At 60.8% G+C, this 83,542-nt stretch carries 75 protein-coding genes, 1 tRNA gene and 6 pseudogenes; 34 read left to right on the top strand and 48 right to left on the bottom strand.

The annotated features are described in order from the left end of the window. Positions 1-88: pseudogene (locus tag FJ443_RS29085) on the bottom strand (transposase); the annotation flags it as partial. A 65-nt stretch (positions 89-153) separates the two neighbouring features. Then, a complete protein-coding gene (locus FJ443_RS29080) occupies positions 154-540 on the bottom strand; it encodes a DUF983 domain-containing protein (RefSeq protein WP_246681263.1) in 387 nt (128 codons plus the stop codon). Positions 541-665: 125 nt separating this feature from the next. Here FJ443_RS29080 and FJ443_RS29075 point away from each other — a divergent pair, with 125 nt between their 5' ends. From FJ443_RS29075 to FJ443_RS29065, 3 genes are all read left to right on the top strand, one after another. Next, positions 666-2,042 (top strand): PLP-dependent aminotransferase family protein, encoded by a 1,377-nt coding sequence (locus FJ443_RS29075; protein ID WP_140666694.1) that lies wholly within the window; start codon positions 666-668, stop codon positions 2,040-2,042. 239 nt (positions 2,043-2,281) lie between these two features. Next, entirely contained in the window at positions 2,282-3,628 is a 1,347-nt protein-coding gene (locus FJ443_RS29070; protein ID WP_140666692.1) for an IS5 family transposase, read from the top strand. A 9-nt stretch (positions 3,629-3,637) separates the two neighbouring features. Further along, complete coding sequence (locus FJ443_RS29065; RefSeq protein WP_140666690.1) at positions 3,638-4,024, top strand: hypothetical protein; 387 nt, start codon at positions 3,638-3,640, stop codon at positions 4,022-4,024. Between the two features lie 770 nt (positions 4,025-4,794). On the opposite strand, the gene FJ443_RS29060 is transcribed toward FJ443_RS29065, so the two are convergent. The 3 genes and pseudogenes from FJ443_RS29060 to FJ443_RS29050 form a co-directional block, all read right to left on the bottom strand. Further along, positions 4,795-5,436 (bottom strand): HD domain-containing protein, encoded by a 642-nt coding sequence (locus FJ443_RS29060; RefSeq protein WP_140666688.1) that lies wholly within the window; start codon positions 5,434-5,436, stop codon positions 4,795-4,797. Positions 5,437-5,618: 182 nt separating this feature from the next. Then, positions 5,619-6,593 (bottom strand): GlxA family transcriptional regulator, encoded by a 975-nt coding sequence (locus tag FJ443_RS29055; protein ID WP_140666687.1) that lies wholly within the window; start codon positions 6,591-6,593, stop codon positions 5,619-5,621. Positions 6,594-6,831: 238 nt separating this feature from the next. Next, positions 6,832-6,999: pseudogene (locus tag FJ443_RS29050) on the bottom strand (DDE-type integrase/transposase/recombinase); the annotation flags it as partial. Between FJ443_RS29050 and FJ443_RS29045 the strand changes: the two are divergent. After that, positions 6,995-7,258 (top strand): annotated as a pseudogene (locus FJ443_RS29045) (DDE-type integrase/transposase/recombinase); the annotation flags it as partial. The pseudogenes FJ443_RS29050 and FJ443_RS29045 sit on opposite strands and share 5 nt — an antisense overlap. Positions 7,259-7,593: 335 nt before the next feature. On the opposite strand, the gene FJ443_RS29040 reads toward FJ443_RS29045, so the two are convergent. Then, complete coding sequence (locus FJ443_RS29040) at positions 7,594-8,496, bottom strand: LysR family transcriptional regulator (protein WP_140666674.1); 903 nt, start codon at positions 8,494-8,496, stop codon at positions 7,594-7,596. Between the two features lie 154 nt (positions 8,497-8,650). Here FJ443_RS29040 and FJ443_RS29035 point away from each other — a divergent pair, with 154 nt between their 5' ends. From FJ443_RS29035 to FJ443_RS29005, 7 genes are all read left to right on the top strand, one after another. After that, positions 8,651-9,304, top strand: coding sequence for an aspartate/glutamate racemase family protein (locus FJ443_RS29035; RefSeq protein ID WP_140666672.1), 654 nt, complete (start codon positions 8,651-8,653; stop codon positions 9,302-9,304). After that, positions 9,301-10,611: a Zn-dependent hydrolase gene (locus FJ443_RS29030; protein ID WP_210239635.1), complete on the top strand. Its 1,311-nt coding sequence runs from the start codon at positions 9,301-9,303 to the stop codon at positions 10,609-10,611. The genes FJ443_RS29035 and FJ443_RS29030 overlap by 4 nt, the downstream gene beginning before the upstream one ends. Positions 10,612-10,627: 16 nt before the next feature. After that, positions 10,628-12,022, top strand: coding sequence for an allantoinase AllB (allB, locus tag FJ443_RS29025; protein WP_140666670.1), 1,395 nt, complete (start codon positions 10,628-10,630; stop codon positions 12,020-12,022). Between the two features lie 131 nt (positions 12,023-12,153). After that, positions 12,154-13,770, top strand: coding sequence for an ABC transporter substrate-binding protein (locus FJ443_RS29020; RefSeq protein ID WP_181175161.1), 1,617 nt, complete (start codon positions 12,154-12,156; stop codon positions 13,768-13,770). Between the two features lie 96 nt (positions 13,771-13,866). Then, positions 13,867-14,889 (top strand): ABC transporter permease, encoded by a 1,023-nt coding sequence (locus tag FJ443_RS29015; protein ID WP_140666666.1) that lies wholly within the window; start codon positions 13,867-13,869, stop codon positions 14,887-14,889. Next, complete coding sequence (locus tag FJ443_RS29010; protein WP_210239634.1) at positions 14,886-15,770, top strand: ABC transporter permease; 885 nt, start codon at positions 14,886-14,888, stop codon at positions 15,768-15,770. The genes FJ443_RS29015 and FJ443_RS29010 overlap by 4 nt, the downstream gene beginning before the upstream one ends. A gap of 123 nt (positions 15,771-15,893) precedes the next feature. Next, on the top strand, positions 15,894-17,750 hold the full coding sequence (locus FJ443_RS29005; RefSeq protein WP_140666664.1) for an ABC transporter ATP-binding protein: 1,857 nt from the start codon (positions 15,894-15,896) through the stop codon (positions 17,748-17,750). A gap of 290 nt (positions 17,751-18,040) precedes the next feature. Here the strand turns inward: FJ443_RS29005 and FJ443_RS29000 are convergent, their stop codons facing one another. The 5 genes and pseudogenes from FJ443_RS29000 to tnpA all read right to left on the bottom strand — a co-directional run bounded on the left by FJ443_RS29000 (position 18,041) and on the right by tnpA (position 20,257). Beyond that, a complete protein-coding gene (locus FJ443_RS29000) occupies positions 18,041-18,394 on the bottom strand; it encodes a hypothetical protein (protein WP_140666662.1) in 354 nt (117 codons plus the stop codon). 43 nt (positions 18,395-18,437) lie between these two features. Beyond that, positions 18,438-18,629 (bottom strand): hypothetical protein, encoded by a 192-nt coding sequence (locus tag FJ443_RS31885; RefSeq protein ID WP_246681261.1) that lies wholly within the window; start codon positions 18,627-18,629, stop codon positions 18,438-18,440. 18 nt (positions 18,630-18,647) lie between these two features. Next, positions 18,648-19,034 carry a hypothetical protein gene (locus tag FJ443_RS31880; protein WP_246681259.1) on the bottom strand — a complete coding sequence of 129 codons (387 nt, stop codon included), beginning with the start codon at positions 19,032-19,034 and terminating at the stop codon, positions 18,648-18,650. 22 nt (positions 19,035-19,056) lie between these two features. Then, a pseudogene (locus FJ443_RS31875) lies at positions 19,057-19,725 on the bottom strand (lactate racemase domain-containing protein). An 85-nt stretch (positions 19,726-19,810) separates the two neighbouring features. Beyond that, positions 19,811-20,257 carry an IS200/IS605 family transposase gene (gene tnpA / locus FJ443_RS28990; RefSeq protein ID WP_246681258.1) on the bottom strand — a complete coding sequence of 149 codons (447 nt, stop codon included), beginning with the start codon at positions 20,255-20,257 and terminating at the stop codon, positions 19,811-19,813. A gap of 119 nt (positions 20,258-20,376) precedes the next feature. On the opposite strand from tnpA, the pseudogene FJ443_RS28985 reads away from it, so the two are divergent. Then, positions 20,377-20,564, top strand: a pseudogene (locus FJ443_RS28985) (DDE-type integrase/transposase/recombinase); the annotation flags it as partial. Here the strand turns inward: FJ443_RS28985 and FJ443_RS28980 are convergent. From FJ443_RS28980 to FJ443_RS28940, 9 genes are all read right to left on the bottom strand, one after another. Further along, positions 20,487-20,771, bottom strand: a complete 285-nt coding sequence (locus tag FJ443_RS28980) for a helix-turn-helix transcriptional regulator (RefSeq protein WP_140666660.1) — start codon at positions 20,769-20,771, stop codon at positions 20,487-20,489. The pseudogene FJ443_RS28985 and the gene FJ443_RS28980 overlap by 78 nt on opposite strands. A gap of 355 nt (positions 20,772-21,126) precedes the next feature. Continuing rightward, the gene (locus tag FJ443_RS28975; RefSeq protein WP_140666658.1) at positions 21,127-21,918 is read right to left on the bottom strand and encodes an enoyl-CoA hydratase/isomerase family protein; all 792 of its coding nucleotides are present in this window, start codon (positions 21,916-21,918) and stop codon (positions 21,127-21,129) included. 244 nt (positions 21,919-22,162) lie between these two features. Continuing rightward, the gene (locus FJ443_RS28970; protein WP_140666656.1) at positions 22,163-23,203 is read right to left on the bottom strand and encodes an extracellular solute-binding protein; all 1,041 of its coding nucleotides are present in this window, start codon (positions 23,201-23,203) and stop codon (positions 22,163-22,165) included. 81 nt (positions 23,204-23,284) lie between these two features. Continuing rightward, positions 23,285-24,448 carry a CoA transferase gene (locus FJ443_RS28965; RefSeq protein WP_140666654.1) on the bottom strand — a complete coding sequence of 388 codons (1,164 nt, stop codon included), beginning with the start codon at positions 24,446-24,448 and terminating at the stop codon, positions 23,285-23,287. Further along, positions 24,445-25,731 carry a CoA transferase gene (locus tag FJ443_RS28960; RefSeq protein ID WP_140666652.1) on the bottom strand — a complete coding sequence of 429 codons (1,287 nt, stop codon included), beginning with the start codon at positions 25,729-25,731 and terminating at the stop codon, positions 24,445-24,447. Before FJ443_RS28960 ends, FJ443_RS28965 begins: the two co-directional genes overlap by 4 nt. Before the next feature lie 46 nt (positions 25,732-25,777). After that, on the bottom strand, positions 25,778-27,454 hold the full coding sequence (locus FJ443_RS28955; RefSeq protein WP_246681255.1) for a putative 2-aminoethylphosphonate ABC transporter permease subunit: 1,677 nt from the start codon (positions 27,452-27,454) through the stop codon (positions 25,778-25,780). Between the two features lie 32 nt (positions 27,455-27,486). Next, the gene (locus FJ443_RS28950) at positions 27,487-28,596 is read right to left on the bottom strand and encodes a putative 2-aminoethylphosphonate ABC transporter ATP-binding protein (RefSeq protein WP_246681269.1); all 1,110 of its coding nucleotides are present in this window, start codon (positions 28,594-28,596) and stop codon (positions 27,487-27,489) included. 398 nt (positions 28,597-28,994) lie between these two features. Continuing rightward, positions 28,995-30,047 (bottom strand): LacI family DNA-binding transcriptional regulator, encoded by a 1,053-nt coding sequence (locus FJ443_RS28945; protein WP_140666648.1) that lies wholly within the window; start codon positions 30,045-30,047, stop codon positions 28,995-28,997. Between the two features lie 85 nt (positions 30,048-30,132). Beyond that, positions 30,133-31,158 carry a LacI family DNA-binding transcriptional regulator gene (locus tag FJ443_RS28940; RefSeq protein ID WP_246681254.1) on the bottom strand — a complete coding sequence of 342 codons (1,026 nt, stop codon included), beginning with the start codon at positions 31,156-31,158 and terminating at the stop codon, positions 30,133-30,135. A gap of 352 nt (positions 31,159-31,510) precedes the next feature. Between FJ443_RS28940 and FJ443_RS28935 the strand changes: the two genes are divergently transcribed. Then, the gene (locus FJ443_RS28935; RefSeq protein ID WP_140666644.1) at positions 31,511-32,431 is read left to right on the top strand and encodes a hydroxymethylglutaryl-CoA lyase; all 921 of its coding nucleotides are present in this window, start codon (positions 31,511-31,513) and stop codon (positions 32,429-32,431) included. A 41-nt stretch (positions 32,432-32,472) separates the two neighbouring features. On the opposite strand, the gene FJ443_RS28930 is transcribed toward FJ443_RS28935, so the two are convergent. From FJ443_RS28930 to FJ443_RS28920, 3 genes are all read right to left on the bottom strand, one after another. Beyond that, positions 32,473-32,967 carry an acyl dehydratase gene (locus FJ443_RS28930; RefSeq protein WP_140666642.1) on the bottom strand — a complete coding sequence of 165 codons (495 nt, stop codon included), beginning with the start codon at positions 32,965-32,967 and terminating at the stop codon, positions 32,473-32,475. Positions 32,968-32,970: 3 nt separating this feature from the next. Further along, positions 32,971-33,501, bottom strand: a complete 531-nt coding sequence (locus tag FJ443_RS28925) for a MaoC family dehydratase N-terminal domain-containing protein (RefSeq protein ID WP_140666640.1) — start codon at positions 33,499-33,501, stop codon at positions 32,971-32,973. A 223-nt stretch (positions 33,502-33,724) separates the two neighbouring features. Then, positions 33,725-34,942, bottom strand: a complete 1,218-nt coding sequence (locus FJ443_RS28920) for an MFS transporter (RefSeq protein WP_140666638.1) — start codon at positions 34,940-34,942, stop codon at positions 33,725-33,727. A 58-nt stretch (positions 34,943-35,000) separates the two neighbouring features. On the opposite strand from FJ443_RS28920, the gene FJ443_RS28915 reads away from it, so the two are divergent. Both FJ443_RS28915 and FJ443_RS31360 read left to right on the top strand, forming a co-directional pair. Further along, positions 35,001-35,909, top strand: coding sequence for an enoyl-CoA hydratase-related protein (locus FJ443_RS28915; protein WP_246681253.1), 909 nt, complete (start codon positions 35,001-35,003; stop codon positions 35,907-35,909). An 84-nt stretch (positions 35,910-35,993) separates the two neighbouring features. Continuing rightward, a complete protein-coding gene (locus FJ443_RS31360; RefSeq protein WP_181175160.1) occupies positions 35,994-36,146 on the top strand; it encodes a hypothetical protein in 153 nt (50 codons plus the stop codon). Here the strand turns inward: FJ443_RS31360 and FJ443_RS28910 are convergent. The 4 genes and pseudogenes from FJ443_RS28910 to FJ443_RS28895 all read right to left on the bottom strand — a co-directional run bounded on the left by FJ443_RS28910 (position 36,130) and on the right by FJ443_RS28895 (position 37,261). Next, complete coding sequence (locus FJ443_RS28910) at positions 36,130-36,318, bottom strand: IS3 family transposase (protein WP_246681252.1); 189 nt, start codon at positions 36,316-36,318, stop codon at positions 36,130-36,132. The genes FJ443_RS31360 and FJ443_RS28910 overlap by 17 nt on opposite strands. Positions 36,319-36,337: 19 nt before the next feature. Then, positions 36,338-36,679, bottom strand: a complete 342-nt coding sequence (locus FJ443_RS28905; RefSeq protein WP_181175158.1) for a DDE-type integrase/transposase/recombinase — start codon at positions 36,677-36,679, stop codon at positions 36,338-36,340. Positions 36,680-36,714: 35 nt separating this feature from the next. Next, positions 36,715-36,822, bottom strand: a pseudogene (locus FJ443_RS31870) (IS3 family transposase); the annotation flags it as partial. A gap of 172 nt (positions 36,823-36,994) precedes the next feature. Further along, the gene (locus tag FJ443_RS28895) at positions 36,995-37,261 is read right to left on the bottom strand and encodes a transposase (protein ID WP_246681251.1); all 267 of its coding nucleotides are present in this window, start codon (positions 37,259-37,261) and stop codon (positions 36,995-36,997) included. Positions 37,262-37,521: 260 nt separating this feature from the next. Between FJ443_RS28895 and FJ443_RS28890 the strand changes: the two genes are divergently transcribed. The 6 genes from FJ443_RS28890 (at position 37,522) to FJ443_RS28865 (ending at position 42,950) form a co-directional block, all read left to right on the top strand. Continuing rightward, positions 37,522-38,343 carry a transporter substrate-binding domain-containing protein gene (locus FJ443_RS28890; protein ID WP_140666632.1) on the top strand — a complete coding sequence of 274 codons (822 nt, stop codon included), beginning with the start codon at positions 37,522-37,524 and terminating at the stop codon, positions 38,341-38,343. A gap of 101 nt (positions 38,344-38,444) precedes the next feature. Then, entirely contained in the window at positions 38,445-39,152 is a 708-nt protein-coding gene (locus FJ443_RS28885) for an amino acid ABC transporter permease (RefSeq protein ID WP_140666630.1), read from the top strand. Continuing rightward, the gene (locus tag FJ443_RS28880; protein ID WP_140666628.1) at positions 39,149-39,841 is read left to right on the top strand and encodes an amino acid ABC transporter permease; all 693 of its coding nucleotides are present in this window, start codon (positions 39,149-39,151) and stop codon (positions 39,839-39,841) included. Before FJ443_RS28885 ends, FJ443_RS28880 begins: the two co-directional genes overlap by 4 nt. 162 nt (positions 39,842-40,003) lie before the next feature. Next, positions 40,004-40,969 carry a tripartite tricarboxylate transporter substrate binding protein gene (locus FJ443_RS28875; RefSeq protein ID WP_140666626.1) on the top strand — a complete coding sequence of 322 codons (966 nt, stop codon included), beginning with the start codon at positions 40,004-40,006 and terminating at the stop codon, positions 40,967-40,969. A 39-nt stretch (positions 40,970-41,008) separates the two neighbouring features. Then, the gene (locus FJ443_RS28870; protein WP_181175156.1) at positions 41,009-41,434 is read left to right on the top strand and encodes a tripartite tricarboxylate transporter TctB family protein; all 426 of its coding nucleotides are present in this window, start codon (positions 41,009-41,011) and stop codon (positions 41,432-41,434) included. Positions 41,435-41,438: 4 nt separating this feature from the next. After that, positions 41,439-42,950 (top strand): tripartite tricarboxylate transporter permease, encoded by a 1,512-nt coding sequence (locus FJ443_RS28865; protein ID WP_140666622.1) that lies wholly within the window; start codon positions 41,439-41,441, stop codon positions 42,948-42,950. Here the strand turns inward: FJ443_RS28865 and FJ443_RS28860 are convergent. After that, entirely contained in the window at positions 42,947-43,915 is a 969-nt protein-coding gene (locus tag FJ443_RS28860; protein WP_181175155.1) for an enoyl-CoA hydratase/isomerase family protein, read from the bottom strand. The two genes, FJ443_RS28865 and FJ443_RS28860, sit on opposite strands and share 4 nt — an antisense overlap. 232 nt (positions 43,916-44,147) lie before the next feature. On the opposite strand from FJ443_RS28860, the gene FJ443_RS28855 reads away from it, so the two are divergent. Beyond that, entirely contained in the window at positions 44,148-45,398 is a 1,251-nt protein-coding gene (locus tag FJ443_RS28855) for a CoA transferase (protein WP_181175154.1), read from the top strand. A gap of 62 nt (positions 45,399-45,460) precedes the next feature. Here the strand turns inward: FJ443_RS28855 and FJ443_RS28850 are convergent, their stop codons facing one another. The 5 genes from FJ443_RS28850 to FJ443_RS28830 all read right to left on the bottom strand — a co-directional run bounded on the left by FJ443_RS28850 (position 45,461) and on the right by FJ443_RS28830 (position 51,182). Beyond that, a complete protein-coding gene (locus tag FJ443_RS28850) occupies positions 45,461-47,098 on the bottom strand; it encodes a thiamine pyrophosphate-binding protein (protein WP_140666616.1) in 1,638 nt (545 codons plus the stop codon). A 118-nt stretch (positions 47,099-47,216) separates the two neighbouring features. Beyond that, positions 47,217-48,521, bottom strand: a complete 1,305-nt coding sequence (locus FJ443_RS28845) for a TRAP transporter large permease subunit (protein ID WP_140666614.1) — start codon at positions 48,519-48,521, stop codon at positions 47,217-47,219. A gap of 11 nt (positions 48,522-48,532) precedes the next feature. Beyond that, positions 48,533-49,117: a TRAP transporter small permease gene (locus tag FJ443_RS28840; RefSeq protein WP_140666612.1), complete on the bottom strand. Its 585-nt coding sequence runs from the start codon at positions 49,115-49,117 to the stop codon at positions 48,533-48,535. A gap of 18 nt (positions 49,118-49,135) precedes the next feature. Further along, the gene (gene dctP, locus FJ443_RS28835) at positions 49,136-50,161 is read right to left on the bottom strand and encodes a TRAP transporter substrate-binding protein DctP (RefSeq protein WP_181175153.1); all 1,026 of its coding nucleotides are present in this window, start codon (positions 50,159-50,161) and stop codon (positions 49,136-49,138) included. 34 nt (positions 50,162-50,195) lie between these two features. Further along, positions 50,196-51,182 (bottom strand): Gfo/Idh/MocA family oxidoreductase, encoded by a 987-nt coding sequence (locus tag FJ443_RS28830; RefSeq protein WP_210239632.1) that lies wholly within the window; start codon positions 51,180-51,182, stop codon positions 50,196-50,198. 241 nt (positions 51,183-51,423) lie between these two features. Here FJ443_RS28830 and FJ443_RS28825 point away from each other — a divergent pair, with 241 nt between their 5' ends. The 6 genes from FJ443_RS28825 (at position 51,424) to FJ443_RS28805 (ending at position 56,239) form a co-directional block, all read left to right on the top strand. After that, the gene (locus FJ443_RS28825) at positions 51,424-52,014 is read left to right on the top strand and encodes a DUF4286 family protein (RefSeq protein WP_140666606.1); all 591 of its coding nucleotides are present in this window, start codon (positions 51,424-51,426) and stop codon (positions 52,012-52,014) included. 17 nt (positions 52,015-52,031) lie between these two features. After that, entirely contained in the window at positions 52,032-52,814 is a 783-nt protein-coding gene (locus tag FJ443_RS28820) for an alpha/beta fold hydrolase (protein ID WP_210239630.1), read from the top strand. Next, on the top strand, positions 52,811-53,404 hold the full coding sequence (locus FJ443_RS31355) for a DUF4286 family protein (protein WP_181175151.1): 594 nt from the start codon (positions 52,811-52,813) through the stop codon (positions 53,402-53,404). The genes FJ443_RS28820 and FJ443_RS31355 overlap by 4 nt, the downstream gene beginning before the upstream one ends. Before the next feature lie 187 nt (positions 53,405-53,591). Then, entirely contained in the window at positions 53,592-54,647 is a 1,056-nt protein-coding gene (locus tag FJ443_RS28815) for an aminopeptidase (RefSeq protein ID WP_210239629.1), read from the top strand. A gap of 20 nt (positions 54,648-54,667) precedes the next feature. Next, complete coding sequence (locus tag FJ443_RS28810; protein ID WP_181175149.1) at positions 54,668-55,432, top strand: alpha/beta hydrolase; 765 nt, start codon at positions 54,668-54,670, stop codon at positions 55,430-55,432. A 96-nt stretch (positions 55,433-55,528) separates the two neighbouring features. Then, positions 55,529-56,239: a GntR family transcriptional regulator gene (locus FJ443_RS28805; RefSeq protein WP_140666598.1), complete on the top strand. Its 711-nt coding sequence runs from the start codon at positions 55,529-55,531 to the stop codon at positions 56,237-56,239. Positions 56,240-56,395: 156 nt separating this feature from the next. On the opposite strand, the gene FJ443_RS28800 is transcribed toward FJ443_RS28805, so the two are convergent. From FJ443_RS28800 to FJ443_RS28765, 7 genes are all read right to left on the bottom strand, one after another. Further along, the gene (locus FJ443_RS28800) at positions 56,396-57,334 is read right to left on the bottom strand and encodes a branched-chain amino acid ABC transporter permease (RefSeq protein ID WP_140666596.1); all 939 of its coding nucleotides are present in this window, start codon (positions 57,332-57,334) and stop codon (positions 56,396-56,398) included. A gap of 12 nt (positions 57,335-57,346) precedes the next feature. Beyond that, complete coding sequence (locus tag FJ443_RS28795) at positions 57,347-58,213, bottom strand: branched-chain amino acid ABC transporter permease (protein WP_140666594.1); 867 nt, start codon at positions 58,211-58,213, stop codon at positions 57,347-57,349. 180 nt (positions 58,214-58,393) lie between these two features. Continuing rightward, positions 58,394-59,599, bottom strand: coding sequence for an ABC transporter substrate-binding protein (locus FJ443_RS28790; protein ID WP_140666592.1), 1,206 nt, complete (start codon positions 59,597-59,599; stop codon positions 58,394-58,396). Between the two features lie 39 nt (positions 59,600-59,638). Next, on the bottom strand, positions 59,639-60,349 hold the full coding sequence (locus tag FJ443_RS28785) for an ABC transporter ATP-binding protein (RefSeq protein WP_140666590.1): 711 nt from the start codon (positions 60,347-60,349) through the stop codon (positions 59,639-59,641). Further along, a complete protein-coding gene (locus FJ443_RS28780; protein WP_210239627.1) occupies positions 60,346-61,134 on the bottom strand; it encodes an ABC transporter ATP-binding protein in 789 nt (262 codons plus the stop codon). Before FJ443_RS28780 ends, FJ443_RS28785 begins: the two co-directional genes overlap by 4 nt. Positions 61,135-62,379: 1,245 nt before the next feature. Continuing rightward, positions 62,380-62,456: transfer RNA gene (locus tag FJ443_RS28770), tRNA-His, on the bottom strand. 338 nt (positions 62,457-62,794) lie between these two features. Then, positions 62,795-63,253, bottom strand: a complete 459-nt coding sequence (locus FJ443_RS28765; RefSeq protein WP_140498518.1) for a phasin — start codon at positions 63,251-63,253, stop codon at positions 62,795-62,797. A 251-nt stretch (positions 63,254-63,504) separates the two neighbouring features. Between FJ443_RS28765 and FJ443_RS28760 the strand changes: the two genes are divergently transcribed. Next, positions 63,505-67,293, top strand: coding sequence for a PAS domain S-box protein (locus tag FJ443_RS28760; protein WP_140666586.1), 3,789 nt, complete (start codon positions 63,505-63,507; stop codon positions 67,291-67,293). 271 nt (positions 67,294-67,564) lie between these two features. Here FJ443_RS28760 and FJ443_RS28755 read toward each other — a convergent pair whose 3' ends face one another. Next, entirely contained in the window at positions 67,565-69,535 is a 1,971-nt protein-coding gene (locus tag FJ443_RS28755; protein ID WP_140666584.1) for an acetoacetate--CoA ligase, read from the bottom strand. Positions 69,536-69,774: 239 nt separating this feature from the next. On the opposite strand from FJ443_RS28755, the gene FJ443_RS28750 reads away from it, so the two are divergent. Further along, positions 69,775-71,628, top strand: coding sequence for an AsmA family protein (locus FJ443_RS28750; protein WP_140498521.1), 1,854 nt, complete (start codon positions 69,775-69,777; stop codon positions 71,626-71,628). 89 nt (positions 71,629-71,717) lie between these two features. Here the strand turns inward: FJ443_RS28750 and FJ443_RS28745 are convergent, their stop codons facing one another. From FJ443_RS28745 to FJ443_RS28720, 6 genes are all read right to left on the bottom strand, one after another. Beyond that, complete coding sequence (locus FJ443_RS28745) at positions 71,718-72,536, bottom strand: ABC transporter permease subunit (RefSeq protein ID WP_140513402.1); 819 nt, start codon at positions 72,534-72,536, stop codon at positions 71,718-71,720. After that, positions 72,533-73,498, bottom strand: coding sequence for an ABC transporter permease subunit (locus FJ443_RS28740; RefSeq protein WP_140498523.1), 966 nt, complete (start codon positions 73,496-73,498; stop codon positions 72,533-72,535). The genes FJ443_RS28745 and FJ443_RS28740 overlap by 4 nt, the downstream gene beginning before the upstream one ends. A gap of 9 nt (positions 73,499-73,507) precedes the next feature. Continuing rightward, on the bottom strand, positions 73,508-74,650 hold the full coding sequence (locus FJ443_RS28735) for an ABC transporter ATP-binding protein (protein ID WP_140666582.1): 1,143 nt from the start codon (positions 74,648-74,650) through the stop codon (positions 73,508-73,510). Between the two features lie 80 nt (positions 74,651-74,730). Further along, positions 74,731-75,828, bottom strand: a complete 1,098-nt coding sequence (locus tag FJ443_RS28730) for a polyamine ABC transporter substrate-binding protein (RefSeq protein ID WP_140513398.1) — start codon at positions 75,826-75,828, stop codon at positions 74,731-74,733. Between the two features lie 339 nt (positions 75,829-76,167). Continuing rightward, positions 76,168-77,121 carry a DMT family transporter gene (locus FJ443_RS28725; RefSeq protein ID WP_140525264.1) on the bottom strand — a complete coding sequence of 318 codons (954 nt, stop codon included), beginning with the start codon at positions 77,119-77,121 and terminating at the stop codon, positions 76,168-76,170. Positions 77,122-77,260: 139 nt separating this feature from the next. Beyond that, positions 77,261-78,706 (bottom strand): XRE family transcriptional regulator, encoded by a 1,446-nt coding sequence (locus FJ443_RS28720; RefSeq protein WP_140558070.1) that lies wholly within the window; start codon positions 78,704-78,706, stop codon positions 77,261-77,263. Positions 78,707-78,941: 235 nt separating this feature from the next. On the opposite strand from FJ443_RS28720, the gene aceA reads away from it, so the two are divergent. The 3 genes from aceA to FJ443_RS28705 all read left to right on the top strand — a co-directional run bounded on the left by aceA (position 78,942) and on the right by FJ443_RS28705 (position 81,209). Then, entirely contained in the window at positions 78,942-80,231 is a 1,290-nt protein-coding gene (gene aceA, locus FJ443_RS28715) for an isocitrate lyase (protein WP_140498528.1), read from the top strand. 52 nt (positions 80,232-80,283) lie between these two features. Beyond that, on the top strand, positions 80,284-80,526 hold the full coding sequence (locus FJ443_RS28710) for a hypothetical protein (RefSeq protein ID WP_140498529.1): 243 nt from the start codon (positions 80,284-80,286) through the stop codon (positions 80,524-80,526). Between the two features lie 239 nt (positions 80,527-80,765). Next, positions 80,766-81,209, top strand: coding sequence for a response regulator (locus FJ443_RS28705; protein WP_140513394.1), 444 nt, complete (start codon positions 80,766-80,768; stop codon positions 81,207-81,209). Positions 81,210-81,224: 15 nt separating this feature from the next. Here FJ443_RS28705 and FJ443_RS28700 read toward each other — a convergent pair whose 3' ends face one another. Further along, complete coding sequence (locus tag FJ443_RS28700) at positions 81,225-81,935, bottom strand: HAD family hydrolase (protein ID WP_140498531.1); 711 nt, start codon at positions 81,933-81,935, stop codon at positions 81,225-81,227. 141 nt (positions 81,936-82,076) lie between these two features. Here FJ443_RS28700 and FJ443_RS28695 point away from each other — a divergent pair, with 141 nt between their 5' ends. Further along, positions 82,077-83,513: a glutamine synthetase family protein gene (locus FJ443_RS28695; RefSeq protein WP_181168616.1), complete on the top strand. Its 1,437-nt coding sequence runs from the start codon at positions 82,077-82,079 to the stop codon at positions 83,511-83,513. Positions 83,514-83,542 lie beyond the last annotated feature (29 nt).

Here is an 83,542-nt window from a genome sequence, read left to right as displayed (position 1 = left end):
CCGCCTTCTTTCGCAGGTGCGCCTTGAGTTTTGAGTAGGCCATCTCGATCGGGTTGAGGTCGGGCGAGTATGGCGGCAGGAACAGGAGCCAGCCTCGCCGTGGATAACATAGTCCTGACCGCCGGCGCGTCCTGACCTTTCAGGAGATGGACCCTATTCGCCCGGCTTAACCAGCTTGCCCTCTTCCGCCTTGTGGTAGAACTGACTTGCCACGAGCCAGCCCTTGAGCGGCCTTAACGGCGGAATGCAGGTGGCAAAGACTATGGGGATCGAAACAAAGGCATGGAACCAGATGGACGGCTCGTAGGTCACTTGCGCCCAGACGGCGAAGAGCACGGAAGGGACGCAGGCGAAGCAGATCACGAAAAAGGCGGGGCCGTCCGCCGGATCGGCGAAAGAGTAGTCAAGCCCGCAAACTTCGCATTTTGGCGCGAGCTTCAGAAACCCGTCGAACAGCCGGCCTTCTCGGCAACGGGGGCAACGGCCACGAATTCCGACCTGCCAAGGCTCGAGCGGAGGATAGTGCGCGTCATCGTGCATGATTGTCACTCCAGACACCTCGGTCGGCACAGATTCTGCCTTGAGGCCACGGATACATACTAGTATCATTGTCGTATGCATACAATGCGACAAAATGTATGGCTTCGAATTGAAGGCGGGGCGGGATGACTGGCGACGGCGATCTCGGATGGCTCCCGGCTTCGATGGAGGGCTCCGGACACATCTATCTCAGGATCGTCGACGCGCTTGCCGACGCCCGCTCGAGCGGCCGCCTGCAGCCGGGTGACAGATTGCCGCCCCAACGTGAGCTGGCTCGGTTGCTGGGCGTCGACCTGACCACAGTCACAAGGGCGTTCAGCGAAGCCCGCCGCCGCAATCTCATCGACGCAGCCGCGGGGCGGGGCACCTTCGTCACACCGGGGGAGGCCGAGGAGCCGATCCTGGACCTGAGCATGAACATCCCGCCGGCGCCTGCCGGCCTCAGCCTGCCGGCGTCGATTCGTAGCGGCATAGACGGATTGCTGCGTCGTTCCAGTGCAGAGGCCCTTCTATCCTACCACCCCGGGGCCGGCTCGCCGGCGGAGCGTGCCGCTGGTTCTGCATGGCTCGCCACAGCTGGCGACAGGCTGCCGGTCGATCGGGTGGTTGTCGGTTCGGGCGCGCAGGCGCTGCTGGCCGCCGTTGTTCTGTCGCAAACCCGCGAGGGCGATACCGTACTCACGGATGCGCTGACCTATCCGGGCCTGATCGCGCTCGCCAAGACGACGAAGCGCGACCTTGCCGTGGTGGAAGGTGACGATCAAGGCATGCGGCCGGACTATCTCGAGGAGGCGGTGCGGCGGCACAGCGCCCGTGTCCTCTATCTCAACCCGACGCTGCACAATCCCTCGACGCTCATCGTGCCGGAGGGACGACGTCGCGACCTGGCGCGGGTGGCGGGCAGGCTCGGCCTGATCATCGTCGAGGACGACCCCTACCGTCCGCTGCTTCCCGCCTCTCCGCCGAGCTTCCTCAGCCTGGCGCCCGAGCGGACCATCCATGTGGCGACGATGGCGAAATGCGTCTCACCGTTCCTGCGCACCGCGTTCCTCGTCGGGCCGGGCGCCGAGGCCGTCGAGCGGATTGCCGCGGCAATCCGTGGAACGACGATGATGGCCCCGCCGCTGATGACGGGCCTCGCCTGCGAATGGATAAGAAGTGGCTTCGCCGGTGAGATCACCGCCGCGGTGCGCGCCGAAGCGCAGGCAAGGCAAGAGGTGGCGCGAAAAATCCTGCCGGGAGGCTTCGCCGCGTCGGGATCGAGCCTGCATCTCTGGTATGCACTTGAAGGGCGGCTGAGCTCCCTGGACCTCGCCGGTCTCGCACGACGCCGAGGATTGGCCCTCAGTCCGGCCGAGGAGTTTTCCGTTGTGCCCGGCATCGCCAATGGCGTGCGCCTGGCACTCGGCGCGGTGTCCAGCCGGGAAAGGCTTGCGCAGGGGCTGCGCAGCCTCGTCTCGATCCTTGCGGGTGGCTCGGGACACTCGTCCGCTCCAGTCTGACGCAACCGACTGGCGTACGTGTGGGGTCTGCATTGAGGCGAAAACTGCGTTCAAATTAGTCGACCGTGAACTATCCGGAAGCCGTTGATCTGGCCTGTTGATTGAGGCGGATAGCGGCTTTGGAATTGCAGGTTTAGCGGTTTGTGGGGGCTGTTTTCCTGCAATTCGGTTTTACGATTCCCTTGTGCCGCGGAGCGTGATTCACTCGGTTCGGCGGCGGCGAATCGAGGGGACGGCGAGTGTCCAGGCCACGCGAGAAGCGCGAGACGGGAGAGCAGGACCTGTTCCGCTCCAGGCTCGATCAGATTATCAACATGAAGCACGAGCTGGTGCGGCTGGCGCAGGCGATCGACTGGCCGATGCTGGAGGAGCGTTTTGGCGCCGTCTATTCGGACGGCCCTGGCATGCCGCCACTGCCGACCCGGCTGATGGCGGGGCTGGCGATCCTCAAGCACACCTTCAACCTGTCAGACGAGGTGCTGTGCGAGCGTTGGGTGGAGAACCCCTACTTCCAGTATCTCACCGGCGAGACGTTCTTTTGCCATACGCTGCCATTCGACCGCTCGTCGATGACGCGCTGGCGCAGCCGCATGGGCGAAGAGCGGATCATGGCGCTGTTGCAGGAAAGCCTCAGCCTTGCGGTCAAGACCGGGGCGATGAAGCCGGCCGACACGCGCCAGGTCATCGTCGACACCACCGTGCAGCCGAAGAACGTGATGTTCCCGACCGACGCCAAGCTCATCCACCGGGCGCGCGAGCAGCTGGTGCGGCTGGCCAAGAGGAAGGGGCTCAATTTGCGCCAGAGCTATGTGCGGGTCGGCAAGCTGGCGCTGATCAAGCACCAGCGCTATGCCCACGCCAAGCAGTTCAAGCGGGCCAACAAGGCGCTGCGCAAGCTCAAGACCTATCTCGGCCGGACCATTCGCGACATCGGTCGCCAGATTGCCGGCGATGCGGGGCTGGACGCGCTGTTCAAATGGCCGCTCTACCAGGCCGCCACCGTTCTCGAGCAACGTCAGCGCCAGCGCGGCCGCAAGATCTACAGCCTGCACGCGCACGAGGTGGAATGCATCGGCAAGGGCAAGGCGCACATGCCCTACGAGTTCGGGGGGAAGGTGTCGGTGGCCACCACGCTGAAGCGCTCCAAGGGTGGCCAGTTCGCCTTGCATGCAAAAGCACTGCCCGGCAATCCCTATGACGGCCACACGCTGGCAAGCGTCATCCCCGACATGGAAAAGACCATCGGCAACGAGATCGGCCGCATCCTCGCCGACGCCGGCTATCGCGGCCACAACGCACCCCACAGCCACAAGTTCAGGGTCTTCACCGCCGGCCAGAAGCGCCGCGTCACCTCGGCCATCAAGCGCCAGATGCGACGGCGCTCGGCGGTCGAGCCCGTCATCGGCCACATCAAGGGCGAACACAGAATGGGCCGAAACTACCTCGCCGGCCAGCAGGGCGACGCCGTCAACGCCATCCTGGCCGCCGCCGGCTACAACTTCTCCCTCCTGCTCAGATGGTTCAGGCAGCTTTTGTGGCTTCTCATCGCAGCCCTCCAAAGTCTGCCAAACGAGATCGAAGCCTGACCAATCTCATTGTTCACGGTCGACAAATTAGTCGATCGATTTTTCAGCGAAGCCCGGGAGACGGCGATGCACGAACCCGGCCTGCTGTCTCAATCGATGACAGCCTCTCGCAATAGTTCCTATGCGCTGGAAGTTACCGGAAAGAACGCCGAACAGATAGTAGCAGTGAAGGCGGCTATCCGGTTGGCCATCCAAAATCGATCCCAACGCGCTCTGGCGAGCGCTCAGACAGAAACTTGCATTCTAAGGGACGCTGGCTGCTCCGTCGAGATCACGATCCAGTTTGGTCTCGATGCCGACGCGATCGTTCGACGGATCGAGCAGCTGCGGCGCGAAGCCATCGATGTACCCTTCCGGATCGGCGTGCCAGGGCCGCCTACGCCGGCATGCTTTTGAGGTTCGCCCGGCAGTTCGGCGTCGTCGTTTCGCCCGAAATCGCCCACCGATATGGCTTGCCGCTCACCAGCCCGCTGCAACGCGTTGGGCCAGAACGCTTTCTCGAACACCTCCATCGCGATGCGACAGCTGCTTCATTTTGGGCAGCGGGATTTTGTCTGCTGGCTTGGAGGTTTGCGCACCAAGAATGATGAATGATGATGACAGTCATTGGAAGCAACGAGGGACGATGCCGATGGTTAGCATCATGCTGTTGTCGTCCGATCTAAGCGGGTCTCTACGCAAAGGCACAATTTGCCGAGCTAGTGCAACCCGGGCGGTGAAGACATTCGGCGGGAAGGATCTTATTATCAAGGATCGTGGCATGTTCTCGACCCTAAAGCGTCATGGTTCTCGGGCGAGACCTGAGCAAGGCGATCAGGTTCAGGCACGAAAACCGACCGTCGGGGGGCAACCCGATGATCAAGATTGTGACAAGGAAAGTCTGCTTCCGCCCGACGACGTCGCCCAACCGGCCAAATCGATCGCGATGGGGCCTGAGTCCTAAAGATCGAGCGGTCATGCTCTGTCGATCACTGGGCTCGGCGCATGGGACGAAAAGAATCGCGCTGCCTGTGGTTTGTCGAAATGGCTCCTGGGAAGCTTGGCTGAACAGACGTGATCGCACCGATTGGCACTTGCTACCTGTCGCTTTGCCGCCACGGTTTGCGCCCAAACTGAGACAAGAATCATAAGAAACGTTCAAGTTCCTCGACGGGCGGCAACCAGGGTCAGCTCGGCCAAGCTGACCCAAGGATGATCGAGCAGAAGTTCTGGCGGACATAGTTCATGTCCTTCAGCGCCAGGACGTCAGCCTTCACATTCCCGAACGTCGTCAATGGCTTCTTGATAATGCCGTTGGCGAAGTGATCTATGATGTTCTCCTTGAAGTTCGTCTCGCGCGGATGATGGACGCACACATCGTCGCGCTGCTCATGCGTGAAGTCGTGATAGGCGATGCCGAGCACGTCCATTTCCACGCCGGCTGTCACCAGCCCTATTGTGGGTCGCATATGCTCGGGGATGCCGGGCGTTGTATGGAGCGCGATGGCAGTCCAGACGTCCTCGATATCGCGCTCCGGCACGCCGTAGCTCTTCATGAAGTCCCGCGCGGCATTGGCGCCGTCGACTTCGAAGCGGAGGTCAGGGCTCGCATATTTCTCGGTGACGCCCATGTCGTGGAACATGGCGCCGAGGTAAAGCAGCTCCGGATCAAACTTCAAGCCGCGGCGCTCGCCCGTTAGCGCGCCCCAGAGGAAGACGCGGCGACTGTGGTCAAAGAGCAGGTCGTCTTCGGTATCGCGCACGAGCTGTGTGGCGGCCCGCGCGATAGCGCTGTCAGGCACGCGAATTTCGGCGATGATCTCAGACATGGAACAATCTCCTTCGTTGGGCAGCCGGCCGGCGGGGCTTGTCGGCATTACGCTACAAGGCCCTGCTTCGGGCAACGAAGGTGATCGTGCGGATCAGGACAACCGCACGTCGTTTGCTGACAATGCCCGCCTGAGCCTTCGCGTCTCCACGAACAGCAGCTTCACCTCAGCCGGTTCGCGATCTATTCCGATTCCGCCTGCCGAAAGCTGGCGCGATATTGGATGGGAGTCACGCCGATACGGGTGGTGAAGACAATCCTCATCCGGTCCGCGGACCCGAAGCCGCAATCGAAGGCGACGGCTTTCAGTTGCCCGTCGCTTCCTTCCAGCATGCTGCGCGCCGCATCGACGCGAGCGCGCTCGATGAACTCATGCGGTGTGATCCCAGTCGCCTGCACGAAATGCCGGGCCAGATTTCGTGGGCTCATGCCGACGACGCCGGCAAGCGACTCCAGCGTGTGGCGATCCCCGATATTGCCCATCACATGATCCTGGATGCGTGCGATCGACGATTCCGGATCGGCGGGTGCGATGAGATAGGGACTGAACTGCGACTGCCCGCCCTGGCGCTGCGCCACCACGACCAGCCGCTTGGCGATCTTTAGCGCCGTTTCCGCGCCGTGCCGCTGCCCGACCAGCGCCAAGCCCAGATCTATCCCCGCAGTCACACCGGCCGCGGTGATCAGCCGCCCATCGCGCACATAGATTAAGTCCGGTTCGACTCTTGCCTTGGGGAACCTGGCCGCCAGAACCTGCGCATCCTGCCAATGGGTTGTAACGCGTCGACCATCCAGGAGGCCGGCATAGCCAAGGACAAAAGCCCCGGTGCAGATTGATCCATAAACGCTCGAGCGCCACGGCAACTCCTTGACCCACTTGATCAGGTACGGTTCGGGCTCCATTTCCGGCGGCGTCGGCGTGCCGGCCACCAGAATGATGTCGAAGCCTCCTGCCGCTTCTTCGAAGGTCAGGTCAGCTACGAGCTGCATCCGGTTCGACGCGCGTAGTGGATTGCGGTGACCGGCAACCAATACGGTCTCATAACGGTCGGCACTGTCGAGAAACGTGTTTGCCTCGCTGAACACGTCCATTGGCCCTGCCGCATCCAGGGCCTGGACACCCTCATAGACGACGATCGCGACAAGTTGTATCGGCACCTTTTACGGCCTCTCCAGTCGGATGCCGTACTATGCAGGTAGTTGGGACACTGAAAAAGGCCTAGCTCGGTCCGGGAAGCAACCGACCGAATATTCGTGCATCCGGGACTGACCAGAATATGGATTTCATTGGCCGATTTTGCTCTCCGGCCGCCCCTGAGTGACCCATACTGGCCAAAAAAGTCGTCGCGGCGACAGGCGAGTTTGTCGCGCCGCTATTGTGCTCCCGGCGCCTTGTCTGGCGACGCGCGGCACCATAGGAGCGCAACTTGTCGGTAATCATCCGCTTCGGCGCGATGCCCTGCTTATTCAGAAGCCGGATCAGAAATTGCTTGGCAGCCTTGGTGTTGCGGCGAGCCTGGACGATCTCGTCAAGCACATAACTGTCTTGATCTACGGCGCGCCAGGTCATGCCGAATGTCGAACATCGATCGCATAAAGGCCTGAATAACCGAGCAGAGAATTCACATGTGCCGTTGCGAAAGCGGGAGCGAACGATGCAGCGGTTCCGATCGCCCGGAAGCCTGCAACGCTTCGTCTCGATCTTCTCCGCCATCCGAAATCTCTTCGTCCCACCCCATTCACAACCATCCGCATTCCAAATTCACCTGCATCGCCTTCAAGCGATCGCGGAATGGGAAGCTGTGTCTGGAACTGTGGTCTGAAATCCATCCGCGATGGCCAACGCATTCAGCGCGCCCGAACGTAAGTTAAGGTGACATCGCCCGCGGAACTGGTCCTCGAACTGCGGCGCCACGAACCGCTGATGTTTTGGTCGCACCCGAAGCTATGTGCGAAGATGGCAGTGACCCGCCGGCGGGGCGCGTGCACGCCCGCACCGACACCCTGGCTCTATTGATGGCTCATACCCAAAGCTGTCAACGAAGTCCCGTTCGGCGTCGATCAGCCGAACGAGGCGGATTCAAATTGAGATGAAAACTACGACTGAAAGCGACCTTTAACAATTCACATCATGGAATTGAAACCAGAAAAGTCAGTTTTAGTCGGGTAAACCGTTAATTTTAGTGATAAAGTTAGCGACAATCCAATCACGCGTACATAATACTGCAAGTTTCTTTTCCGAATTAGATCTCTCAATCAAATAGAACGAGAAATTTGATTTCTTCCGTTCCGGGAAAGGCGCGACCAATGTGCCGGACTCCAGATAATGACGACAGGTCACGCTGTCGCCCATAGCCACTCCAAATCCATTGACGGCCGTTTCTATCATCGCGAAATCGTTGCCCATGTAGTGCCGCATTCGCGGCAATTCGTTCATGTTGATGGAAGAGAGCCACGAATCCCATTCATTGTCGTCAATGGCGTAGAGCAGCGGCACGTTCCTAAGATCGGCCGGCGAATGCAATCCCGCCGCAACCGACGGACTGCAGACCGGAAACAGGTCGACCTCGCTTAACAAGGTCGTGCGCCGGTTTTCCCATATGCCGGTGCCATAGCGGATGCACAGATCCACATCCGAGCCAATGACCGCCTTCCACGAGGTCGATGAGCGCAAGCCTAGCCGGATTCCGGGATGTTTCAAAAGGAACGGGCCGATGTTCTTGACCAGCCAGAGGGCCGTCATGGCAGGCGGGCAGCTGACCACGACTTCGCCGCGGATTTCGGGCGTATCGAGATTTGCCACCGCATCGGCGATCAGGTCAAAGCCCTCCCGCAGCGAACTCATCGTGCGCAAGCCGGCAGGCGTCAGCGTAAAACTGTTACCGCGCCGATCGAGCAACGTCACACCGGTGTAAGCTTCGAGTGCTTTTATTTGGTGGCTTACGGCGCTCTGGGTAACACCCAGCTCTTCGGCTGCCCGCGTGATCGAGCCTTGCCTGGCCGTCGCCTCGAACGCGCGCAGCGAATTCAGCGGCGGCAGATGGCGATGGTTTCTCAGCATTAGTTTTTCTCAGGTTCAAGGATGCGAAACTTTCGCTTGCGCTGTTTCCCTTGTCGAGACCATAAATTTGCATGGGCTAAGATCGATGGCTCGCCCAGATTTGGCGTAGCGCCTTATCGCCATAGATTTCCATGATCGGTTAAGGAAACTGTCGGTGCGTGTTCTGTTGATAAATCCAAACAGCAACCGCATTTTTACCGATTTGATGGATCGCAACGTCGAGCCGCTCCGCGCCGGCCGCGCTTACCAGATCGATTGTGTGACGCTTGAAGGCACGCCGCCGGGCATTGAAACGCAAAGAGACATAGACAGTGTAATCGAACCGCTTTGCAGGCTGGTCGTGGCAGAAGCGCGGCACACCGACGCCTTCGTCATCGGCTGCTTCGCCGATACCGGCCTCTATTCAGCCCGCGAGGTGACGGCCAAACCAGTACTCGGCATCTGCGAATCCGGGCTATCGACTGCGCTCAACCTGGGCGAGCGTTTCGGCGTAGTATCGACGTCTTCGGAATCCCGTAATGCCGAATTGAGGCTGGTGCGGTCTTATGGCCTGTTGGAGCGCTGCGTCGGGTTCGAACCCGTGGACGTACCAGTGGCGGACATACCGACCAGCGCTACCGCGAAAGCGCGCGTGCTCACTGCGGCAACGCGGCTCAAGGCTCTCGGCGCCGATGTGCTCGTACTCGGTTGTGCCGGCATGGCACCTTACAAATCGCTTCTGCGGGAAACCTTCAAAATCCCTGTGGTCGACCCGAGCGTCAGCGCCGTAGCCATGGCGATCGGCATCGTCTCATTGGCGACCGGATGAGCGCTATGCAAACGTTCAGCGAGCGGCTGCGTGCCAATTACGACAGCATGCTCGATCTCGACGGCTTCTCCGGCGAGCGGTTGGCAAGCCGACTTTCGGCCATTGCCGAGATCGGCCTCACCGCGGATGGCGGTTCCTGCCGGCTCGGCTATTCGAAGGAAGAAAAGCAGGCGAAGGATCTGGTGTGCGAGTGGATGCGTTCGCTTGGGCTCGCCGTCCGTTCCGATACCGCGGGCAATTGCTTCGGCCGTCTTTCCGGCAAGAACGATGGCCTGCCCGTCGTCCTTTGCGGATCGCATATCGACACGGTGCCGAATGGCGGGCATTTCGACGGCGTGCTGGGCGTCCTGCTTGCCCTTGAGGTGGTGGAGATGTGGAAGGCCACGGGCTATGAGCCCGAGCGCCCCTATGAAATCGTCATTTTCTCCGAGGAGGAAGGCAGCCGCTTCAATGTCGGCTTCGTCGGCAGCACCGCGATGATGGGCGCGCTTCCCGAAGGCAGTTTCGGATCGCTGCGCGACCATGAGGGGTGCTCCTTTACCACCGTCGTTGAGGAAGCCGGCCTGACGCTTGCCCGCTTCCCCGAAGCACGGCGCGACGCCGCTGAGATCTCCGCCTTTGTCGAAGTCCATATCGAACAGGGGCTGGTGCTGGAAAGACAGGGGCTTCCTGTCGGCATAGTCAGCGGCATTTGCGGGCTGGTCGCGCTGGAAGTAACGGTCAAGGGACTGGCAGGCCACGCCGGGGCGACGCCTATGCCCTACCGCCGTGACGCTCTTGTTGCGGCAAGCCGCATCGTGTCGGCGGTCAGCGACCTGCCCTGCCGGTTCAGCGATACGGCGGTGGCCACAGTCGGCCAGCTTAATGTCTTCCCCAACGGGGCCAATGTCATTCCCGGCGAAGTCCGTTTCAGCATCGACATCCGCGATATCGTGGCGGAGCCGCTGGACAGGCTGGTCGAGCGGATCATCGAAGTGGCAGGCGAAATTGCCGGCGCGAGCAATGTGGAACTGTCCTGGACGAAGACGCTGTCTCTCGCCCCCACGCCCGCGGACGACCGGTTGCACGCACAGCAGGGTGCAGCGATGCGTGAGATCAACCTAGCGCCTTTCGAACTGCCGAGCGGCGCCGGCCACGACGCCATGCTTCTGGGCGCCTGCCTGCCAATCGCCATGTTCTTCGTGCGCAGCCAGGATGGCATAAGCCACAATCCGCGCGAATTCTCGTCACTCGACGATTGCGCGACCGCCGCGCGGGCACTCTCGCGCTTTGTCACCAAGCTTGTTTCCGAAACCGCTTCTTCCTGATTTCAAGGGTACGACCATGTTCGATCTGGCTATAAAGCGTGCGCATATCGTCGGCGAAAGCCGCGTCGACTACGGCAATCTCTACATCAAGGACGGCAAGTTCGCCGCGCTCAGCTCCGAAGAGCTTCCGGCGCGTGAGTCCGTCAATGCCGATGGAAGGATCGTCTTTCCAGGCGGCGTCGACCCGCATGTCCATTTCAACGATCCGGGCCTTACGGCCGGCGAGGATTTTCAAACCGGATCAATGGCGGCGGTCGCCGGCGGCATAACCACCGTGTTCGAAATGCCGCTCACCAATCCGCTGACCGCCGACGAGCCTTCCTTCCTGCTCAAGAAGGGTGAGGCCTCCAGAAAGTCGGTCGCCGATTTCGGCCTCTATCTCGCGCTTACGCCTGACAACTGCAAGAGTGTGGGCGAGTTGATGGCGCTTGAGCCGATTGCGTTCAAGGCGTTCATGTCTTATTCGCCGGAGATCCCGATGGTGAAGGACGGGGAGCTGCTTGCCGGCATGCGCGCGATCCGCGCCGCCAACAGCCGCATCGCCGTGCACTGCGAGAACAATGACATCATCACCTTCCTGACGGCCCAGCTCAAGGAAGCCGGCCGTGACGGTCCGCGCGCCTATACGGAAAGCCGCCCCGATTATTCGGAATGGGAAGCCGTTCAGCGCGCCGTGACGCTGGCCAAGCTTGCCGGCGTGCATCTCCATGTCGTCCACTCCTCGACGCCGGAAGGCGCGCGCATCGTGGCGGAAGCCCGCCAGCAGGGCCACCCGATCAGCGTCGAGACTGCCCAGCATTTCCTGTTTCTCGACGCCGACGATTTCGAGCGGGTCGGTCCGTTCGCCCAGTGCAATCCGCCGCTGCGCGCGCCCGGCAATGACGACAAGCTCTGGGAGGCTATGCGCAACGGCCAGATCGACTGCGTCGGCACCGACCACGCGCCCTATACGATCGAGGAGAAGCTGCGCGGCAACGGCTCTGTCTGGGCGACACCGGCCGGCATGAACAACATCCAGAGCGCTATTCCGCTAATGATCGGCGAGGGCATCAAGCGCGAAATCCCCCTCACCCGGCTGGCAAGGCTGTTTGCGACGGCGCCGGCGCAACTCTTCAACGTCTACCCGAAGAAGGGTGCGATCACGATCGGCGGCGATGCCGACATGTTCCTGTTCGATCCGTCCGAGGAATGGGTGGTCGATCCCAAGCTGACATTCTACAAGCAGAAATGGACGCCGTTCGAAGGCGTGAAGGTGAGCGGACGCATCAAGCGCACCTGGGTTCGCGGCACGGTCGTCTATGAGGACGCAGCGCCCATGGGCCGCATCGTCGTGGAGCCCGGCTTCGGCCAGTTCATTCCCGGCCGGACGGGCAACGCCATGTTCGGCATTCCAGGCAGCGACGCAGCCTGAGCATGATCCCGAAAAGTGGCAACCGGTTTTCGGAAAAGACCATGCTCAAACGATGAGCTTGAGCATCGCATTTGTAGTGGCATAGACAATCGGCAGGAAAACCCGCCGCACCAATGAAGGGGAATAATGCTATGAGCGAGACAAGAACGGCACCTGCCCATGCCGTCTCCAACGGCTGGTCGCGGCGGGCCTTCCTGGCGATGGGCGCCGGCGGCTTGAGTTTGCCTTTCCTGGGCGGTGGCCGGGTTCTGGCGGCCGGCAAGGATACGCTGGTCGTCGCGTCCGGCGCCGACGCCGTGACGCTCGACCCGGGCGTCTCGTTCGACGGACAGTCGCCCCTTTTGTGGCGCGGGGTCTACGAATCCCTGTTCGACTACAAGGCCGACACGCTTGAATTCGCTCCCCTGCTCGCCGAAAGCTACACGGTCTCCGAGGACAAGAAGACGTATACTCTCAAGATCAGGCAGGGCGTGAAGTTCACGGATGGCGAGGCCTTCAACGCCGCGGCGGTGAAGTTCAACATCGAACGGCAGATCAAGATCAAGCAGGGCATCGCCTTTGCTCTCGGCCCCATCATCTCGATCGAGACGCCGGACGAATTCACCGTCGTGCTTCAGCTGAGCGCGCCATCCGACGGCTTCCTCTCAGCCTTCGCCGCCCTTGACACGGTCAAGATGATTTCCCCGAAGGCGATCCGCGACAACGAAAAGGACAATGACAGCGCTCAAGCCTGGCTGCGCGACAATATGGTGGGCACCGGCCCCTACAAGATGCATTCCTATACGCAGTCGCAGCAAGCCGTGCTGGAGCGCAATGCCGACTACTGGCGCGGCTGGGACGGCGACCATTTCCAGCGGATCATCGTGAAATATGTTCATGAAGCCAGCACTGAGCGGCTTGTGCTCGAACAGGGCGAAGTGGATGTCGCGCTGTTCCTGCCCGACGACGTCGTGGAATCGCTGGAAGGCAAGCCCGGGCTCGTCATCACCGACGTGCCATCCTACAACCTCTATTACCTGGCCTTGAACTGCAAGAAAGGGCCGACCGCCGACCCCAAGGTTCGCCGGGCGATCGCCTATGGTTTCAACTACGACGCCTTCATCAAGGACATCCTGCGCGGCAAGGCCAAGCAAGCGCATGGCCCGATCCCGAGCACGTTTGTCGGCTTCGCCCCCGACACGCCGGTCTATACTTACGACATCGAGAAGGCCAAGGCGCTGCTAGCGGAAGCCGGCCATCCCGGCGGCGGCTTCAAGCTGAAATACACCTATGAAACCGGGTATTTCTGGAAGCGGCCGCTTGGCGAGTTGTTCCAGTCGAACATGAAGGATCTCGGCATCGAGGTCGAGATCCAGGAACTGTCGCCCGCGGCCTGGGCCGGGCTGCTGTCCAACCCCGATACAGCCGAGCATTGCTACGGCGTCGTCTGGTGGCCGACGCTGGCCACGCCTTACGACTATATGTGGTCCCTGTTCCATACCGCGGCGCAGGGCAATGCCGGATACAACTGGGGCTACTACTCCAATCCGGAGGTCGACAAGCTGCTGGATGCCGGCACTATCGAGCCCGACGAGAAGAAGCGCTTCGAGCTCTATGCCAAGGCGCAGAAACTGCTGGTCGCGGACTCGCCGGCGCTGTTCATCTACGAAAAGAACTATCGCCTGCCGATGAGCGACAAGCTGAAGGGCTTCGTGTTCAACGGCATGAGAACCGAGACGCTGGATTTCTATGCCTTGCATAGTGCCTAAGCTCGGGTCAGGCAAGACGATACGGATGGCCGCCGGCGCCTCGGCGGCTATCTTCTGCATATCTTATGGAGGCGGCGGACCGGACCAACGTTTCGAATGATCGGATTTATCGTCAAACGCCTGATTCTGATGGTGGTTGTACTTGTGGGCATCGGCGCGATGACTTTCGCGCTGACCCATATCGTGCCCGGCAATCCGGCGCGCCTGATGGCGGGCCAGCATGCAACCGAGGAACAGGTCCGCGCGCTGGCAGAGCGCTATGGGCTCGACAAGCCGGTGCTGGCCCAGTTCTGGATCTATATGACCGGCCTCCTGCATGGCGATCTCGGCATGTCGCTGACCTACCGCCGGCCAGTGCTTGACGATTTGCGCCAGTTCCTGCCCGCAAGCATCGAGTTGACGCTGGCGGCAGTCCTGCTCGTCGTCTTTATCGGACTGCCCGTCGGCCTGATCGCCGGCGTCCGGCGCGGCAAGCCGCTGGACCATATTCTGCGCTTCCTCACCGTGGGCGGCGTGTCCATGCCGATCTTCTGGCTCGGCATCATCCTGCAGATCTTCTTCTACAAGCAGCTTCAGTTGCTGCCGATCGGCGGCAGGTTGGGGATAGCCGACATCGAACCCAACCAGGTCACCGGCTTCTACCTCATCGACACACTGCTCGACGGCGACTTTGATGCCTTCAAATCGGTGCTGGTGCATCTCATCCTGCCGGCCTCGACGCTGGCCGTCGGCAGCATCGCGGTGATCTCGCGCATGATGCGCGCATCCGTCATCGAAGTCCTTGATGCCGACTACGTCCGCACCGCGCGCGCCAAGGGCCTGTCGGGCGGCCGGGTGCTGAGGCGGCATGTGTTCCGCAACGCGCTTGTTCCCACCACCACGGTGCTTGGGCTGCAGATCGGCGCCCTGCTGGCCGGCAATGTGCTGGCCGAGGTCGTGTTTAACTGGCCGGGCATCGGGCTCTATGCGGTCAACGCGATCAAGAACCTCGACTATCCCGCGATCATGGGCGTAACCCTCATTGTGTCCGTCATTTATGTTTTCATCAATCTGTTGGTCGATATCGCCTATGTGATCCTTGATCCGCGCATCAGTCTGAGCGGAGCGACCCAGCGTTGACCGATACCGTGTCGCACAAGACACCTGATGTCTCGGCGCAGCGCCGCAAGCCGCGGGGCCTTGTCCGGCGCCTGCTGTCCAACCCGCTGAGCGCCATCGGCGCGGCCCTGGTGCTGATCGTCGTCCTCATCGCCGTTCTCGCGCCGTTGATCGCGCCGTTCGACCCCATCGTCATGGCGCCGCAAAACAGGCTTTTGCCGCCAAGCGCGGTCAACTGGTTCGGCACCGACGACAGCGGCCGGGACATCTTCTCGCGCATCGTTTTCGGAACCCGCTATTCATTGCTGGCGGCGCTCGGCATCCTGGTGATCGCATCCGCGCTTGGAACTGTCATCGGGCTTGCGGCCGGGCTCTTCGGCGGATGGGTCGACGAAGCCCTGATGCGGCTGACCGACATGTTCCTCGCCTTTCCAGCCTTGGTGCTGGCCATGGGCATGGCGGCAGCACTTGGACCAAGCCTGTTCAACGCCATGATCGCCACGGTGCTGGTCTGGTGGCCCTGGTATGCGCGGCTGGTGCGCGGACAGACGCTGCAGCTGAAACAGGAAGCCTTCGTGGAAGCCTCGATCGTGGCCGGCGCATCCCGGTGGCGCATCGCCTTCCACCACATTCTGCGCAACTGCCTTACCCCGCTGATTGTCCAGATCAGCCTCGACATTGGCTACGCCGTCCTCACCCTTGCCGGCCTGTCCTTCATCGGCCTTGGCGCACAGCCGCCGACGCCGGAATGGGGATCGATGGTCTCGGTCGGGCGCGACTATTTCCTCGACCAATGGTGGATGGTCACCTTTCCAGGCATGGCGATCTTCGTATCGGTGATGGCGTTCAATCTTCTGGGCGACGGGCTGCAGGAAGTGCTGTCGCCAAGGTCGCGGCGCTAGAATGATAACGCTTCTCCTCGACCGGCCCTCTACGCTGAACTCACCTGCTTTGCCGACCCGCAACGGCTCCTGCCTTGAAAGGACCGGCAGGGCCACGCCCCCAAACCCGTGGAGGTTCTGTTCGTGACCTTGCCAGTCCTGTCGGTTGAAAATTTGCGCGTCTCCTTCGGCTCCGCCGGCGATTGGACGCCTATCCTGCACGGACTATCGTTCGAGATCGCGCCCATGAGCACGCTTGCCATTGTGGGCGAGTCCGGCTCGGGAAAGAGCGTCACCGCCTTGTCCGTCATGCGGCTCTTACCCGGCAACAGCCGGGTCGAGGGCGATATCCGGCTCAATGGACGCTCCCTGCTCGATCTCCCGGAAAGCCGGATGTGCGATGTCAGAGGCAACGAGATCGCCATGATCTTTCAGGAGCCTATGACGAGTCTCAATCCGACCATGCCGGCCGGCATGCAGATTGCGGAAGCGTTGATGTGCCATCGCGCCATGAATGGCCGCGAGGCGGAGCGGGAATCCATAAGGTTGCTCGACCGCGTCCGCATCCCGTCGGCGCGTTCACGATACTACGACTACCCGCACCTTTTGTCGGGCGGCATGCGGCAGCGTGTGATGATCGCCATGGCGCTGGCATGCAGGCCCAAGCTGTTGATCGCCGACGAGCCGACCACCGCGCTCGACGTCACCGTGCAAGCCCAGATTCTCGATCTGCTGCGCGACCTGCAGCAGGAGGATGATCTGAGCATCCTCTTTATCACGCACGATATGGGCGTGGTGGCGGAAATCGCCGACAGGACGATCGTCATGCTACGGGGCAACATGGTGGAACACGGGCCAACCGCCGCGATATTCGGCCAGCCCGAACATACCTATACGCGCGCCCTCATTGCAGCGGTGCCGAACGTCGGATCGATGAATGAGAACCGTTCGCCGACACGGTTCCCGACCGTGGATGCGCAGACCGGTCTGTTTGCCGAGCCGGTCGAGCGACCTGATACGGTCATCGAGAACAAGACCATTCTCCAGGTGAAGAACCTGAGCAAACGGTTCGATATCCGCAAAGGCCTGCTGCACCGACTGACCGGGCGCGTGCATGCCATCGAGGATATTTCCTTCAGCATCCGGCCGGGCGAGACGCTGGCCCTGGTCGGCGAATCCGGGTGCGGAAAATCCACCACCGGCCGCTGCATTATAGGCCTGTCGAAGCCCAGCGGCGGCTCGATCGAGGTGGATGGGCTCAATGTTCTTGAGGAAAGCGTTGCGTCCAGGCATGTTCTGCGCCGCCGCATGCAGATGATCTTCCAGGATCCCTATGCCAGCCTCAACCCGCGCATGCGCATCGGCGACAGCATTGCGGAGCCGATGATCGTGCATCGCAAGGAAAATCACCAGACAGCGCGAAAGCAGGTCTCCGAATTGCTCGAAAATGTCGGGCTGAGCCCGGACATGCGCGACCGGTTCCCGCATGAGTTTTCGGGTGGCCAGCGACAGCGGATCTGCATTGCACGTGCTTTGTCGACCAATCCCGAGCTCATCGTGGCGGATGAGGCGGTCTCAGCCCTCGACGTGTCGATCAAAGCCCAGGTCGTGAACCTGATGCTCGACCTTCAAGAGAAGATGAAATTGGCCTTCCTGTTCATCTCTCATGACATGGCGGTGGTGGAACGCATCAGTCATCGTGTGGCGGTGATGCATCTTGGCGAAATTGTCGAGATCGGCGATCGCACGAGCATCTTCGGCAATCCTCAGCATCCCTATACGAAGAGGTTGTTGTCGGCGGTGCCCGTAGCCGATCCCAGCCAGCGCATATCGCGGGTCCGGCTCGCCGACGCAGAGTTGAAAAGCCCTATCCGTCCCATCGATTATGAGGCCCCTCCGCGCCATTATAAACAGATAGGCCCGAAGCATCATGTCCAACAATGGGATCCTGATTGGGATCTAGGAACAAAGCTACTCGGCAAAAATCCTCTGTTTGATTAGTCGCGCCAGATGAGATCGCGGCTAAAGCCGAGAGGAGTTCTACCGACCGCCACCGGTCGGGCTGCGCAACGCCGGCTATCTGACGCCCGACCAAGTCCTCTCCTCGCCGCCGACAGCATCGTGATGCGACATTTCTATTTTACTGGCGGCGCGGCGTTCGAATCTTGTTGCAACATGGATCGCTATCTGTCGGTCATTCGACAGCCAACCCGACCGGTGGCCCCGCAGCCGCACCGTGAACCCTTGCTTCCGCGCTTCCGCCAGCGCTGTGAAGATACTAATCGCATGTTTCACAGTTTCCGCATCCAGCTTCGAGGCGATGAGGGCTGCGCGGATCGGGCTCCAGTGGACTTGACCGTGATACGGCTCGTGGTGCGTATGATGGTGATCGTCGCCGTGGTGTTCGTGATCGTGATGATGGACATGCTCTTCGGCATGCCGGCCGTCGCGGCGAACGCTGAAGCTCCGGCCCGCAGGATACGGTCATTGTGGCCCGCAGCCTCGAATGTGACATCCTCGATCAGCGGGCAAACTGCAAGCGCCTGCTTCAGCTCCGGCTCAAGATCCGGCCTGAGGTCCAGCAGCGCGGCGACGAACATGTCGCGGGCCATCCCACCCAGCGGCTCGAGATGAATTTCCAGCATGGGTTACTCCCCTTCACGCGTCGAAACAGTCCAGTGCTGTGGCTCACGTGGCATAACGCAGAACGACATAGGGGCCTTCCGGGATGACGGCGACGGCGGGATCGCGGCTGGACGGGATACTGCGCTCGATGGCTGCGGCAACATCGTCGATCATCGTCACCCCGGTTAGGCGACGGTCGTCGCCTGCAAGGCCGGTGGTGAAAAGTGCAACAGTGCCAAGGCGCATCGGCTTCAACTGCATCTCCGTTTGCCACTAGTCGATCTCCGCCAGCGACTTGGCCGCCAGGGTTGCCAGGAATTTCTCCGGACCAAGTTCGACAAGCCGCGCCTGCGCATCGCGAAATTCACGCGAGCCGAAGTCCTCCGAGCACTCCGACACAATGACAGGCGTGCCGCCGGGCTCCAGAATATCGAGCGGCGTCACCATGCCTTTGATCGTCTGGTAGTACGTCTTGTCGAGTGGATAGCCGGCCGAGGAGGTGACGACGGTCGAGAACTTGCGGCCGAGCGGCCCCTGCGTTGCCGCGCTGACGAAGTCGACGGCGGCCTGATGGCTGGCGATGATCTCGCCGAAGGTGACGCACACGAGATCGCGATCTTCGTCAAGCACCGTGTTCAGCGCATAAACTTCGCCGAGCATGCGAACGATTTCCAGCTGCTCCTCATGCAAAGGATTGCCGAAGAGATTGCACTGGACGGCGAGCGGATCTTCCATGAGCGGGCAGAATGGAAGATGCGGATCGTCGCGTGGTGGGCAACGCCGGCGAGATTACCTTGCGCCCGCTCGACCAGCCGGCCATGAAGTGCGGCTCTACCAGGCCGGTGGCAATCCTGAGATCCGCGTCGGCGAACAGACGGGCGAGCTTGACGGGCGTATGACGCGTGCTCGTAAAACCGAGATCGACATGCGCCGCTTCATCGCGGGTATAGTGGTCTCGACGCGCACATTCTCCAGCACCCAGGGATCGCCGACCAGTTCGGCAAGCTCGTCACCGAGGTTCGGAAGATGCAGACCAGTTGCCACAAGCACCGAGATTGCCTCCAGGGGAATCCCCGCCGCCGTCATCGTCTCGATCATCGGCCGCAAAAACAGCCGGTTCGGTACTGGGCGTAATATCGCAGATAAGGATGGAAGTGCTGCGCCGGCCTATTGCCAGCTCGGCAAGCGGCTTCGATGCGACCGGAGCGAACAATGCATCGGCGATTGCCATGATAGGGTCGCGAAGCTTCGCCAGCTGTTGCTTGCGGATCACTGTCGCCACAGCCTGCTTTGGCAGTTCCAGCGGCAGGTGTCCCGGGCCGTAGGAAATCAAAATCAATTCGTTTGCCATACGTGCCAGCTCCCATCCGGTGAATTCTCCACCGCCTAAAGGCGGTGGCTTCAGGTTACGGCTCAAACCCGGATCGGTCCGCCGTTCAGCGGACTTGGCGTGAAATCACGTCACGTTGAAGTCGTCGGGCTCTGGCGGCATCTGGTTCTTGATGTATTCGGCCTGCATGCCATCGGTCACGTTCCCCGCTGCTCACCACCCAATAACCGCGCGCCCACAGGTGTTGGCCCCAGTAACGCCTGCTTGATATCCCGAACTCGCTCAGCAACTTGTGCGAACTGCGTCCTTTCAAATGTTGCACCGCGCGCGATACCGACAGGTTCGGCGGGATCGACACAAGCATATGCACATGGTCGCGATTGATCGATCCGGCGTGCACAGCCATTTCATGCGCCCGGGCCGTCTCGCGCAACAGTTCTCGGCACCGGTTGCCTACGTCGCCGCCTAGCACCGCATGATGGTACTTCGTCACCCACACTAGGTGATACTTGCAATCCCAAACCGTGTGGCCGCCACGCTTGTAAGCTTCCATCCAGACAATTTACACCGGATGCGCCCAGATCCGGCCGCCTACGTCGTGGGTTTACAGATCCCCTCGAGGACTCTAAATGTTCATTATTTCGACTGTTTCGTGTTAGCACTTGGAACACGCCGGCCGACGAGCACCGCTCGCATAAAGGGTTGAACAACCGGGCGGAGAATTCTCACCTGCCGTTTCGAAACGGGAGCGAACACTACAGGGCTTCCAATCGATTGGCTCACTACAGCATTTCGTGTCGATCTTCTCCGCCGTCCGCAACCTCTTCGTTCCGCCCCAGGCCAATCGCTCCGTCCGGTAGCCCAAGCGCATGCGCAATGCGGCGCAGCCTGGATGGGTCGGTATTCCCACCGGCCTCGATCTCCGCGATTTCATCAATCGCCAAACCGCAGGTCACCGCGAGGTCTTCAAGACTGTAGCCCAGAGATTCTCGCATCGCTCGCACCGGGTTTGCTCCCGCTGCGACAGCGGCAACTATATTCTGGGGAAGAGCATGATTGGTCGACATGCATAACTCCGTCATCAAGAGAGATCGAAACCAGGAATACTCAGAAATTTTTCGGTGATGCGGAACATGCGGATCGAAACCGGCTTCTGATGTGGTTGTGACCGAAAGATATCGGGACAGCCAATCTCGACCTTTTTCGGCACGCTCACGATGTCAAGCGATCCGGCGACGGCCCGGTAGGTGGGACGTATCAGCCGACTGGCGCTCGCCACCTCTGGCCTGCGTCGCCATCGTGACGGTGCTGTACTGGCGGGTTACTCCGGCAAGCTACGCCGGCGCGATGAGCCTGCCGGGCAAGATGCCTCTGTAAATCGCCCCGCGATCTGACATGAATAAGATCCGGCCAGCCCTCCGCTCACCTGCCGGCGAATGATGGCTTGCGCTTTTCGAGAAATGCCAAGATGGCTTCCTTGTAGTCCGGGCCACTCACCAGTTCCTCACTGAACCTATGTGCGACGGCACGGCCTTCGTCCCAACCTACCCGGTCCATCAAATTTGCGCCCTGCTTAATCGCCCGCACCGCCGCAATGCTCTTCGCCGCGATGGCTTCCGCGATCTCGATGGCTTTCGGGAGCACATCCTCCTTTGGCACGACGTGATTGATAAAGCCAAAGTGATGCAATTCGCGGGCAGTCGCCTTGCGCCCTGTTAGGATTAGCTCCCGAATGAACGGAACCGGCAGGTGCAGTCGGAAGAGGTAGGCGCCCGCCCCGCCAGTCAGGCTCCGATCGACCTCGGGCATCGAGAAAAATGCCGTGTCCGCCGCTATAATGATGTCGCAGAAACTTGCAAAGACCATGCCTCCGCCCGGAGCCGGCATGCTGACGGCAGCTATGGTCGGGCGGGAAAGATTGTAGAAACGATCTGTAATGGTCTCAATATAGGCGTGCCGCTCCCGCCGCCTCTGGGAATTCAAGGTCAGGAACTCGTTGAGGTCGCCACCTCCAATCCAGGCCTTCGCCTCCGCTTTGCAGGCCAACACCACGGCGCGAATTTCTTCCGTCGCTTCGATATGGTCGATCAACCTGCTCAGACTCTCATAAACCTCACGAGATAACGCATTGACCGGCGGCCTGTCGATAGTCACAACCGCTACGCCGCTGCGCAGCTCAAGCTGGAAAAACTCGAAAGCAGAAGAGGCAACCATAGATGATCTGTCCTTTCTAGTTCGGCGCCGTCAGCCCTTGCGGTCGCCAAGCGGCGCTTTTTCGGCAAGAAATTTCCGGAGGCCCAGCGTCCGCAAGCCGGCAGGTCGGTAGGGTCTGGCGGAGTAGCCAAGAAGGGGACATCGCCGTACATTTGAATGCATGCACGGCGATGTCTGGAAGTCGGACCCCGATCACGGGATCAGTCCAGACCCGACCTGGAACAAACCAGGCCAGCCACGGTCCTTATTGAGGCTTCGGCTCGGACTTGGAGTCAAAGCGCTTGGCCCACTCCTCGAGAACCCGCTGCCGGTTGTCGATCGACCACTCGACGCTGTAGTCGGCCGCCTTCGAAGCGCCATCGGGAATCGAGTTCTTCGGCCCATTGTTAAGGCCGTCCAAACCCACTGCCCCATAATAGTTGTTGAAGAGAGTGTGGGCTTCCCTGCTCGCACCCCAATCGATCAGCACCTTTGCTGCCTCGGGCTTCTTGCTGCCCTTGACCATGGCAGTGGATTCGATGTCCCAAGCGGTTTCATTGTCCGGAACCAAAAGGTCCAAAGGCGCACCTTTGGTCTTCAGGAACGGACCGGTCAGATCGGTGGAAAGGCCAATCACGTATTCTCCCGTCGCTGCATACTTGCAGGGCGTTGAACTGGAGTTGGTATAGACGGACACATTCTCATGAAGCTTGGACAGGAAATCCCAGGCTTTTTCCTCACCCATCTTCTGGATCCAGCTATGGACATAGCCGAAGCCGGTGTTACTCATAGTCGGGTTTGGCATGGCGATCTGTCCCTTGTAGATAGGGTCAGCCAGATCGGTCCAGCTCTTGGGCTCTGGAATACCCCGCTTCTCGGCCTCGATCGTGTTGAAGCAGACGATGTTCAGATACATCTCCAATCCGGTCCACATCGGCGGATTGTTTTTGTCTCTGAATTTTGGCTGCAAATTCATGTAGTCTTTCGGCGCATACGGCTCTATCAAGCCTTCGCGTGCGAGACCCACGATATCGGTTACCGGCACGCCGAAAATGACGTCGGCACGCGGATTGTCCCGCTCAGCCAGCAACCGTGCATGGATCACGCCCCCAGCATCACGTATCCAGGTGATGTCGATGTCGGGATGGGTCGCCTCAAAGGCATTCTCATAAGGCGTAAGCACTTCCTTCTGTAGTGTCGTGTAAACCGTGAGCACTGTCTTGTCCTTTGCCATGGCAGACGAAGACAACAGTGCGGCCGCCAAACCCAAGGACCACGCGGCCAACCTCCAACGTTTTCTTTCCATCGTTTCCTCCGTATCTACTCCAGTGTTCCCGCAAAATGCGGTCCCTTTCCGGCATGAGCGTCCTGCGCGAACTGGTTTCGCTCAACGTATCGTGCCGGCCTCCACGAGTTCGGCGCGCCGCTTGGCCGACAGGCCAAGAAGCGTCCCGAACACATAGTCATTGTCCGCTCCCAACGCGGGAGTCGGCACGAATTCTCCTCGCCAAAGATCTTCCGTAAGCCAGGGAAGAGTAGCCATCTCGACCTGGCCATCGATCTCGCGGAACATGGCGCGTTCCCGCATATGTCCGTCCTCGACCAGTTGCCCCATATTCCGCGACCGTGCCGCCGGCACTCCGTTTGCCTGCAAGGCGGCTTCCGCCGTTGCCGCAGCCTGTGATTTGAGCCAGACCGCGACCAGTGCGTTCAATTTCTTCTTCGTGGAATAGCGTGAGGCGTCGTCGGCAGGGCTCGCAGCCGGAGCTGCATCTCCCATCGTCCGGCACAGGCCACGCCACTCCGCTTCGTTGCGCACGGAAAGCGCGATCCACTCGTCCGGTCCCGCGCAGCGGAAGCATCCGGATGGCGAAGCCTGCGTTTCCGTGACGCTGCGACTTTCGGGAACCGTCTTTCCCAAGGCTGCGTGAAGCAGGGCCTCCGGCAGCAGCGAAACCGTCGCTTCCAGCATCGATAGGTCGACATAGGCGCCCTGCCCGGTCTGGCGCCAATGACGGATTGCCGCCAATATGGCCGTAGTCTCCCAGAGCGCCGTGATCGGATCGGTCCAGGCGGGCAGGATTCCCATCGCCTCCAGGGTCGGGTTCGGCGTGCCGATCATGCCGACACGGCCGCTATAGCCCTGGAGCAGCGAACCGTAGGCCAGCAGGTCGCGCTCGGGCCCGGTACGGCCCATCCCGGATGCCGACACGAAAATGATGTCGGGTCTCACCTCGCGCAAATGCTCGTAGGAAAGTCCGTATTTGACGAGAACACGGGAGGAGAAATTCTCCACCACCACGTTGCTGGAAGCGACCAGTTCCCGAATGAGGTCCTGTCCCTCGGCCGTGGTGATGTTCAGCGTGCAGCTTCGCTTATTGTTGTTGATGATCGAGAACATGCCGTCGCGCACGGAAAATTCCGGTCGCGTCGACGATTCGATCTTGATAACCTCCGCGCCCATCCCGCCGAGCATTTTGGTCGTCATCGGGCCGGCCATTACCCAGCTGAAGTCGACGATCCGGATTCCGTTCAAATTCTGCTTGTTCATTGTAGACTTTCTTCGGATAGTCGGCCGCGGGACGGCTTTTCGGCATCGGAAGTGTTTCGCGCCTCCCGCCGGTTCAATTCCGCCAACACTTGATCCCCGCTATTTCCTCGCGTCGGCGCAGAGACGGTACTGCCTCTGGCAAGTTCCTCGCCCTGTTGCGTCACGAAACGGAACGGCAGACCCGCAACCGGAATTGCCTCTCCGCTCTCGAAGCACAATTGGGAATAGAATTTGCGGTCGCGAAGCTGTACGTTCTCGATGAGGTCGCGCGGCGTGCTGACGGGAAAGCAGGCGACGCGGGCAGACTGCGCCGCCGCAACCACGTCTTTGCTGCTTCGTGTCCTCGACCAATCCGCCATTTTTTCCTGGATTTTAGCGGCATTGTTGGTGCGTATGACGCGGTCGCCGCACAGGCTTGCATCGGCGGTCCAGGCAGGAAGGCCCATCACCTCGCACCAGCGCTGCCACTGGTGGTCCTCGCGCGGCGAGACCATGACGCCGCCATCCGCGCAGGGCAGATACCAGACAAGACCGCCGGCAATGGTAAGGCCCTTGGCGGGATCTCGCTGCCTTTGGGAGACATCCGCGCCCGCTTGCCAGTCGGCGAAAGGCTCGACTAGTAGATAGACCAATGCGTCCTCACGGGACATGTCGACGATGGGGCCGGGACGGGCCGCGCCTGCGGACTCGATCGCCCAGATCGAAGAGATGGCGACCATCAGCCCGGCCGCAAGATCGCCTTCCCAGTCAGCGCAACTGACCGGCGGCGTCGCCTCAGGATCGGTGACGGGACTCGCCTGATGGAAGGCGAAGCCGCTTGTATGCTGAAGCACGAAGGAAGACGTATGCCGGGCGGTGCCTGGTCCCCAAAGCCCATGCGGGGAAACCGCAACCGTAACCGGACGCCCGGCGCACTCCCGCAGCGTCGCTCCGCCGTCCTCGGCGCGGGCAAGTTGGGAGCCCTCAGCAAGGACGAGGTCCGTCTTGCCGAGGAGTTCGTCCAACAATGCCTGCCCGTCCGAGCGATCCGTGTCGAGTTGGACGATCCGCTTTCCGTAATTGAGATAGGCAAACAGCACGCTTTCGCCGCCTGCGGTCAAAGGCTGGGCACACCGCAGGGCATCTCCCTGCGGTGGCTCGACCTTGATGACCTCCGCGCCAAGATCGGCAAGGAGCCGGGCACCGAACGCCAGCGCGGCATCGGAGCCGATCTCGACGACTCTGACATCCGCGAGCGGGCCTTTAAAGGACTTAATGAAACGGTTCATGAAATATTCGTCCAAATTCGAATAAACTGCTGAGCGGGTTATCAATTCATGGCTAGGATGCTCAGATCGTCTTGGGGGATATACTTCGCCACTGCTGTTGGCTGCGCAGCAGAAGCTTGGTTACCACCACCTGCACGAGCTTCACCGCGATCGAGGTGTAGACGATCATCATGGCCATGGCGCTCGCGGCGCCATCGTCGCCCGTGTCGTTCAAAGCAAGGACTGCGATCGAAGCCACCTTCGTCGTCGAGGCATAAATGAAGATGACGCCGGCCACCGTCGTCATTGCATTGACGAAATAGAAGGTGGCCATGTCGATGATCGCCGGTATCGCAACAGGAACGGTCACCCGCCGCAGCGTTGTCCAGAACGGAACTCCGAGGGCGCGGGAGGCCGCCTCGAATTCGGCATCGATTTGCTTGAGTGCGGTCAGCGCCATGAGATGCGGAACCGTATAGTAGTGAGAGATCGTGCACATGACCATGATGGTCATCGTCCCGTAGAGCACTGTTAATGGATTCGTCGGAGCGTTGAAGAAGAAGGTGTAGCCCAGACCAAGCACGATGCCAGGAACGGCAAGCGGTATCATGGCGATCATATGATACACCGTCATCAGCTTGGAGCGGGTGGGATGCTTCTCGCTGAGGTAAGCGCCGACAAAGGTCAGCACCGTTCCGAAAAACGCGGTAAAACAGGCCATGTTGACACTGTTCCAGTAGCTGGACCAGCCGCCCGGATCGACTGCGCCGAAATTGAAATTGTCGAGCGTCAGCGAAAGATCGTAGGGCCACAGCCTGACGAAGGAGGCAAAGATGGCGGTGCCAATGATGCTCGCGATCGGCAGGGCAAGGACGAGCACAACGCAGAACATGAAGCGGTCGAAAACTGGCGACGGCTTCGGCTGCAGTATCACCGCGCGCGACGTCAATTGCGAAACCTGCTGGCGGTGGGTCAGTCGCTCGACAATGAACGTCAAAACGGGGGGGATGAGGAGGATGACCCCGATTACCGCACCCATCTGAAAGTTCTGCTGACCGATGATCTGCCGATAGACGTCGACGGCAAGCATATTGAACTTTCCGCCGATGACCTTGGCGATGCCGAAGTCGACGATGCCGGTGGTGAAGACGACGAAGCAGGCGTTTACCAGGCCGTATCGCGCGCCGGGAAAGGTGATCGTCCAGAAAATACGCCAGCGCGATGTGTTGAGTGTGTCCGCCGCCTCGTAAAGACGAGCATCGGCCGTTCCCAGCGCCGTCGTCATGATCAGGATGACAAACGGAAAGCAATGGAAGAGCTGGGCGATGATGATGCCGACCGGCCCATAGATGGAATGGCCAAGCATCAGGAACTTCAAATAGCCCTGGTTTCCGAAAATATAGACCAGCGCGATCGCCGGCAGCAAGGACGGCGCCAGGATCGGCAGCAGGCCTATGCCCTTGAACAGCCCCTTCTGCCAGATGCAGCTTCTCGTCAGTGCATAAGCGTAGATAAAGCCGAGCGGGACGACGAACAGAACGGTGAGCGAGGCGACCCAGACGCTGTTGATCACGGACTGGCGAAGGATGGGATCCTTCGCATAGCTGATGAAATTGTCGAACCAGATGAAGCTGCCGTCCGAATTCTCGAAGCTCTGCGAGAGTAGCGTATAGAGCGGCAGCACGATCATCACCAAGGTGACCAGAACCACGGCGCCCAATGTTACCTGGCGGACAAGGTTTTCCGAGTCCGGACGCATGTGCGGATCAGTCGTAGAAGCAGCGACATCCGTCATTGTCTGACAACCTGGCTCGGTTGGAGCGGAGAGCCATCGGCCGGAAAAACACAGAGTTCCTGTACGGGAAGGATCGCTCGTACGGCTTGACCAACCTTTACCGGCGAGAGAGCCATCTCCATGCTCGTGCAGTCCACGGCAAGTTCGGTTCCGCCAAGATCCGGCACGATGAGCCTGACCCGCCAGAAGGAGCCTAGAAATTCGAGGCTCATCACCAACGCGGGCAAGCCGGACGCATCGTTCTCACGGCTGAGCCGAACCTGCTCCGGCCGAATGCAGGCGACCACATGGCCCTGGTTTTCCGCCGTGTCGTACCGTTCCGGCACCGCCATTTCGAAGCTGCCGATGAAAAGGCGCTTCCCGGCCAGGCGGCCGGGCAGGATATTCATCTTGCCGACGAAATCCGCGACGAAGAGCGTGCTCGGCGAATGGTAGATTTCCGTTGGCGTACCAATCTGTTTAATCTCGCCTTCGTGCATCGCCACGATCCGGTCTGCCATGCTCAGCGCCTCCTCCTGATCGTGCGTGACCATGATCGTGGTCAGGCCGAGCCGCTTCTGCAGGTCGCGGATCTGCTGGCGCAAATGCACCCGCACCTTGGCGTCGAGCGCGCTGAGCGGTTCATCGAGGAGAAGCAGCCGCGGGGACGGCGCAAGCGCGCGGGCAAGCGCGACGCGCTGCTGCTGGCCGCCCGAAAGCTGCGCCGGATACTTCTTTTCCGATCCGCGCAAATCAATGAGGTCGAGCAATTCGGCCAGCCGGAAATCGATTTCCGAACGCTTTATGCGACTGTTGCGCAACCCGTAGACGATATTCTCGCGCACACTCAAATTGGGAAACAGAGCGTAAGACTGGAAAAGGATGCCGCACTGGCGCCGCGCCGGAGCCAGGTGCGAAATATCCTTGCCCATGCTGTGGATCGTGCCTGCGCTTTGCTCTTCCAGACCGGCTATGACGCGCAGCAGCGTCGATTTCCCGCATCCCGACGGGCCAAGAAAGCAGACAAATTCACCCGCCTCAACATTCAGGCTGATGTTGCGCAGAGCACGGAACGTGCCGAAATGCTTATCTATGCCGCGAATTGTCAAAAATGGCGGCGTTTCCATATCCGAGCCTGTTCTTTCAGATAATAGGGCCATTGGCCGGGCATCAACTGTGTGAAGCATAAGTTACTTCCGACAACCGGAGAAAGCTCCGATGCTGAGATCGATATACCGGATGGGACAGGACTATCCGATGACGGAATTGAGTCCATCCAGTGTGAAAAACCGAGGACATCTCATGCGGTTACGCAAACCGCGCGGTGCTACCCGTTGGCTCATGAACCTCCTCCTCCCTTGTGCCATCTGCTTTTTACGGCATGGTTCTTCTTGTCGTACGGGACTGATTACCGAACGATAATTGGACAGAAATCAAAGCGCAAGCGAATAATGAAACGGTTCATCGCAATTTCCCAGAGCTTGCATCTCAGTGCTGGGGAATCGGCGCTGATTGGGCTTGGGCTCTAGGTGGCTGAGCCGGCGCCGTTGGGAAAGGGTGCGCAGGAGCCCCGGATCAGGAATTCATGCGGAACGACTATCCGTCTCCGCTCGCCCTGTCGGCCTTCCGACAATTGCATGACCAGGAGGTCGGCGGCACAGCGGCCGGTCGCCATCCAGTCATACTGGATCGCGGTCACCGGCGGCTCGATCAAAGCGGCCAGTTCGGTATCACCCAAGGTCACGATCGACAGATCCCTGGGAATCTGAAGATTCAGCAGGCGCACCGCCTCGATGACGCCGGCAAGATGGCCGCCGCTGCATATGATCGCACTGGCCGCCGCGCGGGTGGTCAGTGACGAATAGGCGGCGTCCCGGCCATAGGGATGCTCGCGGCCTTCGGAATGGATAAGGTCCTGCGTGCTTTCCAAACCAAGGTCGGTGAAGGCTGTGCTGAAACCCCGGATACGCTCACGTCCCGAATAGGTGATGGCAGGCACGGTGATCAAGCAGATGCGCCGGTGGCCGAGCCCAAGCAGGTAACGGGTCGCCCGATAGGTACCCTCAAACTGGTTGGTCAGGACTCGATCGACATCGACGTCCATTTCCCGCTCAAGCAAAACAAGCGGCACCGCAAGATTCTGCAGCTGGTCACGCGTCTCGGCGTCGTCGTCGTTCGCCACCATCGCAATGACGCCGTCCACCTGGCGTCGCTGGAACTGATCGAGGATCTCCCTTTCCCTCTCACGGTCGGAATGAGTGTTGGCCAGGAAAAGCGTGTAGCCGGCCCGTTGCAAAACAGGTTCGAGGCCGGTGACGGCCGCTGCGGTGAGCGGATTCTGGATGTCCGGTAGCACCACGCCGATGACTCGGCTTTGTCGTGAGCGCAGGGTCTGTGCGACCGGGTTCGGCTTATAGCCGAGTTCCTTGATCACCTGCTCGACACGCAGGCGCAGCGCCGGATCGATATTGGCTGCATCATTGAGAACGCGTGAAACCGTGCCCAACGACACGCCGGCATATTTGGCGACGTGCTTGATGGTGACGTTCCCGGCTGCCTTTTCTCGTTTCTTCAACATGTCACTGAGAGTTTCCGCAATAGGCCTGCCTCACTCTAGAGCCTAAGAGCACGTTGGAACAGAGCCGCCGGGATGTCGAGAAGCTCTATACGAGATCGAGGCATGACTCGCGCCGAATGAATTCATAAGGAACGATGAAGCGGCCGGCTTCAGACCTGACGCCCTTCAGCCGGTCAACGACCAGGCGCGCCGCCACGCGGCCAGTTTCGGCCCAATCATAGCGGATCGCCGTGATGCCGGGCCGCATCAGTCCGGCGAGTTCGGTGTCACCCAGCGAGATCAGCGATAGTTGATCAGGGATGGCAAGGTTGAGCTGGCGCGTCGCTTCCAGGACCCCGGCCAGCATACCTCCACTAACGATCAGGGCGGTCGGTCGGCCGCGCATCGAAAGTATGGAATAGGCGGTGTCGAGCGCATAGCCGCGGGTATAACCCTGCATGCCGATCAGCTCCTCGCGAACAGAAATGCCGGCATCGGCCAACGCCATTTCGTAACCCTGGCGGCGGTGGCGTCCCGACATGTTGTTTGCGGGAACCGTCACCAGAGCGATATCACGGTGGCCAAGGCTGAGCAGGTAGCGCGTGGCGCGATAGGTGCCAGCGATCTGATCCGTCCAGACGGCATCGAACGTTGTTCCGATCTCGCGCTCGAGAAGCACCAGCGGCATGGGAAGTCCGCGCACCTGCGCGGTCGTCTCCGGGTCGTCGTCCCGGCTAAGGATCGCGATGATTCCGTCGACGCGGCGCCGCGCAAACTCCTTGAGGATATTCTCCTCGCGGGCACGGTCGTAGCGAGAATTGGCAAGGAATTGGGTGTAACCCAGCCGGGTCAGTTCCTCCTCGATGCCGACGACCGCTTCCGACGACAACGGATTCTGGAAATTCGGCACGACCACGCCGATTACCAGCGTTTTCTTGGAGCGCATGCCCTGCGCCAGCCCGTCCGGCCGGTAGCTCAACTCGGCGGCTGCCGCCAGCACGCGCTGCCGCAACGCAGGCCGCACGTTGCGGGCCTCGTTAAGCACGCGCGAGACGGTGCCGATGGATACATCCGCCTTGCGCGCCACGTCGCTTATGGTCGCTCTCTTCAAGAGCGTCCTGCCAGTATCCATGTCTTCCATGCAAAAACCGCCGTCTGTTGTATCGGGAAATAGCAGAACCCGGCCGGCCACCTCACCCGGGACGAGCGAGGGCGGCCAGCGATCTATAGCGGATCGCAGCGCGAGTAGACACCGGGGCCTGTCTTACCTTGATTCTTGCCTGCGCCGCCAAGCTGCCCGCCAATATCCAAAAAACGTTTACCTGCAAGCGATCTCTCCTCAGGAACCCGCCAGTTCTGCGATTCCTACAAGTCCTCTTGACCAACAATTTGCACTTACTTAAAGACATTGTTGAAACGATTTACATGGGATGGTGGAGAAATCCGGCAGTTTAGCGCGGCCGTAACGTGAAGGAATCCGAATTATGGGCGAACCCATCCTTGTCACCGAAGTTGGGCCGCGAGACGGCCTGCAAATGAGCCATTCCATCATGCCGACTCAGGTGAAGATCAGGTGGATAGAGGCAATGGCGAAGGCAGGCGTAAAAGAAATCGAGGTCGGCAGCTTTGTGCCTCCGAAACTGGTTCCGCAGATGGCCGATACGGCTGAAATCGTAGAGGCGAGCCTTGGCATCCCAAATCTGCACGTCATCGCGCTGGTGCCAAACCTGAAAGGTGCGCAGCGGGCTTACGAATGTGGTGCGCATGCCGTTATCGTCCCCGTTTCCGTCAGCGAAGCGCACAGCCGCGCCAATACCAGGAAGGGCAGCCTGGACCAGGTCGAGGAAGTCAGGCACATCGTCGACTGGGCTCGCACGCAGGATCGGCCGATGAAAGTAGACGCGGGCTGCGCCACGGCGTTCGGCTGCTCGATAGATGGCGATGTGCCGGAAAGCCGCGTAGTTGAAGTCGCTACGGCGCTCGCCGAAGCCGGCGTCGACAGCATGGCGCTCGCCGACACGGTCGGCTACGGAAACCCGGCGCAAGTGCGCAGGCTGGTTCGCGCGGTGCGGGCTGCGGTGGGCACGAAACTGAAGCGCCTGCACCTTCATGATACGATGGGGCTCGGCATCGCCAATGCCTTGGTGGGGCTCGAGGAAGGGATTCGCTGCTTCGATTCGGCTCTCGGTGGGCTGGGCGGCTGCCCCTTCGCCCCTGGCGCGTCCGGCAATATCGTCACGGAGGATCTGGTGTTTATGCTGGAGAGCATGGGTTTCGACACAGAGATCGATCTTGACGCGCTGCTGAAGGCGCGCGAGATCCTGCAAGGTGGAATTCCGGAGGAGACATTGCTGGGCAACGTGGCGCGCGCCGGAATCCCCCCCACCTACCGCAACGCGGCCTGACCGAGAAGACGGGGGCGAGCCCCCGTCTTCGGCTCAGCGGATCAAGTCCGCGCCGTCAAGTTAAGCACGCTGGGATCGAACGGGTAAGGAACTTTCGGACCGTTCCTGAGTGGCATCACCACAGCGGCAGTTCCGGGCGAGCCTTCCTTGCCCTTCTGATCCTTCAGGCCGATGGCGAGTTCGATTACGCCATAAGCACCTCGCTTGCTCTTTCCCGACACCCTTCCCCAAGCGGTCAACGTATCGCCCGGGATATTCATGCCGCGGTACTGGAAGTTCATCTTCCACAGCCAGCCGATCTCGCCCGCCCAATCGACCAGCAATTGCGCCAGCACATGCTGCTTCCACGAACCGTTGACGAGGACGTCCGGCAAATTGTCGTGTCCGGTAGCATAGCGCCAGTCGTAATGGATCTTGTGCCAGTTCTCCATCGCCGCCGACCAGCGCATGATATGTGCGGTCGTCATCGGCCCTTTGACCAGGTTGGGGATCTCGTCCCCTATGGAAATCGTTTCGTAATATAGCGACTCGGCCACCTTCTACCTCATGATCATGGTGTTGAGCGATTTCAGCAGCGGACGATGATCACCCGTGGCGTATTCGTCCTCAATCAGGATCATCACCATCGGGCCGGCCTTGCCTTCCTTCTGGAAAATGTCGCGATAGGCGCTGCGGCAGATAATGCGCTCGCCGATCGCCGGATAGGAGTAGAATTCATATTCATAGCCGCCGTTCAGAATGCCGGAAAGCGGCAGCGGGATCTTGGGCAAGCCGGGTCGCATCGAACGCGACAAGCCATCGAAATCGGGATCCCCGGCCGCAGCCAGCGTGTCGTTCGTCTCGTCGGGCGGACGGCGGAACGCATGAACGGCGAAGGCCGGCGGCGCCACTGGAACGCCGTAGCGCGTGCCGGCGGCATGCTCAGCGTCCCAGAAGCGCGGATCGTAATCCATCACCGCCTGGAAGAAACGACGCACCTCGCTCGGCTCGACAGGGTGGCAAGCCTCGACCCAGGACGACTGGGCGCCTACGATCGCAAGCACCTCGTAGTTTATGTGGTTAACCGCCATCTTCCGCCCCACTTGTCACAATGCGTAGCCACTTTTACCAGTGGTCTCAAGCTTGTCAATGAAACGTTTTTTCCAAACCTGCTACCGTCGTTGGTTGAACGACCTTTACAAGAGGACAAGAGGCTATAGCAGAAAGTTCATTGAGAACGGGCGTACTCAGATCCTTCGATTGCGGACAAGGAAATCGTTTCCATTCTTGGCCAATCTTCCACCGCCGAGCCATTCATGTGGTGACTTGCGGGACACTGGCGGAAGGCCGGCACAGGAAGGCGCCGGCAAGCGCCAGCACGGCAAAGGAAAGAAAGGCGGTCGAGAAACTGGTGAGAAGGGCCAGGATTCCGAATAGCGGCGGACCTAGCACGATGCCAAAATATGAAAACAGCAGCGACCCGCTCGCCGCGAAGCCGGCCTTCTCTATCGGCACCGCCTTGATCAGACAGGTCAGGAAAACGCCGTTCCAGCCGCTGGTCGTCGCTCCCAACGCGAAAACCACGACTCCGAGGTACCAATCCGGCGCCGAGGGCCAAAGCATCCCGGCCAAAACACACGTCACCGACATGCCGACGCCCACGCCTGCAAGTACGGCGCGCAGCGCCGAGAGGCGGTCGGCCAGGAATCCCCATCCAATTCTGCCAATAACGGCCCCTGTCTGGCTGACGCCCAGAAACAAGCCCGCGGCGATCAGGTCGTGGCCGAGCGTCGACATCAGGAACACCACAAGCAGTGAACTGATTGTCAGTTGCAAGGCACCATAAATCATGGAGCCGAAGGACAGCTTCAGCAGATCACCGTCCTGGAGCATGTGGCGAAGCGGAGCAAAGAAGCCAACACGCCCTAGCGGCTTGGACAGCGGCACCTCGCTACGCACGATTTTAAGCCCGAAGCCGGCAAAGAGAGCTGCGAGCGTGACCACGGCCCCGATCATCAGCATGGCCGTCGGCAGATGGAACCGCACGACGAGGGGCGGCACGACGAGACCCGCAAGGATGCCGCCGATGGGCACGGCGGTCTGCCGCACGGACATGAATAGAGCGATATTCTCTATCCGTCCCTGGCTGGCGATCGCCTGCGTGCTCGACGGCGTCAGCGGTCCATAGCACAGCCCCATGAACGCGACCGCCGTCACGATGGCGGGCACGGAAGCGAGCCCAAACAGGGCCAAGGCGAATCCGCCTGCAAAGATGCAGGCAAAGCTCAGCCGAAGCGGCCCGATCAGCGGGATGAGAACGCCCGAGCACAGCGTGCCGCAAGCAATGAAAAAGTAGTTCAGGGTTGTGTAAAAGCCCGCTGCCTCCACCGGCAGATTGACCGCCCTGGTCACCTGGTCAGCGACGACTGGCGGCGTCAGCACTACCATGGACATGATGGCTTGTGGAAACATGGTGACAAACAAAAGGCTCGATGAGCCATTTTTCGGCATCGACACAGCTTTCAGGTCCAAGGCGGCCAATCGCTACGGACGGACGAGGACCAATTCCGGTTCGCCTATCGATAAGAAATTGGACGATTTATCGTTTTACGGAAAGGCCACTATACCGAACTTGAGTCAATTTCAAATATCTGTAATACACTACGTTTTTCATGGTGAAACGTTAATATTCACATACGAGCAAAATCACATGAGCACGAACGAACCGTTGCTTCAGGAACAGATCGGCCATGTACTGGTGCTGACGCTTAACCGGCCGGACGTGGGCAATGCGCTCAACCTGAAAGTGCTGAGCGATCTGACAGCCCTGGTCTGCGAACTGACCTTCGATCCCGGCGATGTCCGGTGTGTGGTGATAGTGGGGGCCGGCGAGAAAATCTTCTGTGGCGGCGGCGACATGAAGGAGCGGCGTACGATGACGGCTGAGGCAGCGCGCCGGCATCGCGGCTTGATGGAACAGTTGATCCGCGATCTTCAGGAGTGTCCGGTGCCGGTCATCGCGGCCGTCAATGGGGCCGCCGTCGGAGCCGGGTGCGAGCTGGTCGCGGCGGTCGACTTTGCCTATGCGGCGGAGACGGCCCGGTTTTCCCTTCCCGAGGTCAAACTCGGCATCGTTCCTGGGGGCGGCGGAACGCAGACCTTGCCGCGTGCCTGCGGTCCGCGCCGCGCGAAGGAGCTTATCCTCACCGGCAGCATGTTCTCGGCCGCCGACGCGCTGCAATGGGGCCTGGTCAACAGGCTCCTGCCGCTGCCCGACCTGTTGCCGGCGGCGCTTGAAACCGCATGCCTTATCAGCGCCAATGCGCCAATGGCAGTTCGCGAATCCAAGAAGGCGATCGGAGTGGCGATGGACGTCGACCTTGCGACGGGCCTGCGCTTCGAATTACAGGCCCATCACCGCACCGCCGTCACCCGCGACCGCGCTGAAGGGTTGCTGTCGATCGCTGAAAAGCGGGAGCCGATATTCCGGGGTGAGTGAGGCGCATCCGGCTTCGCCCGGCGTTTTCGATGTAGTTCTTGCATTCGGTGGGGCCGACGGCATCAAGGGCTTGGGTCGATTTTTGTGAACGGCTTCGACGCAGCGTTTGGCGGCGCGTCGCATGAGGTGCTTGATCTTGGCGAACAGCTGTTCGATGAGATTGACGTCTGGCTGCAGGGTGGCAGGAAGAAGTGGAGTGCGCCCTTGCGACCGGACAGGGTCAAGCCGCTGTTTTGACCCGCTGCCGGGCGTGTTGGTCCTCGAACTGTTGCGGGCTGAGATAGCCGAGCGCTGAGTGCAATCGGCGGGTGTTGTAAACCTCATCAATGAAGCGGGGAAGGTCCTCAGCGACGTCGGCGAAGGTTTCGTAGGCCATCGGATAGACGGCTTCGACCTTCATCGTCTTCATAAAGCTTTCCGCTTTCGCATTATCGTGGGGATTGCCGCGCCGGCCCATCGATCCAATAAGATCGTGCGGCGAGAACGTTGCGGTAGAGGAGTGCGGCACATTGCGACCCTCGGTCCGAGTGATGGACGCAGCCCGGCGGGGGTTTTCGTCGTTCGATTGCCGCCTTCAATGCTGCAACGGTCAAGCGCGCGTCGATCGACCGACCGATGGCGTAACCAATGACCTTGCGTGACCAGGCATCCAAAACGACCGCGACGTAGATGAAGCCCGCCGCAATCGTCACGTACGTTATGTCGCTCACCCAGAGCTGGTTCGGGCCGTCGGGTGTCACGTTCTTCGCCAGGTTCGGGAAGATCGGCAACTCGTGATCGCTGTCCGTAGTGGCGATGAAGCGCCCCTGATCCTGGGCTGCAGATCGTGCTCGCGCATCAACCGCCTGACCTTCTTGTGGTTGACGACGATGCCGCGCTGCCGCAGCGCCGCCTGCATGCGGCGATAGCCGTAAGCTTCGAAGCTGTCGGAGATCTCACCCATCGTCTCGACGAGCACCCACGGCGGTTTCGGGCTGATCGTAGTAGGTTGATCGCGCGATCCCCGCCGGCATCCTTCAGCGATGGAGACACCGCCGGGCCGGTGATCACGGATGTAGTCCCGCCTCTGGGACGTGGTACGCTTTTCAGAGCCCCCTTGGAAACTCGATTTCCAAGGCTTGCCGGCGTACCAGCCGCTCCAGCTCTGCGATCCGCGCCTCATAGGTCTGCATCGTGTCGGCCGCCGCCACGTCTTCGTCGAAGGAGCCGGCCTCGTATTTCTGGACCCAGATGCGGATCAGGTTACGCGGCAGTTCGTGTCGCTTGGCGAGACCATGCAGCGTCTCGCCGGACAGGAACTCCTGCACTACCTGACGTTTGAACTCGATGCTGTGCGTGCGATAAGTCACCATGGGCTTCCATCCTTCGAAAGCCCGGCTTCCAAGTCAATTCTGCTTGTTCATCCTGTCCGGTCCGCGGGGCCCACTCCAATCGGGGTCAGTTGTGGAAGCCGTTTGACACCCCCGCACCCCATGAACCATAGAAGCGCAATACACATAAAGTGTCGACAAAATTTTCAATTCTATCCCGAAATGCCCTCTAAATTTCCCGAGTTGTTGACAAAAAGTCGACAATACGTATTTTCAGGAAAGAGCTTTGGGAGGACTCATCAATGAAGACCGTATGGAGAAATTTGGGGCGACTGGTTGTGATCGCAGCCTTTTCGATATCCGCTGCACATGCAAGGCAACTTGAAGACATCAAGGCAAACGGCAAATTTGTCTGCGGACTGACGATCGTGCAGCCGTTCGCCTACTACGATCAGACAACGCGCGAAGTCGTGGGATACGAGGTCGATCTCTGCAACATGATCGCTGCCGATCTTGGTGTGAAATCCGAAGGCAAGGTTGTCGCTGCCGACGTGCGGGTGCCGGAGCTAATCGAGGGCCGCATTGACCTCCTCGCCGCCCTCATGAGCTATACCAAGGAGCGTGCGAAGGTCATCGATTTCAGTAATCAGTATGTGGAGGATGGATTCTACTTCATCGTCCGCGAGGATTCGCCAATCGCAAAAGTCGACCAGCTGTCGGACAAGCGCATATCGGCAGCCAAGGGCTCGCTCTACCAGAGCGCCGCAGCCCGCAAATTCCCCGACGCCAATGTCATAGCCTTCGACGACGGTCCGCTGGCCTTCCTAGCCCTCCAGCAGGGCAAGGTTGATGCGACCATCCAGCGCTCCGCTGCGGCAGTCGGGCTGCAATTGCGGTCGCCCGAAGGAAGCCCGAAGATCAGGCTGCTTGAGCCGCCACTGCTGCGCCAGGGATCAGGGTTCGGCATTCGCAAGGGAGAGGATGAATTCAAGGCCTACCTGAATAGCTTCCTGGACAAGTTGGAAGCATCGGGTGAGGCTCAGAAGCTCTGGGACAAGTGGCTTGGCAGCAAGTCCGACTACAAGCTTGAACGCACGTTCAAGATTGGCAAGGCCATGGGCTAGGTCGCGCCGCGTTCAGCCGAAACATCATACGCCGCGCCTTGCGCGGCGTATGTCTTGCGGATTGCACGCATCAGCCAAGCACTTAGAACCAAAGAGTGCCGATGAACTACGAATTCGATTATTCGATCATCCTCGACGAATACTACTTTCGGCGATTGATCGGTGGTATTGAGACGACGATCATGCTGTTCGGAATCTCCATCACCGGGGGGCTCCTGCTGGCGCTTGGGATCGTCGCCTTGAGATCGTCGCCTTGCCAATTCGTCTCGATACCCACAAAGTGGTTCGTCGAATTCCAGCGTAACGTGCCGCTCCTGGTGCATCTGCTGCTCTGGTACTTCGGCATTGCGTCACTCCTTCCGGCAGTCATCATCGACTTCGCCAATCGCAACAGTGCCGAGTTCGTCTTCGGCGCCATCACGCTTACCCTCTATGGTGCGGCCTTCATGTCCGAGGATCTGCGCAGCGGGCTCAGAGCGATCCCGCAAACGCAGTTTGAAAGTGCTCGATCGATCGGACTGTCGTTCCTGCAGACGATGCGGCTCGTCATCCTGCCCCAGGCATTCCGCCACGCCCTGCCGCCGATCATCAGCCAGTCGCTGTCCCTGTTCAAGAACACGAGTGTGGCGGCTGCGATCGGGGTTGGCGAACTGATGTACCGGGCGCGCGAGATCACGACGGAAACGTTTCGCGTGTTCGAAGCCTTCTCGGTAGCCACTGCTGTCTACTTCACAGGCTCGATCCTGATCGTATCCCTGGGTTATGTCCTGACACGATGGCTGCGCATACCCGGTCAGGCATCGCAATGATCGAACTGATCCGCGATAGCGGACTCTATATACTGCTCGGCGAATACCCAGCTGGACCGCTCGGTGGCCTTGCTCTGACGCTTGTGCTGTCAGCCTGCTGCATTGCGCTGGTATTTCCCTTGGCGATCCTTGTCGCCCTGGCCCGCACGAGCGGCAAACGCTATCTGGAGTGGCCCGTGGCCACCTATGTGAATTGCGTCCGCTGCGTCCCGGTGCTGCTCATCATCTTTTGGATCTACCTTGGAGCTCCGGGCATTGTCGGTTTCCCGCTGAGCGGGTTCACGACAATCATTATCGCGATCACGTTGTACCAGACCGCGTTTCTCTCGGAAGTCATCCGCGCCGGTATCGTCGCGATCCCGAAAGGGCAAATCGAATCCGCGAAGGCGCTGGGGCTTTCCTGGTTTCCGATCGTCTGGCGCATCGTACTCCCGCAGGTCGTCTACAATGTCAGTCCCGGCATCCTCAACGTGGCTATCATTATCATCAAGGAGACTTCCCTGGGCTACATGGTGGGCGTCGGCGAGATGACGTTGACGGCCGGCCACGTCAACAGCATGACCCTAACCAAGCCGATGGAAGTCTTCACGATCCTGGCCGCGACCTATTTCGTGATCTGCTACAGCTTGAGCCGATTTACCCGGGCTCTGGAAAACCGCGTGTCGACGCGGCTTGTAACGACTCAGTAGAAAAACGCTTGTCCTAGGTAGTGACGACACAAGCCCTCAACTTGGCCGTCAAATCGCCGTTATTTGGCACCACAACAGAATTAGTGTCGACATTTGTGAACAGCTGTGCCAAGCAGGGGGCGTCGCTCCGTCGAGGAACGGCACTTTCACCGGGAGGATAAGATGATCGACAGAAGAATGGTTCTGGCGCTGTTTTCCGCGCTCTGCATGGCCGGTTCGGCGCAGGCTCAGGAATGGCCAACGAAACCCATCACGATGGTGGTGCCCTTCGCTCCGGGCGGAGCAACCGACATTTCGGCACGCATCGTGTCGGAGCAGCTGAGCAAGGAACTCGGCCAGCCGGTGGTGGTCGAAAACCGCACCGGCGCTGCAGGCAATGTCGGGATTGCATACACGGTGGCAGCAGCCCCCGACGGCTACACTCTCGTCTTTGCGACCATGGGCTCGCTGACGACAAACCCGCATCTGTACAAGGAGCAGTTCGATCCGGCCGTCGATCTCGTCCCGATCTCCAAAACCTTCGAGGTCGACCACGTCCTGGTGGCGAGACCGAGCCTTGGTGTGAACTCGATGAAGGAACTTATCGCTCTGGCCAAGGAAAAGCCCGGACAGCTGTCCTATGGCTCGGCCGGCGTCGGCTCATCGGTGCAGATGTTCAGCGTCATGCTCGATATGATCGCCGGCACCCAGATGCGCCAGGTTCCCTACAAGGGGTCCGCGGAGGCACGCGTCGATGTCGTGGCTGGCAATATCGACATGGTCATGGATTCGGTGCCGTCCGCGATGGACCAGATCAAGTCCGGAGACCTCAAGGCGCTCGCGGTGACCAATACCAAGCGCAATGCCAACCTGCCCGACGTGCCAACCATGCAGGAGGCCGGCGTGGAAGGCTATGCCGCCGCCGCGTGGGGTGCCATTCTGGCACCGAAAGGCACGCCCGACGCTGTCGTGCAGAAGCTCTCGGCAGCTACCCAAGCGGCGCTTGCCAATCCTGACGTCGTGAACCGATACAAGACGAACGGCATCGACCCGGTGTCGTCGACGCCCGAAGCGCTGCGAGATCTGATCCAGTCGGACACCAAGCGTTGGGGCGACATCGTCAAGGCGGCCAACATCAAGGTCGAGTGATAGCGAATGAACACCAAAGACGTCTATGGCGGAGCCGGATTGATCGGCTTCGCCGGCGCTTACGCGCTGGCTGCCGGCAACCTGAAGATGACGAGTTCCCTGGGCATAGGATCCGGGGCCTTTCCCATGGGGCTCGCCGCGCTCCTGGCATTCATTGGGGTCATCGTGCTTGTCCAGGGCATCATGTCGCGGCATGTGGCGGTCTTTTCCAGGCTCTCCTGGCGCGGTCTGTTTTTGATCATGGCTGCACCTTGCATTTTCGGGCTGCTGGTCGTTCCGGCGGGAACAGTTCCGGCCCTGTCGCTGGCCGTCCTGACTGCTGCCCTCGCGAGCAAGTCGACCTCGCTATTGGCTGCCCTCACGACCACAATCGTGCTTGTGATCTTCTGCATGCTGGTCTTCAAGTTCAGCCTCGGCATCCCCCTTCGCGCGTTAGGCCCGTGGTTCGAGTTCGCAGGCACCTGATCCGATGGAAATCATTTCCGGCATAATTCTCGGCTTTTCCGTCGCGTTGACCCCGGAAAATCTGCTCTATTGCTTCATAGGCGCGGTTCTGGGCACGGCGATCGGAGTGCTGCCGGGTATCGGCGCAACGGCAACGATCGCGCTGCTGCTACCGATTACATTCACGCTTGGACCCCTGCCCGCCATCATCATGCTGTCCGGCATCTACTACGGCTCGCAGTATGGCGGGTCGACGACGGCCATCCTAGTCAAGATTCCCGGCGAAGGGTCATCCGTCGTCACCGCCATAGATGGCCACGAGATGGCGCGCCAGGGCAAGGCTGGCGTCGCACTGACGGCGGCGGCTCTAGGGTCGCTGTTTGCGGGCACGGTCGCCACCCTCGTGATTGGCGTCTTTGCGGTACCGCTGTCGTACGTCGCGCTTCGCTTCGGCGCCCCTGAATACTTTTCGCTTGTCGTGCTCGGACTGGTCGTCTCGGCGATGCTGGCTCATGGTTCGTTCGCCAAGGGCCTGGCGATGATCGTGGCGGGAGCGATGCTGTCGATGGTCGGGACCGACCTCTACACCGGGGCGCACAGGTTGACGTTCGGGTTCAACGGCTTGGCCGACGGCATCAGCTTCGTCGTCATATCGGTTGGCTTGTTCGGAATCGGCGAGATCATCCGCAACCTCGAGACGAGCGATCACCAGACAGTCGCGAGCGCCAAGATCGAGCGGCTCTGGCCGACCGGGGCGGAGTTGCGTCAGATGGCGCCGCCCATTTTGCGCGGAACGGCCGTCGGGTCGTTTCTGGGTATCCTTCCCGGCGCCGGCGCCACGCTGTCCTCCTTTGTCTCCTATTCTCTGGAAAAGAAGTTCTCAAAAGGTGCCGTGAACGTCGGCGAAGGTGCCGTGGAAGGCGTGGCGGGCCCTGAATCGGCCAACAATGCCGCGGCACAGACATCGTTCATTCCAATGTTGACGCTCGGGCTGCCGGCCAATCCGGTGATGGCGCTCATGATCGGCGCTCTGGTCATCCAAGGCATCAGACCCGGCCCGGGCGTCATCACCAATAATCCCGAGCTGTTTTGGGGGCTAATCGCATCGATGTGGATCGGCAATGTAATCCTGCTCGTCCTCAACCTGCCGCTCATCGGCATCTGGGTCCGGTTGCTCTCGGTGCCCTATAAATATCTCTATCCCGCGATCGTGGCCTTCTGCATCGTCGGCGTCTATGCGGTCTCGTTGAGCATCGTCGAGGTCTGGCTGATCGCCGCTTTTGGCGCTGCCGGGTACTTCCTGATGCGCCTCGATTTCGAGCCAGCGCCCTTGTTGATGGGGTTTGTTCTCGGCCCGTTGCTGGAGGAGCAGTTCCGGCGCGCGCTGATCATCGCGCGGGGCGACGCCATGGTCTTCCTCGAGCGGCCGATAAGCGCGGTCCTGCTGGGAACTGCCGTCCTGACGATCGTGCTGACCGCATTGCCGGCACTGAGGAAGCGCCGCGGGTCGGTCTTCCAGGAGTCCGAGAGCCTCTAGTACCGGCGCCAGCGTGGCGTCCGGTCCTTGTCGATCAACGTGGCGCGCACACCTTCCCTGAAGTCGGGGTGGCGCGTCGAAACAGCGACCATCTCCAACTCCTGGCGAAGCTTCTGTTGCAGCGTTTGATCGCCTGGCCGGCTCAGCATGTCGAAGGTCCATGCCAGCGAAGCGGGCGATCGATCCCGCAGCGTCCGCAGGACGGCTGTCGCCCAGTCTCCGCCGTCATCGCGCAGCGATTGTTCTATCGCCGAGAGACCGGACGCGCCGAAACAAGCGTCGATCTCAGCGAGCGATGACGCAAACGAGAGCGGTGGCGGCTCCATGCTCAGGGCATCCGCCGCGGCAATCCCATCCCGGCAGATTGCCTCGAGGCAGTCGGCGAACTCCGCCTCCGGGACATAGTGACTTGCCAGCCCGAGCCTCACGGCGTCACCACCCGTCAGCTGGGCGCCGGTCAGGCCGAGATACATCCCGATGCTGCCCGCAAGCCGCGGCAGGAACCAGCTGGCCCCGGCATCCGGGAAAAAGCCTATCAGCGTCTCGGGCATGGAGAACCTGGCACTGCCGGTGGTGACGCAGTACCGACTGTGCACGCTCACCGCCATGCCTCCGCCAAAGCAGATACCGTTCACAAGCGAAATGCAGGGCTTGGGGAATGTCGCCAGTAGCAGATCGAGCGCGTATTCCTGCTCGAAATAGTTGTCGATCGTACCGTAGTCCTGCGCGACGGCATGCTTCCACATCGCACGAACGTCCGCGCCGGCAGAAAATGCCTTGCCGCCGCTACTCATAATGACAACGTTCTCGATCGATCTGTCGTTTTGCCAGATTCGAAGCTGTTGGCCTAGCGACTGAACCATCTTGAGGCTGAGGGCGTTCAGTGACGATGGCGCATTGAGCGTGAGGACACCGCAAGTACCTTGCACGCGCACGAGCACCGGGGATGTTTCGCTGCGATCCATGGCGTCCTCCAGCCGATACACAATTGTCAGCTCCGTGCTAGAAAACGGACATGCCATCGTCAAGACGCTGCATCAAATCTGTCGACTTATTTGTCTTTTATGGCTGAATTTTCACCTACAATACCGCCAATTGCAAAAATATGTCGACATTCTGTGCCATGGTGCGTTAGTACGGGACGAACGACGTCATGCGCAAACGCGTGCTCTTCGAAGCGTCCAGGGAAGGAAAAACATGCTGAACACGCCACAGGACTCCCCATCGACCTCGACCGGAACCAAAGCTCTGTCGGACATTCGCATATTGGATCTGACACAGTTCGAGGCCGGCCCGTCCTGCACGCAGATGCTCGGTTGGCTCGGGGCGGACGTCATCAAGGTCGAGCCCCCGGGCATGGGCGAGCAGGGGCGGCGCGCCTCGACGGACAGTCCGGAAGTCGATTCCGTCTACTTCATGCTGCTAAACGCCAACAAGCGCAGCCTGACCTGCAATCTCAAGTCCGAAAAGGGCAAGGACATCATCCGCGCGCTGATTGCCGAAAGCGACGTGTTCATCGAGAATTTCGGCCCGGGTGTGATCGAGCGGCTTGGCTTCAGCTACGAGGAAGTCAGCCGCATCAATCCTCGCATTGTCTACGCACAGATCAAGGGTTTCGACGCCGATGGCCCCTACGCCAAGCTGCTGTCGTTCGACAACATTGCTCAGGCGGCCGGCGGCAGCCTGTCGGTGACCGGCGATGCGGACGGCAGGCCACTTACCCCCGGCGTCAATGTCGGCGACACAGGTGCCGGGTTGCATTGTTCCGTGGGCATCCTGGCAGCGCTGCATCAACGCGAGCGCACCGGTAAGGGTCAGCGGGTGCTTATCAATATGCAGGAAGTGGTTATCAATTTCGGGCGCATCCTGTACGCGGCGCAAGCCATATTCGGTCGCGCCGTGCCACGGCGTGGCAACAGCCATATCATGGGCGCAGCAGCACCTTGCGAAGTCTATCCGTGCAAGGGCGGTGGACCCAACGACTATTGCCTGATCTACAGCAGCCGCGCTGGCAACAAGCAGTGGGAAAGCCTGCTCAAGGTCATGGGCAAGGAGGAACTGTTGGGCGACCCTCGCTTCGCATCCCCGCAGCTTCGCTATGACAACTCCGCGGTAATCAATGAGTTCATCACCGAGTGGTCGTTGCAGCGGGACAAGTACGAGTGCATGCGCATCCTGGGCGAAGCAGGGGTTCCTGCCAGCGCGGTGTTCGACACGATGGAGCTCTATGAAGATCCTGCGCTGCGCAAGCAGGGTGCATTCGTGACGCTTCCGCATGCCGATCGCGGCGACTTCACCATGCCGGGCTGCCCGGTCCGGATGTCGGATTCGCCGCCTACCCCCTTTGCCGCCCCGCTGCTGGGCGACGGCAACGATGGCATCCTTGCCGAACTGATCGGACTTTCCACTCAGGACATCGAAGAGCTGCGGCGTGATAAAGTCATCTGACCAAGCGCCGGGACACCGCGGTACTCGCGCGGTGTCCCGGCGTCTCGCCAGCTGAAGGCGAGTTACGTGCTGTAGTTCGTGAAGTTCGCTGTTCCCGACCGCGCCCGCCAGTCCGTCACCACATTGACGATCGCGGTCCGGCCGGCGGCCACCGCAGCGGCGGCTCTTTCCAGAGCCGGCCGAATGGCACTGGGTTCCTCGACATATTCGCCGTAGCAGCCAAACGCCTCGCCCATCAGGTCGAAGCGCGTGTAGCCGAGATTGCGCCCCGGCTTCTTTTGGTCCGGATCAGCCGTCCAGCCGCCGTTGAGGCTGATGATAATCAACAGCGGCAGCTTATGCCTGATGGCGGTGTCGATCTCCATGGCGTTGAGGCCGAACGACCCGTCTCCATGTAGCACCACGACCTTGCTCGCGGGCATTGCGGCCTTCGCGCCGACGCCAAAAGGCAGGCCAACGCCCATCGTTCCGAAGGGGCCGGAGTTCAGCCGATGTCCAGGCAAATAGCTCGGTATCGACTGGCGGCCATAATTGAGAATCTCCTGACCATCGACACACAGGATCGTATCGCGATCGACAAAATCCCGCACTTCCTTGCACAGCCGCAACGGGTGAATCGGCACCTGATCGGTCGCCAGTTGCGCCTCGTGCTTGGGCAGTTTCGCTTGCTCCGTGGCAGACAGTCTTTCGCTCCACGCTGGGAAACGGAGCGGCTCCCCCTTTTTCAACTCGGTCACGACCTGGTTCAACACCTCGCGTGCATCGCCGACGATCCCGAGACCGAGCCGTAGAGAGCTGTCGATCTCGGCCGCATCGATATCGATCCGGACGAGCTTGGCATCGGGCGAGAAGCGGGGCGGTTCGCCGTAGGAGACGACGTAATTCAGCCGCGTTCCCACGACGATGACGAGGTCTGCCTCCTTGAATGCGGTCGACCGCGCCTGGACGAAGCACAAGGGGTGGTCCTCGGGGATGACGCCCCGGCCCTGCGGCGTCGTGTAGAACGGAATGCCGGCGACATCGACGAGCCGCTGAAGAGCGTGCGAGGCGCCTGACCAGATGATTCCGCTGCCCGTCACCAGGATGGGGCGCTGTGCGCTTCGCAGCATGTCGACGAGCTCGCAGACCGCTTCAGCGTCGGCGACAGGTCGCGGCACGTGTCTCGGTGCCGGCGCTTCGATTGCAGCATCGTCATCGACGTCGGCGTAAAGGACATCTCCGGGGAGGTCGAGATAGACGGGTCCGGGCTTACCCGACATCGCCATACGGAAGGCGCGTGCGACATATTCGGGAATGCGCTTGGGATCGTAGACCCGCTCCGCAAACTTTGTGACCGGCTTCATGATGGCAAGCTGGTCGATTTCCTGAAACGCGCCGCGCGCGTACTGAGAAATCGGCGCCGCGCCGCCGAAGGCGACCACGGGCGCGCAGTCGACCAGAGCGTGTGCCAGCCCGGTCGTGAAGTTGATCGTTCCGGGTCCCGAGGCGGCGATGCAGAAGCCGGGCTTTGCACGCACGCGCGCATAGGCATTCGCCATCATGGCCGCCGCTTGCTCATGGCGGACATCGATCATCCGGATGCCTTGCGAGATGCAGGCGTTGATGGCGTCGTTCGAGGGCCCTCCCATGATGAAGAAGCCGGTGTCCGCACCCTCCCGCGCGACCGCCTCGCCAAACAGGTCATATCCTCTACGCGCCATCTGACTCCTCCGGACTTGAAAAGCGTCACAAGACGCTGTGTCGACATATTACCTGAAAAGCATAATTTTTCGCCGTGGTACAGCCTATCCAGCAACTATGTGTCGACAAAATAGCGCGCTATCGGCCCGCGAGCCAAAGGGCGAGCTGCGGAAAGGCGATAATGAGGCCCAGTGTCGCCAGCATCGAAACCAAGAACGGCAAGATGCCGATGTAGATGTCACGCGGCCGACCGGGGTTGGCGCTCTTTACCCGGTTCGACATTCCCTGGACGATGAAGAGATTCATGCCGACTGGCGGTGTGATCAACGCCACCTCCACGAGGATGACCAGGATGATGCCGAACCAGACAAGGTCTATGCCGAGCGTTTTCAGGATCGGAAGAATGACCGGCACCGTGATGACGACGATCGACAGGCTCTCCATGAACATACCCAGGATGATGTAGAGCACGCACATCAGCAGGATGAACTGCATTGGCGAGAGGCCGAGACCGACGATCATCTTCGTCATCGCCGTCGGCAGGCCCAGATAGGACACGACGAACTGCAGCAGAAAGGCGCCGATGAGGATGAACATGATCATCGACGTGGTGCTGGCCGTCGACAGGAAGGTATCGCGCAACATGGCCCTGTTGACGCGACGGTTGAGCAGCGAGATCAGGAACGAACCGGCGACCCCGAGGGCCGCTGCCTCGGTGGCGGTGGCGACGCCGAGATAGATGGTCCCGAGAACCAGGAACATCAGAAACGCTATGGGCAGAATTGGCACGATGCCGAGCAGTTTCTCGCGCCAGGTGCTCGAGGGTGCCTTGGGTGCGGTCGACGGCCGTATCAACGCCGCCGCAATGATGGAGACCATGAACAGTCCGACCATGAGCAGGCCGGGCACGATCCCCGCCATATAGAGCTGGCCGATCGACGCTTCCGCCAGGACGCCATAGACGATCATCACGACGCTGGGTGGGATAAGGATTCCGAGAGTTCCACCCGCGGCCAGCGAGCCGAGGGACATGGAATGGCTGTAGCCTTCGCGCTGGAGATAGGGCAGCGCGACGCCGCCGACCGTGGCCGCTGTTGCGGCGCTCGATCCGGATATGCACGCGAACATCGCACTGGCCGCGATGTTGGTATGCAGCAAGCCTCCAGGCAGCCTGTTCAGCCAGCGCGACAGCGACTGATACATGCCTTCGGTAACGCCGCTGCGCAGCAGGATCTCGCCCATCAGGACGAAGAGGGGCAAGGCTACAAGAGTGGTGTTGTTCAGCGCATTCCAGGGGATCGTCGACAGGATGGGGAAAAGCGACCTGGCGCTGAACAGCTCGCCAACGACGATTGCCGTGATGCCCAGCGCAGCCGCCACATGCAGGCCGACCGCGAAGGTGACGAGCAGCATCGCCATGAGAGTCAGACCGAGGAACAGCATGGGGCGCTCGACTATATTGATTGGTGAATTTCGGTCGGACCGCCGCTATCGCCGGCCGCGATTTCGGGCAGAAATACCCGCGTTACCGTCAGAATCGCGGCCTGCAGCGTCAGAACGCCGAGACCGAAAGCAACCATGAACTGCGGGACCGCCAGGGGCGCATGCAGCCTTGATATGCCACGCGCACCAATGGCGTGTGACTGTAGGCCAAGCTTGACCGCATAAACGAAGAGCAGTCCTGCCACCAGCCCGACCAGTGCGATCGCGACGGTGAGCAGCACGCGCTGCAGGCGCTGCGGAAGCAGCGTCACGATGACGTCGATGCGGACATGCTCGCCCATGCGCAGCGTGTGGCCCAGGCCCAAGGCCGCGGCCACCGCAAGTGTGTAGCCGGACAATTCGTCCGACGCACCGGTATAGGGCAGACCGAACTTGCGCGCCACGGCTTCCCAACTGATGTAGAACGCCAACGCCAGAAACGACGTTCCCGAAACATAGCTCAAGAATGTCGACAGCATATCGAGGCGGCGCCCTATTGCGAGCAGGACCGAGCGGCGGCCAGCGTCGCCGCCGGCTTGTTCGCGATGGTCAGTCATGGAGGTCTGTCTCCGGTCTCATGGTGCCTGAAAGCCGGCGATCGGGCCAATGACGGTGTTGAAAGTCTGCTTGCTGTCGCCACCGGCACGTTCGGCCCATTTCGGGACCACGACGGTCCTGGCGATCTCGACAAGCTTGTCCTGCCACTCCGGCTTGCCTGGAATGCGAAGCGTCATTCCATTGGCCACGGCCAGGTCGAGGCCAGCCTTGGTGTCTTTCTCGCCGAGGCTCCAGCCGAGTTCGTTGATCCGCGGCGTCAACTCATCGAGCGCCCCTTGACCTTCGGCCGGCATTGTCGTCAGGGTCGTGGGCGATACGACGATGAAGCCAGCGCCAGCGCCGAGACGCAGGTCGACCACATGCTTGACGACCTCCCAGAGCTTCAGTCCCGCGCCGCTTTCCGGACCAGTCACGACGGCGTCGACCACGCCGCGTTCCAGCGCCGAGTAGACTTCGGAGAGAGGTATGAAGACGGCCTCGGCGCCGAGCGCACCGAAATAGTCTGCCTGGGAGACCGAGAAGACGCGGATCTTCTTGCCCTTGAGGTCATCGAGAGACTCGACCGGGAATTTCGACCAGAGATATTGCGACGAGAAAGCAAAGGAGCCGATCGGCTTGCCCCCGAACACGGCCTGGTTCTGCATGACCACGGAAGGCAGCCAGGCGTCATAGGCGGCCCGCGACTGCGCATAGTCCTTGAAAGCGCCGGGAAGCTGCACGCCTTCGATGAGCGGCGCATCACCGGATACGTAGCCCGTGACCACCTCGGCAACGTCGACAAGGCTCGAGTTGAGCATCCGGATCAGCTCCTGGCCGGTCAGGCCTAGCTCCGGAAATGAGGACACCTGGACCGTGACTGCTCCATTGGTCTTGGCCTTCATCTCCTCGGCGAACCATTGCCATTTCTCAGTGAACTGGCTGGAGTTGCGTGTGTTGGAAACGACCTTGAGCTCGAAGGTGCTTTGTGCGCTTGCTGGCTGGACTGCCATCGCAGCCGCAACGGCAAGCGCCAGCGAGATACGTTTGACCAGTTTTAGAAACATGATGTCCTCCGTGTTTTCGAAATTATCTCGTTCACTATGAAGTCTTCGCCGGCCTCGAAAGCCGGTAAGCCGCATCGATATGGCGCATCACGGCGCGCATGTCGTTGAGGTTCGCGATGGGCTGCTGGCCGGCCTGCAAACGTGAAAGCGTGTCCGTGACAAAGGTCGGATAATGCGGCATGTTCGTCGTGGTCGCCGCGATCGTCTTCTTTGCGCCGGACAGATCGAACACGTCGATTTCCCCGGGCCCGCGGGCAACGAAATAGTGGCCGTCGGTGCGAACCGAGAAATGCATATCGAAAACCCCGACAGGAGCCGGGAGAAGATATCCCGTCTCCACGATCCAGGGCCGACCGGCTGCTTCAAGCGAAATGACGGAATGATCCTCCACGGGCCTGCCGCCGGTTGCGTTGGTGGCGAAGGCGGTGACGACATGCGGATCGAAGTCACCCAGCAGGAGCTGACATAGATCCAGAAAGTGCACGCCGAGGTTTATGCCGCTGCCGCCGCCTGATTTCGCCGGATCGAGCATCCATGAGCATCCGGCCTCGTCATAGCGAGAAGGCAGACCTGCAATGAAGCGGAACGAGGCGAAATGGACCATCTCCCCGGCGGCAACGTCCCGCAGAGTCTGGAGAAATCCGGAATAGCGGAAGACGAACGGAATGGCGACGAAGCTGCCTCGATCGGCCGCCTTGGCGGCCAGCGCCGCGACCTGCGCCTCATTGATACCGACCGGCTTTTCGATCGCAAAAGGAATGCCTGCCTCAATCAGGAAATCGGCCACAGCCGCCATCTCTGCATGCGGCGCCATCGCGAAGACGAAGTCGGGCTTCTGTGCGTCGCAAAGATCCGCGTAGGACTGGTACGACTTGCAGCCAAGACGGTTGGCATATCGATCCGCGGCCACGAGATCGGAATCACTGACCCCAACCACGCTCTCCCCCGCCTCAAGGAGCGGGGCCAGGAACAGGGGCGTATGCCAATGCGAAACGCCGATGATTGCAATGCGCACTTGCATCGAACTCCCTAAAATGCGGGCTTTATGGGACCCGCCACCGCCAGCCCGCCAGCGCCGCCTGTTCCTGGCCATGTTTTCATCGATTCCTCCTCGCCCTCAACATCAAAAGTGTCGAAACTTTCTGTCAAAAACCAAGACATCATCCGGCATTTTTGCAAAAAAACACCTTATATGTCGACAATGATGTGATATCAACCCAGCCAAACAGAGCTATGATAGAGCCAGCGCGCAAGGTGACGAGATGAATGACAGCTTCGGACTCTTGATGGTGATGATGCAGCCGCCTGCCACCATGGAGGAGGAATTCAACGCATGGTACGACACGGAGCACCTGCCGGAGCGCGCCGTTCTCCCTGGCTTTCTCAGCGCGAGACGATTCGTCTGTGTCGACGGATATCCGCGCTATATGGCCCTATACGATCTGGATTCGGAAGCCGCCTTGTCGTCTTCCGCCTACATAGCCATCTCGGGCGAGCGTTTCAGTCCCTGGACCCGTCGCGTCACCAGCCGGATGCCGGTGTATCGCGTTGCCGCAACCCAAGCCTATCCCGGCAACGAGGTTTCGCTGCCAACGGCGCGCCTGGTGCTGATCAAGATACGTCGCGGTCCAGATGAACAGGCCCTGATCTCATCGCTTCGCGCTGCGCTAGACGGACGCTCGGACGTCCGGCAATGTAGGCTCTTTTGCTCTTCAGAGGCCCCTGGAGATTTCTTCGTAATGCTGGGCCTCAGCGGCCCCTGGCCATCACTTCCCGACTTTGTCGACAAGATTGCCGCTCAAGCCCAACTGGCATTCGTCAACACCTACGCACCTTACGATCCCAGCAAGTAAGCTGAAAGCGAATGCAGATGGAAAACCTGGTCTTTCGAGAGATCACTGGCACAGGCCCAGCCGTTCTCCTCCTTCATCCAATTGGCCTTGACCACAGCTTCTGGGGCGGTCTTGTTCCCACGCTGGCAGCAACGCATTGCGTGATCGCGGTCGACCTTCCGGGGCACGGTGATTCAGCGGAGGCAACCGCCGGCATGTCGGTCGCCGACTATGCCCAGGCCATGTTCGAGATGCTGGATCAACTCGCTGTGGACAGGGCCGCGGTGCTGGGGCTGTCGTTCGGAGGCATGATTGCGCAGGAGATGGCCGTTACCTATCCTGACAGGATAACCAAGCTCATTGTTGGGGCCTGCGGGCCGAAAATACCAGCGGCAGCAGTCGACGTCGTGCGGCAGCGCGGGAACGTCGACGAGCATGCAGGCATGGCCTCGGTCGTGGGCGCCACGATCGAGCGGTGGTTCACCCCTGCATTTCTTCAGTCCCCGGTAGTCGGGAGAGTCCGCAATCGCCTGCTAACCAACTCGCCGGCAGGCTGGAAGGCGGGGTGGAGCGCCATTTCGGCGTTCGACGCCTTGGAACGCCTGTCGCGAGTTTCGGCGACGACGCTCGTCATCGCAGCCGAGAGCGACGCAGGCACCAGCGTCGAAGCCACGGCCTGCATTGCCAAGAACATCCGGCAGTCGCAATTCATCCTGCTCGAGGGCGCCCCGCACATGATGCAGATCGAGCGCGAAGACGACTTCATCGCAGCCGTCGCCCCCTTCCTGCAAGGCGAAACCGCAGCCGAGAAGCGACCATGACCGTCGCTTACGGATTGCTGATGGTGATCAGCGAGCCGCCGGCGGCTTTGGATGAGGAACTCAACGCCTGGTACGACACGGAGCACATCCGGGACCGCATGGCGGTCCCCGGGTTCCTGCAGGCAGAACGGTTCGTGTCGATATACAGGCCAATGCGATACCTAGCGCTCTATGATCTCGAAGCGATCGACGTGCTGCACGGCGATGCCTACCTGAGCGGCACGGGAGACGGGGATTCTCCGTGGACCAAGCGCATCATCTCGCTTGCGAAGTTCACCCGGATCGAGGCCGCGCAGATCGCCCCAGGCCAATCGGTAACCTCGGCGAAAGGCTCCCGAATTCTCCTTCTCGTTTTCGCTGCGGCAGACGCCGTGGCCGATCAGGTGATCGATGGCGCAGAGACGTGCTGGTCGTCGGTCGAAGGCGCCGAATGGCGCGTGTTTGGAGGGCGCGGAGCCGAGAGGGGTACGCTGTACGTCCTTGTCTCCGGCCACCTTGATCTGGAGCGACATCTCGCCCCTGAAGCCTTCGGACGAGCCTTTGCGCTGCTCGCACACACGGAAACGTTTTGCCGCATTGACCGCGCTTAGTGGCGACATTTTATTTTTGGCATCACAATCGGTTTACTTAGAAAATAAATATATTACAGTTATTTACGTAGTTTTTTCACCTTTCTCCGCTTCTCCACACGGCTTGACATCAGCCAAAATGTCGACTTTAAGCGATCTGACGACAGGTAGTTGCCTGGCAGAATTTTTGCATGGAGAGGAAGCCCTGATGAATGGCGGCAGCAACTTTATTACGGGCACGCTAGACTATCTGCGCCGCCCTCTTGCGGCGAATATCGGTCACGGCCAGCGCGTCCTCGTGCTGTCGGATTTTGATCATGACCCGCGTGTATGGCAGGCGGTCATGACGATCCTTGCGGACATCGGCGCCGAGTCGACCTTAGCTCTCTTCGAACGCAGGCCAGCCGATTACTACGATCCGCCCAAGGCTGTCGTGGAGGCAATGATGAGCTCGGATTTCAACATCCTGCTGGCTTCCACCGGCATGCTGCACTCCACCGCGAGCTTCAATGCGATGCAGGCCGGCATTCCGTCCATCTGCATGGACGGCGGGATGACGCTGGAGATGTTCCAATCCGGCGCAGTCACCGATGATATGAAGATGATCGCACTGCGCAAGCACTACGTTTCCAAGAACGTGTTCGGGCCCGATCCGAAGCTATGCCACGTCACTTCCGACCACGGCACAGATTTCACCTACAGCGTCGAAGGACGCATCACGTGCCCGCCACTTCCGGGTGAATCATTCGATCCGTACAAGATCATCGATTTCGCCAAGGACGAAAACCGTCCGGGCAACAATCTGCTCTATTACCTGTTTCCAACCGGCGAATTCAACGTCGCACCGGTGGAAGGGAGCGCCAATGGCAAGCTGATTATCGACCTGACGATGCATCACATCGGTCGCCTCTTTACGCCTATCGAGTTGACGGTGGTGGACGGCCGTGTCGTCGACATCGATGGTGGACCCGAAGCACGCATTCTGCGCGACTATCTCGATGCCTATGGCGATGAGAACGCCTATATGTGCCCTGCCGAGGCATCTGTTGGCGTCAACGCCAAGGCCGTTGTTCGCGGCATTCAGCGCGAAGACAAGAACATCATGGGCACATTGCATTTCGGCCTTGGCACCAATGTCGATGTGGGCGGAACAATTAAGTCCAAGATCCACATGGATGGCGTCATCTTGCACCCCACTTTGGCTGTGGACGGCGTGACGAAGATCGACCGCGGCAAGTTCCTCGTTCCGATCGAGTCCGATTGAGCCGGCAGGAAGTCTGAATCGTGCGCCTCGACATCCTGGCACACAGCACCAAGGGTGACCGGAGTGGGCCGCCCTTGTTTCTTGTCCATCCGCTCGGCGCCAACGGCAGCTTCTGGGACGGATGCGTTGACGATCTCGCCCCGACGGGCTTGACCGTCAGTGTCGACCTGAGGGGGGCCGGCAAGTCGCCCGACCTCACCGAGCCTCTGACGCTTCAACACATAGTCGAGGATCTCGAGAGCCTGAGATCGGCACTCGGCCTCGATCGCATCGTCGTGATCGGGTGCGCCGTGGGTGCGATGGCGGCCGCGGCCTACGCCCACATATATCCCAACCGAACCCGGGCCCTTGTTATGTCAAATCCCGGCATGCGTATTGACGGCAACGCGGCCGCGGCCCTGCTGGATCGTGCGCAGCGCGTTCGCTCCGACGGCATGGCGGCCATTATGCCGTCAGCAGTCGACAATGCCTTCGCCAATCGGCCCGGACCACAGCGCGACGCTTATGCCAGGCGCTTCGTCGCGCAGAATGCGGCGAATTATGCCTGGGCCTGCGTGGGTGCGTCGACCGCGAATATCGAAGCCATCGAGGTGCGCTGCCCCACGCTCATCATCGCCGGCCACCAAGACCGGCTGTTTGGGGTCGACCCTGCCAGGCAGCTTGCGCACAAGATTGCCGGCTCAACGCTCGTGGAGCTAGAACAAGGAGCGCACTTCATCCCCTACCAGACCTCCGCCGAATTCTGCGGTCGGGTGTTGGTCTTTCTCAAGTCATTGGAAACCTAACGCATTGCGAAATCTGTATGCAGCCAGGGTTTGTGCTTGTCGTGCTGTCTGCTTGCAGAATAAAGTCGAAGGCAACTGGAGCAAGAGTACATTCTGATGGATACCATGAGCGCGGAAGACAGCCTGGCCCGAGCTCAGACAACCATCCAGCGGATAATTGCCTCTCGTGACGATCGGGTGTCGCTGGTAACCCAGATCGCCATCGAGATAGGCGCCGAGATCATCGAGGATGTCATACCGCCGGGGCATGATCTCAACTCGGTGGATCTGTCCCGTCGCTACAAGACAAGCCGCACCCCGATTCGAGAGGCTTTGATGCTTCTAGAGAAGGAAGGCCTTGTCGATATTCCGCCGCGGCGCCGGCCAAGGGTGCTGGTGATGGATCTGCCGATGATCCGCGAGATTTATCGCACGCGAGCGGCAATTCTTGAATTCGTGTCCGCCGATGTCGCCGAAACTGCATCGCCTGAAGAATTGGATCAGTTGGAGGCGGCGGTCGCAGACATGGCCCGCGCTTGCTCAGACGGCAACGTTAACGCTTATCTGTGGGCCAACATCGCGTTCCATGACTTGAACCTCGTTGTGTCGAAGAATTTGACTGCGAAGCGAATTGTGGAATCTTTGCTGCTAAAGACGATTCGGTTGCGGCGAAAGTCTCTTTCACAAGAAGGCCGGCTTGCCGCGTCTCTTGACGATCACAAGCGCCTTGTTCGCGCCTATCGCGAACGAGACCCGCGATTGGCGGCGGCTCTGGTGCACGCCAATCACTACAATGCCCTGCGAAACCTGGAGAGCTCCAGTCAATAGGGCTGAAATAGGGCGCTGAGCACTCCCACCTGTGCTCCTCAGCCGGGGGGCATATAGCCGGCGCGGTTTAAATTGCACCCACGACGCCTGGCCACTTGAGACACCCTTCCCGGCATATTGCCGCGGTTCCCGACGTTTGGCCGGGTCGCCCTCTCGTCACAGGTGCGGCGACACCAGGACAGGCGTTTCGATCGCGTTTTTCGGCGACTTGTAGATCCTTTTCGGTTCCGGAAAAAGCCCGCGAGGACGTTTCTGAAGCACGACGATAAAACCAATGCCGATGATCAACTGCCGTATCGCACCGATCTGCACGGCAGAGAGCATCGGCATGAGTTCCGCGATGAAACGCGTTCCTTCCACGATGAACACGACAAAGAACGCGCCGATAACTGCTCCCCAATTGTTGCCACGACCGCCGAGGATCAGGGCAAGAAAGATGTATATCAGCAGCTGCGGGTGGAAAACTTCCGGGGAGACGAAGCCGATATAGTGGGCATACAGCGCGCCGGCGAGCCCCATAATGCCGCCGCCGAGGGTGAGGGCCTTCATCTGGAAGCCAAAGACGTATTTTCCCGCAGTCGCTGCAACCATCGGATCATCGCGAATGGCGCGAAGGGCACGGCCGAAGGGGGCTCGCCTGATCGCCTCCGTGGCCGCGAGGACCACAGCGACGGCGATCAGGCAGAAAACGAGATAGGTCAGGTTGAACGTCTCACCCCCGCCCCAGGAGAAGCGCGGAATTTGGCTGATGCCGTCGGTGCCGTTGGTAAGCCAGATCTCATTTTGTACAATCAGCGCCATGACTTGGGCGAAGCCGAGGGTAGCAATGGCGAGATAGTCGTCGCGCAGCTTGACTAGGCCGACGCAGGTAGCGGCGCCGAGAAGCGCGGCAACCAATGTGCCGACGGACATGCCGACAACAATCGGAAATCCGAGCTTAACGGTCAGAAGCGCCGAAACATATCCGCCGATCGCATAGTAGCCGAGAATGCCGAGGTTGACCATTCCGGCCATGCCCCACATCAGGTTTAGCCCGAGGGCCAGCAGGGCATAGAGGCTGCCGAAAGTCAGGATGGAAATTACATAGGTCAGCATTGCCCAATTCCTTTATCGCTTGCTTAGAATGCCGCGCGGGAAAAACAGCAACGCGATGATGATGGCAATGAAGCCGATCGCGGAGCGATAGGCGACAGGCATTGCCAGGAGCGACACTTCCTCCGCGACGCCGATGATCAATGCGCCTGCGACCGCGCCGGGAATATTGCCGAGGCCACCGAGCACCGCAGCCGCAAATACCGACAGAATGACCCGGAAACCGATTGTTGGTTCGATGGCAGCATCGAGGGCGATCAGGACGCCGCCGACACCGGCAAGGCCCATGCTGATGAACACGGCGAGACGTGAGATCTGCTCGGGATTAATGCCTTTGATGTCGGCGAGCCCCGGATTGTCGGCGACGGCACGCATTGCCTTGCCGATCGACGTAAACGTTAGCAGGCAGAAGAGCAGCGCCATGATGACTGCTGCAATCAGGAAATTATAGAACTGCTGCGGCGCAATATGCACATCGCCAAGTATCCAGTCGCGATAGACCAGTACATCGAGGCCTTGCACATCGTTGCCGAAACCGAACCTCAGAAAATTTTCCAACACCATATTGAGTGCCATGGAGGCGATCGCGACGGAAAGTGGACCATAACTACGCAACGGCTTAAGGGCGATATGATCGCTTGCGACCCCGACCAGTCCGCTGACCAGAAATGCCGCAAAAACGGAGACGATCGCCGGCATACCGAAAACGACGTTGAACATATAAGCTGTATAGGCGCCGACCGCGATATGGGCAGCAAGCGCGAAGTTGCTTATCTGGAGAACCGCGAAGATCAGACTGAATGCGATTGCCGGCACCGCAAGAATGGCGCCGGCCATCAAGCCGTTCACCACAAGCTGTGCGATTTCTGTTGTAAAATCCATGCTCGATTCCGTCACCATGCGGCTAAGATTTAAGGACTAGATGGACCGATGCGGCACCACGTCCCTTGCGGTCGTCCTGTATGTCGATGACGGATCAAGACTGTGGTAGCGGGATCACCAACCCCGCTGCCACAGACGATGCGATCATCATTTGGAGGCCTGACTAACAAAGACGTGCCGTCAGACCGGAACGGAGACGCCGTCCTTGACCTGCAACGTCTTGAAATAGGCGTTTGGAAGGTTGCCGTTCGGCAGGAACTCGCAATTGCTTGAGGCGCCGTCGTAGTTGATCTTCTTGCCGGCCGCCAAATGCGCCAATCCATCCGCCACATTGCCGACGGCCTCGCCCTCCGGTCCGCCGATGGTAGAGCGGATCGTCTCCTGGATGGCTTGACCCGTTGCCTGCTTCGAGGCGGCGATGGCAAGCAGGATCAGGTTGATCTGGTCGTAAGCCTGGCACGCATTGGTATCGAGTGTCTGGTTGCCGGCGATTTTCTTCAGACTTTGATAAGCGGAGGAATCTTCTGCGACCGACGGCAAGACCGTGTAGACGCCTTCCGCGACACCCTTCCCCGCAGCCTGTACGAATTGGGTCGTAATTGCTGTTCCAAAACCACAAACGGTGCCGTCGTAGCTGTTGCGATAGAGATCCTTCATGATGCTGGCGCTGTCTTGCGGATATCCGCCCAGCATGATGAAATCCGGCTTGGCCCCAAGTGCCTGGTCGACTTCGGAGCGAAACGAGGTCTTCGTACCATCGTAGATGACGTGGGAAACCTTAGCGCCGTGCGGCTCGACCTCGTCCGTCAGGCCCTTAAGCATTGCCTGGCTGAACGGATTCTGGGCCAGCATCAGGAAGAAATTCTTTGTGCCCTTGCTCAAACCGAACTTGCCGATTTCCCTGCCCTGCAGCGAGACGGGCACATAGGTACGGATGAAGTAGCCTTGATGGGGCAGGTCTGCCAGCGTGTCGGATGCAGCGATGCCAAGCATCGCCACCTTGTTCTCCCAACAAATCGGCAGGGTCGGCATCGCAACGCCGGAAGACCAAACGCCGGTGACGGCACACACCTTGTTGACGTCGATTAGCTTGCGAACGGCAAGGACACCGGCGTCCGGATTGGTCTGATCGTCTTCTACGAAATACTCGACCTTCTGGCCGAGTATGCCGCCGGCAGCGTTGACTTCATCGACGACATGTCTCTGGATATTGGCCATGATCGGGCCCCAGACGCCGCCGGCGCCACTAAGTGGCATCAGGCCACCGATGCGGATGGCCCCCAATTCCTGCGACCGCAGAACGGCTGGCGCAAAGAGCAGCGCAGCCCCTGCCCCCGCTGTCTTCAGCAGGTTTCGCCGCGAAATGGCTGGAACGATATCTTTCATACTTACCTCCCTCTGTGAACGGCCTCCCGAGGCCGGTCTCTACTTCTCGCCGAGAAAGATCTGGCGGATATCCTTGTCGTGCAGCAGCTCTTGCGCTGGCCCGCTTCGCGCGTTCTGGCCGTCGACCAGGATGTAGGCCCGGTCGGAGATCCCGAGCGCCTGGATGGCGTTCTGCTCGACCATTGCGATCGAGACGCCGTCGTCTCGGATACTCCGGACCATCTCCAGCAGCCGCTCGGCGGCGGCCGGTGAAAGACCTGCCGTTGGCTCATCCAGCAGCATCAGCTTCGGCCCGACCATCAAGGCCATCGCCATGGCCAACAACTGCCGCTGCCCGCCGGAAAGCGCGTCGCCGAGATCGCGTCTGCGCGCAGCAATCTCCGGCATGCGGTCGTAGACCTGCGCCAGCCGCGTCTTGTATTCGACCCTGTCGAGATACCCACCGATCTCGAGATTTTCCTCGATCGTCATTGATCGAAAGATGTTGTTTTCCTGTGGCACGAAGACCACGCCGCGGCGGCTGACTTCGCGCGGCTTCAATCCGGCGATGCTGGCGCCGACAAAATCGATACTGCCCGAACGGGGCGCGACAAGTCCGGCAACAGCCTTCAACAGCGTCGATTTACCGGCGCCATTCGGTCCTAGAATGGAAACAATCTCGCCAGGAGACACTTCCATTCCGACCTTTTTCAAAATCTCGTCATGCGGACCATAGCCGGCGACGACCTGACTGACCTGAAGGAACGTCATATTGCGCTCCCGAGATAGGCAGACTGCACGACCTCGTTGGCGCGGATATCCTCGAACAGCCCTTCGGCGAGGACCTTACCGGAGGCAAGGACGATGACGTGATCACAGACTTGTCGGATGAAGCTCATATTGTGCTCTATGACGAGAATGGTGACGCCCTGGTCGCGGATAGCCAGCAGATAAGTACCCAGATCGACGGCGAGCGACGGATTAACACCAGCCATTGGCTCGTCGAGCAGAAGAAGCTTTGGCTCGCCAAGCAGAGCCCGACCGAGTTCGACGAGCTTCTTCTGGCCGCCGGAAAGGTCAGCTGCCCGGTTGTTGGCGACATGCGCAAGATTGAGTTGCGACGCGAGCTTCCATGCCTCGGCGATGACCGCTTCCTCCCGCTGGCGCACGGAGGACGCATCGAGAAATACGCGCCAGAGCTCTTCGCCCGGCTGAGATCTGGCATAGAGCGCCAAATTCTCGAGAACCGTCAGTTCGGAAAGGCCGCGTGCGAGCTGGAACGTGCGCGTCAGACCCATGTGAGCGAGCTCGTCCGGGCGACAACCAGTAACGGCCCGGCCATCCAGCAATATCTCGCCACTGGTCGGAGGTACCGTGCCAGCTATGATATTGAACAGGGTCGTTTTGCCTGCGCCGTTCGGACCCAAAAGTCCCGTAATCGAGCCGCGCCGCACCTTGAATTCGGCCCCCGCAACCGCGGAGACACCACCGAACTTGCGGTAAACATCCCTAACTTCCAGGATGGCATCTCCCGGCGAATTAATTGCTTCCGTCAAGAATAACGCTCCCATTTGCGCCGGCACAGGAATGCCAGAACATCAAACCGGTGGCTCGCCGCAACAGCTAGAGGAAGCCGACTTCCTCCTTCCACAGTTTATAAATCGGTGGCGGCAACGCTGCTCCGGCCACCATGTGTCGACATTAAGATCACGGCCCTTTGCTGTCAACGAGTAAAGGGAGCGTTTACACCATTTGCAAACTACCGCGTGCACTGTGATTTGCGTTGTGTCGTTGCGAAGACCATTCGGGCCTAGTGCCATCAGAGAGGGTGCCCGCCTAGCACGTTGTTTTGATGTGCATTTTATAAAGGCGCCTTCCGCGTCTCCTGCTCTTATTGTGAGCTGTAACAAAAAAAACCCATCTTTCGATCGACGAATGAGAATCCTGATCGGAGCGAAAGAAATTGACCAGAAACAGCAATGTGCGTGCGGTCGCGGAAAAAAATGTCGACACAATAACCTTTTCTGCGTCAATGCTACTGCAAAACGCCGCCGGCCTGAACGGCGAATGGCGAAGCTACTTAGTTCGCCATTTATATTCGCGCCGTGACAGGCCCACGGGCTTGCAAACCTGCCGTAAAAGACTCGCCTCCGCTGAAGCGGCAGCAGGAAGCGTTACTAGGCGGTCGTTTGACGCGTGGCCTAGCGGTGTGCCGTTCAGAATTATCTATCGCTGTCCGGGAATTGAGCGGATCTTTGGAAGTCGTTTCCGCGCGTGCAAAAGCTTGAGCGCATCGCTCCCGCACGACATGACACGAAGCGTGGTCTCGATCCGGGAAGACGAATGCTGTCAACGCCGTTGGTAACCGCAGCACAGTTCTGGAGGAGGTGGCAAAGCGCGAAGGGAGGTGTTCTCACCGTAGACGACAATCGCTTCGTAGGCATCGGCTCCCTCAACGTTGTGTTCGGCGCCGATCGCAATCCTCCCGCGTCGGCTGCCCGATCTCGAAACGCATGCCGATACGGCTTTCTATCTGATCCATAGCGTGGATATCACGCCTCGTGTCCGCTAATCGATTGGTGTTGCCGGCGAGCAGTAAAGCGAAGCTGCAGCGCTCCTGCAGATGCAGCAGCTCCCGCAAAACAGTGGGTGTGATGTGAAGTTCTGATATTCGTCCAACGGACGCGCCGGGCCGTATCGGCCCGGCGCGGCAGGTATCACAAAATGCCAGATCGAGGCAAGCGCGCCTGTAAGTGGCGCGCAATTAATCAGTACAATCAACAAGATATCGAGAAAGCCGATGGTACCGTTGGCTGGGATCGAACCAGCGACCTCCGGATCCACAATCCGGCGCTCTAACCAGCTGAGCTACAACGGCACGTCTGCCTGAGCGGGATCGGCGGAACATAGTCCCCTCGAGTGCTCTGTCGTTCGGCGATGCGTCCTTACGGGCTTATGGATTTTAATTCAAGGCTTTTGCAAAGCAAAGGTCACTTGCCCACATGGAAGCGGATCTGCGGACAAGAAAAAGGCCGGCGGGAGGAGGTGCCGGCCTTTTCCTGTTACGAGCCAGCGGGAGGAGGTGCTGGCTGGTCACCCCGGAGGCGGAGGGAGGAGGTTCCGCCGACCGGGTATTCGTTGATGGCTGCCATCATACACACGATCATTTCGAAGAAAATGCGACCTTTTGTTACATCTTCTGATCATGCGCAAATATTAGGCGGCCTTGATGTCCTTCATCGCCTTCTCGAAAACGGTCTTGATCGGCTTGGAGACATCCTCGGCCGCCTTGGAGGCGACGGTCTGGAACTCCTTGGCTTGCTCGACGGTCATTTCGACGCGCTTGCGCAGGAACGCGGTCTGCAGCTCCACGACTTCCGACAGCGATTTGGCGCCGATCAGCGCCTCGAGATGCGAAAAGCCCGCTTCGGCATTGGCGCGCAGTGCGGCAACGGTCTTGAGCGACAGGTCGCTGGAAACGGTCTTGGCGGACTCGTATGTGGATTCCAGGGCCTTCTGGGTCTCCTCGGCGCCAGTCTTGAGCTTGGCGTAAGCCTCCTTCGACTGCTCAACGCCCTTCTCGGCGAAAGCGCGGATCTGGTCGGTGGCCTTGGAAGCGTCAAAGCTCGGGAATTCAACGTTTTCGATGGTCTCGGCAGTCTTGGTCCTGGACATTTTCCATCCTTTTCAGCGGTAGCGGCTTTGACGGAAAGCCGTCTCGTTCATGTATGATGGCAATATAAAGGCAATTTTTGTGCATTGCAATATCTTTGTTGCACTGCACCATAGATTCCCGTCTCGGCCGTTAACCAAGAGCCGAAATTCAGGCCTATGCACGTTCTGGCTTGTGGACCTTCGCGCCGCCGGCTTTTATTAACAAAGCGTTAACTGCAAAAATGCCCGCTGCATGAGGATTTCGCCAGCGCATGCCGTCCGAATATTCCTTTCTTGACGTCGCCGTGCTCGACGCGGTCCGCCAGCGCTTCGCCGCCGGCGACGCGATCGCGATCCTGTCGGCGAATCTGGAGCAAGTGATCTGGGCCAATGGACCGGGTGCCGCAGTGTTCGGCTATCCCGACATCGAAAGCATCATCGGCGCCGAGGCACGGCTGCCGCTGATCGCCCGCCGCCAGATCATGGCAACTAGTGGATTTCCCGACATCGGCAGCGACCGAAGCATCACGGTCAGGCTGGCGACCGGCATGACCAGCCGCGCCATCGGCTTCCTTGCAAGCGCTGTGACGCTGCCCGACGGCGAGAACGCCATCATGCTGGCGGTGCCGGCGGCCCAGACCGGCTCGCGCAGTGCGGCCGAAATCGCCGGCAGGGCCATCAGCGGCTTCACGGAAGATGGTCATTTCATCGCCTTCATCGACGCCAGCGGCAATGTCGAAGCGGCATCGGAGAGCTTTTCGCAGCTCGGCATCGAGCCCGCGACGCTGGCCGCGCTGGTGGCCGACGTCGCGAATGAGAGCGACCGCATCGTCAAGCGCCTGGTTCCGGGCGGCGGCACATCCTATCCGGCGGGCCTCGCCCGACTGACGCCTGAGCGACATTTGCTGGTGGTGATCGACGAAAACAGGCTCGACGACCGTGCGCTGGCGGAGGGGACTCCAGCGGCCGAGCGTTCGGAAGGACGTAACCGCTCACAGGCCGTCGCCAAGGATATCTCGGAACCGAAGGCACAAGCCGCTGCCGAAGCGGCCGTGCAGGAACCGGCGGCGGCAGAACCCGGACAACCGGCGGCAAACGGTACGCCGGCACAGCACGACCATTGGTATTTCAATGCCGGCGAGGACGGGAGGCATGCGCGCGGCCCAGCCGCGCCGGACGCCGAAGCTGCACTTTCGCCGGCTGCCGCCGAAGGTCCAGCCGAGGACGCGAAGCACGATGCCCAGGCTCCAGTTGTTCCGGCAGCCCCGGCCGCCAGGACCGTGGACCGCACGGCGGCGCCGCTGCGTTTCGTCTGGCGAACCGACGCCGAGGGCAGGTTCAGCGCGCTGTCGCCGGAATTCGCCGACGTCGTCGGCAAACCGGCCGCGGACGTCATCGGCAGGCGCTTCAGGGACGTCGCGGCGGCCTTCGGGCTGGATGCGTCCGGCGAGATCGCCGGTCTCCTGGAGCGGCGCGACACCTGGTCCGGCCGTTCCGTGTTGTGGCCGGTCGTCGGCACGGACCTGAAGATCCCCGTCGACCTGGCGGCCCTGCCCGTCTATGGCCGCAGCCGTGCCTTCGAGGGTTTCCGCGGTTTCGGCGTCGCCCGCGCCGGCGACGCCGTTGTCGATCCTGAAGCGATCGGCATGGCGCTGGTGCCCAACAGCGAGGCCCCCCCGGCGTCGGAACCGGTCGAACCCGCACCCGAGGAACCGAAGACCGAGGAGTTGAAGCCATCGGACCCGTTCCGGGGCGAGGTGCCGGCGCTGACCATCGTGCCGAAGCCTGAACGCCGCTTTGCCGACAAGGTGATCCGTCTGGCCGAACATCGCCAGCCGGCTAACGACAAGGGTCTGTCGACCCTGGAACGCAGCGCCTTCCGCGAGATCGGCGAGCGGCTGAAGAAGGAAAGCAGCCCGGCCGAGCCGGAGGCCGAAAGACCGGGTCCGGACGATGCCGGGCAACCGGAGGCGGCAACGCCGGCGGGGCCATCCGAGAAACCAGCGGACGCCCGCAAAAACCTTGCGCCAAAGGGCGAAGCCGCACCGGCTGAGCCGTCCGAAACCGATGTCGATGCCGAGGATGCAGAGGATCTCGCCCGGCTTGATGGCGAACGGCCGGACAAAACGGCTGATGGGGAGCCCGCCGACACGGTAGCCGGAGTGACGGGTTCGCTGCTCGACTATGCCGAGCGGAGCGAGGAACCAGCGCCGATCGCCGACAACAATGACGAGACCCCGGCTTCCGAACCGGCGGCGGCGCGGACGGAACGGGAGAGCGAAGAGCCCGTCGCGGCGGCAGGCGAACCGGCCGTCACCGGCACCAACGATGACATTGCCCACGACGAGAGCATGACATCAGCCGATTTTCGCGATGCCGAGGACAGTGAGGACTGGGTCGAGGACGAGGAAGCGTCCGCGTCCGATGAGCAGGCCGCGACCGCCGAGGGGGCCGCCGGCACAAGCGACGCGGTGGAGGCTCCGGTCGAGCGGCCACGCCTCAAAGTGCCTCCGCTCAAGCTCGAAGGGTTCGTGCCGTCGGCCTTTGCGGTCGGAGACGAGAGCAAGGCTCCCGACACCTCGCTCCTGAGCAAGCTGCCCGTGCCGCTGCTCATCCATTCCGGGGATGAACTTCATTACGCCAACGAGGAGTTTCTCGTCCTGACAGGCTATGAGACGCTCGATGAACTGGCGGACGCCGGCGGGCTGGGCGCGCTGTTTGCCGATCCCTATGGCCATGATGGCGCCGCCGAGGGCGCGGACCGGGCGTTGCGGCTGAAGACGCATGGCGGGCAGGAATTTCCAATCGAGGCTATCCTGCGTTCGGTTCCGTGGCGCGACGGCAAGGCGCTGATGCTGGTGGTGCGCCGTTCGGGCGAGGATGAGGCACCGGCGGCACTGCATGCGGCCGGCGACGAGCAGACGCAGCCCGATATTTCCGAGCTCAAGGCGCGCATCGCCGAGATGCGCACCATCATCGATACCGCCACCGACGGCGTCGTGCTGATCGGCCGTGACGGCGCGATTCGTTCCATAAGCCGTCCAGCCGAGGCGCTGTTCGGCTTCGACAGCGACGACGTGACCGGCAAGCCGTTCGCCTCGCTGTTTGCCATCGAAAGCCAGCGCGCGGCGCGCGATTATCTCGACGGCCTGTCCGAGCCCGGCGTGGCGAGCGTCCTGAACGACGGCCGCGAAGTCATCGGCCGCGAGGCGCAGGGCCGCTTCATTCCGCTGTTCATGACCATCGGCCGGCTGCCCAACGACAGCGGGTTTTGCGCGGTGGTGCGCGACATCACGCAGTGGAAGAGGGCCGAGGAGGACCTGACCCAGGCGCGTGCGGTGGCCGAGCGCGCCTCCTCGCAGAAGACGGATTTCCTCGCCCGCATCAGCCACGAGATCCGCACGCCGCTCAATGCCATCATCGGCTTTTCCGAACTGATGGTGGACGAGAAATTCGGGCCGGTGGCCAATGACCGCTACCGCGATTACCTGCGCGATATCAACCGATCGGGCAATCATGTGCTCGATCTCGTCAACGACCTTCTCGATATCTCCAAGATCGAGGCCGGCCAGCAGGAAATGGCCTATGAAGCGGTGTCGCTCAACGACACACTGGCCGAGACGGTGGCGATGATGCAGCCGCAGGCCAACCGCGAGCGCGTCATCATTCGCTCCAGCTTCGCGTCGCGACTGCCGGAAGTGGTGGCGGACCTGCGCAGCGTGCGCCAGATTGCCCTCAACATCCTGTCGAACGCCATCCGTTATACCCAGGCCGGCGGCCAGGTGATCGTCTCGACCGCCTATGAGACATCAGGCGATGTCGTCATGCGCGTGCGCGACACCGGCATCGGTATGAGCCAAGCCGAGATCGAGCAGGCGTTGAAGCCGTTCAAACAGATCAATGCATTGAAACGGGGGCGCGGCGACGGCACCGGTCTCGGCCTGCCGTTGACCAAGGCGATGGTTGAAGCGAACCGCGCCCGTTTTATCATCACCTCGACGCCCGCCGAAGGAACCCTGGTCGAGATCGCGTTCCCGTCGACGCGCGTGCTTGCGGAATAGGCAAGCTCCCGTCCATCCAGCCGCCTGAAAAAGAAAAGGCGCCCAACAGGACGCCTTGAAAGATGGGATTTGCTGTCACAACGGGGGCTTGAGCGAATTCAGATCCTCCGGGGGCTGAGGAACGGGATTTCTCCCTCAAGTTACGTGCGACTATCGACGCCGGGCCTTAACAAGTCCTTACCAGGTCCCGAAAAAATTTACGAATGTGTACCACTCGTGAAATCTAGGTAAATTCGCGCGGCAGATTTGATTAACCATGCCGGGCGGGCGGTCACTCGGCCAATTGCGGCAGGTTTCTGAACAGCTCGAGCGCCTCGGGATTGGCGAGCGCCTCCTTGTTCTTGATGGCGCGGCCATGCACGACGTCGCGCACCGCAAGCTCGGTGATCTTGCCCGATTTGGTGCGAGGAATGTCTGACACGGCGATGATCCTGGCCGGCACGTGGCGCGGGCTGGCGCCGGCGCGGATTTTCGCCCGGATGCGCTTCTCCAGATCCTCGTCGAGCTGAACGCCGGCGGCCAGCCGCACGAACAGCACCACGCGCACGTCATTGTCGAAATCCTGACCGATACAGAGCGCCTCCAGGATTTCCGGCATCTGCTCGACCTGATTGTAGATCTCCGCCGTGCCGATGCGCACACCACCCGGATTGAGCGTCGCGTCGGAGCGGCCATGGATGATCATGCCGCCATGAGCGGTCCACTCGGCGAAGTCGCCATGGCACCAGACATTGTCGAAGCGCTCGAAATAGGCAGCCCGGTATTTCTTGCCCTCGGGGTCGTTCCAGAAGCCGATCGGCATTGCCGGGAACGCCTTGGTGCAGACCAGTTCGCCTTTCTCCTGCCTGACCGGCTTGCCGTCGTCGTCCCAGACGTCGACAGCAAGGCCGAGGCCTGGTCCCTGGATCTCGCCGGTCCATACCGGTTCAGTCGGGACGCCGAGGACGAAGCAGGAAACGATGTCGGTACCGCCGGAGACCGATGCCAGATGCACGTTCTTCTTGATCCCGTCGTAGACGAAGCGGAAATCCTCGGGCGACAGCGGCGAGCCCGTCGAGGAGATGGCGCGCACGGTCGACAGATCATGGCTTTGGATCGGCTTGAGGCCGGCCTTGCGTACCGAATCGATGAATTTCGCCGAGGTGCCGAAGAAGGTCATCTTCTCGGCGTCGGCGAAGTCGAACAGCGCATTGCCATTGGGGTAGAAAGGCGAGCCGTCATAGAGCAGCAGCGTCGCGCCCGAAGCGAGGCCCGACACCAGCCAGTTCCACATCATCCAGCCGCAGGTGGTGAAGTAGAAGAAGCGGTCGCCGTCGAGCAGGCCTGCGTGCAGGCGATGTTCCTTGAGGTGCTGGATCAGCGTTCCGCCGGCCGAATGGACGATGCATTTGGGAATACCGGTCGTTCCGGACGAGAACAGGATGTAGAGCGGATGCGCGAACGGCAGCCGCTCGAAGGTGACCTGCCTGACCGCGAAGGGCGACAGCGCCTCTTCCATCGCCACGGCCTTATCGATCGTATCAGCGACATCGGCCGAGGTGCCGAGATAGTCAACGACCACCACCTTGCGGACAGTGTCCAGCTTTGCGGCCACCGCGGCGATCTTGTCGGCGACCTCGATCGCCTTGCCGTTGTACCAGTAACCATCGGGAACGATGAAGACGACGGGTTCGATCTGCCCGAACCGGTCGAGAACGCCCTGCTCGCCGAAATCCGGTGAGCAGGACGACCACACCGCGCCGATAGAGGCGGTCGCGAGCATCGCGGCGACTGTTTCCGGCATGTTGGGCATCATCGCAGCGATACGGTCGCCTTTCTTGACCTTGAGCGACAAGAAGAGTTGCTGGAAGCGCGAGGTGAGCGCATGCAGTTCGTTCCAGGACAGCCGGCGCTCGACCTTGTCCTCGCCGCGAAACACGATCGCCTCTCCTGCTCCGGTCTTCTTCAGGAGGTTCTCGGCGAAATTCACCATCGCGTCGGGAAAGAAGGCCGCTCCCTGCATCTTCTCGCCAGCGACGAGCACACGCTCGCTTTCGGCGCTGCCCTTGTCGCCGACGATGCCGCAAAAATCCCAGACCAGGCTCCAGAACGCTTCGCGGTCCGCCACCGACCAACGGTGAAGGTCGGCATAGGAAGTCACGGATATGCCGCTTTTTGCAGCGGCGGCCTTCATGAAGGCGGTCAGCGGCGCAGCGTCAATCTGGTCCTGCGTCGGGGTCCAGAGTGGTACTTCGGCAGCCATGATGGGTCCTCCCAGGATCGCCACCGCTTATGCATATTGCGCCGCAGCAGAGCAAGATTTTGTTCGGCCGAGGCGTCCAGATGTGCGCAAATGCCATCGCCGGGCCATAAAGACTTGAAATGCCTCGACCCTAAGTCGTAGTGACGACTAGAAGTCGTAGTGACGACTGGAAGTCGTGGTGACGACCGGGTTTACACCCGCCGGACGATTTTTGTCGGAACGAAAGCATACGGGGCGATATGCCATCATCTTTGATCCGACGCGGAACATGGGCGATCGGCGCTGCCGTGATCGTCATCGCGCTGGTGGTCGCCGCCCTGCCGCTGATCGCTTCGACGCGTATCGTGCGCGATCGTATCGCCTGGGAATTGAGTGCCTGGAGCGGTTTCCGGGTTGCCATCGAAGGCTCGCCGCGCATCGAGGTCTGGCCGAACTTCCGGGCGATCCTGACGGATGTGACGCTTTCGAAGTGGACCGACGTCGACGCACCGCCGGTCGTCGAGGCCGAACGGGTCGAGGTCGACCTCTCGGCCATGGCGGCGCTGCGCGGCGACGTGGTGTTTTCCACGGCGCGGCTGGTGCGGCCGACGATCAGGGTCCAGCGCACGGCGAGCGGCCTGTTCCTGCCCACCGCTCCGACCGGCGGCCGCATCGCACGCGCCATCGACGTGGCGCGCGGCGTGGTCGGTGCGGACCCCGCCAAACCCGATCTTGACAAGCTACCGGCCGACACTTTCGGCACGGTGGAGTTCAGGGACGGCCGCATGGTGGCGTCCGTCAACGGCAAGGACGAAGAGGTGCTGAGTAGCCTGAGCGGCCAGGCGACATGGGCGGCGATGAACAGCAATGCGACGCTCTCGGCGACCGGCATCTGGCGCGGCGAAAGCGTCGCCGTGGATGCCGCATCGCCGAAGCCGCTGGTGTTGTTTGCCGGCGGCATGGCGCCGCTCACCCTGTCGTTCAAGGCGGCGCCCGCCACCTTCTCCTTCGACGGCACGGCCAGCATGTCCGAAAACGCCTATTTCGACGGCCAGGCCAAGTTTTCAGCGCCCTCGTTGCGGCGTGTGCTCGAATGGTCGCAGGCCGATATCGCGCCGGGCGCCGCGATCGGCTCCGTCAGCATCTCGAGCAAGGTGACCGCGACGGCGGGGCGCGTCAAATTCGAGAACACCGCACTCTCCCTCGACAATAACCCAGGCATGGGTGCGCTGGACCTGTCGCTTGGCGACGCACAGCCGGTGATCTCCGGCACGCTCGCCTTCGACACGCTCGATCTGAGGTCGTTCCTGTCCGCCTTCACGCCGCTCGGGCCGGCAAGCGGGGCAGGTCCAAGCGAAGTCGACACGAATTTCGCCGACCGGGTCAATCTCGACCTCAGGCTGTCGGCGGCGCACGCCACGGCAGGCTCCATCCAGCTTGCCGACGTCGCCGCCACGGCGCAGGTCAAGGATGGCCTGTCCGTTTTCGACATTTCCGATGCCTCGGCCTTTGGCGGCAACATCCAGAGCAGCCTTCGCTTCGACCGCAAGCCCGAGGGCAGCCAGGTCGAGATCCGGCTGCTGGCTTCCGATATCGATGGCGGCGCTTTCGGCACGGCGGCCGGGATGACGCGGCTGGTGCCGGTCGGCACGGGGACCGTGTCCGTCATCCTCAAAGGGCCCGGCAGGACCTGGGACTCGATCTTCGAAACCGCCGACGGCTCGGTTTCGGCGACCTTCGGGCCAGGCGCGCTCAGCAAGTTCAACCTGCCGGCCTTTCTCAAGCATACCGAACAGGGCGGCTTCTTCGCACTTGACGACGTCTCGGACGGGACACTGCCGATCGATGGCGCCGAACTGAAGGCCACCATCTCGAAAGGCGTGGCGAGGCTGGACAAGGCCGAGGCCAATTCGGCGAAGTACAAGATCTGGCTTTCCGGCATCGCCTCCTATGCCGGACGGGGGCTGGCGCTGTCCGGCGGTGTCATCCAGCCGGACCAGGTCGCCACGCAGGCAAACGGCCAGCAAGGCCCCAAGCAATCGTCCTTCTTCGTTGGGGGGACATGGAGCACGCCGTTCATTTCGCCGATCAACCGCGGCGTGTCGGGCGAATAAGCAGTCTTTCGGCCTCTTTGTTCAAAGATGATCTCGACAAACGGAACCGTTTGTCCGCGAAAACCGGTGCCCACTTTTCGGGATCATGCTCAGCCGCGTTGCGCGGCCTGCTCGTCGCGCTGGCGCTGCACCTCGCGACGCTTGTTGGCAAGCGAAGCGACGATGACGCCGACCGCGACGACCGCGATCAGAATGGTGCAGGCGGCGTTGATCTCCGGCGTCACGCCGAGACGAACCTGGCTGTAGATCTTCATCGGCAGCGTGGTCGCACCCGGCCCCGAGGTGAAGCTGGCGATGACCAGGTCATCGAGCGAGAGCGTGAAGGCAAGCATCCACCCCGACACGATCGCGGGCAGGATGACGGGCAGCGTGATCTGGAAGAATGTCTTGACCGGCGGCGCGCCGAGATCCATCGCCGCCTCCTCGAGCGAGCGGTCGAAAGATACGAGGCGCGACTGCACGACGACGGCGACGAAGCACATCGTCAAGGTGGTGTGTGCGAGTGTGACGGTGAGGAAGCCCCGGTCGAGGCCGACAGCGACGAAGAGCAGCAACAGCGACAGGCCGGTGATGACTTCGGGCATGACCAAAGGCGCGAACACCATGCCGGAGAACAGTACCCTGCCCCGGAAACGCGTGTAGCGTGTCAGCGTCAGCGCCGCCAACGTGCCGAGCACGGTCGCCGCCGTGGCCGAAATGACGCCGACGCGCGCCGTCACCCAGGTGGCGTCCATGAGGCCCTGATTGTGGAACAGCGACACGTACCATTTGGTCGAAAAGCCGCCCCAGACGGTGACCAGCTTGGATTCGTTGAAGGAGAACACGATGAGCAGCACGATCGGCAGATAGAGGAAGGCGAAACCGAGCACGATCGAGGTGATGTTGAAGCGGCTCCAGCTGCTGTTCATTTGTCCTGCTCCTGCGCCTTCGCCTGGGCTTGCTGGAAGATCATGATCGGGACCGTCAGCAACAGCAGCAGGATGACCGCAACGGCTGAAGAGACCGGCCAGTCGCGATTGGCGAAGAACTCGTTCCACAACGTCTTGCCGATCATCAGCGTCTGCGAACCGCCAAGCAGATCGGGAATAACGAATTCGCCGACCGCCGGAATGAACACCAGCAGGCAGCCGGCGATGACGCCGGGCAATGACAGCGGGAACGTGATCTTCCAGAATGCACTGGTCGGCGGACAACCAAGGTCCTTGGCCGCCTCGATCAGCGAATAATCCATTTTTTCCAGCGACGAATAGAGCGGCAGCACCATGAACGGCAGGTAGGAGTAGACGATGCCGATGAAAATCGCCGTATAGGTGTTGAGGATGACCAGCGGCTGGTTGATCAGATGCAGCGACAGAAGCAACTGATTGAGCAGCCCCTCGGGCTTCAGGATGCCGATCCAGGCATAGACCCGGATCAGGAACGAGGTCCAGAACGGCAGGATGACCAGCATCAGCAAGGTCGGGCGGATCGTCGCCGGCGCGCGGGCCATGCCATAGGCTATGGGATAGCCGACGATCAGCGTCAACACGGTCGAGATCGCCGCGATGATCAGGCTGGTGACATAGGCGTTGAAATAAAGCGCGTCCTGCGTCAGCCAGGCATAGTTGTCGAAGTTGAGGTCGCGAAAGCCCGCGAAGAAGCCGGAGACGCCGTCGCTGAAATCAAGCACCGGCGTATAGGGCGGCATGGCGATCGCCGTCTGCGACAACGAGATCTTGAAGACGATGATGAAGGGGACGAGGAAGAAGAACAGCAGCCAGAGATAGGGAATGAAGATGACGAGACGATTGACGAAGCCGGCGCCCAGCCGCGCCAGCAATGGTTTTGCCGCGGCCGGTAGGGCGGCGTCGGTGGCGGCGATGTCGGACATGTCAGCCCCCTACCGCGTCAGCACGACGCCGGCATCCGGCCGAAAAGAGACCCAGGCGCGGTCGTTCCAGGTCAGCTGGTCCTCGGTGATGCGCGCTGCGTTCAAGGCGCTTGCCCGCACGAGCTGCCCGTCGTCCAGCCGGACGTGGTAGACGGTCATGTCGCCGAGATAGGCGATGTCGTAAACCTCGCCCTCCAGCGCATTGACGCCATCGGCCGGCTTCTTGGACGACACCTTGATCTTCTCCGGCCTGATCGCGAAGACGATATCGGCGCCCGCGGCGGCGGCATTGCCGGCATTCTCGACGAGGATCTGGGCGCCGGTCGCTCCGGTGATGCGCGCCGTCTTGTCCGTCCGTTCGGCAACCTTGCCCTCGAACATGTTCACGTTGCCGACGAAATGCGCGACGAAGCGCGACGCCGGGGCCTCGTAGACTTCCGCCGGCGTCGCGACCTGCATGACCTCGCCCTTGTCCATGATGGCGATACGGTCGGCCATGGTCATGGCCTCTTCCTGGTCGTGGGTGACAACGACGAAGGTGAGGCCGAGTTCCTGCTGAAGGTCCATCAGTTCGAACTGCGTCTCCTCGCGCAGCTTCTTGTCGAGCGCGCCGAGCGGTTCGTCGAGCAGCAGCACCTTCGGCCGCTTGGCGACCGAACGGGCGAGCGCGACACGCTGGCGCTGGCCGCCGGAGAGCTGGTGCGGCTTGCGCTTGGCGAACTGCTCGAGCTTGACCAGCTTGAGCATCTCGGCGACGCGCTTTTCGACGTCTGGCTTGGCCATCCCTTCCTGCTTGAGGCCGAAGGCGATGTTGTTCTCCACCGTCATATGCGGAAACAGGGCATAGGACTGGAACATCATGTTGACCGGCCGGCGATAAGGCGGGATGCCGCGCAGATCCTGGCCGTCGAGCAGGATGCGGCCGGCCGTCGGCTCCTCGAAGCCGGCGAGCATCCTGAGCAGCGTAGATTTTCCGCAACCGGAGGCGCCGAGCAGGGCGAAGAACTCACGCTCGAATATGGTCAGCGAGAGGTTGTTGACGGCGGTGAAGTCGCCGAACTTTTTGGAGACATTGTCGAACTGAATGTATGGCTTGGCGTTCGGATCGTTCCAAGGCGCGAAATCCCTGCGGATGCTGCCAAGCGATTTCATGTGCCCACTCCGTCCTGCTGCTTTGCCCCATCGAAAAGAAGGAGACCCGGCAGGGTGACTGCCGGGCCTCCTCGGACTGACTACTGACCGGTGACGATTTTGGTCCAGGTGCGCGTGATGACGCGCTGGGTCTTGGGATCGTAGGGCGAGATCGTAAAGAGCTTCTGCAAGGTCGCGGCGTCCGGGTAGACAGCGGGATCCTCCAGAAGCGCCTTGTCGACGAATTGCTGGGAAGCCTTGTTGCCGTTGGCATAGAGCACGGCGTTCGACGATTTGGCGATCACCTCCGGCTTCATCATATAGTTCAGGAACTCATGCGCCTCGGCGACATGCGGCGCATCGGCAGGGATTGCCATCTGGTCGAACCACATTTCGGCGCCTTCCTTCGGCACGGCGTAGCCGATCTCGACGCCCTGCTTGGCCTCCTCGGCGCGGTTGCGCGCCTGGAACACGTCGCCCGACCAGCCAACCGCCAGGCAGATATCGCCATTGGCCAGAGCGTTGATGTATTCGGAGGAATGGAACTTCCTGATGTAGGGCCTGATCTTCATCATCAATTCCTCGGCCTTGGCAAAATCGTCCGGCGACGTGGTCTCAGGATTGATGCCGAGATATTTGAAGGCGGTCGGGAAGATGTCGGTCGGCGAATCCAGGACATAGACGCCGCAATCCTTCAGCTTGGCCAGCTTTTCCGGATTGAAGAACACGTCCCAGCTGTCGATCTTGTCGGTGCCGAGCGCTGCCTGCACCTTCTTGATGTTGTAGCCGAGGCCGACCGTGCCCCACATGTAATTGATCGAATATTCATTGCCGGGATCGTATTTGGCGGTCCGTTCCGAAACCGTGTCCCACATGTTGGAGAGGTTCGGCAGTTTCGACTTGTCGAGCTTCTGGAACACGCCGGCCTGGATCTGGCGGGCAAGGAAATTGCCGCTCGGGACGACGACGTCATAGCCGCTGCCGCCGGCAAGCAATTTGGTTTCCAGGATCTCATTGGAATCGAACGTGTCGTAGACCACCTTGATGCCGGTCTGCTTGGTGAAATCGTCGATGACCGTGGGGTCGATATAGTCCGACCAGTTGAAGACATTGACGACGCGGTCCTCGGCGTGGCCGCCGAGCGTAAAGAGCGCCAGAAATGCCGAAGTCGCCGAAAGCCAGAGCGCTTTGCGGATCATGCTATTCTCCTTTGGTGAGTGTTCCATCGCCGGCGCGTCGCGGTATCCGCGCGGCCGGGCATTTGCTTCAGACTATTGAGCTTTCTAGGAGGCGACAAGCGCCAATTGCCGCGCCGCCGGCTGTCGCAAGCGATGCTCGCGCGCCACTGTCCTGGGCTGGAAGGAGTCGCCGCATCGTCAGAAGCTTTCGCCGCCGCGCAGGCAGAAATACTGGAATATGATCCGGTCTCGATCGGGTCGCCGGGGAGACTTGGCAAGATAAGCCTGTCTTGTTGTTGCCGTGGTCCCAGCCTGCCCGCGCGGCAGCGAACTTGTCAATGGCAAAGCTAGGGCGCCGCATCAATTCGGCGACGGCACGCCGGTGACCCCTGCCCTGACTGGCCGCGTCTGTCGCTTGAACTCCAGTCCGATATGGACGAGCAGCGCCGTGACCACCACCGCGCCGCCGACGATGGTGCGGCCCGACGGGACCTCGGAGTGGATCAGCCACACCCATATCGGCCCGAGGATCGGCTCAAAGGTGCCTAGCAGCGCGGCAACGGCGGCCGGGATCAGCCGCGCGCCGGTGGCGAAGAAGGCGAGGCCAAGACCCAGATTGACCACCCCGAACACGAAGAGAAAACCCATGTCGATGCCCGATACGGCGAAGGTCGAAGCCTGCGAGGCGGCAAAACCCGCCGCCAGGATCGTGCCGAGGCAGGTCGCCGGCGTCATGCGCACGCTGGAAAAGCGCCGGGTGATGACCGTGGCGATCGAGAACATGACGGCGATCAGCAGCGCCAGCCCGTCGCCCATGGGCGAAACGGCGCCATCCAGCGATTCCGACACCATGATGGCGACACCGGCGATGACGGCGGCAATCGCCAGCCAGGTCGCGACCGCCACTCTTTCGCGAAAGAGCGCCCAGGCAAACAGCGCCGCAAGCAGCGGCACGCCGGCCTGCATCAATAGGATGTTGGCGACGGTGGTGTAGGCAAGCGCCACGACAAAAGAGGTCGACGCGGTGGCGAAGCAGAAGCCCACGGCAAGGCCGGGCAGGCCCATGCCGCGAAACGACCTCAGCATGCCGCGCCAGCCGTCACGCCAGACCATGAAGCAGAGCAGGAAGGCGGCCGCCCACACGGAACGCCAGAACACCACCGTCCAGCTGTCGCCGGCGGTGATGAAGCGGGCGATCGTGCCGCCGAAACTCCACATCAATGCCGACAGGAACACGAGCAGGAAGCCGATGCGCTCCTCCCGCTGCGGGACGGTCGATGAACGAGCGATCGGCGATGATGCTGTGTCGGTCATGGGTACGACTGTCGATGTTTGAGAACGGCACAATGCGCAAGGGACGACAAAAACGTACCTCATTCGCGTAACGCAAAGGCGCGGGCCCGGCGTGATCCAGAGACCGCCGGCGATTGTGGCAAGTCCGCCTTGCGAAGCGTCACTGGAAATCGAAGGCGCTCAGGCCTGTCACCATCTCGTCGAGGCCAAGCGGGCGCGTCACCGGCGGCTCGGCGCGCGTCAGGCAGCCGACGCGCTCGCAAAGCCGGCAGGCGGGCCCGACCGGCGTCGCCGCTACCGCGCCAGCTCCGCCTTTTCTGGCCGTCGGGCCGGGAAGTGCCGCACCATAGACGATGTCGTCGCGAAAGCCGATGTCGCACCCCAGCAGCAGTGCGGTGCGGCGCGGCCGCTCGGAGAACGCGCCTTGCGGCCCCTCCAGCGTGCGGGCGATGCAGAGGAACTCGGCGCCGTCGGGCATTTCCACCGCTTCGACAAAAATCTGGCCGGGCTGGCTGAAGGCGACGTGCACGGGAAGCTTGGGACAAGCGCCACCGAAGCGGCTTTGCGGAAAGCCCAGGCTGCCGGCTTTGCGGAAGCGATTGCCGGCATTGTCGATCTCCAGCATGAAGAACGGCACGGCCGAGGCGCCTTGCCGCTGCAGCGTGGTCAGCCGGTTGGCCGCCTGCTCGAAGGAAACGCCGAAGCGCGAGCGCAGCACGTCGATATCGTAGCGGGCACGAACGGCCGCCGCGTGGAAAGCCTGGTAAGGCATCATCAGCGCATGCGCCGCGTAGCGCCCGAGTTCGAACCGGGCGAGGCGGCGGGCCTCATCTGTGGACAGTTTCAACGCCTGGATCTCGCCGGCTATCGCGACGGTCATGCGGATCAGGCATGCCTCCATCGCCATTTCGCGTAACTGGTCGAACGGCGACAGGCGCTCGGACAGGAACAGGCGCTGCGAATGGCGATCGTAACGGCGGCGCCAGTTCGGCATGGTGGCGACCGGCAGCACCTTGACGACGATGCCGTATTCGCGCTTCAGCCAGCCCTTCAGCGCAGCAGACAAATCATCGCCGGGATCGAGCACCGAAGTGAACGCTTCCGCCTCTTCCTCGATATGCGCAAAATGGTTCGGCCGACGCTCGAAAATCTCATGCACCTCGTCGATCGGCAGGCGGGCGCTGGAAAGCGCCGTCACCCGCCCCTCGCGCGCAAGAAGCTCGTTGAGATCGGACAGGCGCTCGGCCTGTTCGCGATAGGCACGGAACAGTTTTATCACGGCCGCGGAGGCATTGGGCGCGGCTTCGGCAAGCTCGATCAGTTCCTGGTCTCCCGGCAATTCGCCAGCCAGCAGCGGATCGGCAAACACTTCCCTCAAGGCCGCGACAGAGCCGCCCGCTTCGCCCTGCAGCTCATGCGGATCGACCTTGTAGACGGACGCCAGCTTCAGGATCAACTGCACCGTCAGCGGCCGCTGGTTGCGCTCGATCAGGTTGAGATAGGATGGCGAGATGCCGAGGCCTTCGGCCATTGCCGTCTGGGTCAGGCCCTTGGCGTTGCGGATGCGGCGGATACGCGGCCCGGCAAATATCTTCTGGTCGGCCATAGGGCTCCTTAACAGGAATTTACATTGCCGTCGCTGCTACGCTTCCATGCGATTTTTTACAATAATTACAAATTTACCTCGCCCATCTGTCAAACACAATACAGATTTTCCCTTATTGATGGCCTGATTCTTCGATTTGCATGGCTCTTTTCGCCTCGCACTGTAAATTCAGTCACATTCGAACGCGGCGAGGAATGCCGCCGAGCCGCAAAGAAACAATCCTCCGGAGTAGAGCATGACTGATTTTTACAACCTCGTACCCTCGGCCCCCGAGGGCCGCTTCGATGGCATCGAACGCCCCTATTCGCCGGAGGATGTGACGCGACTGCGCGGCTCGGTGCAGATCCGCCAGAGCCTGGCGGAAATGGGCGCCAACCGGCTGTGGAAGCTCATTCACGAGGAGGACTTCGTCAACGCGCTCGGCGCCATGTCCGGCAACCAGGCCATGCAGCAGGTGCGCGCCGGGCTGAAGGCGATCTACCTGTCTGGCTGGCAGGTCGCCGCCGACGCCAACACCGCCTCGGCCATGTATCCGGACCAGTCGCTCTACCCGGCCAACGCTGCCCCCGAACTCGTCAAGCGCATCAACCGCACCTTGCAGCGCGCCGACCAGATCGAGACCTCCGAAGGCAAGGGGCTTTCGGTCGATACCTGGTTCGCACCTGTTGTCGCCGATGCCGAAGCCGGCTTCGGTGGGCCGCTCAACGCTTTCGAGATCATGAAGGCGTTCATCGAGGCAGGTGCCGCCGGCGTCCATTACGAGGATCAATTGGCATCGGAAAAGAAGTGCGGCCATCTCGGCGGCAAGGTGCTGATCCCTACCGCGGCCCACATCCGCAACCTCAATGCCGCACGCCTGGCAGCCGACGTGATGGGCACGCCCACCCTGGTCGTGGCGCGCACGGACGCGGAAGCGGCGAAGCTGCTCACCTCCGACATCGACGAGCGCGACCAGCCCTTCGTCGACTACGACGCCGGCCGCACGGTGGAAGGCTTCTACCAGGTGAGGAACGGTATCGAGCCCTGCATCGCGCGCGCCGTCGCCTACGCTCCCCACGCCGACCTGATCTGGTGCGAAACCTCGAAGCCCGACCTGGCGCAGGCGAGGAGATTTGCCGAGGGCGTGCACAGGCATCACCCCGGCAAGCTGCTGGCCTATAATTGCTCGCCTTCGTTCAACTGGAAGAAGAACCTCGACGACGCCACGATCGCCAGGTTCCAGAAAGAGCTCGGCGCCATGGGCTACAAGTTCCAGTTCATCACGCTGGCCGGTTTCCACCAGCTCAATTACGGCATGTTCGAACTCGCCCGCGGCTACAAGGAGCGGCAGATGGCAGCCTATTCGGAGTTGCAGGAAGCCGAGTTCGCGGCGGAGGCCAACGGCTACACCGCGACCAAGCACCAACGCGAGGTCGGCACCGGCTATTTCGATGCCGTGTCGATGGCGATCACCGGCGGACGGTCATCGACCACGGCCATGCATGAATCGACCGAGCACGCCCAGTTCAAACCGGCTGCGGAATAGCAAACCAGGGATCTCGGCAAACGCCCAAGGGCATACAGCAAGGAGAAGACCAATGGCATCGATAAGCCGCGTCAAGGAACGGGCCGAAGAGCAGTCGACCACGATGAGCATCGACCAGCAAGCGACGATCCGCATGCTGGCCAACGATCTGCACCGGCTCAACCAGTCGGTGATGAAGGCGGTGGAAGCCGGCGTCTCGGTCGAGCTGGTGCGCTCGGCACGACACCATGGCGGCGACGGCAATTGGGGGGACCTGTTGATCCCGGTCATCGTCACGCAGCAAAGCCATGGCTGATCGAAGATCGCGCAGGCCCGCCTCTCACCTGCGCAGTGTATGCGCAGGTGAATTTTATTTTCATGCAACCAAGGAATGGACAGAGCAGTACAGTACTGTTGCTTGAATTGACTGCTGCGGGAATGCTTTCCCCAGCTTTTTATTTCGGCTTGACAGGGACCGCGATCTCACGCCAATTGTCGCCTGATTTCAACTCTGCATTGAAATGGGACGAGTTTCTTGGCTGACTTGGGTGCCCAGTGAAGCGTGACGACGAAAGCGCGAAACATCCGAATCTGGTGACCCGCGATTCAGCCACGGAGACGATCCGCCAGACCTCGCAGGTGCTCGTTGTCGGCAAGTCCCCGATCAATCGGGTGGTGATTTCCAAGATCGTCGAGCGGTCCGGGCTCAAGCCGATCTCGGAATCACCCGAGATGGCGGCGAAGACCTTGCGCTTGCTGGTCCTGGCCGTGATTGTCCTGGACGGCGGCGCCGATAACAGGGACTGCGACACTCTGATGCCCGGCATCGAGATGTTGCGGCGGGCTTCGGGTAAATCGCTCCCTCCGGTGGTACTGCTTTCAACCAAGAACGGCACGCCGGAGAGCCTTGGCCTTTCAAACGTCGTCGACGCGGTGGTGGCCAAACCGATTACGCCCGAGCGCTTGCAGCCGGTGATTGATCGGCTGGTCAACCGCTGAAGGCGGCAAGCAAGCCTATCCGGCGAGGCTTTCGATCAGTTCGGGCAGTTGTCCGAGATCGGAGATCTGCCGGAAGCGCGGTTCGGCAATGGGCGCTTCGACATGTTCAAGCACCCAGGTCAATTCATGCGGCACATGAACGCCCCAGCCGCCGGCCTCGATGGCCGGCACCACATCGGACTTCAGCGAATTGCCGACCATCATGCTCCTGGCCGGGCCGTCGCCATGGCGACTGAAAACGCGCGCATAGGTAGCCGCGTTCTTGTCGCTGACGATCTCGATCGCGTCGAACAGATCGCCAAGACCGGACCCGGCCAGCTTGCGTTCCTGGTCGAACAGATCACCCTTGGTGATCAGCACGAGGCGATAGGCGCCGGCGAGCCGTTCCACCGTCTCGCGCGCATGCGGCAAGACCTCGATCGGGTGGCTCAGCATCTCGCGACCGGCGCCGAGGATCTCCGATATGACCGAAGCCGGCACGCGAGCTTGCGTGACCTCGATCGCCGTCTCGATCATCGACAGCGTGAAGCCTTTGATGCCGAAACCGTAGACGGCAAGATTGCGTCTCTCCGCCTCCAGCAGCCGTGCCGAGATATGTTCCTCTTCGCCGTGATCGGCAAGCATGGCGGCAAAGCGCTTCTCGGTCATGCGGAAGAACTGTTCGTTCTGCCACAGCGTATCGTCGGCATCGAAGCCTATGGTGGTCAGTTCGCCGGTCTTCTGCATCGACGCCTTCTCGTATGTGAACGAGGCTGAACCTAATCTCGCAGCCGCGATTTTCAACCGCAACGGCCAATGCCGGCTGCTCCCCTTCCCTTCGGTCGCCGGGCACAGCTATACTCCTAAATCCGCAACCCAATCTGGTGAATGATGCCGCCTGCAAAAAAGGAAGTCCGTCCGTCGAGCCGCGGAGGGCGCGCCCGCACGCCTGCCTTCGTGAAAAACCTGCGTGGTGTGAAGAACTGGAAGGAAGTCAGCGAATGGCTGCAATGGCGCGGCATCGAAGACATCGAATGCATTACGCCTGACCAGGCCGGCGTTGCCCGCGGCAAGATGATGCCGTCGAAGAAATTCACCTCCAACACCTCGCTGGCGCTGCCTTCAGCCGTATTCATGACCACCATCTCAGGCGGCTATCCCGAAGACGGCAACGGCTTCCATTATCCGGAGGACGACGGCGACCTCAAGCTCATGCCGGACCTGTCGACGCTGACGGTGGTGCCTTGGGAGGAAGACCCGACGGCGGCCGTCATCTGCGACCTCGTCCACCAGGACGGCCGTTCGGTGGAATTCACGCCGCGCAACGTGTTGAAGCGTGTTCTGGCCGCCTATGACAGGCGCGGGCTGAAACCGGTGGTGGCGCCCGAGATCGAATTCTATCTGGTGCGCAAAAACCCGGATCCGGATTACCCGCTGACGCCGCCCGTCGGCCGTTCGGGGCGGGCGATCGGCGGCGGCGCCGGTTATTCGATCGCCGGCGTCAACGAGTTCGACGAGCTGATCGACGACATCTATCATTTTTCCGAAAGCCAGGGCCTGGAGATCGACACGCTCATCCATGAAGAGGGCGCCGGCCAGCTCGAGATCAATTTGCGCCACGGCGATCCCGTCGAACTCGCCGACCAGGTGTTCATGTTCAAGCGCACTATTCGCGAGGCGGCGCTGAAACACGAAATCTACGCCACCTTCATGGCCAAGCCGATCCAGGGTCAGCCGGGCTCCGCCATGCACATCCATCAGTCGATCATCGACAAGAAGACGGGCAAGAACATCTTCTCGGCCGAGGACGGCTCGGAAACCGAGGACTTCTTCCATTTCATCGGGGGCATGCAGAAGCATGTGCCGAACGCGCTGGTCATGTTTGCGCCCTACGTCAATTCCTACCGCCGGCTGACGCAGTCCGCCTCGGCTCCGGTCAACAACAAATGGGGCTACGATAATCGCACAACGGCATTCCGCGTGCCGCGCTCGGATCCGGCGGCGCGCCGCGTCGAAAACCGCATCCCCTCCTCCGACGCCAATCCCTATCTGGCAATGGCCGCTTCGCTCGCCTGCGGGCTGATCGGCATCACCAACAAGATCAAGGCCGAACCTCCGGTGCTGACCACCGCCAATGCCGACGAGATCGACCTGCCGCGCAGCCTGCTCGAAGCCGTCGACCTGTTCGAGGGCGACGAGGAACTCTGCGCGCTTTTGGGCAAGTCCTTCGCCGCGACCTATGCGGCGATCAAGCGGGCGGAATTCGAGACGTTCATGGAAGTGATCAGTCCTTGGGAGAGGGAGTATTTGTTGCTGAATGTATAGGGGAGTAGGGGAGTAGGGGAGTAGGGGAG

It is taken from the genome of Mesorhizobium sp. B2-6-1, assembly GCF_006440475.1.
Lineage (GTDB): Bacteria > Pseudomonadota > Alphaproteobacteria > Rhizobiales > Rhizobiaceae > Mesorhizobium.
This window is presented reverse-complemented; position numbering and strand designations above follow the sequence as displayed.

Bases quoted from the DNA above. Each gene is read 5' to 3' on its own strand.
- FJ443_RS29080 (WP_246681263.1), bottom strand. From the start codon at position 540: ATGCACGATGACGCGCACTATCCTCCGCTCGAGCCTTGGCAGGTCGGA.
- FJ443_RS28695 (WP_181168616.1), top strand. From the start codon at position 82,077: ATGATGCCGCCTGCAAAAAAGGAAGTCCGTCCGTCGAGCCGCGGAGGG.
- FJ443_RS28880 (WP_140666628.1), top strand. From the start codon at position 39,149: ATGATCGAACTGATCCGCGATAGCGGACTCTATATACTGCTCGGCGAA.
- FJ443_RS28925 (WP_140666640.1), bottom strand. From the start codon at position 33,501: ATGGCGGTTAACCACATAAACTACGAGGTGCTTGCGATCGTAGGCGCC.
- FJ443_RS28840 (WP_140666612.1), bottom strand. From the start codon at position 49,117: ATGACTGACCATCGCGAACAAGCCGGCGGCGACGCTGGCCGCCGCTCG.
- FJ443_RS28950 (WP_246681269.1), bottom strand. From the start codon at position 28,596: ATGGAAACGCCGCCATTTTTGACAATTCGCGGCATAGATAAGCATTTC.
- dctP (WP_181175153.1), bottom strand. From the start codon at position 50,161: ATGTTTCTAAAACTGGTCAAACGTATCTCGCTGGCGCTTGCCGTTGCG.
- FJ443_RS28720 (WP_140558070.1), bottom strand. From the start codon at position 78,706: ATGGCCGACCAGAAGATATTTGCCGGGCCGCGTATCCGCCGCATCCGC.
- FJ443_RS28825 (WP_140666606.1), top strand. From the start codon at position 51,424: ATGAATGACAGCTTCGGACTCTTGATGGTGATGATGCAGCCGCCTGCC.
- FJ443_RS28805 (WP_140666598.1), top strand. From the start codon at position 55,529: ATGGATACCATGAGCGCGGAAGACAGCCTGGCCCGAGCTCAGACAACC.
- FJ443_RS29020 (WP_181175161.1), top strand. From the start codon at position 12,154: ATGAGCGAGACAAGAACGGCACCTGCCCATGCCGTCTCCAACGGCTGG.
- FJ443_RS28935 (WP_140666644.1), top strand. From the start codon at position 31,511: ATGGGCGAACCCATCCTTGTCACCGAAGTTGGGCCGCGAGACGGCCTG.
- FJ443_RS28735 (WP_140666582.1), bottom strand. From the start codon at position 74,650: ATGAAATCGCTTGGCAGCATCCGCAGGGATTTCGCGCCTTGGAACGAT.
- FJ443_RS28875 (WP_140666626.1), top strand. From the start codon at position 40,004: ATGATCGACAGAAGAATGGTTCTGGCGCTGTTTTCCGCGCTCTGCATG.
- FJ443_RS28800 (WP_140666596.1), bottom strand. From the start codon at position 57,334: ATGCTGACCTATGTAATTTCCATCCTGACTTTCGGCAGCCTCTATGCC.
- FJ443_RS29015 (WP_140666666.1), top strand. From the start codon at position 13,867: ATGATCGGATTTATCGTCAAACGCCTGATTCTGATGGTGGTTGTACTT.
- FJ443_RS28860 (WP_181175155.1), bottom strand. From the start codon at position 43,915: ATGGATCGCAGCGAAACATCCCCGGTGCTCGTGCGCGTGCAAGGTACT.
- FJ443_RS29040 (WP_140666674.1), bottom strand. From the start codon at position 8,496: ATGCTGAGAAACCATCGCCATCTGCCGCCGCTGAATTCGCTGCGCGCG.
- FJ443_RS28815 (WP_210239629.1), top strand. From the start codon at position 53,592: ATGAATGGCGGCAGCAACTTTATTACGGGCACGCTAGACTATCTGCGC.
- FJ443_RS28955 (WP_246681255.1), bottom strand. From the start codon at position 27,454: ATGCGTCCGGACTCGGAAAACCTTGTCCGCCAGGTAACATTGGGCGCC.
- FJ443_RS29060 (WP_140666688.1), bottom strand. From the start codon at position 5,436: ATGTCTGAGATCATCGCCGAAATTCGCGTGCCTGACAGCGCTATCGCG.
- allB (WP_140666670.1), top strand. From the start codon at position 10,628: ATGTTCGATCTGGCTATAAAGCGTGCGCATATCGTCGGCGAAAGCCGC.
- FJ443_RS31355 (WP_181175151.1), top strand. From the start codon at position 52,811: ATGACCGTCGCTTACGGATTGCTGATGGTGATCAGCGAGCCGCCGGCG.
- FJ443_RS28865 (WP_140666622.1), top strand. From the start codon at position 41,439: ATGGAAATCATTTCCGGCATAATTCTCGGCTTTTCCGTCGCGTTGACC.
- FJ443_RS29000 (WP_140666662.1), bottom strand. From the start codon at position 18,394: ATGCTGGAAATTCATCTCGAGCCGCTGGGTGGGATGGCCCGCGACATG.
- FJ443_RS28895 (WP_246681251.1), bottom strand. From the start codon at position 37,261: ATGGTGACTTATCGCACGCACAGCATCGAGTTCAAACGTCAGGTAGTG.
- FJ443_RS28790 (WP_140666592.1), bottom strand. From the start codon at position 59,599: ATGAAAGATATCGTTCCAGCCATTTCGCGGCGAAACCTGCTGAAGACA.
- FJ443_RS28745 (WP_140513402.1), bottom strand. From the start codon at position 72,536: ATGAACAGCAGCTGGAGCCGCTTCAACATCACCTCGATCGTGCTCGGT.
- FJ443_RS28980 (WP_140666660.1), bottom strand. From the start codon at position 20,771: ATGTCGACCAATCATGCTCTTCCCCAGAATATAGTTGCCGCTGTCGCA.
- FJ443_RS28940 (WP_246681254.1), bottom strand. From the start codon at position 31,158: ATGGATACTGGCAGGACGCTCTTGAAGAGAGCGACCATAAGCGACGTG.
- FJ443_RS28725 (WP_140525264.1), bottom strand. From the start codon at position 77,121: ATGACCGACACAGCATCATCGCCGATCGCTCGTTCATCGACCGTCCCG.
- FJ443_RS28910 (WP_246681252.1), bottom strand. From the start codon at position 36,318: ATGAAGACGATGAAGGTCGAAGCCGTCTATCCGATGGCCTACGAAACC.
- FJ443_RS28710 (WP_140498529.1), top strand. From the start codon at position 80,284: ATGGCATCGATAAGCCGCGTCAAGGAACGGGCCGAAGAGCAGTCGACC.
- FJ443_RS28830 (WP_210239632.1), bottom strand. From the start codon at position 51,182: ATGCAAGTGCGCATTGCAATCATCGGCGTTTCGCATTGGCATACGCCC.
- FJ443_RS28765 (WP_140498518.1), bottom strand. From the start codon at position 63,253: ATGTCCAGGACCAAGACTGCCGAGACCATCGAAAACGTTGAATTCCCG.
- FJ443_RS28795 (WP_140666594.1), bottom strand. From the start codon at position 58,213: ATGGATTTTACAACAGAAATCGCACAGCTTGTGGTGAACGGCTTGATG.
- FJ443_RS28755 (WP_140666584.1), bottom strand. From the start codon at position 69,535: ATGGCTGCCGAAGTACCACTCTGGACCCCGACGCAGGACCAGATTGAC.
- FJ443_RS28855 (WP_181175154.1), top strand. From the start codon at position 44,148: ATGCTGAACACGCCACAGGACTCCCCATCGACCTCGACCGGAACCAAA.
- FJ443_RS28850 (WP_140666616.1), bottom strand. From the start codon at position 47,098: ATGGCGCGTAGAGGATATGACCTGTTTGGCGAGGCGGTCGCGCGGGAG.
- FJ443_RS28700 (WP_140498531.1), bottom strand. From the start codon at position 81,935: ATGCAGAAGACCGGCGAACTGACCACCATAGGCTTCGATGCCGACGAT.
- FJ443_RS28820 (WP_210239630.1), top strand. From the start codon at position 52,032: ATGGAAAACCTGGTCTTTCGAGAGATCACTGGCACAGGCCCAGCCGTT.
- FJ443_RS28785 (WP_140666590.1), bottom strand. From the start codon at position 60,349: ATGACGTTCCTTCAGGTCAGTCAGGTCGTCGCCGGCTATGGTCCGCAT.
- FJ443_RS31880 (WP_246681259.1), bottom strand. From the start codon at position 19,034: ATGCTCGGCGAAGTTTATGCGCTGAACACGGTGCTTGACGAAGATCGC.
- FJ443_RS29030 (WP_210239635.1), top strand. From the start codon at position 9,301: ATGAGCGCTATGCAAACGTTCAGCGAGCGGCTGCGTGCCAATTACGAC.
- FJ443_RS28965 (WP_140666654.1), bottom strand. From the start codon at position 24,448: ATGAACAAGCAGAATTTGAACGGAATCCGGATCGTCGACTTCAGCTGG.
- aceA (WP_140498528.1), top strand. From the start codon at position 78,942: ATGACTGATTTTTACAACCTCGTACCCTCGGCCCCCGAGGGCCGCTTC.
- FJ443_RS28975 (WP_140666658.1), bottom strand. From the start codon at position 21,918: ATGGTTGCCTCTTCTGCTTTCGAGTTTTTCCAGCTTGAGCTGCGCAGC.
- FJ443_RS28740 (WP_140498523.1), bottom strand. From the start codon at position 73,498: ATGTCCGACATCGCCGCCACCGACGCCGCCCTACCGGCCGCGGCAAAA.
- FJ443_RS28845 (WP_140666614.1), bottom strand. From the start codon at position 48,521: ATGCTGTTCCTCGGTCTGACTCTCATGGCGATGCTGCTCGTCACCTTC.
- FJ443_RS28750 (WP_140498521.1), top strand. From the start codon at position 69,775: ATGCCATCATCTTTGATCCGACGCGGAACATGGGCGATCGGCGCTGCC.
- FJ443_RS28890 (WP_140666632.1), top strand. From the start codon at position 37,522: ATGAAGACCGTATGGAGAAATTTGGGGCGACTGGTTGTGATCGCAGCC.
- FJ443_RS28970 (WP_140666656.1), bottom strand. From the start codon at position 23,203: ATGGAAAGAAAACGTTGGAGGTTGGCCGCGTGGTCCTTGGGTTTGGCG.
- FJ443_RS28945 (WP_140666648.1), bottom strand. From the start codon at position 30,047: ATGTTGAAGAAACGAGAAAAGGCAGCCGGGAACGTCACCATCAAGCAC.
- FJ443_RS28760 (WP_140666586.1), top strand. From the start codon at position 63,505: ATGCCGTCCGAATATTCCTTTCTTGACGTCGCCGTGCTCGACGCGGTC.
- tnpA (WP_246681258.1), bottom strand. From the start codon at position 20,257: ATGGAAGCTTACAAGCGTGGCGGCCACACGGTTTGGGATTGCAAGTAT.
- FJ443_RS28885 (WP_140666630.1), top strand. From the start codon at position 38,445: ATGAACTACGAATTCGATTATTCGATCATCCTCGACGAATACTACTTT.
- FJ443_RS28730 (WP_140513398.1), bottom strand. From the start codon at position 75,828: ATGATCCGCAAAGCGCTCTGGCTTTCGGCGACTTCGGCATTTCTGGCG.
- FJ443_RS29075 (WP_140666694.1), top strand. From the start codon at position 666: ATGACTGGCGACGGCGATCTCGGATGGCTCCCGGCTTCGATGGAGGGC.